General features: G+C 63.4%; 116 protein-coding genes and 5 tRNA genes (2 of these 121 cut by a window edge). 67 read left to right on the top strand and 54 right to left on the bottom strand.

What is annotated here, in order from left to right; translation table 11 throughout:
• On the top strand, positions 1–304 hold the 3' portion of the coding sequence (locus DVK01_RS04615; protein WP_121535615.1) for a hypothetical protein. The gene continues 221 nt to the left of window position 1, outside the view; 304 of the gene's 525 nt are visible here — the last part of the coding sequence; the start codon falls outside the window, past its left edge; its stop codon occupies positions 302–304.
• Here DVK01_RS04615 and DVK01_RS04610 read toward each other — a convergent pair.
• Positions 296–3,361 carry an FAD-binding and (Fe-S)-binding domain-containing protein gene (locus DVK01_RS04610; RefSeq protein ID WP_121535612.1) on the bottom strand — a complete coding sequence of 1,022 codons (3,066 nt, stop codon included), beginning with the start codon at positions 3,359–3,361 and terminating at the stop codon, positions 296–298. The genes DVK01_RS04615 and DVK01_RS04610 overlap by 9 nt on opposite strands.
• A 220-nt stretch (positions 3,362–3,581) precedes the next feature.
• On the opposite strand from DVK01_RS04610, the gene DVK01_RS04605 reads away from it, so the two are divergent.
• Positions 3,582–4,079, top strand: coding sequence for an Hsp20/alpha crystallin family protein (locus tag DVK01_RS04605; protein WP_101351111.1), 498 nt, complete (start codon positions 3,582–3,584; stop codon positions 4,077–4,079).
• 130 nt (positions 4,080–4,209) lie between these two features.
• Here DVK01_RS04605 and DVK01_RS04600 read toward each other — a convergent pair whose 3' ends face one another.
• The 4 genes from DVK01_RS04600 to DVK01_RS04585 all read right to left on the bottom strand — a co-directional run bounded on the left by DVK01_RS04600 (position 4,210) and on the right by DVK01_RS04585 (position 5,969).
• Complete coding sequence (locus tag DVK01_RS04600) at positions 4,210–4,455, bottom strand: hypothetical protein (protein ID WP_121511778.1); 246 nt, start codon at positions 4,453–4,455, stop codon at positions 4,210–4,212.
• 103 nt (positions 4,456–4,558) lie between these two features.
• Positions 4,559–5,128, bottom strand: a complete 570-nt coding sequence (locus DVK01_RS04595) for a hypothetical protein (protein ID WP_121535609.1) — start codon at positions 5,126–5,128, stop codon at positions 4,559–4,561.
• A gap of 134 nt (positions 5,129–5,262) precedes the next feature.
• Positions 5,263–5,336: transfer RNA gene (locus tag DVK01_RS04590), tRNA-Phe, on the bottom strand.
• 559 nt (positions 5,337–5,895) lie between these two features.
• A tRNA-Val gene (locus tag DVK01_RS04585) sits at positions 5,896–5,969 on the bottom strand.
• A 97-nt stretch (positions 5,970–6,066) separates the two neighbouring features.
• On the opposite strand from DVK01_RS04585, the gene DVK01_RS04580 reads away from it, so the two are divergent.
• Together DVK01_RS04580 and DVK01_RS04575 are read left to right on the top strand one after the other, a co-directional pair.
• Positions 6,067–6,639 (top strand): DUF192 domain-containing protein, encoded by a 573-nt coding sequence (locus DVK01_RS04580; protein WP_101351108.1) that lies wholly within the window; start codon positions 6,067–6,069, stop codon positions 6,637–6,639.
• Positions 6,640–6,678: 39 nt separating this feature from the next.
• Positions 6,679–8,598 carry an ABC transporter ATP-binding protein gene (locus tag DVK01_RS04575; RefSeq protein ID WP_121511765.1) on the top strand — a complete coding sequence of 640 codons (1,920 nt, stop codon included), beginning with the start codon at positions 6,679–6,681 and terminating at the stop codon, positions 8,596–8,598.
• A 245-nt stretch (positions 8,599–8,843) separates the two neighbouring features.
• On the opposite strand, the gene DVK01_RS04570 is transcribed toward DVK01_RS04575, so the two are convergent.
• Positions 8,844–9,275: a hypothetical protein gene (locus DVK01_RS04570; RefSeq protein ID WP_198560190.1), complete on the bottom strand. Its 432-nt coding sequence runs from the start codon at positions 9,273–9,275 to the stop codon at positions 8,844–8,846.
• A gap of 138 nt (positions 9,276–9,413) precedes the next feature.
• On the opposite strand from DVK01_RS04570, the gene DVK01_RS04565 reads away from it, so the two are divergent.
• Positions 9,414–9,854, top strand: a complete 441-nt coding sequence (locus DVK01_RS04565; RefSeq protein ID WP_121535606.1) for a hypothetical protein — start codon at positions 9,414–9,416, stop codon at positions 9,852–9,854.
• A gap of 5 nt (positions 9,855–9,859) precedes the next feature.
• Here DVK01_RS04565 and DVK01_RS04560 read toward each other — a convergent pair whose 3' ends face one another.
• Genes DVK01_RS04560 through coxB form a run of 3 tightly spaced genes read right to left on the bottom strand, consistent with a single transcriptional unit; the run spans position 9,860 to position 13,487 of the window.
• Complete coding sequence (locus DVK01_RS04560; RefSeq protein WP_101351105.1) at positions 9,860–10,126, bottom strand: cytochrome C oxidase subunit IV family protein; 267 nt, start codon at positions 10,124–10,126, stop codon at positions 9,860–9,862.
• Positions 10,127–10,128: 2 nt separating this feature from the next.
• Entirely contained in the window at positions 10,129–12,693 is a 2,565-nt protein-coding gene (locus DVK01_RS04555; RefSeq protein WP_121535603.1) for a cbb3-type cytochrome c oxidase subunit I, read from the bottom strand.
• Positions 12,690–13,487 (bottom strand): cytochrome c oxidase subunit II, encoded by a 798-nt coding sequence (gene coxB, locus DVK01_RS04550; protein WP_233562751.1) that lies wholly within the window; start codon positions 13,485–13,487, stop codon positions 12,690–12,692. The genes DVK01_RS04555 and coxB overlap by 4 nt, the downstream gene beginning before the upstream one ends.
• A 127-nt stretch (positions 13,488–13,614) precedes the next feature.
• Here coxB and DVK01_RS04545 point away from each other — a divergent pair, with 127 nt between their 5' ends.
• A complete protein-coding gene (locus DVK01_RS04545; RefSeq protein WP_101351102.1) occupies positions 13,615–14,139 on the top strand; it encodes a DUF6789 family protein in 525 nt (174 codons plus the stop codon).
• Between the two features lie 167 nt (positions 14,140–14,306).
• Here the strand turns inward: DVK01_RS04545 and DVK01_RS04540 are convergent, their stop codons facing one another.
• The 3 genes from DVK01_RS04540 to DVK01_RS04530 form a co-directional block, all read right to left on the bottom strand.
• A complete protein-coding gene (locus tag DVK01_RS04540; protein ID WP_121535597.1) occupies positions 14,307–14,747 on the bottom strand; it encodes a DUF5790 family protein in 441 nt (146 codons plus the stop codon).
• Positions 14,748–14,852: 105 nt separating this feature from the next.
• Positions 14,853–15,959, bottom strand: coding sequence for a hypothetical protein (locus DVK01_RS04535; RefSeq protein ID WP_121535594.1), 1,107 nt, complete (start codon positions 15,957–15,959; stop codon positions 14,853–14,855).
• A gap of 74 nt (positions 15,960–16,033) precedes the next feature.
• The gene (locus tag DVK01_RS04530) at positions 16,034–16,381 is read right to left on the bottom strand and encodes a dihydroneopterin aldolase family protein (protein ID WP_121535591.1); all 348 of its coding nucleotides are present in this window, start codon (positions 16,379–16,381) and stop codon (positions 16,034–16,036) included.
• A gap of 74 nt (positions 16,382–16,455) precedes the next feature.
• On the opposite strand from DVK01_RS04530, the gene azf reads away from it, so the two are divergent.
• Positions 16,456–17,229, top strand: a complete 774-nt coding sequence (gene azf, locus DVK01_RS04525; RefSeq protein ID WP_101351098.1) for an NAD-dependent glucose-6-phosphate dehydrogenase Azf — start codon at positions 16,456–16,458, stop codon at positions 17,227–17,229.
• A 26-nt stretch (positions 17,230–17,255) separates the two neighbouring features.
• Here azf and DVK01_RS04520 read toward each other — a convergent pair whose 3' ends face one another.
• Both DVK01_RS04520 and DVK01_RS04515 read right to left on the bottom strand, forming a co-directional pair.
• A complete protein-coding gene (locus tag DVK01_RS04520) occupies positions 17,256–17,873 on the bottom strand; it encodes a DUF309 domain-containing protein (protein WP_121535588.1) in 618 nt (205 codons plus the stop codon).
• A 339-nt stretch (positions 17,874–18,212) separates the two neighbouring features.
• Positions 18,213–18,285: transfer RNA gene (locus DVK01_RS04515), tRNA-Arg, on the bottom strand.
• A 135-nt stretch (positions 18,286–18,420) separates the two neighbouring features.
• On the opposite strand from DVK01_RS04515, the gene DVK01_RS04510 reads away from it, so the two are divergent.
• The 4 genes from DVK01_RS04510 to DVK01_RS04495 all read left to right on the top strand — a co-directional run bounded on the left by DVK01_RS04510 (position 18,421) and on the right by DVK01_RS04495 (position 22,040).
• On the top strand, positions 18,421–18,891 hold the full coding sequence (locus DVK01_RS04510) for a hypothetical protein (RefSeq protein WP_233560756.1): 471 nt from the start codon (positions 18,421–18,423) through the stop codon (positions 18,889–18,891).
• A gap of 184 nt (positions 18,892–19,075) precedes the next feature.
• The gene (locus DVK01_RS04505; protein WP_101351094.1) at positions 19,076–20,539 is read left to right on the top strand and encodes a single-stranded DNA binding protein; all 1,464 of its coding nucleotides are present in this window, start codon (positions 19,076–19,078) and stop codon (positions 20,537–20,539) included.
• Positions 20,540–20,594: 55 nt separating this feature from the next.
• Positions 20,595–21,032 carry a histone gene (locus tag DVK01_RS04500; protein ID WP_101351093.1) on the top strand — a complete coding sequence of 146 codons (438 nt, stop codon included), beginning with the start codon at positions 20,595–20,597 and terminating at the stop codon, positions 21,030–21,032.
• On the top strand, positions 21,033–22,040 hold the full coding sequence (locus DVK01_RS04495) for a histone deacetylase (protein WP_101351092.1): 1,008 nt from the start codon (positions 21,033–21,035) through the stop codon (positions 22,038–22,040). It begins immediately after the preceding gene.
• Here DVK01_RS04495 and cca read toward each other — a convergent pair.
• Positions 22,019–23,419 (bottom strand): CCA tRNA nucleotidyltransferase, encoded by a 1,401-nt coding sequence (gene cca / locus DVK01_RS04490; protein WP_121535585.1) that lies wholly within the window; start codon positions 23,417–23,419, stop codon positions 22,019–22,021. The genes DVK01_RS04495 and cca overlap by 22 nt on opposite strands.
• Before the next feature lie 95 nt (positions 23,420–23,514).
• On the opposite strand from cca, the gene DVK01_RS04485 reads away from it, so the two are divergent.
• Both DVK01_RS04485 and DVK01_RS04480 read left to right on the top strand, forming a co-directional pair.
• Positions 23,515–23,587, top strand: a tRNA-Asn gene (locus tag DVK01_RS04485).
• 181 nt (positions 23,588–23,768) lie between these two features.
• A tRNA-Ile gene (locus DVK01_RS04480) sits at positions 23,769–23,843 on the top strand.
• 90 nt (positions 23,844–23,933) lie between these two features.
• Here the strand turns inward: DVK01_RS04480 and nikR are convergent.
• A complete protein-coding gene (gene nikR / locus DVK01_RS04475) occupies positions 23,934–24,344 on the bottom strand; it encodes a nickel-responsive transcriptional regulator NikR (RefSeq protein ID WP_101351090.1) in 411 nt (136 codons plus the stop codon).
• 120 nt (positions 24,345–24,464) lie between these two features.
• Between nikR and DVK01_RS04470 the strand changes: the two genes are divergently transcribed.
• From DVK01_RS04470 to DVK01_RS04455, 4 genes are read left to right on the top strand one after another with little or no spacing between them, the layout of a single operon-like run.
• The gene (locus DVK01_RS04470) at positions 24,465–25,103 is read left to right on the top strand and encodes an energy-coupling factor ABC transporter permease (protein WP_101351089.1); all 639 of its coding nucleotides are present in this window, start codon (positions 24,465–24,467) and stop codon (positions 25,101–25,103) included.
• Positions 25,103–25,417, top strand: coding sequence for a PDGLE domain-containing protein (locus DVK01_RS04465; protein ID WP_101351088.1), 315 nt, complete (start codon positions 25,103–25,105; stop codon positions 25,415–25,417). Before DVK01_RS04470 ends, DVK01_RS04465 begins: the two co-directional genes overlap by 1 nt.
• Before the next feature lie 3 nt (positions 25,418–25,420).
• Positions 25,421–26,215, top strand: a complete 795-nt coding sequence (cbiQ, locus tag DVK01_RS04460) for a cobalt ECF transporter T component CbiQ (protein ID WP_121535582.1) — start codon at positions 25,421–25,423, stop codon at positions 26,213–26,215.
• Complete coding sequence (locus tag DVK01_RS04455) at positions 26,212–27,024, top strand: energy-coupling factor ABC transporter ATP-binding protein (protein WP_101351086.1); 813 nt, start codon at positions 26,212–26,214, stop codon at positions 27,022–27,024. The genes cbiQ and DVK01_RS04455 overlap by 4 nt, the downstream gene beginning before the upstream one ends.
• A 38-nt stretch (positions 27,025–27,062) precedes the next feature.
• Here the strand turns inward: DVK01_RS04455 and DVK01_RS04450 are convergent, their stop codons facing one another.
• On the bottom strand, positions 27,063–27,587 hold the full coding sequence (locus DVK01_RS04450; RefSeq protein ID WP_101351085.1) for a phosphopantetheine adenylyltransferase: 525 nt from the start codon (positions 27,585–27,587) through the stop codon (positions 27,063–27,065).
• 137 nt (positions 27,588–27,724) lie between these two features.
• Between DVK01_RS04450 and DVK01_RS04445 the strand changes: the two genes are divergently transcribed.
• The 3 genes from DVK01_RS04445 to DVK01_RS04435 all read left to right on the top strand — a co-directional run bounded on the left by DVK01_RS04445 (position 27,725) and on the right by DVK01_RS04435 (position 31,178).
• A complete protein-coding gene (locus DVK01_RS04445; protein ID WP_121535579.1) occupies positions 27,725–28,714 on the top strand; it encodes a VOC family protein in 990 nt (329 codons plus the stop codon).
• Positions 28,715–28,796: 82 nt separating this feature from the next.
• Positions 28,797–29,168 carry a hypothetical protein gene (locus DVK01_RS04440; RefSeq protein ID WP_101351083.1) on the top strand — a complete coding sequence of 124 codons (372 nt, stop codon included), beginning with the start codon at positions 28,797–28,799 and terminating at the stop codon, positions 29,166–29,168.
• A gap of 249 nt (positions 29,169–29,417) precedes the next feature.
• Positions 29,418–31,178 carry an alpha/beta fold hydrolase gene (locus DVK01_RS04435; protein ID WP_101351082.1) on the top strand — a complete coding sequence of 587 codons (1,761 nt, stop codon included), beginning with the start codon at positions 29,418–29,420 and terminating at the stop codon, positions 31,176–31,178.
• A gap of 84 nt (positions 31,179–31,262) precedes the next feature.
• Here the strand turns inward: DVK01_RS04435 and DVK01_RS04430 are convergent, their stop codons facing one another.
• A complete protein-coding gene (locus DVK01_RS04430; protein ID WP_121535576.1) occupies positions 31,263–33,545 on the bottom strand; it encodes a nitric-oxide reductase large subunit in 2,283 nt (760 codons plus the stop codon).
• A 175-nt stretch (positions 33,546–33,720) separates the two neighbouring features.
• Here DVK01_RS04430 and DVK01_RS04425 point away from each other — a divergent pair, with 175 nt between their 5' ends.
• Both DVK01_RS04425 and DVK01_RS04420 read left to right on the top strand, forming a co-directional pair.
• Positions 33,721–34,293 carry a YbhB/YbcL family Raf kinase inhibitor-like protein gene (locus DVK01_RS04425; RefSeq protein ID WP_101351080.1) on the top strand — a complete coding sequence of 191 codons (573 nt, stop codon included), beginning with the start codon at positions 33,721–33,723 and terminating at the stop codon, positions 34,291–34,293.
• Between the two features lie 197 nt (positions 34,294–34,490).
• A complete protein-coding gene (locus tag DVK01_RS04420; RefSeq protein ID WP_004515335.1) occupies positions 34,491–34,670 on the top strand; it encodes an HVO_0416 family zinc finger protein in 180 nt (59 codons plus the stop codon).
• A 274-nt stretch (positions 34,671–34,944) separates the two neighbouring features.
• Here DVK01_RS04420 and DVK01_RS04415 read toward each other — a convergent pair whose 3' ends face one another.
• Positions 34,945–35,442 carry a PadR family transcriptional regulator gene (locus DVK01_RS04415; protein WP_101351079.1) on the bottom strand — a complete coding sequence of 166 codons (498 nt, stop codon included), beginning with the start codon at positions 35,440–35,442 and terminating at the stop codon, positions 34,945–34,947.
• 132 nt (positions 35,443–35,574) lie between these two features.
• On the opposite strand from DVK01_RS04415, the gene DVK01_RS04410 reads away from it, so the two are divergent.
• The 3 genes from DVK01_RS04410 to DVK01_RS04400 all read left to right on the top strand — a co-directional run bounded on the left by DVK01_RS04410 (position 35,575) and on the right by DVK01_RS04400 (position 38,176).
• Complete coding sequence (locus DVK01_RS04410; protein WP_004515333.1) at positions 35,575–35,925, top strand: helix-turn-helix domain-containing protein; 351 nt, start codon at positions 35,575–35,577, stop codon at positions 35,923–35,925.
• A 28-nt stretch (positions 35,926–35,953) separates the two neighbouring features.
• Positions 35,954–36,253 (top strand): hypothetical protein, encoded by a 300-nt coding sequence (locus DVK01_RS04405; RefSeq protein ID WP_053967137.1) that lies wholly within the window; start codon positions 35,954–35,956, stop codon positions 36,251–36,253.
• Between the two features lie 81 nt (positions 36,254–36,334).
• Entirely contained in the window at positions 36,335–38,176 is a 1,842-nt protein-coding gene (locus tag DVK01_RS04400; RefSeq protein ID WP_121535573.1) for a UvrD-helicase domain-containing protein, read from the top strand.
• A gap of 14 nt (positions 38,177–38,190) precedes the next feature.
• On the opposite strand, the gene DVK01_RS04395 is transcribed toward DVK01_RS04400, so the two are convergent.
• Positions 38,191–39,303 carry an RNA ligase gene (locus tag DVK01_RS04395; RefSeq protein WP_101351077.1) on the bottom strand — a complete coding sequence of 371 codons (1,113 nt, stop codon included), beginning with the start codon at positions 39,301–39,303 and terminating at the stop codon, positions 38,191–38,193.
• A gap of 98 nt (positions 39,304–39,401) precedes the next feature.
• On the opposite strand from DVK01_RS04395, the gene DVK01_RS04390 reads away from it, so the two are divergent.
• Positions 39,402–40,076, top strand: coding sequence for an RNA ligase partner protein (locus DVK01_RS04390; RefSeq protein ID WP_101351076.1), 675 nt, complete (start codon positions 39,402–39,404; stop codon positions 40,074–40,076).
• On the opposite strand, the gene DVK01_RS04385 is transcribed toward DVK01_RS04390, so the two are convergent.
• Positions 40,073–40,324 (bottom strand): hypothetical protein, encoded by a 252-nt coding sequence (locus DVK01_RS04385; protein WP_101351075.1) that lies wholly within the window; start codon positions 40,322–40,324, stop codon positions 40,073–40,075. The two genes, DVK01_RS04390 and DVK01_RS04385, sit on opposite strands and share 4 nt — an antisense overlap.
• A gap of 110 nt (positions 40,325–40,434) precedes the next feature.
• Between DVK01_RS04385 and DVK01_RS04380 the strand changes: the two genes are divergently transcribed.
• The gene (locus DVK01_RS04380; RefSeq protein ID WP_101351074.1) at positions 40,435–40,926 is read left to right on the top strand and encodes a metallophosphoesterase; all 492 of its coding nucleotides are present in this window, start codon (positions 40,435–40,437) and stop codon (positions 40,924–40,926) included.
• A gap of 3 nt (positions 40,927–40,929) precedes the next feature.
• Here DVK01_RS04380 and DVK01_RS04375 read toward each other — a convergent pair whose 3' ends face one another.
• Positions 40,930–41,994 (bottom strand): type II glyceraldehyde-3-phosphate dehydrogenase, encoded by a 1,065-nt coding sequence (locus DVK01_RS04375; RefSeq protein WP_101351073.1) that lies wholly within the window; start codon positions 41,992–41,994, stop codon positions 40,930–40,932.
• Positions 41,995–42,186: 192 nt separating this feature from the next.
• Between DVK01_RS04375 and DVK01_RS04370 the strand changes: the two genes are divergently transcribed.
• Positions 42,187–43,140, top strand: coding sequence for an aminopeptidase (locus tag DVK01_RS04370; RefSeq protein ID WP_121535570.1), 954 nt, complete (start codon positions 42,187–42,189; stop codon positions 43,138–43,140).
• Positions 43,141–43,326: 186 nt separating this feature from the next.
• On the opposite strand, the gene DVK01_RS04365 is transcribed toward DVK01_RS04370, so the two are convergent.
• On the bottom strand, positions 43,327–43,743 hold the full coding sequence (locus DVK01_RS04365) for a DUF1648 domain-containing protein (RefSeq protein WP_121535567.1): 417 nt from the start codon (positions 43,741–43,743) through the stop codon (positions 43,327–43,329).
• A gap of 110 nt (positions 43,744–43,853) precedes the next feature.
• On the opposite strand from DVK01_RS04365, the gene DVK01_RS04360 reads away from it, so the two are divergent.
• The 3 genes from DVK01_RS04360 (at position 43,854) to DVK01_RS04350 (ending at position 45,925) form a co-directional block, all read left to right on the top strand.
• Entirely contained in the window at positions 43,854–44,507 is a 654-nt protein-coding gene (locus tag DVK01_RS04360; protein WP_101351070.1) for an HVO_0476 family zinc finger protein, read from the top strand.
• A gap of 1 nt (position 44,508) precedes the next feature.
• Positions 44,509–45,132: a protein-L-isoaspartate(D-aspartate) O-methyltransferase gene (locus DVK01_RS04355; RefSeq protein ID WP_121535565.1), complete on the top strand. Its 624-nt coding sequence runs from the start codon at positions 44,509–44,511 to the stop codon at positions 45,130–45,132.
• Positions 45,133–45,193: 61 nt separating this feature from the next.
• Complete coding sequence (locus DVK01_RS04350) at positions 45,194–45,925, top strand: protein-L-isoaspartate O-methyltransferase (RefSeq protein ID WP_101351068.1); 732 nt, start codon at positions 45,194–45,196, stop codon at positions 45,923–45,925.
• Here the strand turns inward: DVK01_RS04350 and DVK01_RS04345 are convergent.
• On the bottom strand, positions 45,922–46,368 hold the full coding sequence (locus DVK01_RS04345) for an Ig domain-containing protein group 1 domain-containing protein (RefSeq protein ID WP_101351067.1): 447 nt from the start codon (positions 46,366–46,368) through the stop codon (positions 45,922–45,924). The two genes, DVK01_RS04350 and DVK01_RS04345, sit on opposite strands and share 4 nt — an antisense overlap.
• Positions 46,369–46,443: 75 nt before the next feature.
• On the opposite strand from DVK01_RS04345, the gene DVK01_RS04340 reads away from it, so the two are divergent.
• On the top strand, positions 46,444–47,508 hold the full coding sequence (locus DVK01_RS04340) for an ATP-binding protein (protein WP_101351066.1): 1,065 nt from the start codon (positions 46,444–46,446) through the stop codon (positions 47,506–47,508).
• A 12-nt stretch (positions 47,509–47,520) separates the two neighbouring features.
• On the opposite strand, the gene crcB is transcribed toward DVK01_RS04340, so the two are convergent.
• Genes crcB through DVK01_RS04325 form a run of 3 tightly spaced genes read right to left on the bottom strand, consistent with a single transcriptional unit; the run spans position 47,521 to position 48,613 of the window.
• The gene (gene crcB, locus DVK01_RS04335) at positions 47,521–47,880 is read right to left on the bottom strand and encodes a fluoride efflux transporter CrcB (RefSeq protein ID WP_101351065.1); all 360 of its coding nucleotides are present in this window, start codon (positions 47,878–47,880) and stop codon (positions 47,521–47,523) included.
• The gene (locus DVK01_RS04330) at positions 47,880–48,263 is read right to left on the bottom strand and encodes a CrcB family protein (RefSeq protein ID WP_121511357.1); all 384 of its coding nucleotides are present in this window, start codon (positions 48,261–48,263) and stop codon (positions 47,880–47,882) included. Before DVK01_RS04330 ends, crcB begins: the two co-directional genes overlap by 1 nt.
• A gap of 2 nt (positions 48,264–48,265) precedes the next feature.
• Entirely contained in the window at positions 48,266–48,613 is a 348-nt protein-coding gene (locus DVK01_RS04325; protein ID WP_004590827.1) for a hypothetical protein, read from the bottom strand.
• A 305-nt stretch (positions 48,614–48,918) separates the two neighbouring features.
• Between DVK01_RS04325 and DVK01_RS04320 the strand changes: the two genes are divergently transcribed.
• From DVK01_RS04320 to DVK01_RS04305, 4 genes are all read left to right on the top strand, one after another.
• Positions 48,919–50,880 (top strand): archaea-specific SMC-related protein, encoded by a 1,962-nt coding sequence (locus DVK01_RS04320; protein ID WP_121535562.1) that lies wholly within the window; start codon positions 48,919–48,921, stop codon positions 50,878–50,880.
• 44 nt (positions 50,881–50,924) lie between these two features.
• Positions 50,925–51,542 carry a rod-determining factor RdfA gene (rdfA, locus tag DVK01_RS04315; protein WP_101351062.1) on the top strand — a complete coding sequence of 206 codons (618 nt, stop codon included), beginning with the start codon at positions 50,925–50,927 and terminating at the stop codon, positions 51,540–51,542.
• A 218-nt stretch (positions 51,543–51,760) separates the two neighbouring features.
• The gene (locus DVK01_RS04310) at positions 51,761–52,864 is read left to right on the top strand and encodes an aminotransferase class V-fold PLP-dependent enzyme (RefSeq protein ID WP_121535559.1); all 1,104 of its coding nucleotides are present in this window, start codon (positions 51,761–51,763) and stop codon (positions 52,862–52,864) included.
• Between the two features lie 73 nt (positions 52,865–52,937).
• Positions 52,938–54,233 (top strand): NUDIX domain-containing protein, encoded by a 1,296-nt coding sequence (locus tag DVK01_RS04305; RefSeq protein ID WP_101351060.1) that lies wholly within the window; start codon positions 52,938–52,940, stop codon positions 54,231–54,233.
• Positions 54,234–54,257: 24 nt separating this feature from the next.
• Here DVK01_RS04305 and DVK01_RS04300 read toward each other — a convergent pair whose 3' ends face one another.
• Complete coding sequence (locus DVK01_RS04300; protein WP_101351059.1) at positions 54,258–55,004, bottom strand: MBL fold metallo-hydrolase; 747 nt, start codon at positions 55,002–55,004, stop codon at positions 54,258–54,260.
• A gap of 97 nt (positions 55,005–55,101) precedes the next feature.
• Here DVK01_RS04300 and DVK01_RS04295 point away from each other — a divergent pair, with 97 nt between their 5' ends.
• The gene (locus tag DVK01_RS04295; RefSeq protein ID WP_121535556.1) at positions 55,102–56,238 is read left to right on the top strand and encodes a site-2 protease family protein; all 1,137 of its coding nucleotides are present in this window, start codon (positions 55,102–55,104) and stop codon (positions 56,236–56,238) included.
• A gap of 97 nt (positions 56,239–56,335) precedes the next feature.
• Positions 56,336–57,190 (top strand): ZIP family metal transporter, encoded by an 855-nt coding sequence (locus tag DVK01_RS04290; RefSeq protein WP_121535553.1) that lies wholly within the window; start codon positions 56,336–56,338, stop codon positions 57,188–57,190.
• 6 nt (positions 57,191–57,196) lie between these two features.
• Here DVK01_RS04290 and DVK01_RS04285 read toward each other — a convergent pair whose 3' ends face one another.
• The 5 genes from DVK01_RS04285 to DVK01_RS04265 all read right to left on the bottom strand — a co-directional run bounded on the left by DVK01_RS04285 (position 57,197) and on the right by DVK01_RS04265 (position 61,908).
• On the bottom strand, positions 57,197–57,496 hold the full coding sequence (locus tag DVK01_RS04285; RefSeq protein ID WP_101351056.1) for a CPCC family cysteine-rich protein: 300 nt from the start codon (positions 57,494–57,496) through the stop codon (positions 57,197–57,199).
• A 68-nt stretch (positions 57,497–57,564) separates the two neighbouring features.
• The gene (locus tag DVK01_RS04280; RefSeq protein WP_058994208.1) at positions 57,565–57,849 is read right to left on the bottom strand and encodes a DUF6360 family protein; all 285 of its coding nucleotides are present in this window, start codon (positions 57,847–57,849) and stop codon (positions 57,565–57,567) included.
• Positions 57,850–57,883: 34 nt separating this feature from the next.
• Positions 57,884–59,044, bottom strand: coding sequence for a nicotinate phosphoribosyltransferase (locus DVK01_RS04275; protein ID WP_121535550.1), 1,161 nt, complete (start codon positions 59,042–59,044; stop codon positions 57,884–57,886).
• A gap of 52 nt (positions 59,045–59,096) precedes the next feature.
• Complete coding sequence (locus tag DVK01_RS04270) at positions 59,097–60,458, bottom strand: Hvo_1808 family surface protein (RefSeq protein WP_121535547.1); 1,362 nt, start codon at positions 60,456–60,458, stop codon at positions 59,097–59,099.
• The gene (locus DVK01_RS04265) at positions 60,451–61,908 is read right to left on the bottom strand and encodes an Hvo_1808 family surface protein (RefSeq protein WP_121535544.1); all 1,458 of its coding nucleotides are present in this window, start codon (positions 61,906–61,908) and stop codon (positions 60,451–60,453) included. Before DVK01_RS04265 ends, DVK01_RS04270 begins: the two co-directional genes overlap by 8 nt.
• Positions 61,909–62,053: 145 nt before the next feature.
• Between DVK01_RS04265 and DVK01_RS04260 the strand changes: the two genes are divergently transcribed.
• Positions 62,054–62,626 carry a cysteine hydrolase family protein gene (locus tag DVK01_RS04260; RefSeq protein ID WP_121511366.1) on the top strand — a complete coding sequence of 191 codons (573 nt, stop codon included), beginning with the start codon at positions 62,054–62,056 and terminating at the stop codon, positions 62,624–62,626.
• A 3-nt stretch (positions 62,627–62,629) separates the two neighbouring features.
• A complete protein-coding gene (locus tag DVK01_RS04255) occupies positions 62,630–63,112 on the top strand; it encodes a DUF4385 family protein (protein WP_101351051.1) in 483 nt (160 codons plus the stop codon).
• Here DVK01_RS04255 and DVK01_RS04250 read toward each other — a convergent pair whose 3' ends face one another.
• Positions 63,113–63,967: a hypothetical protein gene (locus DVK01_RS04250; RefSeq protein WP_101351050.1), complete on the bottom strand. Its 855-nt coding sequence runs from the start codon at positions 63,965–63,967 to the stop codon at positions 63,113–63,115.
• Positions 63,968–64,195: 228 nt separating this feature from the next.
• Here DVK01_RS04250 and DVK01_RS04245 point away from each other — a divergent pair, with 228 nt between their 5' ends.
• Both DVK01_RS04245 and DVK01_RS04240 read left to right on the top strand, forming a co-directional pair.
• Positions 64,196–64,879 (top strand): lipoate--protein ligase family protein, encoded by a 684-nt coding sequence (locus DVK01_RS04245; protein WP_121511367.1) that lies wholly within the window; start codon positions 64,196–64,198, stop codon positions 64,877–64,879.
• A 24-nt stretch (positions 64,880–64,903) separates the two neighbouring features.
• Entirely contained in the window at positions 64,904–66,235 is a 1,332-nt protein-coding gene (locus DVK01_RS04240) for a dihydroorotase (protein WP_101351048.1), read from the top strand.
• Here DVK01_RS04240 and DVK01_RS04235 read toward each other — a convergent pair.
• From DVK01_RS04235 to DVK01_RS04215, 5 genes are all read right to left on the bottom strand, one after another.
• Positions 66,227–66,592: a hypothetical protein gene (locus DVK01_RS04235; RefSeq protein WP_121511369.1), complete on the bottom strand. Its 366-nt coding sequence runs from the start codon at positions 66,590–66,592 to the stop codon at positions 66,227–66,229. The two genes, DVK01_RS04240 and DVK01_RS04235, sit on opposite strands and share 9 nt — an antisense overlap.
• Positions 66,592–67,521, bottom strand: coding sequence for an ABC transporter permease (locus DVK01_RS04230; protein ID WP_101351046.1), 930 nt, complete (start codon positions 67,519–67,521; stop codon positions 66,592–66,594). The genes DVK01_RS04235 and DVK01_RS04230 overlap by 1 nt, the downstream gene beginning before the upstream one ends.
• Complete coding sequence (locus tag DVK01_RS04225; protein ID WP_101351045.1) at positions 67,518–68,600, bottom strand: ABC transporter permease; 1,083 nt, start codon at positions 68,598–68,600, stop codon at positions 67,518–67,520. Before DVK01_RS04225 ends, DVK01_RS04230 begins: the two co-directional genes overlap by 4 nt.
• Positions 68,601–68,620: 20 nt before the next feature.
• Positions 68,621–70,357, bottom strand: a complete 1,737-nt coding sequence (locus DVK01_RS04220; RefSeq protein ID WP_101351044.1) for an ABC transporter substrate-binding protein — start codon at positions 70,355–70,357, stop codon at positions 68,621–68,623.
• 97 nt (positions 70,358–70,454) lie between these two features.
• Positions 70,455–73,127, bottom strand: a complete 2,673-nt coding sequence (locus DVK01_RS04215) for an ABC transporter ATP-binding protein (protein WP_121535541.1) — start codon at positions 73,125–73,127, stop codon at positions 70,455–70,457.
• A gap of 86 nt (positions 73,128–73,213) precedes the next feature.
• Between DVK01_RS04215 and DVK01_RS04210 the strand changes: the two genes are divergently transcribed.
• The gene (locus DVK01_RS04210) at positions 73,214–73,732 is read left to right on the top strand and encodes a hypothetical protein (RefSeq protein WP_101351042.1); all 519 of its coding nucleotides are present in this window, start codon (positions 73,214–73,216) and stop codon (positions 73,730–73,732) included.
• Between the two features lie 17 nt (positions 73,733–73,749).
• On the opposite strand, the gene DVK01_RS04205 is transcribed toward DVK01_RS04210, so the two are convergent.
• Together DVK01_RS04205 and DVK01_RS04200 are read right to left on the bottom strand one after the other, a co-directional pair.
• Complete coding sequence (locus DVK01_RS04205; RefSeq protein ID WP_101351041.1) at positions 73,750–74,190, bottom strand: hypothetical protein; 441 nt, start codon at positions 74,188–74,190, stop codon at positions 73,750–73,752.
• Positions 74,191–74,201: 11 nt separating this feature from the next.
• A complete protein-coding gene (locus DVK01_RS04200) occupies positions 74,202–74,933 on the bottom strand; it encodes a DUF5806 family protein (RefSeq protein WP_101351040.1) in 732 nt (243 codons plus the stop codon).
• 123 nt (positions 74,934–75,056) lie between these two features.
• Here DVK01_RS04200 and DVK01_RS04195 point away from each other — a divergent pair, with 123 nt between their 5' ends.
• Entirely contained in the window at positions 75,057–75,428 is a 372-nt protein-coding gene (locus DVK01_RS04195; RefSeq protein ID WP_101351039.1) for a universal stress protein, read from the top strand.
• On the top strand, positions 75,425–75,946 hold the full coding sequence (locus tag DVK01_RS04190) for a GNAT family N-acetyltransferase (RefSeq protein ID WP_101351038.1): 522 nt from the start codon (positions 75,425–75,427) through the stop codon (positions 75,944–75,946). Before DVK01_RS04195 ends, DVK01_RS04190 begins: the two co-directional genes overlap by 4 nt.
• Here DVK01_RS04190 and DVK01_RS04185 read toward each other — a convergent pair.
• Entirely contained in the window at positions 75,943–76,377 is a 435-nt protein-coding gene (locus tag DVK01_RS04185; protein WP_101351037.1) for a universal stress protein, read from the bottom strand. The two genes, DVK01_RS04190 and DVK01_RS04185, sit on opposite strands and share 4 nt — an antisense overlap.
• 124 nt (positions 76,378–76,501) lie before the next feature.
• On the opposite strand from DVK01_RS04185, the gene DVK01_RS04180 reads away from it, so the two are divergent.
• The 4 genes from DVK01_RS04180 (at position 76,502) to DVK01_RS04160 (ending at position 81,272) form a co-directional block, all read left to right on the top strand.
• A complete protein-coding gene (locus tag DVK01_RS04180; RefSeq protein ID WP_101351036.1) occupies positions 76,502–76,966 on the top strand; it encodes a universal stress protein in 465 nt (154 codons plus the stop codon).
• Positions 76,967–77,062: 96 nt separating this feature from the next.
• On the top strand, positions 77,063–79,372 hold the full coding sequence (locus DVK01_RS22085; RefSeq protein WP_199722309.1) for a PAS domain S-box protein: 2,310 nt from the start codon (positions 77,063–77,065) through the stop codon (positions 79,370–79,372).
• Positions 79,373–79,456: 84 nt separating this feature from the next.
• Positions 79,457–80,548, top strand: a complete 1,092-nt coding sequence (locus tag DVK01_RS04165) for a DHH family phosphoesterase (RefSeq protein ID WP_101351034.1) — start codon at positions 79,457–79,459, stop codon at positions 80,546–80,548.
• 286 nt (positions 80,549–80,834) lie between these two features.
• Positions 80,835–81,272, top strand: coding sequence for a hypothetical protein (locus DVK01_RS04160; RefSeq protein WP_101351033.1), 438 nt, complete (start codon positions 80,835–80,837; stop codon positions 81,270–81,272).
• Between the two features lie 7 nt (positions 81,273–81,279).
• Here DVK01_RS04160 and DVK01_RS04155 read toward each other — a convergent pair whose 3' ends face one another.
• The gene (locus DVK01_RS04155) at positions 81,280–81,711 is read right to left on the bottom strand and encodes a DUF5807 family protein (RefSeq protein WP_121535538.1); all 432 of its coding nucleotides are present in this window, start codon (positions 81,709–81,711) and stop codon (positions 81,280–81,282) included.
• A 104-nt stretch (positions 81,712–81,815) separates the two neighbouring features.
• Between DVK01_RS04155 and DVK01_RS04150 the strand changes: the two genes are divergently transcribed.
• A complete protein-coding gene (locus DVK01_RS04150; RefSeq protein WP_121535535.1) occupies positions 81,816–82,241 on the top strand; it encodes a dCTP deaminase in 426 nt (141 codons plus the stop codon).
• A 24-nt stretch (positions 82,242–82,265) separates the two neighbouring features.
• Here the strand turns inward: DVK01_RS04150 and DVK01_RS04145 are convergent, their stop codons facing one another.
• The 10 genes from DVK01_RS04145 to cheB all read right to left on the bottom strand — a co-directional run bounded on the left by DVK01_RS04145 (position 82,266) and on the right by cheB (position 92,652).
• Positions 82,266–84,161, bottom strand: coding sequence for a hypothetical protein (locus DVK01_RS04145; RefSeq protein WP_121535532.1), 1,896 nt, complete (start codon positions 84,159–84,161; stop codon positions 82,266–82,268).
• Entirely contained in the window at positions 84,158–84,640 is a 483-nt protein-coding gene (locus DVK01_RS04140) for a hypothetical protein (RefSeq protein WP_101351029.1), read from the bottom strand. The genes DVK01_RS04145 and DVK01_RS04140 overlap by 4 nt, the downstream gene beginning before the upstream one ends.
• 83 nt (positions 84,641–84,723) lie before the next feature.
• Positions 84,724–85,602, bottom strand: a complete 879-nt coding sequence (locus tag DVK01_RS04135; RefSeq protein WP_101351028.1) for a CheF family chemotaxis protein — start codon at positions 85,600–85,602, stop codon at positions 84,724–84,726.
• Between the two features lie 100 nt (positions 85,603–85,702).
• Complete coding sequence (locus DVK01_RS04130) at positions 85,703–86,131, bottom strand: hypothetical protein (RefSeq protein WP_101351027.1); 429 nt, start codon at positions 86,129–86,131, stop codon at positions 85,703–85,705.
• 5 nt (positions 86,132–86,136) lie between these two features.
• Positions 86,137–86,523 carry a 30S ribosomal protein S6e gene (locus tag DVK01_RS04125; protein ID WP_053967184.1) on the bottom strand — a complete coding sequence of 129 codons (387 nt, stop codon included), beginning with the start codon at positions 86,521–86,523 and terminating at the stop codon, positions 86,137–86,139.
• Between the two features lie 66 nt (positions 86,524–86,589).
• Positions 86,590–87,453, bottom strand: coding sequence for a CheF family chemotaxis protein (locus tag DVK01_RS04120; protein WP_101351026.1), 864 nt, complete (start codon positions 87,451–87,453; stop codon positions 86,590–86,592).
• A 59-nt stretch (positions 87,454–87,512) separates the two neighbouring features.
• Complete coding sequence (locus DVK01_RS04115; protein ID WP_121535529.1) at positions 87,513–88,745, bottom strand: HEAT repeat domain-containing protein; 1,233 nt, start codon at positions 88,743–88,745, stop codon at positions 87,513–87,515.
• 6 nt (positions 88,746–88,751) lie between these two features.
• Entirely contained in the window at positions 88,752–89,561 is an 810-nt protein-coding gene (locus DVK01_RS04110; RefSeq protein ID WP_121535526.1) for a protein-glutamate O-methyltransferase CheR, read from the bottom strand.
• Entirely contained in the window at positions 89,558–91,540 is a 1,983-nt protein-coding gene (gene cheA / locus DVK01_RS04105) for a chemotaxis protein CheA (RefSeq protein WP_101351023.1), read from the bottom strand. Before cheA ends, DVK01_RS04110 begins: the two co-directional genes overlap by 4 nt.
• A gap of 2 nt (positions 91,541–91,542) precedes the next feature.
• On the bottom strand, positions 91,543–92,652 hold the full coding sequence (gene cheB / locus DVK01_RS04100; protein WP_101351022.1) for a chemotaxis-specific protein-glutamate methyltransferase CheB: 1,110 nt from the start codon (positions 92,650–92,652) through the stop codon (positions 91,543–91,545).
• 170 nt (positions 92,653–92,822) lie between these two features.
• Here cheB and DVK01_RS04095 point away from each other — a divergent pair, with 170 nt between their 5' ends.
• The 17 genes from DVK01_RS04095 (at position 92,823) to flaJ (ending at position 108,259) form a co-directional block, all read left to right on the top strand.
• The gene (locus DVK01_RS04095) at positions 92,823–93,257 is read left to right on the top strand and encodes a chemotaxis protein CheW (RefSeq protein ID WP_101351021.1); all 435 of its coding nucleotides are present in this window, start codon (positions 92,823–92,825) and stop codon (positions 93,255–93,257) included.
• Between the two features lie 88 nt (positions 93,258–93,345).
• On the top strand, positions 93,346–94,071 hold the full coding sequence (locus DVK01_RS04090; RefSeq protein WP_101351020.1) for an ATPase domain-containing protein: 726 nt from the start codon (positions 93,346–93,348) through the stop codon (positions 94,069–94,071).
• A 156-nt stretch (positions 94,072–94,227) separates the two neighbouring features.
• Positions 94,228–94,563, top strand: a complete 336-nt coding sequence (locus DVK01_RS04085; RefSeq protein WP_121535523.1) for a helix-turn-helix domain-containing protein — start codon at positions 94,228–94,230, stop codon at positions 94,561–94,563.
• Positions 94,564–94,646: 83 nt separating this feature from the next.
• Entirely contained in the window at positions 94,647–94,922 is a 276-nt protein-coding gene (locus DVK01_RS04080) for a hypothetical protein (protein ID WP_004590763.1), read from the top strand.
• Positions 94,923–95,284: 362 nt separating this feature from the next.
• A complete protein-coding gene (locus DVK01_RS04075) occupies positions 95,285–95,890 on the top strand; it encodes an archaellin/type IV pilin N-terminal domain-containing protein (RefSeq protein ID WP_101351018.1) in 606 nt (201 codons plus the stop codon).
• Between the two features lie 90 nt (positions 95,891–95,980).
• Positions 95,981–96,556, top strand: coding sequence for a hypothetical protein (locus DVK01_RS04070; RefSeq protein WP_121535520.1), 576 nt, complete (start codon positions 95,981–95,983; stop codon positions 96,554–96,556).
• Positions 96,557–96,685: 129 nt separating this feature from the next.
• A complete protein-coding gene (locus DVK01_RS04065; protein ID WP_121535517.1) occupies positions 96,686–97,168 on the top strand; it encodes a hypothetical protein in 483 nt (160 codons plus the stop codon).
• The gene (locus DVK01_RS04060; protein WP_121535514.1) at positions 97,165–99,168 is read left to right on the top strand and encodes a hypothetical protein; all 2,004 of its coding nucleotides are present in this window, start codon (positions 97,165–97,167) and stop codon (positions 99,166–99,168) included. Before DVK01_RS04065 ends, DVK01_RS04060 begins: the two co-directional genes overlap by 4 nt.
• Positions 99,169–99,254: 86 nt before the next feature.
• Positions 99,255–99,614, top strand: a complete 360-nt coding sequence (gene cheY, locus DVK01_RS04055) for a chemotaxis protein CheY (protein ID WP_004515265.1) — start codon at positions 99,255–99,257, stop codon at positions 99,612–99,614.
• A complete protein-coding gene (locus DVK01_RS04050) occupies positions 99,615–100,832 on the top strand; it encodes a chemotaxis protein CheC (RefSeq protein WP_101351014.1) in 1,218 nt (405 codons plus the stop codon).
• A complete protein-coding gene (locus DVK01_RS04045) occupies positions 100,832–101,353 on the top strand; it encodes a chemotaxis protein CheD (RefSeq protein ID WP_101351013.1) in 522 nt (173 codons plus the stop codon). The genes DVK01_RS04050 and DVK01_RS04045 overlap by 1 nt, the downstream gene beginning before the upstream one ends.
• A 241-nt stretch (positions 101,354–101,594) precedes the next feature.
• Positions 101,595–103,187, top strand: a complete 1,593-nt coding sequence (locus tag DVK01_RS04040) for a FlaD/FlaE family flagellar protein (protein WP_121535511.1) — start codon at positions 101,595–101,597, stop codon at positions 103,185–103,187.
• A complete protein-coding gene (locus tag DVK01_RS04035; protein WP_101351011.1) occupies positions 103,171–103,608 on the top strand; it encodes a flagellin in 438 nt (145 codons plus the stop codon). Before DVK01_RS04040 ends, DVK01_RS04035 begins: the two co-directional genes overlap by 17 nt.
• 1 nt (position 103,609) lies before the next feature.
• Positions 103,610–104,062, top strand: a complete 453-nt coding sequence (locus tag DVK01_RS04030; protein WP_121511387.1) for a CARDB domain-containing protein — start codon at positions 103,610–103,612, stop codon at positions 104,060–104,062.
• Positions 104,059–104,820, top strand: a complete 762-nt coding sequence (locus tag DVK01_RS04025; protein ID WP_053967200.1) for an ATPase domain-containing protein — start codon at positions 104,059–104,061, stop codon at positions 104,818–104,820. The genes DVK01_RS04030 and DVK01_RS04025 overlap by 4 nt, the downstream gene beginning before the upstream one ends.
• A 14-nt stretch (positions 104,821–104,834) precedes the next feature.
• On the top strand, positions 104,835–106,508 hold the full coding sequence (locus DVK01_RS04020) for a type II/IV secretion system ATPase subunit (RefSeq protein WP_053967201.1): 1,674 nt from the start codon (positions 104,835–104,837) through the stop codon (positions 106,506–106,508).
• Between the two features lie 2 nt (positions 106,509–106,510).
• Positions 106,511–108,259: an archaellar assembly protein FlaJ gene (gene flaJ / locus DVK01_RS04015; RefSeq protein ID WP_121535508.1), complete on the top strand. Its 1,749-nt coding sequence runs from the start codon at positions 106,511–106,513 to the stop codon at positions 108,257–108,259.
• Between the two features lie 261 nt (positions 108,260–108,520).
• On the opposite strand, the gene DVK01_RS04010 is transcribed toward flaJ, so the two are convergent.
• On the bottom strand, positions 108,521–109,375 hold the 3' portion of the coding sequence (locus DVK01_RS04010) for an aminopeptidase (protein WP_101351008.1). It continues 243 nt past the right edge of the window; the window shows 855 of its 1,098 coding nt (coding positions 244–1,098); its start codon lies off the right edge, out of view; it ends in the stop codon at positions 108,521–108,523.

The following is a 109,375-nucleotide window of genomic DNA, read 5'->3' as shown; positions in this document are numbered from 1 at the left end:
CACCGTCGGCGGCATCGTCGGTTTCCTCTACTCTCCGCTCCGGGTTCCGTTCCTGACGACGACACTACTGGGGTGGATGGCTGTTCCGGGCGTCGGCCTCTACTACACTGGGAAGCACGTTCCGGCAGGCCAGCGGGCGTACACGGCCGGCGCAGTGCTGAGTGTTCTCGGTGCGGCAGTGTACGCTGGCGCGCTGTTCCCGCCGGCGGAAACCGCGTTGCTCGCCGGCATCGGACTTGCGCTGGTCGGCCAGACGGTCGGCATCGTTCAGGCGGTGCGCCAGCCCGAGGAATCGTCAGGCTAGGGCTGCGTCGAGCTTCTCGACTGGATGCGGCGGCTCCCCGTCACTTTCTGCCCAGTCGTCCAGTTGCGTGCGACAGGACGCGCCGGGCGCGACCACGGTGTCACCGCAGCTGTCGCCTATCTGGTCGAACAGTATCGAGCCGATAGCTTTGCTCATCGAGAAGTGCTCGGTCTCGTAGCCGAAGGAGCCGGCCATGCCACAACAGCCAGAATCCAGCGGGTCCACGTCGTAGCCGGCCCGCCGGAGCACGCCGACGGCGTGGTGGTCCTTCTTCGTCGCCTTCTGGTGGCAGTGGCCGTGGTAGGTCAGCGTCTCGCGCCCAGCGTCCCAGTCGGCCCCCTCGTCCAGCCGGAAGGTGTCGAGGTACTCACAGACGCCGTACGCGTTTTCGGCGAGCACCTCCACGTCCTCCCCCGAGAGCAGGTCTAAATAGTCCGACTGGAACATCACGGCGTCGCTCGGTTCCACCAGCACCACGTCCCAACCCTCCTCGACTGCGGGAACGAGCGCGTCGACGTTGTCCCGCGCAGTGGCTCGGGACTGGTCCAGAAACCCCTTCGAGTGGGCCGGCCGGCCGCTGTCGGTTCGGTCAGCCAACTGGACGTGGACGCCCGCGGCTTCGAGCACGCGAACGGCGGCTTTCCCGACCTCGGGGTGGCTGTAGTTCGTGTACGTGTCGGGGAACAGCAAGGCTTGCCGCTCGGCATCGCCGGCCGGGACCTGCGGGCCGCGGTCGTCGAACCAGTCCTGTAGCGTCCTGCGCTGGAAGCTTGGAAGCGTCCGCTCGGGGGCGATGCCGACCGCCTTTTCGAGGACAGTGCGAGCGCCCGGCACCTTCGTCGCGAGGTTCGACAGCGGCGCGAACGTGCTTCCGAGTCCGGCAAGCGCATCGATGTTGGCGAACACCTTGTCCCGCAGGCTGGAGCCGTGTTTCTGGTGGTGGGCGTGGGTCACCTCGGCTTTGAGCTTCGCCATGTCGACCTCGCTCGGGCAGTCCTTCGCACACCCCTTGCAGCCGATACAGAGGTCGAGCACCTCGTGCATGAATTCCTCGTCGGTGGGATCGTCCGGGAGGTCGCCGCTCATCGCCTGCCGGAGCATGTTCGCCCGGCCCCGCGTCGCGGTAATCTCCTCCTCGGCGGCGCGGTAGGTCGGGCACATCACGCCCCCGGTGGTCTCCTGTGGCCCGCGACAGCCGCCACAGCCGTGACAGAGCTCCACCATCCCCTGCATCCCGTTGTCGTTGTCCCACTCCAGCGCGGGGTCGAACCCGGTCTCGAACTCGTAGGCCGGGTCGAATCGGAGGTGCTCGGTCATCTCGACCGTGCGCGCCCGCTCGGGCTTTGCGCCGGACTCGACAGCGGCGTCGTCGACGCCGACGACCTGGCCGGGGTTGAGCAGCCAGTCGGGGTCGAACGCGGACTTGACCTCCCGGAACGTCTCCCAGAGGTCCGGGCCGTAGAGCTTCTTGTTCCACTGCGTGCGGGCGCGGCCGTCGCCGTGCTCGCCCGAGACGCTCCCGCCGTATTTCACGACGAGGTCCGTCACCGCGTCGGCGATGGACTCCATCGTCTCGACGCCCTCGACTGTCTTGGTGTTGATGAGCGGGCGGATGTGGAGCACGCCGGGCCCGGCGTGGGCGTAGAAGGAGGCGAAGGTGTCGTGGGCCTCCAGAATCTCCTGGAAGTCGGCGACGTACTCGGGGAGGTTCTCGGGCGGGATGGCGGTGTCCTCGATGAACGAGCCGTGTTTCTCGTCGGTCGTCCGCGAGAGCAGGATGGGGAGGCCGGACTTGCGCATCTTCCAGAATTTCTCGCGTTTGGCCTCTTCGTGGGCCTCCATGGCGTCGAAGGCCCGCACCGGCGCGTCGACGACGGTCCGGCCCGCCGTCGGGTCGGCGTCGGGGGCGACGCCCTCGGTCCGGTCCGCGAGCAGGTCGGCGACCTTCCGGCGGCCGCTCTCCTCGTCGTCGGCGTAGAACTCCACGATGAGGACCGCCCGGGTCCCGTCGGGCAACATGCCGACCACGTCCTCGAACTCGGCGGTGTCGCGGGCCAGATCGATGAGCACGTCGTCGAGTACCTCGACGGCCGCCGGGTCGTGTTCGAGGATGTCCGAAACGTCTTCCATGGCCTCGATGAGTCCCTCGTAGGCGAGCAAGGCCATCGACTTGGTCTCGGGAATCGGCTCCAGGGACACCTCGGCCTCGGTGACGATGGCCAGCGTGCCCTCGCTGCCGGCCAGCAGCGAGGCGACGTTGACGGTCCCGTCCTCGGCGTCTTCGAGGACCCAGTCGAGGTTGTACCCCGAGACGTTGCGCTTCAGGTCCGGGTAGTGGCTCTCGATTTCCTCGCCCTCCTCGGCGAGTATCCGCTCTATTTCGGCGTAAATCCGGGCTTCGAGGTCGCCGTCTGGGTCCGCCCGGTCGCGGAGTTCTTCGCGGCTAATTTTGCCGAAAGTCGTGACAGTGCCGTCCGCGAGGACGACCTCGCACTCCTCGATGTAGGCGTCGGTCTTGCCGTACTGCAGGGAGTGCGCGCCGGTGGAGTTGTTGCCGATAGCGCCCCCGAGCACGCTCTTGTCGCCCCATGCGGGGTCTGGAGCGAACTTCAGCCCGTGGTCGGCCAGTTCCCCGTTCAGATCGCCGAGCTTGATGCCCGGCTGCGCTCGCGCCCGCCGGTCGTCCGGCCGCGTCTCGACGAGTTCGTTCATGTACCGCGAGAAATCCAGCACGACGGCCTCGTTGACGGTCTGGCCGGCGAGGCTCGTCCCGCCGCCCCGGGGAAGAACCGGAATCTCTCGCTGGGCACAGTAGGACATGACCGCGGCTACGTCCTCGGTCGAGCGCGGGTAGACGACGCCGATGGGCAGTACCTCGTAGAGGCTGGCGTCGGTCGCGTACAACTGCCGCGAGTACTCATCGAACCGGACCTCGCCGTCGATACGCGTCTGCAGGTCGTCTACGAGACCGGACCGGGCGACGGTGTCGTTCTGATAGTCGTAGTTCGATACCTCGTCGGCCGAAGGGTCCATCCGGGTGCCGGAATCGGTTGCCATGGTTTGTTTCGTATCCAGCCGCCCGGCCACCGACGGACCGGGTACTCGGCGGTTTGCTCTGGCTGTTCTAGCTGTACGCCTGTCAAAACAGTTCCGCTACGGCCCCCTCTCACGCACACCCGACCCGGTCGAGTGTCGATCCGTTACGGCGCTTCTATATTTCCGTGATAGCATGTGCTACGCAATTGTTAATATAACCACGAGCGTATATAATGTAATTATGACACACAAAGACGACCCCTTCGAGACAATGCTCCGACTCTTTGCACAGACACAACGGGAGATGATGGACGACAGTTTCGGCCGGTGGACAGGGGCCGATTCGGGACGCCGAACGGACAACAGTCCCGAGTACCGCACTGACCGACCGGTTAGCACACACTCGGACGACCACCGCCGACACGGCATCGACACGAACCTCCACGTCGACGAGACCGACGACGGATACGCCGTGATGGTCGACCTCCCGGGCTTCGAGCGGGACGACCTCGCCGTTCGTTTCGACGACGGCGTCCTCACAATCCAGGGTGAGAGCACGGTTGCTGAAGAGACCAGCGCCGGCGCTCGCCGACACAGCCGACGAGTCGCCGAGCGAGTCGCCGTTCCACAGCCGGTCTCAGACGATGCGATCACCGCCACCTACCACAACGGCGTTCTCGAAATAACGCTGCCACGCGCGGCTGACGCCGACGATTCGAACCGAATCGAAATCGAATAGGCCTTTTTCAACAACTCTCTGTCGATAGTAACTGAACGGGCAGTGATATCATCTTTAGTAACCTGTTATCCTGAGCCAGCGATTGTCAATTTGTCATGTGGTGGGCGAGCGCCCCGGATCCGTCGCGTGACTACAGATCGACCGTCACACGAAGTTCGCTGTCAGTTACCGTTCCGATGGCGTCAGCAGCGATCTCGATGTCGTCCTCGTCGGCGTCACCGAACCCGAGTCCCTGCACCCAAGCCTCGGTGAGGTCCGGGTCCGGTTCGACATACGCGACCTGCTCCTTCGGGTCAACCTCGGTTACGATGCCGATCTGTTCTCCCTGTGCGTCCATGAGAAACTTCCCTTCGTCTTCTGTCGATAGTACTGCCATTTCGTCTGACACCACTGGCCGGACCAAGTAATAAACGTCGGTCACGGCGGCACAGTCTCCGTCTCCTTTTGAGCCTGCTGTCAGCCGACATCCGCCCCTGCCGCTAATACCGCGAGAAGTTCTCGTCGGGGTAGACCCCTTCGTCGGTGATATCGACCACGTCCAGCGTCGCCAGCCGACTGAGGCGGTCTGCCGCGTCCCCTTCGTCGACGCCCAGTTCCACCGCCCGTGCCAGCACCCGGTCACGGGTGGGCACGGACTCGATGAAGCCGTCACTGTCTGTCTCTGTCTCCTCTGCGATGATCGCCTTCAGGATGGCCCCGTGTTCCCGCTTCGACGGTGTGATGCTGTCACCGGTCCAGTCCACACTCAGTGTCCCATCTTCGTTGACGTGGGAGACGACGAACCCGTCCGGCAGCGCTTCCGTCACCGCCGCCACCAGCGCCGCCCGGTCGAGGCGCGCCTCGAACCGGAAGCGCCTGCCGTCTCTGGACTGCCCAAGGCTCCCGACATTCGTACCCGCTTTTGCTATCGCCTCCGAAACCGCGTCAGCAAGCCGCTCCTGTACTCCCGCCGCGACGGCGCCCCGCTCCGCACTGAGGGCGGTGAGTTCGTCGGTCAGGGTCGCGTGGCGCTCCATCTGCTCATGTGCTGACTTTTCTGTCATACCCATGCTACTCGTCGCCACGAACGTACCTGTTCCGGCGGCTGTGTCGAGTCAACAGGGTAACGCGGTGGTCGCTACTTTGTCACTGCATTCAAATCCGCTTGTAAGCGTCTTCGCTGCTCGCTTTGTCCGTCGAGAAATGCCGCCTCCCGGATTTGAACCGGGGACAGCTCGATCTTCAGTCGAGTGCTCTCCCAGTCTGAGCTAAGGCGGCGTGCACTCCAAGCGATGACGAGGGTAGAAAAAAGCATTTCGAAAGCGGGCGCAGATTATGTGGTATCGACGAGTGGTTCGGCCGCCGATTACGGGAGAAACAGGTCCGCGCTGTCGAACGTCTCGCCACAGTCGTCACATTCGTACTCAGTACCATTGGTCGTTGAGACGTGCCCGCTACAGGCCGGACACGTCGAGCCGTCTATCATGCCACGCACTACCACTACTCCGGATATATGGGTTACGGGCGACTATCAATCGAGATAGAGGGCCTGATATTGGGAGTTGGCGGCTGCGCGTGGGCGCTTGCCCCGCTGGAGTTCAAACTGAGGCCGAAAGCGGCGAGGCGTAGCTGGCTCTACCACAACTGAGCTTGGAATTGAATGCCCCAAGGAACCCAGTTGTTCCGGGGCGTCCTCGTGAGCGAAGCGAACGAGGGCTCGGGAGAGTAGTGCCCTCTCGGTGGAGTCGAACCGACGGAAGACTCACTGCGTTGCGCGCGACTGGCAGGAATCGAATCCACTGAGACCGTCCGCTCCTCACGTCCGTTCGTCGCAGGATGGGTCCGGGCGGATTCGAACCACCGGCCTCGGCCTTGTAAAGGCCACGTCATAACCAACTAGACCACGGACCCGTACTCCACCGTTTTCCATCGGCAGGAATAACGCTTTCTCTCTCAGTCGACAGTGGGCACCGACAGTATTACCCACGGCCTGTCCCTCACACGGAGTATGCAGCGCCCTGCCGTGGTTGTCCTGGGAGCCGTCGGGCTTCTCGTCGCCGCCGCCGTGGTCCTCCAGACCGGGCTCTGGGTCGAGGTGCTGGGAACTGGCGAGTACGAGGAGGGGACAGTGACGGTTCGAGAGGGAGCGACGACGGCGACGACACCGACCGGGACGGACGCTTCGACGCCGGAGACGACCGTCGCGGTACGTGAAGACAACGCTGGGGAACCACTGGGCACGGTCGAGGTTCGCATCGCACAGACGTTCAATCAGCGCTATGTCGGACTGAGCGAGACCGAGTCACTCGGACCGGACGAGGGAATGCTGTTCGTCCACGAGTCCGAGGGGACACACACCTACGTCATGCGGAACATGTCGTTCCCGCTCGATATCATCTTCATCGACGCTAACGGCACTATCACAACGATCCACCACGCGCCGCTCCCGCCGGAGGGCGAACAGTACAGCGCGGAGTATCCGGGCTATGGGAAGTACGTCCTCGAAGTGAACCGCGGGTGGACAAACCGAACCGGCGTCGAGGTCGGCGACCGGGTCGACCTGCCGCCCGAAGCCACGTAGCCCGACGACCTTTTGCGGGTTCGGCCCCTGAATTCGATAATGGATTTCGACGCGGGTTCGGACGACGACGTGTTCGAGGACGCCAGGGAACGCGTCGACCGGCCGATGCTCAGACTGTTCACCGGCTACGGCCGGGGGCAGTTGGGGGCGTTCGTTGTCGGCCTCTGCAGTTCTATCGTGGCCCGGATGCTGGACCTGCTGCCGCCCATCCTCCTCGCGCTGGCTATCGACGCCATCTTCCTCCAAGAGACCGAGTACGGGCTCTTCCTGGTTCCCGACGCCTGGATTCCCAGCGGCCAGGGGCCGCAGTTGTGGCTCACGGCCGGCATCATCGCCGCCTCCTTTGGCCTCGGGGCCGTCTTCCACTGGAGTCGGAACTGGGGCTGGAACAAGTTCGCCCAGCACGTCCAACACGCCGTCCGCACCGACACCTACGAGACGATGCAGCGGCTGAACATGGACTTCTTCGCCGACAAGCAGACCGGCGAGATGATGTCGGTGTTGTCAAACGACGTGAACCGGCTGGAGAAGTTCCTCAACGACGGGCTCAACTCCGCCTCGCGGATGATAATCATGGTCGTCGGCATCGCCACGTACCTGTTCTATATGAACTGGCAGCTGGCGCTGGTCGCGTTGCTCCCGGTGCCGCTTATCGCGGTGTTCACCAAGCGGTTCATCGAGACTATCCAGCCCAAATACGCCGAGGTGCGGTCGACGGTCGGAAAGCTCAATTCCAGACTGGAAAACAACCTCAGCGGCATCCAGATAATCAAGACCGCCAACACCGAACCCTACGAGGCCGACCGCGTCGAGGACTCCTCGGCGGACTACCTCGACGCCAACTGGGACGCCATCGAGACGCGCATCACCTTCTTCCCCGGCCTCCGACTGGTCTCGGGCATCGGGTTCGTCGTCACGTTCGTCGTCGGCGGGCTGATGGTCACCGGGCAGGCACCCGGCCCGCTGACGGCGCCGCTCTCCCGCGGGCAGTTCGTCGCGTTCATCATTTACACCCAGCGGTTCGTCTGGCCGATGGCGCAGTTCGGACAGATTATCAACATGTACCAGCGGGCCTACGCCTCCGCCGAGCGCGTGTTCGGGCTGATGGACACGCCTGGCCGCCTCGAAGAGGCCGAAGACGCGCCGCCACTCGCCGTGACCGACGGGCGGGTAGAGTACGATGACGTGACCTTCGGCTACGACAGCGACGACCCGGTGCTCTCGGACGTCTCTTTCGAGGCCGAGGGCGGTGAGACGGTCGCGCTCGTCGGCCCGACCGGCGCGGGGAAATCCACCGTTCTGAAGCTCCTGCTCCGGATGTACGACGTGGACGAGGGCGCAGTCCGCATCGACGGGCAGAATGTGCAAGACGTGCAGATACAGAGCATCCGCCGTGCCATCGGCTACGTCAGCCAAGAAACGTTCCTGTTCTATGGCACGGTCCGCGAGAACATCGCCTACGGAAGCTTCGACGCCACCGACGAGGAGATCGTCGCTGCCGCGGAGGCCGCCGAGGCCGACCAGTTCGTTCGCAATCTCCCCGACGGCTACGACACGATGGTCGGCGAGCGCGGCGTCAAGCTCTCGGGCGGCCAGCGCCAGCGCATCGCCATCGCCCGGGCGATGCTGAAAGACCCCGAAATCCTCATTCTCGACGAGGCGACCAGCGACGTGGACACGGAGACGGAGATGCTCATCCAGCGGTCCCTCGACGACCTGACCGCCGACCGGACCACGTTTGCCATCGCTCACCGCCTCTCGACGGTGAAAGACGCCGACACGATTCTCGTCGTTGAGGACGGCCGCATCGTCGAACGGGGGAGCCATGATGAACTGCTTGCCGCCGACGGCCTCTACGCCAACCTCTGGGCAGTCCAGGCCGGCGAAATCGACGAACTTCCCGAAGACTTCGTCGAGCGGGCGATTCAGCGCCGGGCGCGGACGGATGCCGACGACTGAACCGGCGAGGACTCCTTGTCCGAGCCGTCAGTGGTCGGCATTAGCTGATGACTGAAGGGGGAGGACGCTATGTTCGAGCCGTTTGGCTCTGCTGACATCTTATTCTTCAGATGTGGCGCGGCCGACAGCTGGTCGCCGGAAATCAATGCCCCGAGGAATCAGAGTTCTCTTCTGTCACTCTGTCCTGTCGGTACTTGGCGGTGCTAGCTGACCCACACTCACAGACGACAGCACGCTCCCACAGCTCAGACAGTAGTTCTGCCGCGACCGTCGACTGACCCTCGCGTGACAAACAGATACGAGACGACGAACGAGACTGCAAACAGCGGCGGGAGAGTCAGGGTTTGCGTCATCGGATCTGGCGGCGTGACGAACGCCCCGACGATGAATGCGAGGAGAACAGCAAGCGAGTAAGCAGTAACTATCCGTTCGCGCCGGTCGGCTGGCTCCGAGCGCGACTCCCAGTCGTGTCGGACGTAGCGGACCCAAACGTAGTAGACCAGCCCAAAACCCGTATACAGGAACAGGAACGTCCAGAGAGTTGAGCCGTTACGTGCGCTGGCCTCTGCACGGGCCCAGTAGCCCAGTGCGATGAGATTTCCAACGTAGATGACGGTCGTAAGCGCCAGAGCAGCGCCGATTAAAGACTGTTCAACGGCGAACGGGGCGGATTGCACAGGTCGCAGTCGTTTTCAGATGCGTATAGGCTTTCGGTGAGAGACGCCTCGCTGGTTCAACAATTCAATAGCAAAGACGCCGATTTCTACCCGGCCGAACGCAAACGATTATTACGTGTCATATTGTAATATTATCACATGTCAACCACGTACCTCGCTAGCATGGGACTAATGGGCGCGTTCGTGGTGGCGGTGGTCGCATGGATCGTTCGCGGGCGTGGCTGGTACCAGTACAGTCCGGGAGCGTCGACGAGCGCCCGGTCCACAGCGGGCGAGCGCGAAGACCGCTTCGAGACGTATGCCGACCAGCCGATGGCCTGGGTAGGCGCGTTCGCGGTGCTGGTCGTCGGCCTTCTCGTCGGTGTCGTCGCCTCTATTTCCGGCCCCGTCGAGGTCCAGTCGATAGCGGGGCTGGCGGTCGCTATCGTCGGGGGTGCGGGCCTCTGTGGATACCTGCTGTTCGGCGTGTACCTCTCGGCGACGCGCCGTGGGCACCCCCGCTCGCTGGCGGTCGCCGAGTCTGCGACGGTCGCGGGCGTCCTCTTCCTCATCGCGGTCAGCTTCCAGCTACTGGCCTGACCCCTTCACAGTATCGAGTACGCCGCTGCACCGGTCAACGCGAGCGCAGCGACGGTGCCGCCGAGGACGAGGTACGTGACGGCCCGGGGTTCCCAGCGCAGGTGCTGGTAGTACGCGGCGACGCCGACGGCCTTGACGACCGACAGTACCATGATGAGCGCGAAGGCGACCCAATAGGCACTGTCGACGAGGCCGGCGAACTCAACGACAGCCTGCGCGGTCGCGAAGGCGAACAGTACGACGTATATGACGGTGTAGCCTTTCCAGTCCATGGTTATAGGATGTAAAACAGCGGGAACAGGAACAGCCAGACGATGTCGACGAAGTGCCAGTACAGCCCGAAGTACTCGATGGCCCTGTCGTCGCCCTGGTAGGCCCCGTTCCAGGCCCTGACGACCATGTACGCACAGATGATGAGCCCGATTGTGACGTGGGCTCCGTGCAGTCCAGTCGTCAGATAGAACGTCGACGACGCGATGTTCGTCGAGAGGGTCCACCCGTTCGGGAACGCTTCGCTGTGGATGTGGAACAGGTGCTGCCACTCCAGCCCCTTGTTGATGAGGAAGCCGACGCCCAGCGCGAACGTCCCGACGAGGGCGGCGACGGTCCCGCGCTTGCTCTCCCGCTCGGCGGCGACCATCGCCAGCACGACGAGGAAACTCGACGTGAGCAACAGGTACGTGTTGATGAGGCCGGGCATCGTCACGTGCTCGGCGGGGATGAGGTCGTGGTGCCAGGCCGTCCAGCCGTAGGCGACCCGGACGAAGGCGTAGGAGCCGATAAAGGCCCCGAAGAGGACGATGTCGCTCGCCAGGAACGTCCACATCCCGAGCTTCATCTTCTCGACTGACGAGAAGGGCCACCGTTCGGCGATGGCCATCTCCGGCGCGTGGAACGGCTCGCGGGTCATCCCGACGAGCGAGCCAAACGTCACGAGGCCGCCGATAGCTGCCATCGACAGGTACACCATGCTCCCCGTCCGCACGCCCGAGAGGCCGAGGAACGTGACGAACCCGCCGAGGCTGACGAGGAACGGCCAGAAGCTCGCGTGGCTGGCGTGTTCCTCGCCGCCGACCTCGTGGGTCGCCTCCATCGCCGTGGCCGTCACCGCGGCTCTGGCTGTCACCGCCCCGCCGTCCGTCGCGGTCCCGCCGTCGGTCGCTGCATGGCCATGCGCTGCGGCTCCGGGCGCGCGGTCGGTCCGCGCCGCCACCGTCTCGTCGTCGAGGAACTCCAGTTTCCCGGTGGCGTAGCTGGGGACGCCCGGGAAGTTCTCCAGCGGCGGCGGCGACGACACCGCCCACTCGGCGGAGGTGGCGTACTCCCAGGGGCTCGGGCCGGCGTCCTCGCCGCGCCAGAGACTCACGAAGAGGTTGTAGAACATGAGGAGGAAGCTCGCGCCCAGCACGAACCCGCCGACGGTCGCCATCGAGTGCCATATCTGCAGGCCCTCGGGGTAGACGAACACCCGCCGCGGAGTCTCCCAGGCGATGAACATCGGGAAGTACAGCAGATTGAACCCGAGGAAGTAGACGCCGAACTGTATCTTCCCCAGGCGCTCGTTGTACATCTTCCCGGTTATCTTCGGGTACCAGTAGTACAGGCCGCCAAAGAGGGCGGTCGCGCCCGCGACCATCACGTAGTGGAAGTGCGCGACGACCCAGTAGGTCCCGCGGAACTGGTAGTCCAGCACGATAGCCCCGAGGAAGACGCCCGTGATACCACCGATGATGAACAGGATGAGCGCGCCCAGCGAGAACAGGAACGGTGTCGTGAACCGGACCCGCCCCTTCGCCATCGTGTAGATGAGCGAGAACACCATCAGGTCGAACGGCAGGGAGATGCCGATGGTGGTCGCCATGAAGATGGTCTTGATGGGGAGGTTGATGCCGGTCAGGAACATGTGGTGCATCCAGACGACGAAACTCTGGATCGCCACCAGCACCATCGAGATGATGAACCACTTCCGGCCGACGAGTCGTCGGCCTGTGAAGGTCTGGAAGCACTCAGCCATCACGCCCAGCGCGGGGAAGAAGACGATGTACACCTCCGGATGGCCGAAGAACCAGAACAGGTGCGCCCACAAAAGCGACGCGCCGGGGTTGTCCGCGTCGGTCGCCATCGTCGTCCCGTCGATGGAGTACTGGAAGTAGGTCGTCCCGAGGATGTGGTCGGAGGCGAGAATCATCAGCGCGGCCAGCAGCGCCGCGAAGGCAAAGAGCATCATCCAGACGGTGAGGTTGATAGACAGCGAGAAGATGGGGATGTCCCGCATCCGCAGGCCCTCGGCGCGCATGCGGTACATCGTCGTCAGGAAGTTCACCGACCCCAGCGTCACGGCGGCGGTGAACATGATGAGCGCGAGCACGACCGAGGTCGCGCCAAGCCCCTCGCCGGGGATGTAGGCCGGCGTGTTCAGCGGGGCGTACATCGTCCACCCGCCCGCGAAGGTGGTCCCCTGGAAGAAGGAGACGCCCATCAGGATACCCGAGAACAGGTACAGCCAGTACGACAGAGCGTTCAGGCGTGGGAAGGCGAGGTCGTCCGCACCGATTTGCAGCGGGACGAGGTAGTTGGCGAACCCGAAGGCAAAGGGCGAGATGAACCAGAACACCATCAGCAGGCCGTGGGTCGACACCGCCTGATTGTACCCCATCGACCCCAGCAGGTCAGCACCCGAGGAAAGCAGTTCGAGGCGGAACAGCAGGGCCAACACCCCGCCGAAGACGAGGAAGAACAGCGCGGTGATGAGATACAGGACGCCGATGTCCTTGTGGTTGGTCGTGAGGAACCACCGGCTTACCGACGACTTGGGCGGGAGGCCGTGGTCGTGGCTCACGCGCCGACACCCCCCGCGGTCGCGTCGGGCGCAGTGCCCGCGGTCGGCGTTCCGAGGCTTGCCGACTCAGTCGTCCCGTTCGCCGCCTGGCCCCCGCTCTGTCCGGCAGTCCCGTTATACCAGTCCCCGTACTCGTCCTGGGGCATCACGACCACCTCCGCCGTCATCAGCGAGTGGCCGCTGCCACACAGTTCGTAGCACTTGGCGGTGTAGGTCCCCGTCTCGTTGGCCGTGAACCAGGCCGAGGTGTACTGGCCCGGCACGGCGTCGGTCTTGACCCGCACCGCCGGTATCCCGAAGTTGTGGAACACGTCCGTCGAGGTCACCCGTAACCTGACCACCCGGTCCTGTGGCACGTAGAGCGTGTTCGTCGTGTGCCCGTTCGGGTAGATGAAGTCCCAGCCGAAGCGGTACCCCTCCACGTCGATTTCCAGCGCCTCCTCCTGGGCCGGGTCGGGACCCTGCTCGATGTACAGCAGCTGCGAGTACGTCCAGGCGATGAGCGAGACGACGATGATGGCGCTGATGCTAAAGGAGTAAAACACCTTCCGACCGCCCGAACCCCCGGTCGGAAGCTCACCCATCTCGGGCCGCTCGACCTTGTCGGCGTACGGGTCCGTTCCGCTTCCGTCGTCGCGGTACTTGAGCGCGTGGTACATGGTATAAGCCACGACGACCACCCCGACAGCCGTCCCCAGTAGCAGGAACACCTCGAATATCTGGTCGAACACTGCGCTTGGTGCCCTGACGTCGCTACCGTGCAAGGGAAACACAATCGCGACAAGTGTTATCATGGGTCCCGGCATTATCTTCATGATTCTTCCCACCCTGTAATAGGTATTGGGGACAGATAGTTGACATATACTCTTCCCCTCGACGTGTGCGAGAACCTTTTTACCCACTGGCATGTTACACCACACCATGGAAGATACGTCATCTGGCGTCGAGGACCCGCCGATCAACGACGACGGTCTCACTGAGGCCGAGGAGTTTGACAGTCTCGCCGGGATTATCGCCGACGGCGTCGTCGGGGCCGCTGGTGGACTAGTCGGGACAGCGATGATGACGGTCGTCTTCCTCATCGCCCAGTCACTGGGCGCGTTCAACCTCGACGACTTTGCCATCCTCACCGAACTCGTGGGTTTGACCGGCTACGTGCCGGAAGTCCTGTTCGGGTTCTTCATTTTCCTCGGCGGCGGCATGTTCCCGTGGCCGCTGCTGTTTGCCTCGCTGAAGGCGTACCTCCCGGGCCAGTCCGACCACGTCAGCGGCGCGTTCTTCGGCGGGGCCATGTGGACTGGGTTTGTCCTCGCCTTCTACACCGGCCAGTCCGGACTCACGCTGGTGCTGTATGCGGTGCTGACGCTGGTCGCGCACGTGGTCTACGGTATCGGCCTCGGCGCGGTGTTCAACTACTTCTCGACCCGCCCGGACTCCATCGTCTGAGTCGCCTCGCTGCTGTGTTCCAGCGAGAGAACGGCGTCGCGACTCCCGCCGTATCGGGCCCGATTACGAGGTGATGCTGGTCGGTCAAAAGTCGCTGGACGACGCGAGTAGCGCGCTGGCTACCGGCGAGAACGTAGCGAGCATACGCCGGAATGTGACTCCCGAACTCAGGCTTCCGCTTCTGCGTCGGCGTCCGCCTCTGTATCCGCCCCGTCGTCGCCCTCGAACTCTTCGAGCGTGCTGCGAAGCTGTGGAATCGTCGCTGTGAGGTCGCCGACCTGCTCGCGAGCGTCGTCGACGTCGTCGATGAGGTCTGCGATAGTCTCAATCTCCTCCGCAAGGTCATCGGCGTCCTCGAAGGCGTCTGCGCGTTCGCCCATCGTGTACCACTTCTTCGCGTCGCGGAGATGGTCCTCGGCATCGCCCACGTCGAGTGCCGTTTTGAGCGAGTTCAGCACACCGAGCGTGTTGTCGGCCTCCACGTCCCAGACAGAATCGGCCTCTGGGAGCGCGTCCCGGGCCTTCGCCAGTGACTCCTCAACATCCGTGCGCATTTCATTGGCCGCCTCGCCGAACAGTTCGTCGTCGTCCAGACTTGACTGACTCATACAGAACGATTGGTGTGGTGATGGGTTAAAAGCCCGCCTGAAAGTGAAAGTGAAACCGCAAGACGTGGCCGTCTGGTCAGTCCTGAAACCGAAAAGGCATTGTGGCTACTCGGCCCGGATGTCCGAGCGCACCTCGGGCATCGGGTCCATGTCGGCGTCGATGTCACCCAGCACAAGCATCGCGTAGTACCGGAGGAACGTCGTCAGCGGGACCTGAATGAGCGCACTGAGGACGATGAAAACCAGCCCGCCCAGCAGGCCAATACCGCCGGCCAAAACGACTCCGATAGTTCCCTGAACGGCGAGATACAGCCCGAACGCGACGAGTCCGACAGGAATCGCGACGATGATGAGTGCGATAATACCGAGAATCGCGCTGACGATACCGACACCGATCTGAAGGACGATGGAGAAAAACAGGTAAGCGAGGTACTGCTTCGGGTGGCTCTTTATTGACCCCCAGAGCCGCGACCACCCGGAGAGAACGCCGTCGTTGTCTGCCGTCATCAGCGGAACGACAAACACCGTGGTGAATCCGAAGACGATACCGTAGGTTATGGCCAGTACTGCGAACACGGCGATGAACAGCCCCGACAGCGCGAGGACACTCGACGCCCCGACGTTTGCGGCATCACCACCGAGCACCAGGAAGAACCCGGCCGCACCGAGCACGAGGGCAACGCCGAGCCAGATAATTCCGAGTACCAGCCGAAACAGGAGCAGCCGTATGCCGTCCCCGACGTGTTCGCTGAAATACTGGCGGACGTGTATCTCGCGGTCGATAAGCGCCTGCGTCAACACGAACTCCATGAAGTTACTCAGGATACCGTATGCGAGCCCCAGCAGGATGAACAGGCCGATAATGGCGAACACGAGAAGTCCGGCCCCGGCGAGTAGCTCGTCCGGCGCGCCGGACGGGACGCCGGGTTCGGAGACCTGTCTCGTGAGGTCCCCCGGCAGGGACAGCACAGCTTCAAGCGGCGCGGTCAGCTGAAACCCGCCTCCCGGGCCGCTGGGGCCGCTTGGCCCGCCGTTCCCACCGAAATCACCGAAGTTGCTGAACGACTGGACGTTGTTCAGCCCGACACCGCCGCCACCGATGAAGAACACGACGAACGCCATTCGGAGCCACGTCCATTTCTCGAACGGGAACAGAAACGACTTCGTCGCGTCGATTGCGTCGTCGATATCGTCGACTGCGTGGAGGGCCATATCGGAAGTCTCACACTCCCCTCTGGTAAAATTTTCGGGGCTGTGTCAGGCATTCTGGCCGCTCGCTGGCTATTTTACTCTTGCACTGCGTCGACCTGCATCAGCGGGTACCCGTCCTCCATCGCCATGCTGGTCTCGACTGTGACCCCCTCATATTCGATGCGCATCTCGACGTCGATGAACCGCCCGGTGAGTTCCGTGTAGTCCGCACCCCCCTCGGCGATAGCGTCTTCCAGCGCATCCGCTCGGACGCTGACACTGACCGCCTCACAGAACGGCTGATTCTCGATAGCGTCCTCCATCGCCGCCGCGAGCGAGTCGGCGCTGTCCGGGCTGATCGGTGTCCCTGCGAACTGGTGATACAACGACCCGAACTTGACGCCCGCTTCGAAACACGCCTCTTGCGGAGCTGTGGGTTCCATACAATCGGTCCGGCTGGGCGACACAAAAGCGAACCGCAAGCTACCTATTGCGTGCGACGTATCGTCTCATACGAATGGACGACCCGGTTCTGCTCACCGGCGCTGGCGGCGCTGTCGGGGCGGCCATCCTCGAGGGACTCGAGGACGCCTACGAGTGGAAACTCATGTTCCACAGCCCACCCGCCGAGGAGCCCGACCACGAGTACCTCGTCGGGGACGTGTCCAGCGAGGGCGACGTGGCCGCGGCGATGGACGGCGTCGGCGCTGTCATCCATCTGGCCGGCGACCCCCGGCCAGAAGCCCCCTGGGACTCCGTCCTCGAAAACAACATCGACGGCACCCAGAAGATGTACGAGGCCGCTGTCGATGAAGGCGTCGAGAAGTTCGTCTTCGCATCCTCGAACCACGCCGTCGGCTCCTTCGAAACGGATGAGCGCACGCCAGAGATGTATCGCCCGGACGACCAGTACCGCCTCGACGGGACGGAACTCCCCCGCCCCGGAAACCTCTACGGCGTCTCGAAAGCCACCGGCGAGGTGCTGGGCCGCTACTACCACGACCAGTACGGCCTCTCCGTCTGCAACATCCGCATCGGTAACCTCACGCGCGGCCACCCGCCCATCGACTACGAGCGTGGCCAGGCAATGTGGCTTTCCTACCGGGATTGTGCCCACATCCACGACTGCGCGCTTCAGGCTGACTACGAGTACGAGATCGTCTACGGCATCTCCGACAACGACCGGAAGTACTACTCCATCGAGCGCGCCAAGGAAGCCCTCGGATACGACCCGCAGGACAACTCCGCGCACTTCGACGGCGAGGAACGCGTCGCCGAACCGGAGCCGTAGGCATCTCCTACCGCCCCGGTCGCACGCTATCCCGAGCCGTCGAACAGCCCACGCACGTCGTCGTCTTTCTGCTGTTCTAGTTCGACGTGGTCCCGGAGCCGCTGGTAGACGACGGGCCGCTGGTCGCGCTCGCGCACGAACGAGAACAGCATTCCGGTAAACTGCGAGCCGCCGTCGCTGTCGAGTTCGCTCCGCGCACGGTCGACAGCGGCGTCGATGACCGCCTCATCGTACCGGCCCGCTTCCGCAAGCACCTCGGCGGCGATGGCCGTCGCGCCGAAATCCAGCGCGTCGTAGCCAATCGCTTCGCCGTCGTGTGTCAGTGTCGGCGGGTCCGTCGCCGCGTGGTTGGGGCCAGCCGCCGCCTCGTCGAGGAAGGTCCGCACGTCCGCCAGCGCCACACCGCGGTACGGGTCGGGCAGGCCGTTGAGGTACTCCGCCGCGCTCTCGGCCAGCCCGCGCGCGCCTGACCAGTTCTCCTCGCTGGCGTGGTGGACGACCGCGGTGAACTGGATGAGACCGTGCAGGAAGCGTTCATCGTCGCCCGAACCGAGGTCCAGCCAGTACTCCTCCCACGCATCGTGTGCGGCGTGGTAGCGCCCTTCGTTGTACACTGCAATGCCGGCACGGAGATGGTCGCGCACAGGGGTGTGTTCGCCTCGTGGCCGGAAAACCACATCGGCGTTTCGACCAGAGCGGGACGCTGTGGCTTCGGGTTCTGGTGTCGGCAGAAACGGCCCGCAGCACTGACCGCTCGCTACGCCCGCGGTGTTGTACTGTAGAGAAACGTCCGGACGGAGTTCCACGCGAGCACCGCGAGCGTGGAGCACGTCCGGTCGTGAACGCAGTGAACGTCCGGACGGAGATTTGAACTCGCCGAGAAATGCTCGCTTCGCTGCGCGTTCCTCATCTGCTCAGATCTCCGCGTAGAGTTTCGCCGACACCTGTGACTGCTGTCGCTCGCCGTTGGATGTCGGCAAAAACGTCCGGACGGAGATTTGAACTCCGGTCCCTGGCTCCGCAAGCCAAGAGGATAGTCCACTACCCTATCCGGACTCATATCCAGAGAGGGTGGTGCACCTAAAAAGGGTGACGATTCGTGTGCCGTCACGCGACGTGTCGACACACGTCGCTACAACGCTGGTTTGAGCGACCGGGAAGACCTTTCATTCGGGATACATTATGGCAGGTATGAAACGGCGCACCCTCCTGCGATACGGCGGGCTCAACTGCTCGATAGCGCTTGCCGGCTGCTCTGGCGATGCTCCCGGAAGCGGGGAAACACTCACAGAGAGTCCGAGTGATCCTCCGAGTGTGAACGAAACGACATTCAGCGTTACTAGCCGACAGTCTGGGTCACAGGTGAGTTCGGCAACAGTGACTTTCGACGGGGACCGGGTCGTCGTCGAAGGCACTATCTGGGGCGCTGACGGGTGCAAAACGGCCGACCTGACAGATGCTACGTATGATTCCGGCTCGAATGAACTGAGTATCGGCGTTGGACCGACAGAGATGACAGACGCTGGCGATATGTGTACCCAAGCTATTATGGAAATTGACTACCGGGCTACGGTGACGTTTGCGAACGGCCTCCCCGGCACAGTGGTCGTTTCTCACGACACTGGCGACGGCCAGAGTACTGTAACAACAGCAACACGCTAACGGCGACTCGTGTTGCTGTCACTGCGGTGGCAGCTGCTGTCGAGTCAGCCGACAAGGGTTTATATCCTATCCCATGACCACCATCGAACAATGGACGGACGACCACCGAAATCGACCGACAGCGGCCGCTCGCTCGCCCAACGACAACGCTTAAGCGCGCCCCAGCCCAGCGTCCCATAGATAGATGGGTGCGATAGAGGACATTTACGAGGACTTAGAGACGGACGTCCCCGAGGAGGAGTTCCGCGAGGCCGTCGAGGAGAAGGTCGAGCAGATGGGCGGGCTCGCCGACGAGGAGACGGCCGCGATGCTGTTGGCCCACGAGCTTAACGAGAACGAGGTCAACGCCATCGCCGATATCGAACCCGGAATGGACGAGGTCAAATTCCTCGCCAAGGTGATGGCTATCGGCGACCTGAAGACCTTCGAACGCGACGACGAGGACGAAGACGGCCGGGTCATAAACGTTGAGGCCGCCGACGAGAGCGGCAGCGTCAGGCTCGCCTTCTGGGACGGCCAGGCCGTCGATATCGACGAGGGAAAGCTGGAGGTCGGCGACGTACTCCGGGTGAAGGGTCGGCCGAAGGACGGCTACAACGGGCTGGAGGTGTCCGTCGACAAGGCAGAGCCGGACGAGGACGCCACAATCGACGTGGAACCGGGCGCTGGCTCGTCTATCGACGCGCTGACCATGGGGCAGTCCGACGTGACGCTTCGCGGGCTTGTGCTCGATACCGACACGATACGGACCTTTGACCGCGACGACGGCAGCGAGGGCCGCGTCTCGAACCTCACTCTCGGTGACGAGACGGGGCGCATCCGAGTGACGCTGTGGGACGATCGCGCTGACCGTGCCGAGGAACTCGATGCTGGCGCGGCTGTCGAAGTCGTCGACGGCTACGTCCGGGAGCGGGACGGCTCACTCGAACTCCACGTCGGCGACCAGGGGGCCGTCGACGAAGTGGACGACGACGTGACCTTCGAGCCCGACGCCGACCCGATAGCGGAGGTCGAACTTGAGGAGACGGTTGACATCGCTGGCGTCGTCCGCTCGGCCGACCCCAAGCGGACGTTCGACCGCGACGACGGCAGCGAGGGGCAGGTCCGGAACGTCCGCATTCAGGATGCGACAGGTGACATCCGCGTGGCGCTGTGGGGCGACAAGGCGGACAAGGACATCGCGCCGGGCGACGAGGTTCTCGCAGCCGATGTCGAGATTCAGGACGGCTGGCAGGACGACAAGGAAGCGTCGGCGAGCTGGAACTCGACGATTGTCGTGCTCGACGACGGTGCGGACTTGGCGACGGGTGGCGCAGGCGGGGGAGCCAGCGTCGAAACGACCGACGCCGAACACGCCGGTCTGTCAACTTTCGGCGAGGAAGCGGACGATGCTGACGCCAGCAGCAGTGACGAGGCGGCCGCTGTCAGCGCCGACTCCGGCGACACGTCGCCGGACGGCGGCGCACAGAGCGCTGGCCAGCAGGTGGAGTTCACCGGCACCGTCGTCCAGACCGGCGACCCGGTCGTGCTCGACGACGGCGAGCAGACGATGAGCGTCGAAACCGGCGAGCGCGTGCAGTTAGGGCAGGAGATAACCGTCCGTGGCGAACTCCGCGATGGCCGCCTCCACGCTGAGGACGTGTTCTGAGTCGGCGAGCGACGCTACGGAAACTCTTAAGACCGCAACACTCCCGGGTTTGGGTATGAGTGTCGAGCTACCGTTCGCACCGGTGGACGCGGTCATTCGGCGGAACGCGGACGGGCTCCGGGTGAGTGCCGACGCTGCGGAGGAACTGGCTCGTCGAATACAGGAGCACGGCGCCTCGTTGGCCGTCACGGCAGCCACGGAGGCCACCACGGACGGTCGAAAGACGCTGATGCCGTCCGACTTCGGTATCGAACAGGTTCCGGAGAAGGACGGTCTCGAACTCCCTGTCGCGCCGGTCGACCGCATCGCTCGGCTCGACATTGCTGACGACTACCGCGTCGCCATGGACGCTCGCGTCGCGCTCGCATCCATCCTCGAAACGTACGCCGACGAAACGGCTGCCGCGGCCGCCACGTTGGCTCGTCACGCTGATCGCCGGACGATCAAGGCAGCTGACGTCGAAACGTACTTCGAACTCGAACAGTACTACTGAATGAACTTCGGTTACCGCGAGGTCTGTCTGGACCACGACACCGGCCCGCGACATCCGGAGAGTCCCGACAGACTTCGAGCGATACGGCGCGCGCTCAAGGAGAATCACGGTGTCGAGTACGTCGCCGCCGATGACGCCGACATCGACCTCGTACGGACGGTCCACGACAGTGATTACATCGCGGAGTTCCGCGAGTTCTGTGACGACGGCGGCGGGAACTGGGACGCCGACACCGTCGCGGTTGAGGAGACGTGGGACGCCGCGCTTGCCTCGGCCGGCCTCGCCGTCTGGGCGGCGGAAGCTGCGCTCGACGGCAACTCCGGTCGTAACACACCGTTCTCCCTCGGCCGACCGCCTGGCCATCACGCTGTCGGCGACGACGCCATGGGCTTTTGTTTCATCAACAACGCGGCCGTCGCTGCACAGGCCGCCCTCGAAGCCAGCGCCGACCGCGTCGCTATCTTCGACTGGGATGTCCACCACGGGAACGGCACACAGGACATCTTCTACGACCGTTCTGACGTGTTCTACGCCTCGATACACGAGGATGGGCTCTACCCCGGAACCGGCGACATCTCGGAGACCGGCACAGGCGACGCTGACGGCACGAACCTCAACGTAAAGTACAAGCCCGGTGCTGACACCGCCGACTACCTCGCCGCTATCGACGAGTGCATCGCGCCGGCAATCGAGGACTACGACCCCGATCTGTTGCTCATTAGCGCCGGCTTCGACGCACACGAACACGACCCCATCTCACGGATGCGTGTCTCTACGGAGGGGTACGGCGCGATGACCGACCGGATGCGCTCACTCACAGACGCCTGTGACGCCGCGCTGGGAATCATCCTTGAGGGCGGCTACGGCCTTGATACGCTCTCGGACTCGGTCACGACCGTTCACGAGGTCTTTGATGGCTACCAGCCGATGGAACCGGACGACGATGTCAGCGACGACGCCCGCGATGTTCTCGATGACCTCGCCGATCAGGGCTTCGGTGCGAAGTAGGTCGACAAATCGATGCCAAAGCCGTCGGCAAGCGTTGCGATGTCTGAGCCGACCAGTACGTCGTACCCATTCTCAAGTGCTGACTCGATCCGCGGCCCCAGCCCAACGTCGTAGACTGCATCGCTCGACAGGAACCCAGTAGCTGTAGTGAACGCCCGGGGTCGCTCGACGACGTAGCGGCTGCCGTCGATGAAGGGCCCGGCGACCTCGTCGTCGCCGTCGTACTTCTCGAAGAACCCGCTCGCGTGCTCGCGGACGTGCACCGGCGGCCCCTCGTGGCGCTCGACAGCCGGCCGCTGGGCGACGGCGAATTCGAGCAGCAAGACGGCGTCCCGTTCCCGGCGCTCGCCGTCCGGCGCTCCCTCCTCACCGCTGTCGCCCTCGACGAACGCGGCTGACCGCAGGACCTCGAACCCGCGTCGGTCGAGTTCGCTGCAGAGCCCGTCGAGAGACTTCCGGAGCTGTGGCCAGAGTTGGTCGTCGACGACATCTGGGGCCGCGAAGCGAAGTGCGACTGGCGTCGTCGCCCGCTGTGACACCACGGCCTTGATGTCTGCTGCTGTGAACGGGTCCGGCTCGGTCTCGGTGAACAGCGACGCCCGCGGCTCGGCGAGGAGGTCCCGGGCGTAGTGCTGGAGTGTGGCAACGTTCGCGGCCGACAGCACCGCCGCGACGTTGCGGTCCGGGTCCGTCGGGTCGATGACCACCAGCGGGTCGTCGAACGCCTCGGTCCCGTGGCTCTCGGGGTCGAGCCGAACCGGCGGGTGCCAGTCCGCGACTGCCTCGACGAACCCTCGGAAGCCGCCGAACTCGAGCACCAGCAGCTCCGTCAGGTAGCCCGAGAACCCGCGCGTCCGGAGGTCGCTCCCGTAGACCCCGATGCCTTTCAGGAACTGCTTTGCCACCCGCACCTCGCCCGCGCTGTCGTCGTCCAGACGCTCTTGCAGATATCTGGTGTGAAACGGCGTCCGGTCCACCGCGGACTGGATTTCGGTGGCGTCCGCGACCGCATAACAGGGCACCAGGTCGATCGCGTATCCCTCGCGTTCGCCGACGACGTAGGGGTGTTCGGCGTACTCCTCGCGGCCCTCGGGTAGCACCGCGTGCCCGACCGTCAGTCCGTACTCCTCTAGCTGCTCGCGGTCGAGCGACGCCGGGAAGCAGACGAATACGTCTACGTCCCGGTCGCCGGCGGTCCACGTTCCGCGGGCCGTCGACCCGACCTGAATGACTTCGGCATCGACCGGCAAGTCGGCGACCGCCGCCTCGGCGTCGGCTATCACCGCGTCGGCGACCCGCTGTAACTGCGCTCGTTCGTCGTCGGTCGGCGAGACCCGCGCTCGCACGTCCTCGACGACGGCGTCGAACTCCTCGCTCATACCGCCGATTACGCACAAGTGCGTGAAAGCGTGTCGATGCCGGTCGGAAACGAAAGCCCTAATTACCAACTCTGGCAATGACTGAATGCGTTCGCGCCGCCGTAGCTCAGTTGGTAGAGCACCTGGTTGTTACCCAGGTTGTCCCAGGTTCGAGCCCTGGCGGTGGCGTCGTTCTTTCACTCACTAACTGACAAGCGCCGGACGGCTGCTGCCGTCGGCTTTTCGGGTTGCTAGACGGTGAACGCCCAAGCGATGCATGACTGTCTCTGTATCGGCCTGCGTGCGTCTCCGAACCCCGCTACTCCAACCCGACAGGCTAAAGATGCGGACTCATCAACACCATTCTGAGGGGCCCTTAGCTTAGTCTGGTTAAAGCGATCGGCTCATAACCGATTGAGCGCTGGTTCAAATCCGGCAGGGCCCATCTCTGTTGTCTCGAAGTCGCGTATAAGAGAGCTCTGCTGAATCGAATGGTGCTATCGCTCCGGGACCGCTCTCGCTCGCGGTTCGCTGCTCACTCATCAACAACCACGACCTTGACCTGCTGGACGCCGCCAATCGCCCGGAGTCGGTTGGCTAACTCCGTGATTGTGTCGCCCGCGCCCTCGACGACTAGCGTTTCCATACAGGTGTCGTGGGAGAGATGGATGTGCTGCACGGAGGTGATGATGTCGGCCATCTCGTGTTGGACGGTCTGGAGTTCGTCAGCGATGCCCGAGACGTGGTGGTCGTGGACGATGACAATGGTTCCGTGGTGGTGTTGTTCATCACCGGATTCCCATTCGTAGGTCGCAAAGAAGTCACGTAGCGAGTCGCGTATCGCCTCCGACCGGCTCGCGTATTCCCACTCGTCGACGATGCCGTCGAGTCGTTCGACCATCGACGATGGAAGTGTCAGGCTGATCCGGTCGAGATCCTCACTCATGTGTGCCGATAGGGACGGGCCCGCATATGGGTATCCGGGCTTCGGTAATACTCACCCGCCGGCAGTAATACTGCCCGATGAAAAAGTATTATTACCGGGCCGGAACCAGACTTGGGTAGCATGCATATTCCTGACGGATATATCGATCTGCCGCTTGCACTGCTGTTCGGTGCGCTTGCGGTCGTCGTTCTGAGCGTCGCTGCAAAGCGCGTCAACGGTGAGATACCTGACACTCGTGCACCGTTGCTCGGCGTCGTCGCGGCGAGCATTTTCGCCGCACAGATGCTCGACTGGCCGATTCCGGGCGGTACCAGCGCCCACTTTGTCGGGGGCGCGTTCGCGGCGATTCTCCTCGGTCCGCATCTGGGCGCACTCTGTGTCGCGACTGTCGTCACGATTCAGGCGCTCGTCTTCGGCGACGGCGGCATCGTGGTGCTCGGCGCGAACGTGTTCAACATGGCTATCGTCGAGGTGTACGTCGGCTATGCCATCTATCGTCTGCTCGTCCCGTACGGTGAATTTCGCGCTGCCTTCGTCGCGGGGTGGCTGGGAATTACGGCCGGCGCGCTGACCGCCGCCCTCCAGCTTGGCCTCTCCTCGGCGTTCCAGTACCAGTTGCTGACGACACTGTCGATAATGGGCGTCGGGCATCTCGTGCTGGGGCTGATTGAGGGTGCCATCACCGCCTCGGTGTACCGGTACCTCGCTCGCGCTCGCCCTGACCTCCGGCCCAACGCCGCACCGGAGGTGAGCGCGTGATGGTACCGGACTACCCCGACTGGCTACCCCGTGCGCTCGCCGCGCTACTGGTCCTGACCCTGCTCGCGCCGGTGTTTGGGTGGGCGGCTGGCCAGGTTGGCTACGCCGAACCGCTGGAAAATGCCGCCGAGGCGACCGGCGCGACAGAACACGCCACCGCCGTCGGGACGGCGCTGTTTCCGGACTACGGCGTCCCCGGCCTCGGCGGCGCGACTGGGACGTTCGTATCGGCTGTCGTCGGGACCGCGCTGACGCTCCTCCTCGGTGCCGCTATCGGACGCGTACTCGGAACGGACGTCGACGGACGGCAATAGCGCATGTCCGGCAGGGACCTGCTCGACCGGACGGTCACAGCGATTGCGGCCAGCGCCCAGTGGTTCCTGCTTGCTGAGGACCTGCCGGATCGAGACGGGTTCCTCCAGGCCGTTACGCCGACTGTCAAGCTCGTCGGTATTGCGACGCTCGTCGCGCTTACCGTGACACAGCAGGCGCTGGCAGTCGTCAGCGCGCTCGCGCTCCTCGCGACAGCACTTGCGGCCATTTCTCGGGTACCTATCCGTACTTTTCTGGGTCGTCTGACCGGTCCACCGGTGTTCGCGTTCGTTGTTGTCGCCCCGCAAGCGTTCTTGATGCATGGCCCCTCGCTGGGGTCGCTTCCCCTCTCGGCCGCTGGCGTCGACTATGTGCTCACGTTCGCCGTCCGCGTAACTGCGTGTGTCGGCTTTCTGTCCGTGCTGCTGTTGACGACTCGCTTCGCCGACCTGCTGGCGGCGTTTCGCCGGCTTCGGGTCCCGACGATCGTCGTTTCGCTGCTCGGAATCACGTATCGCTATCTCCTCCTCTTTTTTGCCGAACTCGAACGCATGGTTCGGGCTCGACGGAGCCGAACCATCGCCGAGCCGAGCCTCCGCCGGAACTGGCGCGATTCGGGGCACTTCGTGGGCTCGTTTCTCGTCCGGAGCCTGGAACGCGGCGAGCGGGTCCAGCGGGCCGCCCGCGCCCGCGGCGGCACTGGCCCGACGCCGGCACAGCCCCGGAAACCGCTCGGGCGGGCCGACCTCACCTTCGGTTTGATCGTTGCACTCGCTGTCGCGGTGGTGGTTGTCGCGTGACTGCTATCGAAGCCACCGACCTCTGCTACGCCTACCCTGACGGAACGCTGGCCGTCGACGGCGTCGACGCATCCATCGAGCGCGGCGAGCGTGTGGCACTGCTCGGTCCAAACGGGGCTGGCAAGTCGACGCTGCTGGAACTGCTGGGCGGTCTGGTCGACCCTGACGGCGGGCAGGTGCGGTACTTCGGGGAGACGACCGACGCCGACACTGTCCGCAGTCGCCTCAGTGTCCTCACGCAGAATCCTGCCGATTACCTGTTCAATCCGACCGTCCGGGAGGACCTCGCCTACGGGCCGGCACAGCTCGACTGCGACCGTGCGGAAGTCGACCGCCGCGTCCGGCGAGTCGCGGACCGGCTTGCCCTCGATGGCCTCCTGTCGAAGCCGCCGTTCCGACTTAGCGGGGGTGAACAGCGCCGCGCCGCTCTTGCAAGCGCGCTCACCGTCGAGCCGGACGTGCTGTTGCTCGATGAGCCGGTGAGCAACGTCGACGCCGCGAACCGGAGAACGATTCTCGACCTGCTCGACGAACTCGCGGCCGATGGCGTCACGCTCGTCGTCTCGACGCCGGACACCGAACTCGTCCCGCACGTCGCGGACCGGGTTCTGTTGCTCGACGATACCGGCGCGGTTGCCGCGAGGGGGACGACCAGACAGATCCTGACCGACACCGGGCTACTTCGGGACTGTGACCTGCGTCCGCCACAGGTCGTCAGACTGTTCGAGGGCCGAACAGAGAACGTGCCGCTGACCGTCGACGGGGCTGCCGAACGGCTGGACACGGACGGTCCGGATACCGTGGAGTGATAGTCCGGGTCCGGGGACGGACCTCTACCCGGCCGCTGTCATTCCGAGGCGAGCAGGCGGCCGTGCACGTCGATTTCGCCGTTCCGGATCCGGGTGCTGCTGATTCGCGTGCCGTCTTCGGCGACGACGAACGGCGGCGTGTGGATTTCCAGCGGGTGGAGCCCCGCGTCTCGCCGCTGTTGGTTGAGTTCGTAGGCGCGGCGCTGTGCCTTCGCCTCCGGCGAGGCGACGAGCGCATCCACGTCCGCCCGTGTCGCGGCCGGTCCCTGCGTGTCGTCTAACCGGACAATCTCATACGTGGCGGTATACGGCTCACCCAACTGGTCCAGCTCGGACGCGAGCGCGCTTCGACGGTCATCGTACGCACCCAACTGTTCGACGTGTGTCGGGTCACTACGCGTCTCTGTGGCCAGTTCAGGGCTGGTCAGACCAACGATGACGTGACCATCGCCGCTCCCGTCGTGACTTGCGGTCTGAAACGCCTTATGCAGGAGCGCCCGGTGGCCGTTGTGAATTGGTGTGAAGGTCCCGCCGAGAATCGCTGTCCGGTCCGCGTCTGCCATACGCGAATGTCCCACCAGCGTCATATATAATTGCTGTCCGTCGCATAACTCGTCAGTCCCAACGGTCTCTACCGACAGTAACCCGGTAACACTCGCGTCAGCAGTCATTGAAGTAGTTTCGGCACGTATCGATACCAATGACTAACGTCACCCCGACACCGGGTATCCACCACGTCACGTGTATCGCGAGCGACCCACAGCAAAACATGAACTTCTGGGTCGAAACACTCGGTCTCCGGCTCGTCAAGCGCTCGATCAATCAGGACGATCCCAGTACGTACCACTTCTTCTTTGCCGACGCCGAGGGGAACCCAGGGACGAGCATGACCTTCTTCCCGTGGGAAAACCACGCACAGGGCAAAGTCGGCTCCGGACAGGTCTCACGCACAGCGTTCCGCGTGCCGGAGGGCAGCCTCGACTACTGGGAGGACCGCTTCGAGGAGTACAGTGTCGACTACGACGACCGCGTCGAGCGGTTCGGTGAGACTGTCCTCCCGTTCCGCGATCCGGACGGACTGCCGGTCGAACTGGTCGAAGTCGAGATCCCTGACGACGACCCGACCGAGCCGTGGACGGCGTTCGTCCCCGAAGACGCCGCCATCCGTGGCTTCCACTCTGTGACGCTGTGGCTGGCTGACCCCGAACCTACGGAGGAGCTGCTCCGGACGATGGGCCTCGAAGAAGTCGGTACCGAGCAGGCACAGGGCGACACGCCCGGCGACGAACGGACTCGATTCGCCGCGCCGGGGACCGTTGGGACGTACGTCGACGTGTTGCCGACCATCGAGGGCGGGCGGCAGGGCCACGGCACGGTCCACCACGTCGCCTTCCAGACGCCGACCGACGAGGACCAGCAGTCGATGCGCGAGGCCGTCCGCGGGGCGGGGCTGCGCCCCACGTCGCAGATAGACCGCCACTGGTTCCGGTCGGTGTACTTTCGTGAGTTCGGCGGCATCCTGATCGAACTCGCCACCAGCGACCCCGGCTACGACAGCGACGAGCCACTCGACGACCTTGGTGGCCGGCTGGTGCTGCCCGGGAAGTTCGAGGACCGACGCGAGGAAATTGAGGCGGGGCTCACAGACGTGACGATTCCCCAGCCAGCGGCCGCCGAAGCCGGCGACTAACGCAGACGAGACGACTGGTATCCGCTTCATTCTATCTGTTAGCCTGCGAGTAAATATGCGTGCCCGGGGTGTCTCGTGTTATATGTCCACAGAGGGACAGGAGTACGTTATCGCGCCGTGGGGGGAGAGTAAGTGTGAGACGACCGACGTGACGGTCGACCTGCCGTCACGAGACATTGCGGCGCAACTGGAAGTCCCGACAAGTGTGCTAGACCGAATGGCACAGCTCGGCGACGAGCACGACATCCCAGTGACGCAGGCGCTCGGGGAGCGACTGGAGATTAACCGGGCGCGGGTGTCGCTCTATGCCGCGAAGTCGGTTGATGATGTGGTCGCCGTCAAGCAACACCTCACTGACGCCCGCGAGTACCTGTCCGGTGTCGAGGCGCTCGATACGGCCGACATCGAAGCCGACATCGACCACCTCTGGACCGACGAACTCGGCAGCGCGTAACCTCGTCGGTGGGGTGGGTACCGGAGTGAGAGCGGCTATCTGTTGCTCTCGTTGCATAGAAAGCCGGTTTATCAGCAACTCCCAATAGACGGTAATGAATGACGGTACGATACGTGATATAGAGAGCTTCTCCCCTTTTCAACGGGCTAGCGTCCTATTTCCAGCTGCTCTCTCAATTCTTTACCGTCAGTCCGGAGTTTACAGTAACTTTAATTCCCTGAGTGTCTCACCTGTTCCCGTGGAATTATAATGAACAATAACAGACAGCTGTGGATCGTAGCTGCAGTGTCGTTGCTCCTGATATTCGGCGGCAGCGGCCTCGCGTGGACAGTACAGACCGACGGCGGGTCCGTGGAGGTCCGCGACGTGCGGTTCTCTGGGACCAACGGAACGATGATGAGCGGAACGCTGTACATCCCTGAGGAAGCCAGCAGCGCGTCCCCGCAACCAGGGGTGTTAGCCGTCCACGGGTACATCAACTCGAAAGAGACCCAGTCCCCGTTCGCTATCGAGTACGCACGACGGGGTTTCGTTGTCCTCGCTATCGACCAGACCGGTCACGGCTACTCTGACCCACCGGCGTTCAAGAACGGGTACGGTGGCCCTGATAGCCTCGAATACCTCCGGTCGCTGGACTACGTCGACAACGAAAACATCGGCCTCGAAGGGCATTCGATGGGCGGCTGGACCGTCGTCACGGCGGCCGCGGCCCACCCAGACGGGTACGAGTCGATGGTTATCGAGGGGTCATCGACTGGATCGAACCGCGCTCCTGAAGGCACTGATTCGTTCCCACGGAACCTCGCCGTCGTGTTCAGTGAGTACGACGAGTTCTCCCCGCTGATGTGGGGGACGGCGAGTGCGTCCGACGTTGAGCAGAGCGACAAACTCCAGACGGTGTTTGGGACGGACAGCGCTGTCACGGAGAGTCGCACCTACGGGAGCGTTGATGACGGCACTGCACGGCGGCTATACACGCCGGCAACGACTCATCCCGGCGACCACTTCTCGACCGCAGCCATCGGCGCGTCCATCGAGTGGCTCCAGCTAACACTTGAGGGCGAGGACGAGATGGATCCGAGCAATCAGGTCTGGTACTGGAAGTCGCTGGGCACCTTTATCGCCCTCATCGGTGGTGTGCTGTCACTGTTCCCGGCTGGTGGTCTGCTCGTCGAACGGGCATCGACCGACAGACTCCGGCGCGAGTACCCTGAAGGGAAGGGGATGACCGGCGCGAAACGCTACGCGGCGTCGCTACTTGCCGCCACCATTCCGATTGTGACGTACTTCCCGCTACAGGACGCCGCACCGGCGATAATCGGGCTCAGTTGGCTGTTCCCACAGCAGATCAACAACGGCGTGATCGTCTGGGCACTGGGGAACGCGGTCATCACGGCGGTCCTGTTCGCGGTGTGGCATTACACGACCAACGCTGACGACCCGTCGGTTTCGCTGGCGAACTACGGGCTTGATACGGGCGACGGCGCGCGGACGGTCGGCGTCTCGGTCCTAGCCGGCGTCGCTACCGTCGCCGTGCTGTACCTGCTGGAAGCCGTCGTGGCGTTCCTGTTCCAGACGGACTTCCGCATCTGGGTGTTTGCCATCAAACTCCTCTCCCCGGCGCAGTTCCGGATCAGCTTCTCGTATCTCCTGCCACTGTTTGCCTTCTTCGTCGTCCTCGGCGCACTCTTGCACGGTCAGCTCCGTCCCGAGGGTGAGTCCCGGTCGCTCCGCCGTGCAATGGCGACGAACTGGCTCATCGTCGTCGGCGGGTTCGTCGTGTTGTTGGCGGTTCAGTACGTCCCGCTGCTGTCCGGCCGGCCACTGCCGCTTGGCCACCCGTTGCTGACAATTCTGGCGCTACAGTTCGTCGCCCTGCTCAGCATCGTATCCTTCGTTAGCACCTACTTCTTCAGGAAGACGGGTCGGGTCTGGGTCGGCGCGACGATCAACGCCGTCCTCGTGACGTGGGTTATTGTCGCCGGAACCGCGACGCAGTTCCCCGTCTAGATCCGGCGTTTCACTTTCTTCTCGGTTCTGTCCGCCAAGTCGTGTTTCGGTTGTGACGACGCACAGCCGAAATCCGACAGTGGTTCAGTCGTCGCTCATCACACCCTCGGCGACGGCCATGTCCTCGACTGTGGGGTCGTCCTCGGATGCCCGGAGGACGAATCGCTTGCGGATCAGGTCGGCCGCGTAGATGGCTGTCCCCAGAATGATGAGCGTGTCACCGGGGAGTCGCGCCCAGAACAGCGTCTGGACGAGCGGCTGGTTGTAGAACGCTACGCTCCGGGCTGCGGCATAGCTGCCGGTGAACGCCGCCTCCAGCTGGAGGAAGCCAACGGGCAGAACAGAGACGAACACCATCAGCGCCAGACCGACGTTCCAGCACCAGAACGCCGCCCGGAGCCAGGACCCGTCCCAGCGACCGGGTTTGATGGCGAGCTGGAGCATGTAGGTGACCATCCCCAGCGCGAGGAAGCCGAAGGCTCCGAACATCGCAGCGTGGGCGTGGCCGACGGTGAGGTAGGTGCCGTGCTCGTAGTAGTTGATGAGCGGGAGGTTGATGAAGAAGCCGAGCACGCCGGCCCCGACGAAGTTCCAGATCCCGCTGGCGATGATGAACATGAACGGGAGCTTGTAGGGGAACCCGCCGGTCTCGGACATCGCCCGGTACTGGCCCAGCGCCTCGTAGAGGATGAACACGAGCGGGAGCAGTTCAAGTGTCGAGAACACGCTCCCGATGGGGACCCACATGTCGGGCATGCCGACCCACCAGTAGTGGTGGGAGACGCCGATAACGCCCGTACTCATCACCAGCAAGGCCTGAAGCATGACTGCCTTCTCGGCGCTACGGCGGCTGAGCAGGTTCATCGACACCAGCGTCAGGCCAATGATGGCGACGATGAAGAACTCGAAGGCTCCTTCGACCCACATGTGGACGACCCACCAGCGCCAGAACTCCGTGACGGCGATGTTGGTCTCCGGAGTGAAGAAGAACCCGGCGGTAAACAGCAGTGCGATGGAGCCGCCAGCGTACAGGATCATATGTGCGAGGCCGAACACTGGCTCGCGGTCCAGCAGCGGCTTCAGACCGCGAATCGAGAGGACGGCCCACAGACCGAAGCCGACGAGCAGCCCGACCTGCCAGACCTTCCCGACTTCGAGGTACTCTAGCCCTTCGTTGCCGACGAGCCACCAGAGGTCGCCGAAGTAACCGTGCGAGCCGAGCCAGATGCCGCCGAGGCCGCCGACGGTGACGACGACAATCGCGACGAGCAACGCGTCGATGTAGGTCGACTGGCGTTTGGGTTCGTGGCCGGTCAGCAGCGGCGGGAGGAACAGGCCCGCGCCGAGCCAGGTCGCGGCTATCCAGAGGATGCCCAGGTCTATGTGCCATGTCTTCGCCATAGCGAAGGGCAGTAGCTGGAGGATGTGGACGCCGAAGATTTCCTCGATGCCGAAGAAGCCGGCCCGTTCGATGTAGAAGTGCGCAAGCAACCCACCGAGTAACACCTGCGCGAGGAACAGCCCGGCGGCGACCGGGATGAACCGCAGGGCGGCCCGCTGGCTGGGGAAAATGCTCACGTCGCCCGGCTCGGGCACCGAGAGGTCTCCGGCGGACGGCTCAGGGAGGCTGACGGCGTTGTAGAGCCAGATTCCGCCACCGGCAGCACCGACGAGGAGGACCATCGCGATGACGCTCCAAGTCATCGCCGCGCCGGTCGCATCGTTCCCGGCGGCGGGCTCGTACGGCCAGTCGTTCGTGTAGGAGTGTTCGCCGCCCGGACGGTCGGTGTGGGAGAACCACGCCGTCCACATGGCGAAGTCGGCGAACTGCCGGGCATCGGCTTCAGAGTCAATCATCTCCTCGGGGACGCCCCGCTCGTGGCTCCCCTCGTGATACCGCTCGACGTACTCCTGACGGACCTGCTGGTGGGCGTACAGTTCTGCGGCGGAGTACTCGATGTTCCCGCCGTCGTACTCCCCGCTGAGGTCCTGTTTGACGTCATCGTCGACGGCAGCCTGTTCAGCCGTCGACAGCGAGTCGTACTCGGTCCCGTAGCGTTCCTCGGCGTAATAGGTCCGCATGTGCTGGGTTTTCAACTCCAGCGCGTCGGCGGTGTAGTCCGCGCCGTAGTACGCGCCGTTCCCGAGAATCGACCCGTGGTTCATCAGTCCGTTCTTCTGGAACGTCTTCTTGCCCTCCCGGATGTCCGCACCCGTGAGAACGGTCTCGCCGTCGGGTCCGACGACTTCCTCAGGGATTGGCGGCGCTTCCTGGTACGCGATCCACGCGCCGGCCCCCATGACGACGAGGTTGAAGACGAACGCGGCGGCGATTACCTTCGCGATTGTTTTGCGTTTGAGCTCCATGTGGTTGGAACTCCAGTACCCCAAAATAAGAAGGGGGTAAGACGTTCCCAGTCGCTGGCGACGGGGGAGAACATGTTCGCCCTGACAGGGACCAGTGGTGTTCTGTCCCCGGATTCGACGTGGGACGTAGCGGGGTATCACAAGGCAGATTACTACCTGCCACTCTCACTCTGGTATGCGCCGTCGCCGCTTCGTCCAGACGCTCGGGGCGTCTGCACTGGTCTGGAGCGCAGGCTGTACCGAGCAGTCGGACGACACAACACCGGCCTTCGAAGTGTCGAGCCCCGCGTTCAGTTCCGGGGACACGCTTCCGCCCCGATTCACCTGTGACGGCGAGGGCGTTTCGCCTCCATTTGTCATAGAGCGTGTCCCGGAGCCGACGGCGGCGCTGGCGGTCACGGCTGAGTACGACGGCGGCGTGTTCAGCCAGCCAGTGTTCTGGACGCTGTGGAACGTCCCACCCGAGACCGAGCGGATTCCGGCCGGGCTCCCGCGCGAGCCGACCCTCGATACGCTCGGCGGCGCTCGACAGGGAACACAGCCCCCAAACGAGCCGGGATATGAACCGCCGTGCCCGCCGGCCGGACAGCCCTACGAACACCGGTTTCAGGTGTACGCACTCGGTGAGGAACTCTCTATCGAGGGCGGAACCGAACAGGAAGAAGCGTCAGAGACCATCGCGAACGCGCTTATCGCAAGCACTCGTCTCACTGTTGATTACACCCACCCGGCCGGGACCGACAGCTAACGAGTGGTACCGGAGACAACCGGGCCAGCACACCGTCTGAACGACTGCTCATCTGATGTTGTCTGCCGTTTGGACGGCTCTTGAGTGACACGGCTCGCTGTGACCGACCAGTGCATGCTGTGTGGCGCGCAGCTAATTGTGGCAATGGTTCACAATACCATTAAACCTATATACTGATGTGTTATACCATATCATGTATGGCGTCCGCACCGAGTAGTGACGATATGTTCGACGAGTTCCTCTCCCAGCGTGGCCACGACGTGGACCAGAGTGGTTGGGAAGAGAGCTATAACAAGAAGCAGTGCCCTGATTGCGGCGGTCTTCACGAGTCGACAGCGGCACAGTGCTCGGTGTGTGGCTGGACACCGGTACGGTAAGGATACTCCGTTTTTCGGTCTTCCACCTTCATCCAGCAGCGGCAGTAGCGACCGGCAAAACCGGCAGTTTGCTCTCTGTCGAGTCGCACCTCACGCCGTCGCTTGTCGGGACAGCACCGGTACAGACAGTCGGAACTGCGCTACAGTGTAGAAGGAAATGGGGAGTCTTTGCGTGGCCAGCCGACGGTTGGGGGGGTCGTGTGCCGGCGGGCCGACCGGTTCAGAACCGACAATTGGGGGGTCGTGTGTCGGCGGACTGACCGGCCTGTGGTGGTTACAGCGAATCAAGCGCCGCATGGAGGAACAGCCCGAGCGCGAGATGTTGGTACGCAGACGTCGCGATCTGCTCTTTCGCAGCCGCATCGTCCGCGATTCCGTACTGTTTCGTCTGGACGAGTTCGTGCATCTGGAGCGTGCCATCCGCTTCTAACTCGTGCAGCCGGGGGTACACTGTCCCCGGACTCAGTTCGGCACCGAACTGGGCGTCCAGTTCCTCCATCAGTCCGGTCCCGTGGGTGCCACCATCGGCGACTGCGATCATCGCCAGTAGAATCTCTTCCAGACTCTGTGTGACGATTCCGTCATCAACCGCGGTTTCGCCGTTGACGACGTCGTCAATGACCGGGTCCAACAACGACTCCGTGATGGCGTCACGACTGGGTGGGTCATGCGATTCCGGGCGCTCTGTATCGCCGAGAGGGGTCACTCGCTCATCGGCGCTCTGGCCCTGCATCTTGCCCGTCGTCACGCGACGGAGGTTGTCTCCGGACATCGTCTCACCTGAACGCAATCCGCAGTGAGTGCTACAGGGGCTATCATAATATAAACGGGGCAGTGTTTTCTGAGCGTGAAATCACCACAGTGCTCGAAAACGCTTATATAATATGACGCGAATCTTGGTGTAGTGGCTGAGGAACAGAGCATCGAGGAGATTCTCGATACGATCGGCGACCAGCACGCACGCCGTGTACTCGCCGCGATCAGCCGAGAACCGCAGTCGGCGAAGGAACTCGCGGAGGAGTGTGACCTCTCATTGCCAACGGTGTATCGACGTATCGAACTGCTCGACGAGTACGACCTCGTCACCGACCGGACGCTCGTCGCCGAGGACGGGAATCACTACAAGGTGTACGAGTCCAACTTCGAGTCGACGGTCATCTCGCTCGAAGACGAGGAGTATAAAGTACGCATCTATCGGGAAGAGAACCTCCCGGATCGGTTTAGTCAGCTCTGGGACGAGCTGAACCCGGAATGAGCGTGTCGACCAGTGGACGGGTGACCACATGACGACCGGCGTGACTATCGCACGTAGCGCGCTCATCCTGATGCGGATGGTGGTGTTTGGGCTGACACTCGGTATCACGCTGATTAGCTTCCAGGCCTACCGGAAGCGGCCGTCGGAACGCCTCCAGTACGCGTTTGTCGGGTTTGCGTTCATCAGTATGGGTGTCGCCATCTCCAGCGTTATCACACAACTGAGCGCCGGCGAGACCGGTGCCATCGTTCGCGTGTTCTTCCAGATGGCAGAGACGATCCCGTTCATCATCGGGTTCGCGATGCTGTACGTGTCGCTGTACCGGTGAGAAATCCGTTCGGGTGCACCGGTCAGTTGTCGTCCCGGTAAAGCACGTTGTTTATTTGGCCGCGGTTCCACTACATGTTCAATGACTGATTCGACCACCGAGGTTGTCCGCCTGTTCGGTGGGCCCGGTAGCGGGAAGACGACGGCGCTGCTCGACCGCGTGGACGAACTGCTGGAAGACGACGACGTAGACTTCCGTGATGTACTGGTTGTCTCGTACACGCGTGCGGCGGCCGCCGAGATCCGTGAGCGACTCGCGGACCGACTCGGCCTGTCTCCTCGTGCTCTCCGCGGGAACGTCTGTACGATGCACGCGAAGGCGTACGAACTGCTGAACCTCTCCCGTGGCGACGTCGTCGGCGAAGACGACAAGGAGGCCTTCTGCGAGGAGTTCGGTATCGACTACGAGGATGAGTACGAGGGGTCTCGGCGTCGGTCGGCCCGCTCGACCACCCTCGGGAACAAGATTATTGCGACCAGTCAGTGGCTCCAGCGGACCCGTCGCGACGTGGCCGACTGGTACGACGTCCCCTTCAAGTGGGACGACGAGGAGGTCCGGCTCCCGCCGGAAATCGACGACAACGCCCAGACCGGCAACAAGTACACGCCGACCTGGCCGACCGACGACGACCGCGTCGATGTCCCCAGCGCCATTCGCGGCTGGCGCACCTACAAGGGCGAGAACGACCTGACCGGCTTCGCCGATATGCTCGAGCGGGTCGCCCAGCGCTCGCTGCTCCCCAACGTCGATTACCTCATTATCGACGAGTTTCAGGACATCACGACGCTGCAGTATGACGTGTACGACGAGTGGAAACCACACATGGAGCGGGTGCTCATCGCCGGCGACGACGACCAGGTCGTCTACGCCTGGCAGGGCGCTGACCCAGACCTCCTGCTTGAGGAAGTCGTCACCCAAGACGAGGTGCTGCCCAACTCCTACCGGCTCCCCTCGCGCATCCTCAACGTCGTCAACCGCGAGGTCCGCCACATCGAGAAGCGCCAGGAGAAAGACCTCAATCCGCGCAAGGAGGGCGGTCGCGTCGAAGCGGTCCAGAACCCCTCGATGTTCGACCTCTCGCGGAACGTCACCCGGACCATCGAGCAGTCCGACGAGACGGTGATGGTCCTGTTCCGGGCCCGCTACCAGATGTTCCAGTTCATCGACGAGTTCATCGACAACGGAATCCCCTTCTCCTGTCTCACCGACCAGCGGATGTGGACCGACCGGCTCACCCAGTACGTCAACGGGCTCGAAGCCGTCGAGGCCGACGAGCCGCTGACGGTGCTTGAGGCCCGCCGCCTCGCCGACATGCTCGTCGACTCCGCGTTCGGCACCGGCGAGCGCGACGACCTCTTCGACGCGCTCGAAGAGATAGACGAGGCCCACGAGGACCAGGACATCGCCGACATCGAGATCGAACCCGACGTGGTCCATGAGCACGTTCCGTTCCTCCCCGACGCGGCCTCGGCGGGCGATATGCTCCGGAAAGTGACAAACTTCCAGGAGCGGACCGTCGACGCGTACTTCAGCGGAGACTACACCGGGATGGACGCCGACCGCGTCCGCGTGGGCACCATCCACTCCGCGAAAGGTCGCGAGGCCGATCACGTGTTCGTCGCGACGGACCTCACGGAGAAAGTCGTCGAGCAGATGGCCGCCACGGTCGACCAGCAGGGTATCGAGGTACCCGGTATGGATGAGTTCACGAAACACACCAGTCCCGTGCCGACGCTGACCGACAACGAACGGCGTGTGTTCTACGTCGGGATGTCCCGCGCTCGCGAGCGACTCGTGCTACTCGAGAACCTCGTCGACGGCGCGCCGACGCTCCCTATCGACGTCTTGCTGGAAAACGAGCCAAGCGACCGCTCCATCGAGCAACTGCTTGACGACGCCAGTGAGACCATCGCGGCCGACTGAAGCGGTCACTCTTCTCACTCGTCGATGGTCCCACCCTCTAGGTAGTATCGCGTCTTGTCACGCGTCGACTGGGCGACCTTGGTAAACGTGACAACCCGCTGGTTGCCATCCGTCTCGTCACGCTCGATATGGAGTTCCAGGCCCTGATCGCGGAAGTACGACAGCAGGTCGGCGATGGTTTTCGGGTCGCCACGAACAGTGTGTGTTTCGCCGACCGGGTCACCTCTGTCTACCGCCCGTATTGTTTCGACTGCAGGCTGAAGAATGGCTTCACCCAACTCCTGTGCCCGCTCGCGAATCGTTGCCGGCGACTCGCCGCGCTCGACGGCCTGGAAAGCCTCCCGTATGACGCGGGTGAAAACGAAGTCTCGCCCGTAGTCGAATGGTAGTTCGAACGCGTGTTCAAGATCGGCCCGATGGATCGCGCTCGTCGTGTACTTCAGCGCCGTCTTCCCGTCCGTCGATTTCAAGACAACGCCTTCCCGGTCGCGAGCGTTCAGATCATCGATCCGTTCGCGGGCGACGTCGACGGCCGCTGCCGGGGTGTAGGTCCCGTAGTGGTCGACGCTTTCGAGGCCGTAGGTCTCACACCGGTCGAGGCGCCGTTCGACGCCCATCGGCGTCCCGCTCTCGCGGTGGCGGATCCCAAACACGTAGAACCCGACCTCCTCGACCTCGCTGTACTCGTGGTCGGTGTAGGGGTTCTCCGGCCCGACGAGTTCGCCACACAGCATGTGCTCGGGGTGGTCGTCGAAGAACGCCTCGGCGTCGAGCAGCGCCTCGACCTTCCGCGTGGTGTAGGGACAGACGAACCCGCTCCGGGTGAACGCGAGTAGGTCCCCGTCGATTCGGGCGACCCTGACGTTGTAGCCGTTGAGTTTCTCCTCGATGGCGACGGGTCCCTCGAAGGTCTCCCGAACCGCCGGTTCGAGGACGAGCGCGCGCGGCATCGACGGGTAGCCCCGGACGACCACGTCGTCGACGAGCGCCGTCCCGCGCTCGATGCCGTGGCGCTCGTCGCTGAGGTGTCGGTACCGCTGGCCGCGGAACCACTCGGTGTCGAAGTGTTCCAGCAGGTCCGCGGGGTCGGCGTCGACGTCGAACAGCGACCCCCAGTCTCTCGACATACGTGAGGGTTGTTGACATGACACCAAAATTCTGCTGGCGCGTCCCGCCCGGCGGGACTCGCCAGAGGGCATTAGTTACCGGCTACCGTAGCGCCGGTATGGTCGACCGCCCGCTCAAACAACGGTTCGTCCTCGACACGTCGCTGTTTCTCACCCCGGAAATCAGGAGCGGCGACGAGGACCTGGAGGCGGCCTGCCTGGAACTGCTCGACCTCATCTCGGAGGCGAAACTGGTCCACAACATCTCCTGTTACATGCCGCCGTCGATACAGGCGGAACTGACGACGATGCTCGAAGACCGGGCCATCAGCGACGAGGTGCTGACGAAACTGGACACGTGGGTCATTACGAAGTCCCCGGCCCACCACGAGGTACGGATTCCGGCGGCCCACGTCTACGAGTTCATCGACGAGATGTCCGAGCGGGTGGACCGCGGTCTGCGCGTCTCCGAGAAGGCCGTCCGGAAAGCCGAGGAGTCGCGGGCCGAAACGGTCGAGGAACACGACCACATGACGGAGGTGGACAAGGTCATCTCGGACCTGCGCGACGAGTACCGGGACACGCTCCGGCAGGGCGTGCTCGATTCCCGCGAGGACTTCGACCTCCTGATACTCGCACAGGAACTGGACGCCGGCGTCGTCACGGAGGACCAGGGCATCATCAACTGGGCGGAGGACTTCGGACTACGGTATCTCAAGGGGCGGAACTTTCCGTCGCTTCTCAGGGAGTACCTCGCGGCCGACGACCCGGACCGCTGGCGCGACGAGACCTAATCGTCGTCACGGTCCGGCGAGTTCCCGCCGGGGAGCGCGCTGCGCGCCCGTCCGACGATTGCGCCGGGGATGTCCGTCGGGGAGGGGGCGACCCACTCGATGACCAGTAAGGCGGCGGCTAACCCGAGAAAGACTGCACCGATTGTCGTCTGGCCGCGGGCGATGTTGTCGACGCCGAGGAGGGTGACCCGCGCGGCGAGTACGACCGCGACCATCAGCTCGATTGTCCCGATGAGCCCCCGTGCCATCGGTCGCTGTAGACGGTGCCCGAACAAAAGCACCGCGCCTGCGTGACGCCCGCGGCCACACCAGTTCGTGGGACATACGTTCAAGTCGCTGCCGGCTAAACGTCGCTGGTATGCTAATCGGCATCGTCTCGGACACACACGACAACGTGTCGCAGGTCGAAGCCGCAGTCGAGACATTCGTTGATGCGGGCTGTGAGACGGTCGTTCACTGTGGCGACTTCGTCGCTCCGTTCTCGGTGACGCCGTTCGACCGCAACTGGTCGTTCTACGCCGTCCGCGGCAACAACGACGGCGAGTGGGCGGTCCAGTCCACCGTCGCGGACTTCGGCACGTACTTCGGCGAGATGGGCGAGGTGACCGTCGACGGCCACGACATCGCGATGTACCACGGCACCAGCGGCGAGATCGTCGACGCGCTGGTCGAGTGTGGCACCTACGACTACGTGCTCCACGGGCACACCCACGAACGCGGCCACGAGGAGCGCGGGGGGACGGAACGAATCAATCCCGGCGGCATCTCGATTCCGCCGGCCCCTGAGCCGTTCTCGGTTGCGACGCTCTCGACGGTGACCGGCGAGGTCGAATTCCACGAACTGGGGTGAGAATCAGTCGTCGGCGTGACTGTCGACGCGCTGTGGGCTGCCGTCGTGTTCGACGAGGCCGCGACCGACGCCGAGAGCTTCGTCGGTGCGTCGGATGCTCTTTTCGGCGCTTGCGGTCCGCTCGGAGAGTGCGCGGACGGCGTCGATATTCTCGGGCACCACGTCGGCTTCCTGGTGGATGGCCTGGAACAGGTAGAGGTCCCGTCCTTCGACCGTGATGGATTCGGCCCAGATACAGTTCTCCCATACGTCACCGCGCGGACGACCGGCGTCGCGAGTGTACTCCTTGAGCTTCCCCGCACCGTCGATACCAAGCGTCTCAGGGATAAGGAACAGGCGCGACTCGTCGGCGAGGAGGGACGTGACTTCTTCCGTCGTTGGCTCGCTTTCCAGCGTGACATTGACGCTGTGGGTATGCATCTGCGTCGTCGGGACCTTCATTCCCATCGTGTCGATGTCGAGGTCGGGAAAAATCGTCTGGACGTCAGGACCGTGGTGGGAGGGGATTTCGACGGGGTCGGGAAGTGTGTCGTTGATCGGGCCGCGACCGGTCTGGCCCGGGTCAGCACCACGCCGGACCAGTGTCACACGTGATTTTTCAACGCCGTATGATTCCTTGAGCGGTGCGAGGAGGCGTGACAGGCCTGTTGTATTACAGGAGACAACGCGGGCCGTGTCAGCCCCGACCGCATTTTCGTAGTTGGCGCGAGCATTGAAGCTCACATCTGCCACAGCAGCGTCTTCCCCACCTTGGAAGATGGCTGGCGTGTCGTGCTCGGTATACAGCGACGCGTTAGCCGCGCCGACGCCACTTGGCGTGGTGTCGACGACCACGTCGCTCGTCTCGATGAGGTCATGGACCGTCCCGGCCGTCGCGAGGTCGGCGTCCTCGAACGGTTCGCGGCCGTCCGCGGCGTAGAGGTCGTAGCCGCGGTCGTCTGCGATAGTTGCCTCGAAGTTCGGCGAGCGCTTTGCGACGCCCGCAACTGTCATATCTGGCTGGACACGCACCGCGTCAGCGACGCGTTTCCCGATGGTGCCGAAGCCGTTGATGCCCACGTGGAGCATACACGTCCTTTCCTCCGGGGAGAGTATATTCTTTGTGATTAATATACGGAGAAATTAACTCAGATAGTTGTACCTCTGGACATTGTGAACTTTTAACACAAATTATCAGAAAACACTGAGCTGTAGTGTGTTTCGGCGGCGTACGCCGGCAGTCTATCAAGAGTTATTCAGGCGGAGTACGCACTTAGTTGTATGGACAACTCGTCGCTTCGCGCGCCCGCCGAGACTGCCGTCAAACAGTGTCTGAACCTCCAGCCTGACGAATCGTGTGCGGTCGTCACTGATGACCAGCGGAACTCAATCGGCGAAGCGCTGTATCGCGTCGCCACAGAGATTACTGACGACTCCGTTTTCGTTCGCTATCCGCCGGGTGAGCAACACGGCGCAGAGCCGCCCGCGCCGGTCGCCGGCGCGATGAAGACCGCTGATGTCGTACTCGCGCCCACGACGAAGAGCCTGAGCCACACAGAAGCCCGAACCGACGCCAACGAGGCCGGTGCCCGCGTCGCGACCCTGCCCGGGATTAGTGAGGGCGTGTTCCTCATGGGGTTAGACGCCGATTACCACCGTATCGAACAGCACTGCGAGGACGTGCTGGCGCAGGTCGAAGACGCTGAGGAAATTCGCGTCACGTCACCCCAAGGGACCGATATCACGTTCGGCATCGGTGCGCGCGAGTGGCACATGGACACCGGCATTGTCCACGAGGCCGGCGAGATGTCGAACCTCCCCGCTGGCGAGGTGTTCCTCGCCCCTGAGACGGCCGACGGCACATTCGTCGTCGACGGGACGATGCGCCCCCACGGCAAACTCGACGGGAAGCGTCTCACCTTCGAGGTTGAGGACGGCTACGTCACGGACATCGACGACCCCGATATCCGCGCACAGGTCGAGGACGCTGCCGAGGAAGTCGGCCAAGACGCGTACAATCTCGCAGAGCTGGGTATCGGCACGAACGTCGCTGTGACCGAACTCGTCGGCTCTGTTCTTCTAGACGAGAAGGCCGGCGGCACTGTCCACATCGCTATCGGCGACGACCACGCAATGGGTGGCGACGTGCACGCGCCGATCCATCTGGACGGAATTCTGACGGAGCCGACCGTGTATGCGGATGGAGAGGAAGTGGAACTTCCTCGGGTAAAGTGAGCGGCAACGCCGCGAACACGGGGAGGTCGTAGACCTCCCGGAGCCGAGCGGTGAGTAAAATGAACCGCGAGGTAGATGTGGCAGTGACATTTCCTCGTGTAGAGTGACCGACCCGGGGCCAGAACGGAGTCACGACAGACAGGAATGGAAGCGTGGGTCGCCCATGCCGACCGCTGATGGTTTCTCCTACTCGTGTTCGTATTCCATCTTCACAGCATATCCGACGATGAGCACCGCCCAGACGAGAGATCCGACGAGGACGAGGTCGAACGGGACTTGGTAGCCGAGGTTCCAAGCGAGCACGAGTCCGTGTATCGCCCCCATGAACGCCATCGTTGCGACGGTGACCGTGGCCGCTACTTGCGGCACGTCCGGCGGGTCGTAGCGGAACGCCCCTTTCAACACAATGAGGGTTCCGAGCATCAGCGCCGGCATGAGAACGACACCGACCGGCTTCGAGACGTAGTTATCGGGCGTGCCCGACGCGGAGAAGTGAACCGCGACTTCGGCGGGGAGGCGAGACCAGACCGCCACACCGGCCATGGCTGTCAGGGCGATGATGGCACCGCTTACGATGTCGGCACGGCTCTGTCGGCGCGCCATACCTGTCGTTCGATCCGGCGGCTCAAGAAAGGCAGCGTGACTATGCGAGACAGAACCACGAGCAGCGCCGTGGCGACGACCATTTACGGGAGCGCAGTCAACGCCTGCATATGACAGACGCTACACCGGGCGACCGCATCGCCCTCCCGTGTCCGGCCTGTTCGCCGGACCTGGAAACGGTTCACGAGGTGCTGAAGCCGGGCGGCCACGTGACGGTCCGCTGTACGGACTGTGACCACGTCCACAAGGAGCAACTGCCAGAGGAGGAGACACTAGAGCGAAGCGTTGTCGTCTCACAGGACGGCGACTCCTTCACCGCAGAGGTCGACGTGCCGGCCGAAGAAGAGCTGTCCGTCGGCGAGGAGTTCTTACTGGAGACCGAAGAGGCCGTCGTGACCGCCCGCATTACCAGTTTAGAGACCGCGGACGGCCGCGAAGACGAGGCGGCCGCCGAGGACGTCGAAACCATCTGGTCGCGGGCCGTCGGCAACGTCTCGGTCAACGTCACGATGCACCCGAAAGACGGCACGCACGACGAGACCGAGAGCTTCAAGCTCCACGTCCCCGGCGACTACGAGTTCGTGGTCGGCGAAACCGAGGAGTTCGGCGAGGAGGAGTTCACCGTTGAGGGGATTCACGTCCGCGACGACGCCCACGGCTACGACCACGAGAACATGGACCACGACGGCGACATGGGTATCGCGAAGGACATCAACCGGCTGTACGTCAGAGACGAGTCGACCACGGCGTGGTCTGCGTGGTAGGATGGCGGACTGGGACCGACAGCGGTCGCGACTGTCTGACCGTCTCCGAGAGCGGGTCGCCGACGAGGACGTTCTCGCGGCGATAGCGTCGGTTCCGCGCCACCTGTTCGTCCCGGACGACAAGCGACACGCTGCCTACGCCGACCGCCCGCTCCCGATTGGGTCGGGCCAGACGATTTCTGCGCCGCACATGGTCGCAATCATGGCCGAGTTACTCGACCTATCTCCCGGGGATCAGGTACTGGAGATTGGTACGGGATGTGGTTACCACGCCGCGGTGACCGCCGAACTAGTCGGTCCCGAGAACGTCTACAGTGTGGAGTACCACGCATCGCTGGCTGACGAGGCCCGTGATACACTCGAAGTGACCGGTTACGGAGACGTCTCCGTTCGCGACGGCGACGGCAAGCAGGGGTGGTCCGAACACGCGCCCTACGACCGAACGTACCTGACCTGCGCCGCGCCGGAGTTCCCCGGTCCGCTCGTCGACCAGACCCGCGACGGCGGCGTCCTCCTGGCCCCGCTCGGCGACGGACAACAGCGCCTTATCCGGGCGGAGAAACAGGCTGACGGCACGCTCAACAGAGTCGACCACGGCGGGGTTCGATTCGTCCCGCTCCAGTAGCGGTTTCGACAGACGTGGCCGTTGTCGCGCCATTGATATAGCTCTGGCCGAATATAGTGATATGGATCCGGCGGTACTGCGGGACGACATGGTCGACAGCCTGCAACACGACAGTAAGGGTGTCGTCCGGAGCGCGTGGCTGTCGACAGCGATGCGCGCCGTCCCCCGCGAGGCCTTCGTCGGCGAGCAACAGGCCTACTCCGACCGCCCCTTCGAACGCCTCGGCACGCGCGTGCTCTCGCCCAGCACCGCCGGCCGAGTGCTCGAAGCCCTGTCGCCCGAAGAAGACGACGACGTGCTCGTGGTCGGTGCCGGCGTCGGCTACACGGCCGCGGTGCTGGCAGAACACGTCGGCGCGGCCAACGTACAGGCGATAGACATCACGCGGCGGCTCGTCGCCGAAGCGCGCCAGAACCTGGCCCAGGCGGGCTACGACGCCGTCCTCGTCGACCGCCGCGATGGGGCCGACGGACTGCCCGAGTACGCGCCCTACGACCGAATCCTGCTGGAAGCCGCCGCAATCGACCCGCCCAGGGCGCTCCTCCGGCAACTGACCGACGACGGGCGGCTGGTGATGCCGCTGGGAACCGGCGAGCAGTCGCTGGCCGTCGTCGACGCTGACGGGTCGGTCGAGCGACACGGCACCGTCGCCTTCCAGCCAATGCTCGTCGAGGGCGAGCAGGCCGACACCGTCGAGCGCAACCGGACTCACCGCGAGGACCGCGAGCACGCCCGCCGGGCGGCCCAGTCCCGCGCTGGCTGGGAGCAGGAGTGGATAGACTGGGACGGCTAGGGCGACCTGACGACGAGCAGGTCGGTGTTCGAGCGGGCGTCCTCGTAGCTGCTGCCCGCCGGCGGTTTCACCTCGAACGTGACTGTGCCGTCCTGTTGATTCGGCCCGAGCGACGGCGACAGCGAGAGGGTCGCGTTCCCTGCACTACCTGTTTCGCCGGTCTTGACTGACGAGAGTGTCGCCGTCCCGCTTTTCGCGACGACCGTTGCGCCGGAGACCGGTGACCCTTTCGAGTCGACGACAGTGACAACGATGTCCTGTGACCCCGGATTCGCCACTTCCGGGTGTGGCTCAACGTCGATCTCCGTCACTTGTAGCGTCTCGATTCCCGAAATAGTACTCATCATCACGGAGAGGCAGGCGACGCCGACCACCAGCGCGATAACGAGGCGAATCGGCAGTCCCTCGATAGCACGTTCGTCGCGCCACAGCGAATCTGACATGGACAGGCGTGGTTCCGAACTCGTATTTGAACCCTTGGACGAACGTTCAAATACCGGAAGGGGTCAACCGCCGGCATGGTCGTTCTCGGGCGCGGGGAAGCGACGGGGGCAACGACGCGGCTGGGCCACTATCGGGCCCGCGATGGAAGCAGCAGTGCTCCAGTCAATCTCGATGTCGACCGGCCACACGTCGGTCTCGTCGTTGGCAAACGTGGCTCGGGGAAGACGTACACGCTCGGCGTCTTCGCCGAGGGACTGATTGCCGCTGAGGGGGTCGCCCCGGTCGTCATCGACCCGATGGGGGCGTTCACGCCGCTCGGAACTGCGGATGTGTCTGCGACGGTCATACATCCCAGCGTTTGCGCGAACGCGCTTGACCCGCGCCAGTGGTGTACGGTGCTCGGCCTCGACCCGGAACGAGGTGCAGGCGCGCTTGTGTGGCGAGCGGCGAGCGAGTGTGTGACACTCGACGGGATGCGCTCGTGGGTAGCCGATGCGGATGCGGCGGCGAGTACCGCTCGCGCGGCAGCGAACCATCTCGCGCTCGCCGCGTCATGGGACATCTTCGATGCTGCGGGTATCGAGACAGAAACGCTGTGCAGCGATAGCCTGACAGTGTTCGATCTGTCGGGACTGGCCTCTCGACCAGCCAGCACGGTCCTCGCTGCTGTCGCGACTTCGCTGTACGACGTTCGGGTGGCCGAGCAGACGTGCCGACTGCCGTGGCTATTGGTCGACGAAGCCCACGCGTTTACTGACGGCGTTGCCCGGCGTCCGCTTCGCCGTCTCGTCACGCGAGGCCGCCAGCCCGGTGTGAGTTGTGTGCTGGCGACACAGCGACCCAGCGCGGTCCCGGCGACAATCGTCTCTCAGACTGATCTGCTCGTCGCACACCGACTGACGAGTACGGCTGACATCGACGCACTACAGGCCGCCCAGCCGACGTATCTCGACGGCGATTTCGCGGCCCGGCTTCCGGAGACGACCGGTGACGCGCTCGTTGTTGACGACGGCACCGAATCCGTCCATCACGTGACTGTCCGCGAACGGCGGACGCCCCACGGCGGCGAGACCCCGCGGGCAAGTGACCTCGGCGCAGACAGAGAGCAGGACTGCTCTGTGGCACGTTCTGAAAAATGACGACTCTATGAGTCACACGGCCCGCACGAGGCCCCAGGCCAGTCCGATTCCAGCCAGCGCACAGACGAGGTTCCCGACAGCGTTGCCCACAGCCAGCCCTACGTAGCCGTCCTCCCACAGTCGGACTGTCTCTACCGAAAACGAGGAAAACGTCGTGAACGATCCGCACGCACCGACACCGACAAGCAACGCCGCGTCACCGGTCACACCAGCGAACGTGACCAGTCCCAAAACGAAGCTTCCGACTGCGTTCACTGTGAGCGTCCCGAGCGGGACCGGTTCTCGCTGGACCGCTCCCGACAGATAGTGGCGACAGAGTGCCCCGAGTGCCCCACCGGCCCCGACCAGATGCGCCGATTCGATAGCGACCATCAGCGCTCGCCTCCGGTGAACAGCCGGACGGTTTCACGGCCGACAAGGACGCCGGTAAACCCCAACGCGTAGCTCCCAACGACGTTCGCAACAGCCCACTCAGGCGTCAATACTGTCTCTACCGCGAACGTGCTGTAGGTGGTGAACGATGAGAGGAAGCCGGTCGAAGCGGCCAGTTTCGTCTCGCTGGCCAGTGCACCGACCTGCAGTCCCTCGTACACGAGCACACCGAGCGCGAAACTGCCACAGACGTTGACCAGCAGCGTCCCCTGCAATCCCGGAAAAAAGAGGCCGACGAAGTACCGAAGGTTCGAACCGGCGAACCCCCCGAGGCCTACGAGGACGATAGTTTCGACCGTTACTAGCGGGTTGGTATCCGCCATTTTTACTCTCCGAGTATCTCCGCCAGCCGTGCTTCACCGAGTGTGTCGACGAGCTGTGCGAGTTCGATAACTCGCTCTTCGCCGAGCGTATCCACGAGTTCACGGATTTCTGCCGGGTCGAACGTCCGGGCGACGTAGCCGAGATTCTCTACCATTCGCGTGGTCCGGTCTAGCGTCTCTTCGTCGGGGCGTAGCGTTAGCGGTCGGTTCGTGAATTTCCCGTTTTCATTGAAGTAGCAGAACCGCAACTCGGCGGTGTCGCTGTCATCCGGATCGACAATCTGCAAGACACCGTACCCACTGTCCCACTCGTCCAGTTCGACCTCAAGTAGCGTTTCGTAGCGGGTCACAGGACTTGATTCCAAACACATCGACTTATAGATTGGCATGTCGAAAACAAAAACAAGCGATATAAGTTACAGATCATAACAAAACAGAAGATATTCGAGAACGATCCGAACTTCCTCGGCGATAACGCTGTACCGGAATAATATTGGTACAGATGTTATTCCGGAATCGCTGTCGGCGTATCGACGGTCTGGTGTATCCCATCGTGCCGAGTCTTCCGTAGTAACCCATCGTCGGAGACACCAATGGCTAAAATGGTTTTCGGCAATGAAATTATTTTTATAGCCGCTCCAACTACGGCAGAGCAATGCCAGAATCAAAACAGGGATCTAGTGTCGCCCATTTTGATGTCACCAATATCGGTGGGATCGATGAGACAGCAGTCGATATACCACCGGGCGTGACTGTCCTGACGGGGAAGAATGCCACAAACCGGACATCGTTTCTACAGTCTATTATGGCGGCGATGGGAAGTACGCAGGCCACACTGAAAGGCGACGCCGACGAGGGGAGCGTTGCCCTCACGTACGGCGATGAAGTGTACGAACGGACGCTCACGCGAGCGGGGGACGCTGTCCAGTTTGACGGTGAGAGTTACCTTGACGATCCATCGGTCGCCGACCTGTTCGCGTTCCTCCTCGAAACCAACGAGGCACGTCGGTCGGTGGCTCGCGGCGACGATCTCCGCGAAATCATCATGCGGCCGGTCGACATCGACGCGATCCGCTCGGAAGTCGAACAGCTGGAAGCGGAGAAAGGCGAAATCAACGACGAACTCGCCACGGTTGAATCCCGCCAGCGCGACCTTCCGGACCTCGAACAGCGCCGGACCGAACTCCGCGAGCAGATCGAAGAGAAACGCGAGAAACTGGCCGAGCGCGAGGAGGAGATAGACAACAGCAGCCGGGATATTGAGGAGAGCCGTCAGGAACAGGATGTCCTCGAAGAGAAGCTCGACGAGCTCCGCTCGACGCGGTCGGACCTCGAATCTGTCCGCCGGGACATCGAGGCACAGGAGGAGAGCATCTCCTCGCTGAAACGCGAACGGGCTGACCTCGAAGACGAACTGGAGGAACTGCCAGAGACGCCGATGGGCGACCAGCAGCACCTCGAAGACGAAATCGCAAGCCTGCGTGACCAGCGTCAGCGGCTGAACAGCGAGATATCCGACCTCCAGAGCCTGATCCAGTACAACGAGGAACGGCTCGAAGAGGAAGACTACGACGTCATCCAGTCGCTCGAAGACGCGCCCGAAGGCTCCGGAGGCGCGGTGACAGAGCAACTTCTCGAAAGCGAGGACGAGGAATCTGTCGTCTGCTGGACGTGTGGCTCGACGGTCGACCGCGAGCAGATCGAAGACACGGTCGACCGTTTGCAGGATCTCCGCCGGCAGAAAGTCGAGGACCTCAACGACATCAAGTCGGAACTCGACGACCTCAAGACCGACCAGCGCGAAGCCGAAAAGAAGCAGCGCCGCCGCGAGAACGTCGAACGGAAGATACAGGAGACCGAAACGGAGATCGAACGCCGCGAAGAGCAGGTCTCCTCGCTGAAAGACCGGCGCGAGGAACTGACCGAGGATGTCGAGTCGCTGGAAGACGAGGTCGACAACCTCGAATCCGAGGACTTCGACGAGATCCTCGCGCTACACCGGGAGGCGAACCAGCTCGAGTTCGAGATCGATAGTCTGGAGTCCGACCTCGATGACGTGTCCGCTGAGATTGAGGAGATCGAGGAGCTGGTCAATCGGGCCGACGACCTCCGTGAAGAGCGCGACGCCCTCGTCGAGGAACTCACCGACAAGCGGACGAAAATCGACCAGATCGAAGCCAACGCCGTCGACCAGTTCAACGAGCACATGGACGCCATTCTCGGTATTCTGGAGTACGAGAACCTCGAACGAATCTGGATCGAACGCATCGAGCAGACCGTCCGCGAGGGGCGACAGAAGGTCGACCGAACGGTGTTCGAGCTCCACATCGTCCGAACCACCGAGAACGGTGCGGCTTACGAGGACACCATCGAGCACCTCAGCGAGAGCGAACGCGAGGTGACCGGCCTCATCTTCGCCCTCGCGGGCTATCTGGTCCATGACCTCCACGAGAGCGTTCCGTTCATGCTGCTTGACTCGCTGGAAGCCATCGACTCGGCGCGGATCGCCGAACTCGTCGAGTACTTCGCTGACTACGCTGAGCATCTCGTCGTGGCCCTCCTACCGGAGGACGCGCAAGCGCTGGACGACGACTTCAACCGCATCACCTCGATCTAACCCCGTAGTCTTTTAGTTCCGGTTACCGTACGTGGGACCAACAGATGGCGAATACGACAGACGGCCGGCCGTCGAGCAAGGTCGCTCGACTTATCGACGAGTATGAACTTGATGGACTCGGTGCGGAGATGGAGGCTCGCTGGACGGGTGACGGTGAAGAGCGGATGAGTCTCCGTGATCTGGCGGAGTTTTTCAACAAGCGTCTCCTCGAACGTGAACTGGTCGATGCGGGCCTGAGCGCGCTTGAAAGTGACGTAGAATCGACCTACGAGAACCTCACTGGTGACGACATCAGTACGGGTGTTCGGACTGACACCGTCAATCGACTCGAGCGCAATGGCGTCGATGTCGACCGTCTCGAAACCGATTTCATCACCTATCAGGCCATCCGGTCATATCTGAAGGAATGGCGCGGCGCGGAGTATCAGGGGCTGTCCGACGACGAGAAGATCGAAAAGGACCTTGAAAGTATTCAGCGACTCTTGACCCGAACGCTGTCGGTCACCGACCAGCGTATCGAGAAACTGCGCGATACGGGCCGCATCGACATCGAGGACTTCGAGGTATTTCTGGACGCACAGGTGCTGTGCCAGTCCTGTGGCAGCCAGTACGCCGTCGCGGAGTTTTTCGACCAGGGCGGCTGTGAGTGCCACCAGGACTGAGTCGACACTTTGGACTCTCTCTGACTACGCCGAGGTACCCGCAACGACGCGTCGACAGTAGAACAACCGATAGCAATTGTGATATCCAACGGAACAAACGATTCGAGGACACCGAGCTGCCGTAGAAATAGAACCGTACTGCCGTCCCGGGAATCCGCCGTCGTAGCTGCTTACTGGGGCACACAGGGCTGAAGACATCGGGGGCCATTGGAACGGTCATGGACCCAGGCGACCTCCGAGCGTCGATTCCGGCACTCGAACGGTGTACGTATTTCAACACAGGAGCAAGCGGGCCGACGCCCCGCCCCGTGGTCAACGCCGCAACGTCGTTTCTCGAACGTCACGCTTTCGACGCGCCCGCGGCTGAGGGGCCCTATACGGTTGCGTGGGACGCTATCGCGGCGGCCCGCGAAGTCGTCGCCGATCATATCGGGACCGACGCCGCCAACGTCGCGTTCACTCGCAGTACCGCCGACGGAGTCAACACGGTCGCAGGGGCCATAGACTGGCAACCCGGCGACGTGGTAGTCCGGACCGACCTTGAACACCCTGCCGGCACGCTTCCGTGGGATCGACTGGCCGACACCCACGGTATCGAGGTCCGGGTGCTGGAAACAGACGGCGGACGACTCGACATGGCAGACGTGACCGACGCCGTGGCCGACGCCAGACTGGTGGCGCTGAGTTCACTCTCTTGGACTCACGGGACCAGACTCCCGGTTTCGGCCGTCGTCGACGCGGCCCACGACGCGGGCGCACAGGTACTCGTCGACGCCGTCCAGTCTGTCGGGCAACATCCCGTCGACGTGACGGAATGGGGTGCGGACTTCGTGGCCGCGGCGGGGCACAAGTGGCTGCTGGGCGTCTGGGGCGGCGGGTTCCTCTACGTCAACCCGGACGCGTATGACCGACTCCATCAGACCCGCATTGGCTATCGAAGCGTCGAAGACCCCGGCGCTGACGGTTATAACTACTACGAGGGCGCGCGCCGATTCGAGGTCGGCACCACCTCTCCAGCTCCCTACGTCGCGCTCGCACATGCTATCGAAACGGTCGAGGCCGTCGGGTTCGACACGATCCAGCCCCGCGTCGAACGGCTGACGGACCGGCTCAAGGACGGGCTTGGTGACCGACTGCTGAGTCCCCGTGACTACGAGTCGGGACTCGTGACGTTCACCGCCGATGACCCCGAGGCGACCGTCGAGCGACTCGCGGCTGAGGGCATTATCATCAGGTCACTCCCTCATCCTGAGGCGCTCCGGGCGTCCGTCCACGCGTTCAATACGGCCGACGACATCGACCGCTTGCTCGACGCGCTATAGCTTTCACAGCACCCTGTTGTGACTGGCGTTACAGCCCCGGACTTTCTTGTCTCGACCGGCCGTTCTTCCTCGCATGGCGACACGCCCCGTCGTGACGTGCTTCCTGCGTAGCGAAGGCGAGGTGCTGCTGTTGCGCCGGAGCGGTGCGGTCGGCTCGTATCGGGGCCAGTGGGGTGGTGTGGCGGGACACGTTGCCGACGACGCCGGGCGGGACCGGGACCCGGAGACGGCTGCGCGGGCTGAAATCGACGAGGAGACCGGGTTGGCCGACGCGGTGACGCTCGTCCGGCGCGGCGACTCATTGCAGGTCGCAGACGACGATCATGGGGTTCGCTGGCAGGTTCACCCGTTTCTGTTCGACTGCGAGGCCCGCACAGTCACGACAAACGAGGAGACGACCGAGACCGCGTGGGTCCACCCGCCTGAAATCCTGACCCGTGAGACGGTCCCGCGACTGTGGACCGCCTGGGACCGCGTTCGGCCGCGAGCGGCGACCGTTCGCGAGGACCGAACCCACGGTTCGGCGTGGCTGTCGATCCGGGCGCTGGAGGTGCTACGCGACGAAGCTGCCCTGGCCGACGCCGGACGGAGTGACGACCTGGAGACGGCCGAGCGGGGCGGCGACGACTGGAGCGCGCTCGCCGCCCTCGCCGCCGAAATCCGCGAGGCCCGTCCCTCAATGGTCGTCGTCGCCAACCGGGTCAACCGAGCGATGGCTGCTGTCGCCGACCAGTCGCCGGCGGCCGTCGAGCGGGCCGTTACGGAGTCGCTGAACCACGCGGTTACCGCCGACCGCGTGGCCGCCGCCGTCGCCGCCGAACACGTCGGCGACCGCCTTGCCACGCTGTCTCGGTCTGGGACAGTCCGCGCAGTGGTCGACGCCACTGCGCCTGAGGCCGTGCTCGTCGCCGAGTCACGGCCCGGGAGTGAAGGCGTCGGCGTCGCAGAGACACTCGCTGGTAGCACTGCCGTGACACTGACCACCGACGCGGCCTTCGGCCACGAATTGGATGCGTGGAGCGCCGACACGCTCGTTGTCGGGGCCGACCGCGTCCTTCCGGACGGCCGCGTGGTCAACAAGGCCGGAACCCGCTCGGCGGCGCTGTCGGCGGCCGCCGCGGAGGCGGACTGCTACGCGGTGTGTGCGGCGGACAAGATCGCACCACGCGCTACGTGGGACAGCGAGGAGCGAGAGCCACAGGAGGTGTACGACGGCGACACAGACATCGCCGTATTGAATCCGACTTTCGACGTGACGCCGGCGTCGGCAGTGACGGTCGTCACCGAACGCGGCGTTCTGGAGACGAACGATATTGAGGCAATCGCAGACGCCCACCGGGAACGGAGCGAGTGGACCGAGCGCCGGTGACATCCGAGACCGAAAGTCGCTTGCTCAGTGCTCGTCTAGCACGACCGGCACACCAGCTTCGGCCACGTCGGCGGCGAACTCACGGGAATCGGCTTCGAGGTTCGAGAAGGTGTTGTAGTGGACTGGCATCACGAGGTCCGGGTCGATGGTTGCGGCAAGGGCAGCGGCCTCGTGGCGGTCCATCGTCGCCCGCGGGCCGATGGGCGGACACAGTAGCGAGACGTCGAGCGTTCGGTGTCCGGGCAGCACGTCCGAATCCCCCGGATAGAAGGCTCTGGTCTCCTCGACAGCGATCATGAACCCACAGCCAAAGCCCTCCGGGTGGTACGGGCTGCCATCTGGCCGCGTGTGTGGGCCGTCCGGTTCGTTGTACGCTGGCGTTGACCATATCGGCACATCCCCGACTGTCGTCTGTGATTTCATTCCGACTTCGACAACGTCGTAGGGCAGCGAGGACAGCGGCGGGAGGTCCCGGTCACCGACGCGCTCATCGATACCCTCGTAGGCAACAACGGTCGCGTCCTCGCTCGCGACGCGCTCGATACCATCAGGGTCGTAGTGGTGGACGTGGGTCACACAGACAACGTCGCCGTCTTCCGCACGGTAGTCGCTGCTCGGTGGATGACCGATCCCGTCCGTGTGGGGTTCCCACTCGCCGGTGAGGACGCCGTAGCGGCCCGGGTCGACATACACCACCGTGTCGTCGCCGGCGAACCGGAGCGTCGCGTACCCCAGCCAGTCGACGGTCAGCCCGTCGTGTCGAACTGTCATTGACTGTCGATACGCGTTACACCCTGAATAAGTCAGCTACTCGTGGGCGTCGCCACTCGGCAGAAGATATACCCGAGCGCTGCCCGTCTGCTCGCCCGTGCGAAACTTCCACATCACGACGGTCTGGGGCATTCCGATACGGGTCAACATCTCACTGCTGATTTTCCTGCCGGTGCTGGCCTGGATTATCGGCAGCGGAGCACAGATATCTGTGTATGCCGGTATCGTGAGTGCCCTGTCGGGCGTGCCACTCGACCTTACGGTGCTGACCGCGGGCCAGACACCGTGGCTCATCGGCACCGCCGCGGCCGTGGGCCTGTTCGCCAGCGTCGCCCTCCACGAACTGGGCCACGCATGGGCAGCGATGCGCTACGACCTCCGGGTCGAGTCCATCACGCTCTGGATTCTTGGCGGTCTCGCCAACCTCGAAGCCATGCCCAAAGAGTGGAATCGGGAACTCGTCATCGCGCTGGCCGGCCCGGCCGTGAGTATTCTGACCGGGCTTGCCTGCTACGCCGCACTGTTTGCCTTGCCGGCGAGTGCGGAGGTGACGCTGTTCGTTATCGGCTGGCTAGCCGTCACGAACATCTTCCTCGCCGTGTTCAACATGCTGCCGGCCTTCCCGATGGACGGCGGCCGCGTGCTCCGGGCACTGCTCGCACGAAAGCGGCCGTACGCGACGGCGACCCGAATCGCCGCTCGGGTCGGGACCGGGTTCGCCGTGCTGTTCGCCGTCGTCGGCGTCCTCTCGTTCAGCCCGCTGTTGCTGCTGCTCGCGCTGTTCGTCTACGGCGCCGCATCGAGCGAATCCCGTACCGTCGCCCTGGCAGCGCTGCTTGAGGGGCTGACCGTCGATGACGTGGCTAGCCCACTCGACGCGACTATTGAGGCCGACGCAACTGTCGAGGATCTCGTCGACCGGATGTTCGCTGGTCGGCGGACCGAGTTCGCCGTCACGCGCGGCGGCGACGTAATCGGCGTCGTCACAGTTGGCGACTTCAGGGCACTCTCGAAGACTGAACGCGAAGCCGACACCGTCGCCGACCTGATGGACACTGACCTGCCGCGCTTTGCCTCAGAGACGGCAGCCTTCGATGCGCTCGTCGAACTCGACACCGCCAGAGCCACTGCCGCATTCGTCGACGGCCCCGAGGGAACCCGCGTTGTCTCCCGGGACGACTTCGCCAGCGCGATGGAGATGCGGCGGCTCGTCGGCTCGCCGGAACCGTTCTAGCAGCGTGGCTGAGGCATCGAGACGTTTTCGAATTGGGTCAGCGCTCCCGCTCTAACGGTCGGTACACACAAGAGGGGGCGACGTGCACTACTGGACAATGCAATCCGGGTTTGTCGACCTGTTTGTCGACCTCGTCGGCACCGACCCGCTCATAAACGGCCTCGTCGGCGGGGTCATCATCGCGACGATGAACCTCTTCGGCGCGTCGCTCGTGCTGGTCTGGCGTGACCCCTCTGAGCGGGCGCTGGACACGGCGCTTGGGTTCGCCGCCGGCGTGATGCTGGCCGCTGCGTTCACGAGCCTCATCATCCCCGGCATCGAGCAGTACTCGGGCGGCAATCCGATTCCGACGCTCGTCGGCGTCGCGCTCGGAGCGCTGTTTCTGGATCGCGCGGACGGGCTCGTCCCGCACGCCCACTACCTGCTGACGGGAAGCCGCCGGTCGGACGCGGCTAACCCCGGCCAGGACCTCCCGGTCGACGAGGCCAAACTGACCGGCGTCGTCCTGTTCATCCTCGCCATCACGCTGCACAACGTCCCGGAGGGGCTGGCCGTCGGCGTCGGCTTCGGCGCGGCCGCCGGCGACCCGCTCCAGTTGGGGAGCGCGCTCTCGTTGATGCTTGCCATCGGCATCCAGAACATCCCCGAGGGGCTGGCCGTCTCCGTCGCAGCGATAAACGCGGGCCTGGACCGGCGGCTCTATGCCGTCTTCTCAGGCATTCGCTCCGGCGTCGTGGAAATCCCGCTCGCAGTGCTCGGCGCTGTCGCCGTCGTGACCGTCGAGCCACTGCTCCCCTACGCGATGGGCTTTGCGGCGGGCGCAATGTTGTTCGTGATTTCCGACGAGATAATCCCCGAGACGCACCAGCGCGGCTACGAGCGGGTCGCCACGCTCGGGCTGATGGCCGGCGTCATCGTCATGCTGTACCTTGACATCGCGCTCGCGGCCTGAACCGCGTCACTCGTCGTAGGGCCAGTTCGGGTCGCGGTCGAGGTCCGTCGGCGTCTCGCAGTCCCCGGCTTCGTCGGGCGAACACGCCCCGTGTTCGCGGAAGTTCTCCCGCGCCTCGGTCAACGAGACGTGGTTCGTATCGCTGACGAACTCCGCGTCCCCGAACTGGATGGGGTCGTCGAGCCAGTGACACACCGGACACATCTCGTAGGACCCGGGCCGGCCCTCCGGGAGCGTCTGGTAGCCACAGCACGGGCAGTAGCCGAGCTCCCGTGCGGCTGGATTACCGGGCGTCTCGGTTGACATATTTCGTGGTATGTGTCTTCACACCATAGAATTATCGAACCGCGATGCATGACTATTGCCGTGACGGACTACTCCGACTGTGCGTCCTCGACTTTTTCGGCGTACTCCTCCAGTTCGGTGGCCAGTTCGCGGGCCTGGGCCGCCGACAGCGTCACCGAGTCAGCGTGGGGCTTCACCGCGTCGAGGTCGGTGTTGTCCATCTCCAGTTGGAGTTCGACGTGGTCCGGGTTCTTCCGCGGCGCGGTCACGTTCAGGACGGCCAGGGCCTCTTCCTCGAAGCCGTGGCCCTCTACCTCACCGTCGAGCAAGTCGAAGGTCGTGTACGCGTTGACCTTCATGATGCGGTCGACCATACGCCGCGTAGGCGGGCCGGCGACTTAACGCCCGTTACTCGTCCCCGACGCCCTCGTAGCCGACCCGCTCGGCGTCCGACGCCGCGCGCTCGATGGCAGAATCAAGATCGAACTCCCGGACGACTTCGCCGTCCCGAACCAGTGGCCTCATGAGCGACTCGGCCTCGGCCGGTCCCTCGCGGTCGGCCAGCCCGACGTGGTGGCCGCCCGATTCGGTCCGGTACACCGACTTCTTGCCGGTGAGCTTGCCCCGCTTTGCCGCCGGCTCGCCGTCCACCTCGACGATGTCCAGCGCGAAGTCCAGCGGGTCGGCGTTGGCGACGTAGCTCCCGACGCCGAAGCCGTCGGCCACCTCCCGGAGTTCCCGGAGCGTCGTCGGCGTCAGCCCCCCGGAGAGGAACAAGTCCACGTCCTCGTGGCCGTAGGCGTCCAGCGTCCACCGGACCTCGCGGACGATGTGCCGGAAGTCGCCGCGGCGGGACCCGGTGGTGTCCAGGCGGACGCCCGCGAGGTCGTCGATGGCCTCGGCCGCCCGCAGCGCCTCGTCGGCCTCGTCGCTGTAGGTGTCGGTCAGCGCGATGCGGGGCGTCTCCTCGGGGACTGCCTCGTCGAACGCTCGCCACGCCGCCTCCTGGTTGCCTCGGCCGAAGCAGATCATCAGCGCGTGGGGCATCGTCCCGCCGGCTTCGCGGCCGATGACCTCGCCGGCGGCGACGTTCGAGATGCCGTCGAGGCCACCCAGTAGCGCCGCCCGCTCGACCATCGCCCCTATCGAGGGGTGGACGTGGCGCGAGCCAAAGGATAGCACCGTCGACTCCGGCGCGGCGTGGCGCGCTTCTAACGCCCGCGTCGCGATGCCTGTTGGATGTGAGAGAAAACCGAGGAGCGCGGTCTCCAGCCGACAGAACTCCCGGTAGGACCCCTCGATTCGCATCACTGGACCGCCGTCGAACAGCTGTCCTTCGGGGAGCGCGTCGGCGTCGACGGCGCGCCCGTCGAGCAACCGCGCGGCGTCTTTCAGCCCGGCCAGCAGTTTCCAGGTCCCCGTCGCGAACTGGTTCGCCGTCACCTCGGCGACCACGTCCGGGTTCTTGCCCGCGTGCTCTAGCGCCTCCATCGTCCGGTCGAAGTAGGCGTCGGTCGCCCGCCCCTGGCGAATCGCCTCTGGTGAGACGATGTCGAACTCCTCGCTCATGGCACGGTGTTTTCAGTGTGGCGAAAAAAGCGGTCCGGTCGGCGACTTCCCTTCAGGACCCTGCTTGCTGGTGGATATCGTCGAGGTCGCCCACTGTCGGTCCGTTGACGATGCGGACGGTCTTGCCCGACCGGACCACGCGGAAGGCGTCGTTGAACTGGTCGTCTTCTGGGACGACGTAGACGTTACTGCGGGGCTGGCTGGCGTCGTGCTCCTCTGTCAACGCCGCCCGGTAGGCCTGTTCGAACTCCCTCGCGTCTTCCTCGGTATCCCAGCGAGTCTCCCAGACGTAGCCGTAGCCGCCCGAGCCGTTGCGGTAGGGCACGACGAGGTCACCGCCCCAGCCGGCCGAGATATCGCTCTCATAGCTGTAGCGGTCGGCCTCCACCTGCCCGTTGTGGTACATCATCGCGTAAATCGAGGTCTCTCCAACCGTGTCGCCGACCGGGTCGTGGTCGAAGCGACTCCACTCGTCGGACGAACGGTCGGTGACACTGACGTTCACGGGCTTTTCGTCGGGGTACTTGTCCGGGTGGAGTACCTGCTCGGTGCTATCCGGGAAATCGTCGTGCAGCTCGTCGACAGCGCCCCAACCGCCGTCCGAACGCATCTGATCGACGAACCGCGGCCCGGTGACGTAGGGCTGGTAAAGGACGGTGAACAGCCCCTCGTTGTAGCTCGGCTCCTGGCTCCCGCCGTCGCCGTCGTCGCTGCCGCCCCCGCTGTTCGTCCGGTCGGGGAGCGCGATGCAGCCCCAGCCGTCGCCACAGCGGCGCTCGTAGAGGATGCGGACGTAGTTAGCCTCGCCCTCTGTGACACCCTGTCGTGACAGCTGCGTGTCCTGCGTCTTTGCGGAGCCGTTCAGCCCGAAGTGCTGGTCCTGCAGGGCGTGGACCAGTTCGTGTGAGAGCGTCCGCCGGTCGATCTGTGGCGTCTCTGTCGGGCTGACGATGACAATCTCGTCCCGACTCGGCGAGTAGTAGCCTTGGACCGTCGTCGACAGCGTGTTGTCGATTTCCTCGCTGCTGCCCGAGTCCTCGCCGATGAGCAAGAGCGCCTCCCACACTTGGTCGTTCCAGGGGTCCTGTGGACGGCTGCTGCCGCCGCTGCCGTTGCCTCCAGAGCGATTCTGGTACTCGGCTCGGGAGATAACCGAAACCGGGACCGAGTCTTTGAACTCCAAGTCGCGGACCTGCTCGACGCGGGCCATTGTCCGGGCGACGACGGCCTCCCGCTCGCTCTCGTTTAGCCCGTCGCCGGTCGTCACCGACACCGGGTCGTCGTACCAGTAGCCGTTCTCGTAGCCGATGGCGTCCCCGCCGGTCGGCGTCTCGGGGTGGTCGCTGCCGCCGAGGGAGGGGACCGTACAGCCCGCCAGGACGACCGCCAGCGCAATGAGCAGTTCCTTACGCATCGTGGACCTCGCTCAGTTCGTCGGCTGTCGGTGCGTTCGCGACGGTGACGGTCTGCCCGTCGACCCTGACCGAAACAGCGTCGGTGTAGGGGCTGTCTTCCGCTATTATCCAGTGCCCCTCTGCGGTTCGAGTGCCGCCCCAGTGAGCGATGACCGCCGTCCAGGCATCGGCGAACTCGCGAGCGTCGGCCTCGCTGGCCCAGGTTGTCTTCCAGACGTACGCCGTCTCGTCGCCGCTCTCGTAGACGTGCATCCGACCGCCCTGCCAGCCGTCGGTGGCGGGCAGGTCGTAGTTGTACGGGTTGTCACTGTCCAGCGACCCGTCCTCGTAGTTGATGACATCTCGCGTCCGGACGACGCTCGACTCGTTGTAGTCATCGGCGATGGTGTACGCCATCGACCCCGCGATAGCTGACGGGCCGACGACGGCGTAGTCGGGACGGTTGCGGTCAGTCGAGGGTCTGACCCGCTCCCAGTCGCCGCTGGACTGGTCCGCAAGCGAGACTGACTCGGGTTCCCACTCGGGGTAGCGCCCGGGGTAGGTCACTTCGGCGGCCCCGTCGGGATAGTCGTCGTAGGCGTCGTTGACGGCGCTCCAACCGCCGCGTTCTCGAAGGTCGCCGACCAGTCCGGGCCCGTCGCTGTAGGGGAAATACTGCATGAAGTTGATGCCGAAGTGGCGAGCACCGCCGCCACCGCCGCTCTGGGCAGGCCTGTCGATACAGCGCCATGCCTCGCCACAGCGGTCGGTGTAGGTCTGGGTGACGGCGACGGCGTCGCCTTCGACCACGCCGTTCCGACCCTGCACCTGATCCCGCGTCCGCGCGTCACTTCCGAGGCCAAAGTGCTGGTCCTGCAGCGCATGGACGAGTTCGTGGGCCAGCGTGCCCCGGCTAATCGTCGGCGTTTCGGAGTCGCTGACGATGACGATTTCACCGCGCTGGCTGCTGTAGTAGCCCAGCACGCTCTCCCCGCGATTGCTGTTCTGGACGGCGATGGAATCGCGGTCCTCGCCGATGAAAAACAGCGCCTCGAACTTCGCGTTGTCGAACCGGCGCAGCGAATCGCCGACCTCGCCGCCGCCCGTGTTGTTGCGGTACTCAGCCCGTGAGACGACGGAGACCGGGACTGTCTCTTTGAACTCTAGCCCGCGAAGCCGCTCGACGCGGGCCATCGTCCGGGCGACGACGGCGTCCCGCTCCGTCTTGTTCAGTCCGTCCTCGGTCGTTACCGACAGCGATTCGTTGTACCAGTAGCCGTTCTCGTAGCCCAGCCGGTCCGTCGCAGGCGCTGCCGGAGCGGAGCCGTTGTTCCCGTAGTCGGTCGCGGGTTCGATCGGCGTCAGATCGACGGTGCTCGACTCCGCCTCTGGCGACGCGGTGGGTGCCTGACACCCCGCAAGTAACAGCACAACGGCACAGAGAACGACGAGGGCGAAAGGGCGGCGCATCTACTTCCACGGTAGGTTACCACAGTGAAAAGTCACACGCTCACTGTGGACACATTCGTCCGGCAGAACGAATTTGTGCGTCTGTTTGCGCGTCTGAACTACCGTCGGAGTAACTTTCGTAGTCTCGCCCCGCCAAAGCTCCCGTATGGAACTCGACCCAGCACAGACCGCCCTGGTCGTCGTCGATATGCAGAACGGCTTCTGCCACCCCGATGGAAGCCTCTACGCACCGGACAGCGAAGCGGCCATCGAGTCCTGCACCGAACTCGTCGACCGTGCCCGTGACGCTGGCGCGAAGATTGTGTTCACCCGCGACGTGCATCCGCCCGACCAGTTCGAAGACACCCACTACTACGACGAGTTCGACCGGTGGGGCGAACACGTCGTCGAAGGTTCTTGGGAGACTGAACTCGTCGAGGACCTCGACCCGCAGGACGAGGATCTGGTCGTCGTCAAGCACACCTACGACGCCTTCTACCAGACGGAACTCGAAGGCTGGCTCGACGCCCACGGGGTCAAGGACCTGGCTATCTGTGGCACGCTCGCGAACGTCTGTGTGCTCCACACCGCTTCCAGTGCCGGCCTGCGCGACTACCGCCCGGTCCTCGTCGAGGACGCCGTCGGCTACATCGAGGAGGAGCACCGCGAGTACGCACTGGACCACGCCGAGTGGCTGTTCGGTGAACTGACTGACCGTGACGACCTCACGTTCGCCTGACCGATGGGCGAGGACCCGGTCCACGGCGACGTCGGCGAGGTCGATGACGGTCCCGAGTACGACCTGAATTTCCGCAACCACCCAGAGCACTACCGACACACGGCCGATGAGCAGGGCGCATTCAAAATCGAACCGTACAAGAGCGAACTGCTTCCCGACTGGACAGTCGCCGACCTCGACGGGGCGACGACGGCCGCCGAATCTATCCACGACCGCTACCGTGAGTACCGCGACAATGGAGAGTTCGTCGGGATGGACATGGCTCGCAAGTACCTCCAGATGGGGTGGACGCGGGCGATGCGTTACGCAAAATATCCGGGCGGGCAGAAATACGTGGACGGCGAGCAACGCGAACCGCAGGAGTGGTACGACCCGGAGAAACGCGAGATAGCGCTGGCGTACAAGGAGCACCTCGATGCGGTCCGCGAGGACCCGGCTTACGAACAGGCGAGGCAGGCCCACGCCGAGCGCTACGGGGAGTCGTAGCTACGCGGCGTCGTCGCCAGTCGTGTCCCGTTCGATACTCACCCGCACCTCGTCGCCGACGGCGAGGTCGACCTCCTCGCCGACGAGCTTCGCGCCGAAACGCTCGCGGCCACAGAACAGCGCGATACCTGTTATTGGGTCGCCGTTTGCCAGTACGGTCAGGTCGTCCCACGCGACCGTGCGGCCGTCGGCTGTCCCGACACCCGCTCCGGCGATAGCGGCGGCCGTTGTCCCGTCACTGGACAGCAATCCCCCGCCCGAGTAGTGTGGCAAGCCGCCGTCGAGGACGCCTGAATTGTCGCCGTCGATATCGTTAGCGATGCCAGCGAAGGAGTCACCGGGTGCTGGATGGACCGGCTCGTCGAGTCGGACCCACGTTTCGCCGCCGGCGACGACGGTCCCGGTCCCGTCCCACGACAGCGGCGTCACGTCCACTGCCACGTCGACCGGCAGCGACCCCGACGCCCGGTAGGGGTTCGTGCCGGGGTCACGGAAGCCGAGATGGATGTGGTTCGGGACCCACGGGGCGAAAAAGCCCGCCCGGACCAGTTCTCCGAGGTCGTCGCCGACGGTAACCGTCTCACCGGGTTCGACGGCCGGGTCGACGTGCAGTAACCGCGCTACAGTATCGCCAGTATCAATCACGATGAGGTGGTCGTGCTCGGCGGCGTAGGCCTTCGGTGGGGCCTGAACCGTCTTCGTATCGACGACCTCGCCGGCGACCGGCGACGGCGCGCGCTCGCCGTCGGGGTAGAGGTCGATGGCACACCCCTCGTCGTGGGCGTCGAACGGCGAGTTGTACAGGGAGAACCGGTAGTACTGGAAGAGCACGTCTCGCGATATCGTGACGACCATCGGCGGCGATTAGGCGTGTACCGGTATGGCTCTGTCGTCCAAGCGTTCAAGACGGATGACGTGACCACTGGTTCGTGTGCGCTGACGACCACCGCGGCGGGGGCAGCGGGTGTGCGACACGTCCCGCCGCGACGGCCACGTGTCGCCTGTTCGCTCTCTGCCGTCGAGAGAGATTCGTCTGCTGAACTGGCGGACCGTTTTAATCCCAAGGGTCCGTACAGTCTGCCTATGCGTCTGCTGCGGGGTCGCACTGCCGACCCCGAAACCGACTTCGAGCGGACCCGTGAGATGGCCGAGACGGTCGCCGAAGACCGCGAACCAGCCCTGCGAGCCTGGCGACCGCACAGACAGGTCGCGTTCGGCCGCCGTGACGCGAACAGCGACGGCTACGACCGAGCGTGCCGGGCTGCCCGCGACCAGGGGTACACCGTCATCGAGCGCGCTGTGGGGGGCCGCGCCGTCGCATACACCGGATCGACCGTTTCGTTCTCTCTCGCCGTCCCGACCGAGGACCCGCGAGGGACGATCGACGACCGCTACGAGTGGACCAAAGCCGCTGTAAAACGTGCCCTCGATGACTGCGGTATCACCGCTCGGACCGGGGAACCAGACGCCGCGTTCTGTCCGGGGAGCCACTCGCTTCAGGCTGACGGCAAAATAACTGGACTCGCCCAGCGCGTCCGCCAGTCTGTCGCCGTTGTCGGCGGCATCGTCGTCGTTCGGGACCACGAGGCCATCGCAGGGGTGCTGGCCCCAGTCTACGAGGCACTCGATGTCCGGTTCGACACACAGAGCGTCGGGAGTGTCGCTGATGCTGGAGGCACCGACGACCCTGACCGAGTCATCGCGGCGCTGGAGCAGTCGCTGGCTGACGGCCGCGAGGTGTCGGTGAGCGCTATCCGAGAGACTTAGGGGTGCGCCCGGCCGACAGGGCGTATGCTCATTCGTAACGCGACGCTGCCGGACGGCCGCCAACGCGACGTTCGGGTGCGTGGCGAGTCAATCGTCGAAGTCGGCCGCGATCTCGCCGCGTCCGACGAGCACGTCATCGAAGCGACCGGCAAGCGGCTGTTTCCGGGAATGATCGACGCCCACGTCCACTTCCGCCAGCCCGGCTACCCGCACAAGGAGACGTGGGAGAGCGGGTCGCGGGCCGCGGCAGCCGGCGGCGTCACAACCGTTGTCGACCAGCCAAACACCGACCCGCCGACTATCGACGGCGAGTCGTTTGACCAGAAAGCCGAGTTCGCTGCTGACTCTATCGTCGACTGGGGTATCAACGGCGGCGTTACGGCCGACTGGATTCCGAACGTCCTCCTGCGCCGTCGCCTGTTCGCACTCGGCGAGGTGTTTCTCGCGGATTCGACCGGCGACATGGGTATCGAGGCCGACCTCTTTGCCGATGCGCTGAACGCTGCCACCGACAACGACGTACCGGTCACGGTCCACGCCGAGGACGCCGACTACTTCAACGACGATGCCAAGGCCCGCGATGACGCCGACGCATGGAGCGCGTTCCGGACTGCAAAGGCCGAAGAGAAAGCCGTCGAGCGGGCCTGTGCAGTCGCGAAAGAGCACGACGCGACGATACACATCGCCCACACGTCCACGCCGGAGGGCGTCGACATCGCCAGCGAAGCCGGGATGACGACCGAGGTAACGCCACACCATTTGCTGCTTTCCCGGCGTGACCTCTCTGAGCTGGGGACCTTCGGGCGGATGAATCCGCCCCTGCGCCGCGAGAAGCGCCGACAGAAACTCTACGAGCGCGTCGTCGACGGCACCGTCGATATGATTGCGACGGACCACGCCCCACACACTCGCGAGGAGAAAGACGCCAGCATCTGGGACGCGCCGTCGGGCGTCCCTGGCGTCGAGACGGTCCTCCCGCTCCTACTGGCCGAAGCCCGTGACCCGGACAGCGGGCTCACCTACGAGCGCGTTCGCGACCTCACCGCACGCAATCCTGCCGACGTGTTCGACATCCAACAGAAGGGGGCCATCGAAGCCGGAAAGGACGCCGACCTCGTGCTCGTTGACACGACCGAAACGAGCGATATCAGCGGTGAGACGCTCCACTCGAAATGTGGCTGGACGCCGTTTGAGGGCTACGATGCGGTGTTCCCTGAATGGACGATGGTCCGGGGTACAGTTGTCTACGAGCGCGGCGACGCGCTGGACGCTGCCGACACAACAGCCCAGGAAGATGTGTTCTACGATCATCAGGGCGAGAACGTCCGGGGCGCGGACAGCGAACGACTAGAATAACGCCGCGACGACCGACGTCCCGACCATTATCCCGCCGCCACCGCCACAGAGTCGTGCCATCGCCCGCCGCGAATCGCGCTCGGTCCAGTTGCTCCGTGTGTCCATGTGTTCCTGCATAGCTTCGATGCCGCGGCCGGCGAGTATCGACCCTGACCAGCCCAGCAGGCCAAAGCCGAACACCAGTGCGCCGAGAGCGAACACCGTCGCTTCACTCGACCGTGCATCACCGGTGTACAGCGTCCAGCCCGCCATGCCGAGGCTGCCAAGCAGGAAGCCGACGCCCAGCCCACTCCCAACCAGTCGCGCCCGGGCCGCGACGTACTGCCGGAGCCGCGGTGGGTCACCGCGCTGGGCCATCAGTCGACCGCTTCGCGCATCCGTGGATCGAGTGCGTCGCGCATTCCGTCACCGAGCAAGTTGAACCCTAGCACGGTGATAGCGAGGAACAGCCCCGGGAAGAAGGAGAGCCACCACTCCCCTGTCAGGAGGCCGTTCTCGACACCACGGGATAGCATCAGGCCCCACGACGGCGTCCCTGCCTGCGCACCGAACCCGAGGAACGACAGCGCCGCGAGGTCAATGATGGCGAGTCCGAAGTTCAGCGTGGACTGGACGGTAATCGGCGCGAGCGTGTTCGGCAGGATGTGCCGGACGAGAACCCGCGGATCGGTCGCGCCAAGCGCGACCGTGGCGTCGACGTACTCGTCTTCGAGCACTTTGAGCGCGGCCCCACGGACGACCCGGGCGAACCGCGGCGTGTACACCAGCACGAGCGCCACCACGGCCCGCCAGAGACCGAGGTCCCGCGGGAAGATGGCGACCAGCGCAAGCGCGAGCAACAGCGGCGGGAACGCCAACAGCACGTCCATCGTCCGCATGATGACGTTATCGGTCACGTCGCCGTAGTACGCCGCGATAATCCCCAGACCGACGCCCACGGTTGTCGAAGTCCCGACTGTGATCGTCCCGAACTTCAGGGCCAGCCACGCACCGTACAGGCTCCGCTTGTAGATGTCACGAGCCGCCGCGTCCGTGCCGAACAGCTGCTGGTTCGCGGGCGCTGGACCGAGCCAGCCGGGCGGCGCGCGGTCGGCAATCTCGGTGCCCAACTGCGAGCTCGTGAGCGCGCCGAAGTCGTATGTCACGCGGGCGTAGATGGCGACGGCCGCCATGCTGAGGATAATCGTCAGCCCGACGACGGCGAGGCGGTTCGTCAGCAGGTCGGCGAGGAACGGAGACGCTCGCAGGCGTCCCAGCGTGCCCCGTGTCTCGGTGTCCGTACTCATTGTTGAATCCGTGGGTCGAGGTAACTGTAGGTGACGTCGACGAGGAGGTTCACGAGCGTGAACAGCAGGGCAAAGGTGAGCACTGTGCCCTGAACCACCGGGTAGTCAGAGACGCCGATGGCGGTGACGATGGTCAGCCCCATCCCGTTGATACCGAACACGGTTTCGGTCAGGACTGCCCCGCCCAGCAGCGTGCCGAACTGGATACCGATGACGGTGACGACCGGAATCAACGCGTTCCGGAAGCCGTGTTTCATCAGCGTGATCTTCGCACCCTGCCCTTTCGCCCGCGCGGTCCGGATGTAATCCTGCCGGATGACTTCGAGCATCGAGGAGCGCATCATCCGGGAGATGAGCGCCGTCGAGTAGACGCCGATGACCACTGCCGGCAGGAACAGGTGATGGATCGCCGAGAGGAACGCTTCGGTGTTCCCGAGCAGAATCGTGTCGACGGTTATCATCCCAGTCAGGGGCAGTTCACGGCCCAGCAGCGTCCAGGTATCGGGGAGGAATAGCGTCGATTTGATACGGCCGCTGGTCGGAAACACGTCGAGATAGGTCGAGAACAGTAGGATGAGCAGCGGTCCGGACCAGAATATCGGCACGGAGATGCCGGTCAGCGCACCGATTCGGGTGACGTGGTCCGTCAGCGAATCCTGCTTGACTGCCGAGATAATGCCCAGTGGCAGACCGAGCAGGATGCCTGCCGCCTGGCCGTATATCGCGAGCTCGAGCGTGATTGGGAGCCGGTCTGCGATGACCGAACGAACGCTGTTCCCGCGACTGATGCTGTAGGACTGGCCGAAGTCGAACCGCGCCGCGTCCCACAGGAAGCTCAGGTACTGCTCCCAGAGCGGCCGTCGAAGTCCCAGCTCAACACGTATCTGTTCTAGCTGTTCGGCCGACGCTCGCTGGCCGGCGATGACGATAGCCGGGTCGCCCGGGGCCAGGTGGAGAATCGCGAAGACGACCGACGCCACGCCGAACAGCACAGGGATGAGCAACAGCAACCGCTTGATGACGAACCGTGGCGGTACCACCGGCTCGATCAGCCTGAAAAGAAACTGTGTCCAGTTCATTCGAAAGTTCTCTTGAAGCGCTACTGCAGCTCGACCGTGTTAAGATACGGGCCACCGACGGAGCTGACCGTGTAAGAATCTTCGACGACAGCCTCGTTGACCGCCCGGAGCGTCTCTGCGTAGTCGATGAACACCCATGGTGACTCGTCGTAGGCGATCTGTGCGGCCTCCTCGTACATCGTCTCGCGGTCGCCTTCGGCGTAGGTCCGCTGGGCCTCGCGGACGAGCTCCATGTAGTCGGTGTTGGCCCACCCCGAGACGTTGAGCGTCGAGTACCCCTCGGTGTCGAAGCTGACCCAGTCCTGGCCGTCGGGGACGGCGTCCATCTCGACTTTCGGGTCAAGCAGGACGTACATGAAGTTGTCCGGGTCGGCGTTGTCGGTGTACCAGCCGAGGAAGCAGGCGTCGTGTTTCCCGGCGGAGGTGTAGTCCAGGTACGGTCCGAAGTTGGAGAACTGGTTGATGTTGACCGTCAGGCCGATGTCCTCCAGGTCGGATTTCACCTGGTTTGCGGTCTGGACCGGGCTGGGGTTGTATCCCCGGGGATTCGAGAACGTCGCGAGTTCGAACTCGAAGCCGTCACCGTAGCCCGCCTCTTCAAGCAGTGACCGGGCCTGGTCTTTGTCCGTCGAATACGGGTCGAGGTCGTCGTTGTGCCCGAGCACGTCGGGTGGGAGTGGCTGGGAGGCCTGCGTTGCAAAGCCCTGATAGATCTGGTTGACGATGGCCTCGGTGTTGACGGCGTGGGCGATGGCCTGGCGGACCTGCCGGTCCCGGAACGGCTCGAACCGGGCCATGTTCATCGCCATGTAGCCGTGGTTGATGCCGTTCTTCCGCAACAGCGTCGCCGTCCCGCTCTCCTCTGCGCGCTGGAACCCGGAGGAGTCGAGGTTGTCCGTGATGTGTGAGGCCCCGTTGATGACGTCCTGTACCCGCGTGCTGTTTTCGGTGATTGTCTTGAAAATGACCGTCCCGACGTTCGGACCGTCGCCCCAATAATCGCCGTTGGCTGTCAGTCGGATGCGCTCGTTCGGATTATCGAGCGTGTCGAACTGGAAGGGGCCGGTCCCCGCAGGTTCGGCTCCGAGGTCAGCCTGACTGTCGCCCATCGCTTCGATCTGGGCCTTCGAGAGGACGGCCGCGGCGAACATCGCCAGGTTCCGCAGGAACGGGGCGTACCGTTGCGTGAGTTCGATCGTCAGTTCGTAGTCCTGGCTCGCGTCGACGCTCTCGATCCAGTCGCCCAGCGTGAACGGGCCGTACCCCGACCGCGTCTCGTCGCCGAGGTAGTACTGGTAGTCGCTCTGGGTGAACCGCTGCCAGGTCGCCTTGAAGTCCGACGCGGTGAACTCCTCGCCGTTGTGGAACATCACACCCTCTCGGAGCGTCAGCGTCGCGGTGGTTCCCTCGAGAGAGTAGTCGGTTGCGAGCCCATCTTCTAGCTGGCCGCCGCTTCCGGCCGCAAACTGGATGAGCGTATCGAATATCTGGTTTGTGACTTTCGCGACTTCACCGCTAGTCGTCTGCTGTGGGTCGTAGTTCTCCGGGTGGTCGCCGCGGGCGTACACGAGCGTCTGGTCGCTGCCCCCGTCGCCGCCGTCGCCACCATCGCTTCCAGTGCCGTCGCCACCGTCTCCACCTTCGGTTCCGCCACCATCGCCGCCGTCGCCGGAACAACCTGCGAGCGTTGCGGCCGCCGCGGCACTGCCGGCCGCGGTAAGGAAGCTCCGTCTGTCCAGAGAATCACCGGATGACATGGGACTTTGTTCAAACAGATCTATTATAATTGTACCGGATAGAACAATGATTCTGTTATATATCTCCTGAGAGTTATGTGCAGCTAAGTAATATTACTCAGGTGCTGTCGCCGTCTTCCTGTTCGTAAAGGTGACAGGCTGCTGGGTGGGCGTCCGGCTGGAGTTCGGGATGTTTCGTCTCACAGACGCTCTCGAATCTATCGCGTAGCACCGACGCGGCGGCGTCCCAGTCTCCGTCCGCGAGATGCTCGATCGACGTTTCGACGACGCGACGATTCTCTCCGGTCAGGCTCGTTTCGAAGAACCGGTCGACCATTGTCTGTTTGAACGCTGCCACCGGCACCTGTTCTGTACCGTTTGGCGCTTCAGCGAGGTCCGCGCCACCGTCCGTCGCCGCTGTGGCGCTGTCGGCTTTGCCGGCCTGCTCCCGAACCGCATCGATGGCGATGGCCTCGTCCTCAACCCGCTGCCGGTAGTCCATTACCTCGCGGTAGGTCTCCTGTTCGATATCGATATCTGGCGGGATGACCTCGGGACAGCGAGTTCGGAAGTGACAGCCCGACGGCGGGTCAATGGGCGACGGGACATCGCCTTTCAGCAGTATTCGGTCGGCCTCGACGGTCGGGTCCGGCTCCGGGATCGCCGACATGAGCGCCCGCGTGTAGGGGTGTTTCGGGTCCGCGAACAGGTCCGGCGTGTTGGCGATTTCGACGACCTCACCGAGATACATCACGGCGACGCGGTCACAGATGTGGCGCACCACACTGAGGTCGTGGGCGATGAACAGGTACGTCAGGCCGAACTCATGCTGGAGGTCTTCAAGGAGATTGATTATCTGGGCCTGCACGCTCACATCCAGCGCCGAAACGGGTTCGTCACAGACGATGAAATCGGGGTCGACGGCGAGCGCGCGAGCGATGCCGACTCGCTGGCGCTGCCCGCCCGACAGTTCGTGTGGATAGCGGTCGTACTGGTCTGGGTCGAGCCCCACTGCCTCCATGAGGTCGGCCACCCGTTCGACACGCTGCTCGCGGCGGGAGCCGTCCCCGGTGTCCGCCGGGAGGTCGTGGATTTTCAGCGGCTCCATAATCGTCTGGCCGACGGTCATCCGCGGGTCGAGGCTCGACATCGGGTCTTGGAAGATCATCTGCAGGTCCCGACGGACTTCCCGCAGACCGCCCTTGTCGAGCTCCGAAAGGTCTTGTCCGGCGAAAACAACCGTTCCGTCTGTCGGCTCGAGAAGCCGGAGGATGGTCCGGCCGGTCGTCGATTTCCCACAGCCGGACTCGCCGACGAGTCCCAGCGTCTCGCCCTCGTAGATGTCCATCGAAACGCCGTCAACGGCTTTGACTGACTCCGGTTCGTTGCCGATGTACTTGTCCAGCAGGTCGTCGGCCCGCGAGAAGTGTTTTTTCAGCCCGTCGACCTCCATGAGCTGTCTGTCCGTTCGCGTCGTCTCCGTCGCGGCAACACCGGCGTCGCCGGTGCCGTATTCGTCCGTATCGAACGATTCGAGGATACATTTCGAGCGGTGGGTGACGTCGTCCGGCCCGTGCTGGAGATATGGAATTTCGCCCTCACGACACTCCGGCTGAGCCCACGGACACCGGTCGGCGAAGTGGCACCCTTCGGGCATGTCGATGAGGCTGGGGACGTTCCCCTCAATCGGAGTCAGCCGGTCTGTCCCCTCGCCGGGTATCGATTCGAGTAACGTGTACGTGTACGGGTGTGACGGGTTCTGGAAGATCTCCTCGACCGGTCCCTCTTCGACGATCTCGCCGGCGTACATCACAGCGACACGGTCGCAGGTCTCCGCGACGACGCCGAGGTCGTGTGTGATGAACAACACCGACATCCCGAGGTCCGCCTGCAGGTCGTCGATGAGGTCCAGAATCTGGGCCTGAATCGTCACGTCGAGCGCCGTCGTCGGCTCATCGGCGACTAGCAGCTTCGGTCGGCACGCCAGCGCGATAGCGATGAGCACGCGCTGGCGCATCCCGCCGGAGAACTCGTGGGGGTACTCGTCGACGCGGTCGGCCGGTTCCGGGATACCGACCTCTTCCAGCAGTGAGATGACATCCGAACGGATCTCCTCGTCCATTTCGCCGCTCCGGCTGATCGAGGGCGTGATTTCACGGACGGCGTTGAACCACGAGTCGTTTCGCTTGTTCCCGTAACGGTGGAGGCGAAGGCTCTCCGCGACCTGTTCGCCGACTGTTATCGCGGGGTTCAGCGATGTCATCGGGTCCTGGAATATCATTCCCATATCGCCGCCACGGATGTCCCGCATCACCCGCTCCGGGGCTGCCGTCAGATCGACGTAGCCGTCGGTAATCGTGACGGGCGCGTCGCCGCTCTCCGAGAGAGCTTTTTTCGGGGCTTCCCGGATGAACTGTGTGGCGAGTGTCCTGTCGTCGGCTGTCGTCTCAACCGATTCGGGGAGACGACTCCGGTCGACCGTCGCCGCGTCGATAGTGATGAAACCGCTGTCGCTGTCCTCTGTCCGTACGGCTTTGGGATACTGCCGGGACAGCCGCGTGACGGTCTCAACTGCGCCGAACCGGATCTCCCCACCGGCGATGTGACCGGGGTCATCGACGATATCCATCGCTGATAGCGCTGTGACGGATTTCCCCGATCCGGACTCGCCGACCAGACCGACGGTTTCCCCCTCCCTGACGGTGAGGTCGATGCCGTCGACGGCTTTGACGGTGCCGCGGTCCGTCTCGAACTGGGTTCGGAGGTCAGATAACGTTAAGAGGTCGCGCATCTGTCCCCCACTTCTCAAAATACCAGTAAAACTGTTGTGCCACTATCCCACCAACAATTTATCCCGGCCGCCGCCACACTCGACGTATGAACGACCCTGCCGACCCCGAATCTAACCCCTTCGGCCGTGTCGTCGGTCACTGGGAGCAGGTCATCGACGACATGGCGGCGACGGCAACACAGTACCGCGACGACGGCCGCGAGGCTATCGAACTCCACCCTGGCGACGTGACCGTGCTGACCGGTGAGCCGCGGACAATGGCCGAACAAACCGGCGAGTACGAGCCAGAGACCCGGCGACTCGGCTTCGATGTCGTGGTTTCCGGCGACGAATTCCGGCGGGTCGCCGACGCGCTCGAAGACCGAACCGTCGACCGCTCCGAGGTGTTCCGGGCGACCGGCGACGGGATGGTGTTCCTGCTCGTCGCGCTGGAATGTGGCGACGACCTCGCCGTGCTCGTGCCGCTGTACTACGACCAGACCGACCGCGCGGACCTCTCGCAGGTCGCCGACGACCACGGACTGTACTCACATATCCGCCCGCTTACCGACGACGAGGTGGTCACCGTCAGCCACGAGGACCCCGAGCCGTTTTTCCCAGGCTGAACCCCGTCCGAGAGCGGTCACCGACTGCGCGACGGCGACCTCTCTCGGACTCGGGTCAGCCGGTACGCCGGCACGTCGAAGACGATGCCATAGAGCAGTCGGTTGCCGATGACACCGACACCGAAGCCCGAGAGGACGGCCGAGAGTACGAGCGTTATCGGCGACCCGGAAAGCGTTACGAGGCCGGCGACAGCCCCGGCAAGCACGATGAACGACGCCAGTGCAGCGACCTCCGGGTAGACACCCGGGACCGCGTCGTGTTCAACGACCGCCATCGCGATTCCCGTCAGGAGTCCGAACCCGACAACCACTGCCAGTACATCGACCAGCGCTGTCCCTGCCTCCGCATAGCCGAGCACCGCGCCGCCGATGCCGATGGCCAGGTCCGTCCGTAGCACTTTCTGTGTCGCTTCGTGGGCCGACATCGACGGCTGTGCATCGGGGTCGATGTCGTCCATCTCAGCCCTGCCTACTCGTCGACCTGGAACTCATTGCCACACTCCGGACAACACACCTCGTCGTGTCGCAGCGCCGCCGACTGCTCGCGGACTTCCCGCATCACCGAGGAAATCCGGTCTTCAGCCTCCATCTCGTCCTCGACGGCGAGGTCGACGCCCTCAACTTCGAGGAGGAACTTCGCGACCTCGGTCGCCTCGTACATCACGTCGTCGAGGTCCTCAGCGGTGAAGAAGTCACACATCGCACCGTAGAGGAACGTCGCCCCGGCCTTCCGGACCTTGTCCTCGAAGGCCGCGCGGGCCTGATTGACAGCCTGTGGGGTGTACGTGTCCGTCATGAACGGGACGAGTTCGGGGAGGTTCTCTCCGATCTTCGTCATCTCGACGCCCGTTTCGGTCCGGAAATCGGCACAGAGACGGGCGATAGCCCACTCACGGGCGGTGATGTACGTCCGGTCCCGGAGAAAGTCGTTTGCGCGGTCGTAGGTCCCGCCCTCAATTTTCTTGAATCGGTCGTACTTCTGTACGTCCGACGGGATGTCACCGGCTTCCGACACCGGCGTCTCGCTGCCTTGATCGGACGGGTCTGACTCTTCAGTGGCCGACTCGGTGGGGCTGCTTCCCGTGGTGTCGCCATCGTCGGCCCCGTCGTCCGCGGCCGCCGCCTCGCCCGGCTGGTGGCCGGCCGAGCCATCGTCTGCCGCCTCGACATCCGTCTCGTCCGGCGGTGCGCCCTCAGTCATAGCCGAGCATGCGTGCCCGCGGCGAAAAAGGGTATCGCCGTATCGCCGCCGTCCCGCTGTCGTTGTCTTCTTCCAACAGTTCAGCCGGGTGGCTTTTTTACCGCTCCCATACATGGCCCGAGTATGAAAATACTGCTCGGTGTCGGGGGCAGCGACCTGTCCTACCAGGCACTGACCGAAACACTCGAACGCGTCGCCGAAACAGGTGACGAGCTGACTGTCGCTGTCTTCGAAAACGAAGACAACGACGCCGATATCGAGGCGGTCCAGCAGCGGATACAGGAGCACATCGACGAAAGCGGGCTCGAACCGGCGCTTCGACGCGTCGAAGGCACTTCTCCTGGAAGTGAGCTGGTGAACATCGCCGAGAGCGAGGGGTTCGATAGAATCGTCCTCGGTGGCGGCGGTCGCTCGCCGCTCGGGAAGATACAGCTCGGCCCCATCGTCGAGTTCGTCCTCCTGAACGCACAGACGCCGGTGACTCTCATCCGATGACTCGCACGTACCCAGACGAATCCGCCGAAGCGTTCCCACAGCCACCGCGGACGCTCACCGACCGTGAGGACCGTTCCATCGACGTCATCCCTGCCGACGACGCCGACACGCAGAGTCTCGTCGAGATGTATCTCGACTTCGACCCCGCCGACCGGGCGCAGGGTATCCCGCCGGTCAAAGAGGAAGCTATCCGCGAGTGGCTCGAAACGATTCTCGACGGCGACTGTGTCAACGTCGTCGCCAAACACGATGACACTGTTGCCGGCCACGCGACGCTGGTCCCGGACAACGAGGACGAGCACGAACTCGCTATCTTCGTGTTACAGAGCTACCAGGGCGCTGGTATCGGAACGGCACTGGTCGAGACGCTGCTGGGGTACGGCCAGGCCGAAGGTATCGACCACGTCTGGCTCACCGTCGAGCGGTGGAACGACCCGGCGATATCGCTGTACGAGAAGGTCGGGTTCGAGATCAGTAGCGCCGAGAGCTTCGAGATAGAGATGGCGATCCGGCTTTAAACTGTAAGGACCGGCTGGCTGGCGTACTCGATGACGTAGGTCGCCGCGCGCCCGACGGCCTCTTCGCTTCCCTCCTCGCGCGGGACGACGATGAAATCCGCGTTGACGTCCTCTGCCACGTCGAGGACGACACTGCCCGGTGTTTGCATCAGTCGCGTCTCCGAGAACGCGGTCGCGGACGACGTTTCGAACGCACCGTCGTGGGCGTCGCGGAACCGCTCTCGGATGCTCTCAGTGAACGCTCGATGCTCCTCGGCGATCGCGGTCGCGCTCACGTTGCCGCTGTCGATATCCCGGTGGAGCCGTTCGTCGATGACGAACAGCAGGTGGAGATCGGCGTCATACCGCTCCGCGACGGCGATCGCGTACTCGGCCGCTCGTTCCGACTGGTCGCTGCCGTCGACCGGCGCGAGTACGAGGTCGATGTCCATCACTCGCCACTGTGACCCCGGCCGGCAAAAATCCACCGGGGTTCGCGCCACCCCCGCAGTGGCATCCGGAGCGTCCCTCGCCGTGACCAACAGTGTATTTAGTCGCGGCTTCGATGCGTGGTGTATGTTCGATACGGTGGTCATCGCCACGGACGGCTCCGGCAGCGCAGAGCGGGCCGTCGAAGCGGCGCTGGACCTGGCGGCGCGCTTCGACGCAACTGTCCACGGGCTGTACGTCGTCGACACCGGCGAGGTTGAGACGACTCCCGAAGAGGTTCGCGAGGCGCTGGAGCGCGCGCTGGCGACCACTGGCGGCCGCGCCCTCTCGTTTATTCTGGAGGCCGCTGACGCCGAGGCAGACGAGGAGCTCGTCACTGCCGTCCGTGAGGGCGACCCGGCCGACGAAATCTCCAAGTACGCGGTGGAACACGACGCAGATGTCATCGTCAGCGGGACCCGCGGCCGCCACGGTGAACACGGGTACCTGCTGGGGAGCGTCGCCGAAGAACTCGTGCGGGAGGCCCCGATGCCGGTGCTGACGGTCCGTCAGCTCGAAGGCGAGCCGAATCCCGAGCGAACCGAGGTCTGACGCGCTGCTCGAAGCGCCACGGCATAGGCCACACCGTCCGATCGACAGAATATTTGACAGTAAGGTTATTGTTATCTGCCGCGTATAAATGCTGAGATGCATCGGCAAGTCCGCGTACTCCACGTCGACGACGACCCGGAGTTCGCTGAGGTAGCCGCCACGTTTCTGGAACGCGTGGGCGACGGCTTCAGTGTCGAGACGGCGGCGAACGTGAGCGAGGGGCTCGCGCGTCTCGCCGAGGCGTCGTTCGACTGTGTGGTTTCGGACTACGATATGCCTGAGACGAACGGTATCGAGTTTCTGGAGGCCGTCCGGGCGGAGTATCCGGACCTGCCGTTCGTTCTATTCACCGGGAAGGGAAGCGAGGAGGTCGCCAGCGAGGCTGTCTCCAAGGGTGTCAGCGATTACCTCCAGAAGGGACGCGGCACCGAGCGGTACACCTTGCTCGCGAACCGAATCCAGAACCTCGTCGCGCAACACCGCGCGGAGGCGGGGCTGGAGTCACGTATCGAACAGCAGTCGGTCCTGGCGGCGTTGGGAGAGTCTGCCCTCTCCGGCTGTGGGCTACAGACGCTGTTCGAGGAGACAGTGGCACTCGTGTCGGGCGCCCTCGGCACGGAGTACTCCAAGGTGCTCGAATACCGCTCCGACAGCGACGACTTCCTGTTGCAGGCCGGCGTCGGTTGGCAGGACGGACTGGTCGGGAACGCGGCCGTCGGGGCCGACGAGGAGTCCCAGGCCGGGCATACGCTTCAGGTCGGCGGCCCGGTCGTCGTCGAGGACCTGCGCACAGAAGATCGCTTCCGCGGCCCGCCGCTGTTACTGGACCACGGCGTCGTGAGCGGTATCAGCGTCGTCATTGGCGAGACCGACGACCCGTGGGGCGTCTTCGGCACTCACTCGACCGACCAGATCACGTTCACCGACGACGACGTGACGTTCGTCCAGAACGTCGCCAACCTGCTGGGGACCGCTATCCAGCGCCAGCGGTCCGAGCAGCGCCGACGCGAGAGCGAGCGCCGGTTCCGCGAGATAGCGGAGGTCAGCCCCGACACGATATTCCGTCTGGACACCGACGGCGTATTCACCTACGTCTCCCCGGTCATCGAATCGCTGCTCGGCTACGCCCCCGAGGACCTCGTCGACACTCCATTCCAGACATACGTTCCGGACGAGAGCATGGAAACGGCGTTCGACGGGTTCTCTCGGGTCGCGGCCGGCGAAACCGTCCGCGAATTCGAACTGCGTCTTATCGACGCCGACGGAGACTTGATTGATGTTGAGGTCAGCGCCAGCCCGGTCACGCACGACGGATCCGTTCGGTTCGTACAGGGACTCGTGCGGGACGTAACCGAGCGGACGAAACGCGAGCGCCGCCTCCAGCGACTCAAAGCGCAGTACGAGACGCTTATCGAGAACCTCCCCGAGATGGGTGTGTTCCTCTTTGACCGCGACTGCCGGTACACCGTTGCCGGCGGCGGTGAACTTTCGTCTGTCGGCCTCACATCTGCCGACTTCGAGGGAGCGACGGCACACGACCTGTTCCCCGAGGCGATTGCCGACGAACTCGAACACTACTACCGCGAGGCGCTGGACGGCCGCTCCCACCGGTTCGAACAGCAGTACCAGGACAGGCAGTATCAGGTGCAGACGCTGCCCGTCCGGGACGACGACGGCGAGGTCATCTCCGGGCTGGCGGTCTCGGAAGATATTACCGAGCGGCGAGAGCGCCAGCAGGCGCTCGAACGCCAGAACGAACGCCTCCGGGAGTTCGCTGGCGTTGTCAGCCACGACCTCCGGAACCCGCTGAACGTCGCCCAGGGGCGGCTCGAACTGGCCCGGACCGAGTCTGACAGCGACCACCTCGACGACGTCGCCGCGGCAATCGAGCGGAGCCACCGGCTCATCGACGACCTGCTGACGCTCGCCAGCAGCGGCGACGAGGTCACCGAGACGGAGGCGCTCGACCTCGGGGCACTCGCCGAGGGGTGCTGGCGGAACGTCCCGACCGGCGACGCGACGCTTTCGGTCCGGACCGAACAGACGGTCGTGGCCGACCGGGGCCGGCTCGAACAGCTCCTCGAAAACCTCGTTCGGAACGCCGTCGAACACGCACGCCCCCAGTCGGCGATGTCGTCGGACGACACAGACGGGAACGCAAACGACCTGACGGTGACCGTCGGTGCGCTTGCGGGCGGGTTCTACGTCGAGGACACCGGCCCCGGAATACCGCCAGAGGAGCGCGACGAGGTTTTCGAGGCAGGCCACTCGACTGCCGTGAACGGAACCGGGTTCGGGCTTCGAATCGTCGAGCAGATCGCCGACGCCCACGGGTGGACGGTCACCGTGACCGACAGCGAGTCCGGCGGCGCACGGTTCGAATTCCACGGTGTCGAGACGGCGTGACCGACGCGCCGACACACCGCCGTGGCAGCGTCCTGTCACGGTCGAACCCGACGGCTTCTTGACGCCACGTCCGCTTGCTGGGGCATGGACGATTGGCTCATCGACGACGACCGCCTCTCTATCGGCCGCAAATCCGTACTCCCCGGTGAGGGGTTCTTTATTCCGGATTCCTACGAGGAAGAGCAGGCCGAGGCCGAAGCCGCCGAGACGCTGGACGACGCTGGCGTCATCGTTATCGCCGACCCGGACGCCGACGGGCTGGCCTGTACTGCACTGATTCGTGAGGCACACGGTGAGGGCGCACTGCTGCCCGCCGGCCCGCACGAACTCACGGAGGCGCTCGAATGGACCGCCGAGTACGCCGACCCCGGCGCGACCGTCTTCGTCTGTGACCTCTGTCCCGACCGCGAGTCCGACATCGCCCCGCTCGGCTCGCTGGTCGACACCGCCCAGCGGGTCGTCTGGTTCGACCACCACCAGTGGCCCGATGACCTCGCAGACGACGTGGATGCGGCTGGTGTCGAACGCACCGTCGGCGACTCCGACGAGGTGTGTACTGCCGACGTGGCGCTGTCGGAGCTCGACTACGACTTCGACGACCAGTGGGCCGACCTCGCCGCCGTCACCCGCGACCACGACCTCTGGATACGGGACGACCCCCGAAGCGACGACCTCGCGGACCTCTCGTACTGGAGCGAACCCGAGGAGTACATCGAGGCAGTCCGCGACCACGGCCCCGACCTCTCTCCGGAGTACCACGACTTCCTCGACGAGAAGCGCGTCGAGAAGGAGGCGCTCATCGAGAAGGCCGTCGAGCGGGCGGAACTCCGCGAGGTCGGCGAGTGGACGGTCGGCGTCACCTACGGCCGCTGTTCACAGAACGAGGTCGCCGAGGCCCTGCGCGAGCAGGGGGCCGACGCCGCCGTCATCGTCAAGCCCGCCGGCTCCGCCTCCATCCGCGGCACGGAGAACTTCGAGCGCGCCCACGAGGTCGCCCAGCAGGTCAACGGCGGCGGCCACCCGAAGGCCGCGGGCTGTAAGCCCGACATCTACGACGACATGATGGACTACGCTCACCACTGGACGACACAGGGCGCGGTGGCGAAGCAGGCCATCGTGGACGCGTTCCGACGGCTTCCCGAGGAAGGGGAAGAAGGCGTAGACACCGACCGCTGAACCGCGCTCGAACATCGAGAGAGCGCGGCCTTTTTCGCCCACGTTTTTGCCGCGAGTGGTGGCCGGAGGCCACCCGAGCGGGAAAAAGGTGGACTCGGACGACACAGGGCGCGGTGGCGAAGCAGGCCATCGTAGACGCGTTCCGACGGCTACCGGAGGAAGAAGCGGAAGGCGTCGACACCGAGCGCTGAGTCGGTAGAACCCGACAGGCGGACCCGCGAGCGAAGTGCCGGTGAGTCTTGCCCGACGCAACGTTGATTTATCTCTCCGCCGTCACTGCCGGGTGATGCCCGAGTCCCTCCACACGCGAATCGTACGCGAGACGGCCCTGCGACGGCGACTCGGAAGCGCCGTCGCCGTCGGCGCGACGCTGCTGGTCCTCGATGGCTCGATACGGTACGCAACGGCCGTGGCCGCGATGGCCTTCTGTGTCTGGCTCGCCGCCGACTCCGCGCAGGTCGTTGTCGGCGACTACGCCGACCACGTGGTGTTCGGACTGCTCGTCTTCGGTTTCGTGGCGTACACGGCCGCGGCCGCCGGCCCAACGTGGGTCGTCGTCCCCGGGGCGCTGCTCGGCGGCTGGTTCCTCCTCGACGGTATCCAGCACCTCCGCCACGGCGTCACCCGCGACGAGGTCGGGGTGCCGTACTCACACGACGGCGGCCCCGTGACCGGCCTGCCCAAGGCACTGCTCGTCCGGCTGGCCGAACCGTTCCTGCTGTAACTGCCGGCTACTCCCCGACGACCCACTTGTCGCTGTACCGTTCCCCGCAGGCACACACCGCGTAGGCGTGAATCACGTCGCCCTCGGCGTAGAGGCCGCCCACGTCCTCGTTCTGTTCCTCGGCGAAGGCAAAGATAAAGCGGGTCGTGTGGTCGCTCTCCGGTTCCTCCTCGGCGACCGGACAGACCGCGCCGGTCAGGTCGTCGCCGATGTCGCCCTCGGTTCCCATCGCCTCTTGGGCCAGCCCCATCGGGTCGATGCCGGTCGCCGACTGGAACGCGCTCCGGCCGTCGTCGCCCGGCAACACGAGGACGTGTCCGTCCTCGACTTCGTCGGCGTACTCGGCCAGCGCGCCCGGGTTCGAGACGGCGTCCTCGTGGAGAAAGAACAGCACGTCTTCGGACCGCTCGCCGGCCAGAAACTCCGTGTGTTTGGTCATGCAGACAGGGAGTCACTCGCCGGGCAAAAGTGCCGCGTTCCTCCCGCAGGCCACCGCCCCGTCGTAGCCTCACTTTTAGGCACACTCACGGCATACAGTCACACATGACCGACTTCACGGAGTACGTCACGGACATCGTCCACGAACCGACCCAGACCGACAGCCCGGGGTTGGACCTCACCGTCGCCGAGGTGTACGAAGTCGTCGAGCCGGGGCGCATCGACTTCGGCGGCGGCGAACTCGACTCGGCTGGCGTCACACCCCATTCGAGCGAGAAACGAGACCCGGCTGACGACTACGAGTGGTGGACGCTACGGGGTGGCCAGTACCTCGTTGAGTACAACGAATCGCTGACCGGCGAGGCGACGGTAACGCTCCAGCCGCGGACGGAACTGCTCGAACGCGGGGCGACCCATCCGACGCTGCACGTTGACACGCTTTCGCGCGTGCCGCTGTCGGTCGGCGGCGCAGGGCTGAAGCTCAAGGAAAACGCCCGAGTCAGCACGATTGTGGCGGCAGACGAGCAGTGACCCATCCGGTCCCGACTGCTGCTTCTACCAGTACGACGGCGTGCTTCCGTACAGCCGCATAAAGTGAAACCGTTCGCTCACGGCCCGCGAGAGCGGGAGGAGAAAGTCACCAGTATCGGGGAACAGCGTGACACCGGAGATGAGGAGATAGACCGCTGTCAGCCCAGCCGCGGCACCGAGAACGGCAGCTCCGGTTGACTCGAACCCGCCGACGGCTGTGTCGAGGAGTACCCAGAACCCGACGACGGCAGCGACCGTCAGCGCGGTGAGCGCGTACAGCTGGACGGCCTCGCCGAGGACTAGATCACCGACCGCAATCGCGCTGAGATAGAGCGGGACGCCGGCCAGGACCGCAGTACCGAAGCCGACCACGGCCGACCGCCCGGCGGTTTCGAGGGCGCGCCGAACTACCGGTATCCGTATCATCCAGTAGACGCCGACTGCGTAGAGCGGGTGGAGATACCGCATCGTGAACATATGGTGTAGCGGGAGTGTCGTGAGCGCCAGCCCGAGTAACAACAGGACGTACACCACGGTGAACGCATCGACGACAGTAACAGGGGCCGTCTGTCCGGCGAGACGTGGCCGCCGGAGACTGGCCCCGCGAGCGAGTCGACGGGCGGCGAGCAGGGGATAGACCACGACGGCACCGAGCAGCGGCATCGATTCGAGGACACTGAGATTTACCGCGGCGTCCTGTGGCGGCAACAGACTGTCGGTGTACCCGTGTCGAATGAATATTCGACCCATCCGTTCGGGGGCAAGTAGGACGGCGTAGGACGCGCCGAACTGGCCGAGAATTCGCGACAGCACGCTGCTGCCGGAACCGGACTGCCCGCTGTTGGCGTCGCTCCCGGCCGTCACGCCCGCTCCGCCGTCGCCGCTGAGCACGTCACCGCTGTATTCTGGCAGTAGCCGGGGTGGTTGCAGCGGCTCGCCGGAGATGGCCAGGTTCGTCAGGAAAAACGGGACCAGCGAGACAGACAAGGTGAGTCCGACCACCAGCAGCTCCCGGGGGTCGTTGGACCGGGCGGTCGGCAGGTCGACGGCCGCGATGGCCACCAGCAAGAAGAACCCCTCGGGTGCGTGAACCCACGTCACGGGGCCAACCCAAGCGTAGGTGAGCGCCCTGAAGCGTCTGGCGACGGTCGCGGACGCAGCCTCCCGGCTTCGGTAGAGAGTGTAGAGCACACAGACCACAAACAGCGCGGTGACGCTGTGGCGCTTCGGCAGGCTCGCCCAGAACCCTATCGGCGTCGCGAACGCGGCCGTCAGCCCGGCAACCACGCCCAGCCGGTCGGTGTACAGACGACTGACCAGCCGATAGAGGACGACGGTAGTGAACGCCGCTGCCAGCGCCGTCGTACACTGCAGCGCCAGTAGCGGGTACCAGTACGGCGACAGCGGCGTCGCAACGAGTAGGTTACCGACGAAGGCGACGGCTCCGACGGCGGTCCCGATTAGGATACATAGCCGTCGTCGGTCAAGCCAGACGCCGGCACCGGCCGCCGCTCCAATGACGACGAACGACCAGAGACCAACCACTACGACTTGGACATCCGCCACCAACGAGACGGCTTCGAGTGCAAGCAGCCAGGCGGCGGAGACGACCACAATGCCGTAGTTCCGGCCGTACACGCGGCCGTCGACGAGGTACGTTCCCGGTGAGGCCCCGGACGCGGGGCCGTACACTGCCCGATCGATGAACAGGTGGCCGTCGGCGACGCCGACGAGCGTATTCGCGAACGTGAACTGGTCGTTCGAGAAGAACCCGAGCCGCCAGTAGAGTCCGAACCACGCGAGCGCAGCGAGACAGAGTGTTGCCCCGATGTAGTTCCCGAATGCCACACGGAGCACTGCGACCCCGAAGGTGTCGGTATCGACGCCGGTGTCAGGCGTGAACCGCTCGCGGACGCTCATTGCTGGACCTCGATTGTTATTTGCTTCACTGTGATCTGGCGCTCCCTGTCGCCTTCCCGGATCCATATTGTCAGAACCGCGTCGTAGCTACCCCGGTTGATCCGTTGTGGACTGATGCCGATGGGCTTCGGCCGGAGTCCCATCCGCGTCCCTTCGGTCCCGGCCAGCTCGTACCGGCTCGTCGCGGTGATCCACAGCGACGGAATGTCGATGGTGTACCTGACGGCTGGGTTCCCAGCGACACGGTCTACGGTCAGCACTGCTGGCGGTGCGTCCAGATGGTACCGGCCGGACCCGAACCGTCCCCGTTCGAGGGTAACCTGTTCGGTCGGCACAGAACCGACGGTCACGGCGGTGCTTCCGTCACCCACCGGCGGTCCCTCCTGTGTGACGTCCACCGCGCCAACGAGTGGTCCCGACGCGACGGCGAGAATAGACACGAAGAGCGCGAACGTGGCCGGCACCACCCACTCAGTCATAGCGTACCCGACATTGACTACCGTCGTATTTGACTCTACGGTAGTGATTATCGCTTTGGATAACGCGGCTCGGAGACAAGCAGTCAGGCGTTCACGTCTTCGAGGTGGCGGCTGGCGACGATCTTGCCAGTTGGCGTAAGCGTCGGGCCGTCAGAGCCGTCCTGTACGAGTCCATCGGCGGAGAGGTCCTGAAGAATCATCGACACCTGTGAGGAATCTTTGCCGAGAATACTCGCCAACGGCATCCCGTCCATCTCGCCGGTCGAGTACATGGCGACCAGCACCTCCTTCTTGTCCTTCGTGAGCTCGACGTCTTTGAGCTCCTCCATGAGCTCGGCGTACTCGCGGCGGAGATAGCGCCCGAGGATGGACATCTTTCGGTTCGACGCCATCGCAGCCAGCGTCGTCATGGCCGTGCCGTCTTTCATATGCCGGACCGTCAGTACCGGCCGGCTCTTGCCGTTAATTTCCCGCGTGTTCCGGTCGAAGTCCGACACCGTCTTGAGGTCGACAGCGAACGACCCGTCGCTGCGCCGGAACTCGACGTTACCGGGCGTGAGAAACAGCTTCGCCGTCTTGAACGCCTCGTCGGTGACGCGACCACCGACGCGGGCGCGCTCTTTGACCGTCGTTTCGGTGCCGTTGATGATCGCCTTGAACAGCACCGTCCCAAACTTCTCGATTTTTTCGTCGCCAGCTTCGATGGCTGCGACGAGTCGCTTCCCTTTTCGCTCGAAGGCAATGGTCACCGTCGAGTCGAAGAAATCGCCCAGGTCGGGCGGGACCTGCCCGATGGCGATATCGAAAATCGAATCCAGTGGGATCGTCAGCTTGTCGTCTTCGCTCGCGGCCAGCACCAGCCGCTTCTGGGAGAGGACGATCCGACCCTTGATTGGGTCGCCCCGACCGGCCACTTCGGAATTGAATTTGCCGACGAAATCCGCGATCACTGATTCCGACATTCGTCCGTTACCTGATGTACATCAGCACTGATATTGAGCGTTTCGCGCGAGTATCAGCAGCAAAAATCGGGTTCACTCGGGAAAACAGGGACCACTGACGTCAATTATCGAGATTTCGAGCGATATCTGACAGCGAGGCGTCCGGTCCGCCGGTCGCTGTATAGACGACGCGCTTGCCGGGCGTCCGGAGGCCGTACTCGGTTCCGTCGGTGACCACGTCGAGGTGCGCCGAGCCGCCGAGCGAGATACCGCTGTTAGCAACCCACTCCGCGAGGCGGTTCGTCCCGTCCCGTTCGCGAGCCAGGCGGCGGTTGTCGGCGACGTGTGAGATGACCGGCTCGCCGTCGAGGTTCGTCTCGACGACAGCGTGGTACCGGTCGCCGTCCAGTGCAAGACGGACGGTGTCGCCGTCGTCGAAATCGAGTTCGTCCGGGAGTACAACCCGCGGTCGGTCGGTTCGGCCGACCGACTCGACGGGAACGCGATGCGTCTCGACGGTTTCGTGGTCACTGGGAACGCGGTCCGGCACGTGACTTACTCGTCGTCGCCGAGAAGGTCGGCCACGTCGTCGCTGCCGCGGGCCGTGATCTTCGCGTTGATCTGGCGCGTGTCATCGCTGACCTCGCGGCCGCGGACGGTGATCCGCTTGCGCTCGCCGTCGGTGGTCGGCTCGAAGCCGACGCCGCCATCGGACATGATCTCTTTCGTCATGACGCCGCGAACGTCAGGTCGCATCGGTCGGCCGGAGGTGTCCGAGCCGCCGGTCAGTTCGAGCGTGTACCCGTCGAGCCCGACGGCCCCGCCGTCGACCTCGTCGCCGAGCTCGCGGCCGATGAAGCGATTTGCGTCCTGTCCGTCAACGTCGATCTGGTAGGTGTGGCCGTCCTCCGGGTCGGAGACGGCGACCGTGAATTCTGCCATACCTGTTCTCAATCAACCGCGCTTCAAAAACGCGTCGAACCGTCCGTCCCGGCCACACGGTCTCGTTTACTGGTCAGCCATCGCATCGCTCGCAATCGAGCGGCCACGGGCCTCCAGCTGTACCTCCCGGCGTGTCCGGACCGGTTCGAGGATATCGGCCTCGATCAGCCTGTCGTACACGGCTTCGACTTCCTCGATCTCCATGTCGACGAAGTCCGGGATCTTGAACGGTGAGATGCCGGAGTACAGCGCCATCAGCACCTGCGTCTCTTTGTCGGAGAGGTCCACGTCGTCGGCGATATTGCGCTGCTCGCCCTGCCGGACGAGCCCCTCGATGAGCGAGACGTGACGCGGCGTCCCCGAGATGTGGGTCTCGACGCTGGTGCCCTCGATGGTGTGTTCGACCTCCAGCAACGGTCGCTCGTCGCCCCGAATCGTCTTCTCCTTGGCTTCGACGGTCCCAACGTCGTCGATGTCCAGTTCGACGAACGTACCGCTGGCGATGGCCAGATTGATGCAGTCGCCGTCGAGCTTGAGCCGCCCCTTCTCCCAGCCGCCGTCCTGAACAACGCCACCCTTGACTGCGGGGTGGTTGACGAGGACAACGGTCTGGTCGAGCAGCGTACTGTACAGTTTCTCCTGGAACTCCTCGGCCTTCTTTGCCGAGATGAGTGTCACGTTCCGGCCAGCCTGCACCTTGATGTAGCTGTCGACCTGTGCGAGTGGCTGGTTCATCTGGCTGGCCGTGACGCTGCTGACCTTCGATAGCGGGATGGTCCGCTTGCCGTCGTTGGTTGCAAGGACGAGCCGCTTGTTCGAGAGCAAAATTCGACCGGGTAGCCACTCGATGTCGTTGCGTTTGCGCCCGTCCGAGACGACCTGGACGAACTTCCCCTTCGTATCGACCAGTGCGTGTTCTCCGTCACTCATCGGTTAGCCAGCTATCGCTCTCGTGTACGCCCCGCCGCGTCTTAATCCACTCGGCTGATTCATCCGCGGCCACCGAGCTTCGAGATAGCCGAGAAGGCCTTCTTCCGGACTACGTCGTGTTCCGTCTCGTCGATGAGTTTATCCAGCGTCTTCCGGGACCGCTCACCCCCGACCTTCCCGAGCGTGAAGATGGCCTGTCCGCGGACCTCGGGGTCGACGTCGTCGTCCTGCACGATTTTGAGGAGCCGCCGCTCCACCATGTTGTCGTCGCCGCCGAGTTCGGCGAGGCTCGTGGCGGCGAACTGCCGGAGCATCTGGTCGTCGTCGCTGAGCGCATCGACCAGCGATTCGATGACGCGGTCTCGTTCCTCCTGACTGGTGACTCGGCCAAGCATCCAGGCGGTGTTGCGACGCTGGGCGGCCTGCGTGCTCTCTTCGAGAATCTCGACCAGCGGCACGACGACGCTCCGGTCGTCCGTGTTCGAGAGCTTCTCGACGACGGTGTCCCGTATCTCGTGGCTCTGGTCGGTCGGGACGTTCGACAGGAGCTCGATGAGCGAGTAAACGGCCGTCCGACGGACTGCGGCCGAGTCGTCGGAGAGTGCTTCGATGAGATAGTCGACCGGCCGGTCGTTGCCGAAGTTCCCGAACGCGCCGACGGCGATACGCCGGACCCGCTCGTCGTCATCCTCGTACAGCGGCAACAGCGCCTGAAGCGCCTGGCGGTTCCCGATGTTGCCCAGTGCGTCGGCAGCTTCGCGCCTGACGCCGGCCTTCGGGTCCGACAGGACCGATTCCAGCGGTGTCGTTGCCCGCGAGTCGCCGATCTTTCCGGCCGACCGGGCCGCCCGCGCCCGTACTCGCGGGTCGGGGTCCTCGAAACGCTCGGCGAGCTTCGGGACCGCGTCGGCCTGGTCCAGGTTTCCGAGACCGTTCGCTGCTGCCATCCGGAGTTCCGGTACGTCGGCGTCGAGGACCTGCATGTACGCTTTCGCCTTCACCCAGTCGGCGGCGTCGTCTTCGAGGTCGACGCCGGCCATACTCCCGATGAGCTGTGTGATTGCGTCGCCACCGAGTTCGTCAAGCGAGTCGATAGCCGCGCCGGTGATCGCGTCGCTGTCGCTCTGGGCCGCGTCCACGAGTGCGTTGACAACGTCGCGCCGGTCGTCGTGGTCGTCGAAGTTTCCCAGTAGCTCCGCGGCACGGGTCTTGACTCGCTCGTTGTCGCTCTCTCTGAGGAGGCGGATGAGTTCCTGTGCCTTGCCGTCACGTTCCAGTTCGTAGAGACTCATTGGTCGCTACACACGCCGGTAGATGCGGTGTCGCTTATCGACCGCTTCGAAGGAGTCCCGACACTCCGCGGGCAGCGTCTCGGTCATGCCGATCATGAGGTAGCCGCCCTCGCGAAGCGACCCGCGGATCGTCTCGAAGATGGGGACCTTGAACTCCGAGTCGATGTAGATGAGGAGGTTCCGGCAGAACACCAGGTCGAAATCGCGCTTTGGGTCGCCCCGGATAAGGTCGTGTTGCTCGAACGTGACCATCTCCTTGACGCGGTCCCGAACCTGAAACGTGGTGCCGTCCTGTTCGATATACTTCGTGTAATCGTCCAGCGGCTCCAGTTCATCGGCGATGTCAGTCGTCTGGGAGGTCGCGTAGGTCCCGTCGCGGGCCTCTTCGAGGATGTCGGCGTTGATGTCCGTTGCTGTGATCTCGACCCGGCGGGCGTCGATATCGGGGTCGTCGAGTGCCAGCATCGCCGCCGAATACGGCTCGCGGCCGTCGGCACTCGGGGCCGACCAGAGCCTGACGCGACGGTTGTCGTCCGTGATTTCTCGGAGGACCGGCCGCAGCCGCTCCCACGCCTCCGGATTCCGGAAGAAGCCGGTGACGTTGATCGACAGTGAATCCAGTAGCTCCTCGCGCTCGCCGTCGTCGCGTTCCAGCAGTTGCTGGTAGGACTGGTAGTCCTCGGTGTCGGTCCGACGCATCCGCGCGGTGATGCGGCGGTCGAGATACGAGTCGTTGTAAAAGCCCGACTCGAAGTCCATCTCTTCGCCGATGAACTCCACGAGATCGTTGAAGGTCCGTTCGCTACCTTTGTTCATAGCGTCACCACGTCGAGGATGTGGACGATGTTCCCGTCGCCGAGAACGGCCGTCCCAGAGAGCCCGGGCGTTCCTGAGAGGATCCCTTCGAGGGGCTTGACAACGACCTCTTCCTGGCTGTTGACCGAGTCACAGTGGAGTGCGACCTGTCGCTCGGACTCGCGGATGCGGACGAGCATCCCGTCGCCGTTGGCCGTCTCGCCCTCGATGTCGAAGGTGTCGTCGAGGTGGATGACCGGGTAAATCTCGTCGTTGTGCTTGATGACCTCCTGTCCGTTGACCTGTTTCGCCTCCTCCGTCCCCGTAATCTCGTCGACGTTCTTGATGGGGACACCGTACTCTTCGTCGCCGACCTTGACGAACAGCACCTTGACGATAGCCATCGTCACCGGCAGGCGCAGTGAGACGGTCGTCCCCTCGCCCGGTTCGGAGTCGACGCTGACCGATCCGTCGAGCTGGGAGACCGTGTCGTGGACGACGTCCATGCCGACGCCGCGTCCGCTGGTATCGGTCACTTCGTCGGCCGTTGAGAAGCCGGGGTGGAACACGAGGTCATACACCGCGGAGTCGTCCATCGCGTCCAGTTCCTCTGGCGAGCGGACGCCTTTCTCGATGGCTTTCTCTCTGATGCCATCCACGTCGAGCCCGGCCCCGTCGTCTTCGACTTCGATGATAACGTGGTCGCGTTCACGGGATGCCCGGAGCGTGATGTGGCCGGTCCGCGGTTTGCCCGCCTGCTCGCGCTCCTCTGGCGGTTCGATGCCGTGGTCGACGGCGTTTCGGAGGATGTGCATCAGCGGGTCCGAGATCTCGGTGAGGATCGTTCGATCGAGTTCGATGTCCTCCCCCTCGATCTCGAACTCGATGTCTTTGTCGAGTTCGCGTGCGAGGTCCCGGACGAGTCGCGGGAACTTCCCGACGACTTTCTTCAACGGGATGAGCCGCATGTCCATCACCGTGTTCTGGAGGTTCGCCGTGATCTTGTCCAGTTCGTTTAGTGTCTCACTGGTCGAGTCGAGGTTGTTCTGCTCAACGCCTCGCCGGAGCTTGATCCGGCTCGTGACCAGTTGCTCGACGAGGCCGTGGAGGTCGTCGAGCTGGTCGACGTCGACCCGCACGGACTTGATTTCGTCGACGCTGTGTTCCTCTTCCGCTCCGGGGTCGGGGTCCGCGCTTGCGTCCCCGCCCGAACCGCTATCGCCGTCGTCGGTGTCTCCGTCGCTCACCAGGTCGTCGGTCACGTCGGTCACGTCGAAGTTGTCGACCTTGCCGGTCGTCCCGAGCTCGGCGTCGACGGTTGCCGCATCGGGGCCGTCGAGATACAGAACGAACGTGTCCTCGAACTCGCCGTCCTCGATATCGGCGCGGCTCGGACTCGAATCGAGAACGTCGAATCGCTCCTCGATGGATTCGACGGCCAGCATCGAGTCGACGCCGAGCATGTCCGACTCCCCGACGCTGATTTCGGCCTGCAGGACCTGCTCGTCGACGGCATCGCCATCGATGTCGACATCGCTGACGCTCGCATCCGTGGTGAGCGACTCGTCGCTGTCCGACGAGTCGCCGTCGTCTCCCGCCTCCGTGCCGCCCGCGGCGGCGGCCCCCTCTTCGAGGACGGCGCGGAGCTCGTCGACCATCTCGTCGGTCTCCGTCTCCGATTCGCCGTGCTCTTCGATCTCACCGACGATGACCTCTATCTGGTCGACGCCGGCGAAGACGAGGTCCATCAGGTCCGGTGTGACCTCCATCTCGCCCTGGCGCATCTCGTCGAGCAGGTCTTCCATCGCGTGCGCGAGATTCGCCGCGTTGTCAAAGCCCATCGCTCCGAAGTTGCCTTTCAGCGTGTGGGCTGTCCGGAAGATCGAATCCATCGCCTCCGTGTTGGAGGGGTCGGATTCGAGTTCGAGCAGTGAGTTGTTGAGTTCGGTAATCGCTTCTTCACTTTCACGGATGAATGCGTCTAGATACTGGTCGTCCATTGTCAGGTCACCTCAGTAGTAATCGTGTCGATGATGCCGTCCGCAATGTCGTCGATCGGCAAGACAGTGTCCACACAGCCCGTCTCGACGGCGCGTTTTGGCATGCCGTACACCGCGGACGTGGCCTCGTCCTGTGCGATGGTCTTGCCACCGGCCTGCTTGATCCGCCGAATCCCGTCCGCGCCGTCCTCACCCATTCCGGTGAGGATGAGCCCGACGAGCGGGTCGTCGATTGTCTCTGCGGCCGTTCGCATCGTCACGTCGACGGCCGGACGGACGCTGTTGACCGGGTCGTCCTGTGTGAGCTTTGTCCGCAATCGCCCGTTCCGGTAGTTCTTGACCTCCATATGTTGGTCACCGGCGGCGACAAGGCCCTCACCGCCGCCGATGCGCGCCCCATCGGTGGCCTCCCGGACCTCGTACTCGCTTCGCGTGTTGATCCGCTCGGCGAACCGGCCGGTGAACCCCTCCGGCATATGCTGGATGATGAGCACCCGGAGGTCTGCCTCGATGGGGAGGTTCTCCATTACCTTCTCTACCATCTTCGGGCCGCCGGTCGAGGAGCCGATAACGAGCGTCGGGTTCGCAACGGAGGCTGTCTGACCTGACGAACCCCCGGTTTCTGTCCGGTCAGTAGCTGAACCGCCGGCTGTTGTCGCTGTCGCTCCACTGTCGCTACTTGTCCCGCCGTGGCTGCGCGTCGCGCCAACGTCGACCGCCGCGACGGAGCTGACCATCTCGACCAGCTGGTCTTTTAGCCGTGACATCTCCATCGACACCTCACCACCCGGCTTGGTGAAGAAGTCGACCGCACCCTTATCGAGCGCTTCGAACGTCACGTCGGCGTTTTCGTCGGTGTGTGCCGACAGCATCAACACCGGTGTCGGAGACTCAGACATGATGCGCTCCGTGGCTTCGATGCCGTTCATTACCGGCATCTCGACGTCCATCGTCACGACATCGGGTTGGTGTTCGACAACGGCTGACACTGCCTCCTCGCCGTCACGCGCCTGCGCAACAACAGTAATACCGCCATCACTGAGGATATCAGAGATGACACTCCGCATGAAGTGAGAGTCGTCTGCGACCACCGCGCGGACACCATCTGCCATATCACCAACGCTCCCGTCGGATAGGAGACATTGGCGAACGAGACATCCTCATACCTACTTCGAAATCCCGTTCGGCCCCGAAATAAATACTCCGCCCACGTAATCAAAGTTGATAGCCCAGCAGGCACCTTTATGCGCTCCTATCTGCGACAGTGTGGATAAGAACCGCAATGGCAGCACAGTCAGCCACCACCGGCCAGGTACTCGAGTTCCAGCTCGGCTCGGAAACGTACTGCGTGAGTATCGACTACGTGACTGAGATCGTCGACATCGGCGAGCTCACGTCCGTCCCGAACGCCCCGGCGCACGTCCGTGGTGTCATGGACCTTCGCGGGCGCACGACATCGATCGTCGACCCGAAGGTCGTCTTCGGTATCGAGGACGAGGGTGCGGAGAAGCGTATCATCGTTTTTGACCCGGAAATCGTCGAAGAACAGGGCGCGGCCGGCTGGCTCGTCGACGAGGTGTATCAGGTAGTGCAGGTCACTCCGGAGCAGGTCGACCGGTCCCCTGCGAACGACGCGGGCTCGATTCGCGGCGTCATCAAGCGAGATGACAGTTTTGTTATCTGGGTGGACCCCGCCATCGTCCACGCTGGTGACTGATTCCGGTCTGTTTAGCGACACACCAGCAAGACTTTTTAACATTCCCGACAGAGAAGTATCTAATCAACTTCCAGTTCCTTCCGAAACTATGATTGAGCAAACCAAAACGGGGATCGAGGGCCTCGACGACATTCTGAACGGCGGCATTGTGAAGAACTCGACGACACTGGTGAGCGGCAACCCCGGCGCCGGGAAATCGATCCTCTGTCTCCAGTACATCTACAACGGCGTCGAAAAGTACGACGAGAAGGGTATCTACCTCTCCTTCGAGGAAGACGAGTCGGACCTCCGGGAGGCCGCCGAATCCCTCGGCTTCGAAAACTGGCAGGACCACGTCGACAACGGCGATATCAAGGTGTACGACAAGCAAGTCCTCCTGCGCGAGAACGACTTCACCTCTTCGCTGGATATTCTGCTTGAAGAACTCGAGGACGGCGACTACGACCGACTGGTGCTTGATTCGCTTGCCATGTTCGAACTGTTCTTCGAAAATGAAAAGGAAAAACGGACCTACCTCCTGAAATTCACCGACATTCTCAGTGACAGCGGCCTCACGACGCTGATGACCAACGAACAGGGGGCCGTCTTCCCGGATACCGAAATCGGGCTCGAGAATTATCTGACTGACGGCAACATCTATCTCATCCAGACCCCGACCGACACCGGCGTGAACAGATACGTCTGGGTCGCCAAGATGCGAAAGCAGAACATTGAGACTGACATCTATCCGATGGAGATTGACCGCGGCGGCATCGATGTCCACCAGAACGCCAGCGCCTTCTCGATGATGAGCGAGGAAGAATCACCAATTTAACGATAGGATAGAGCCATTATTACTCCGTAGAACGACGGGTACAGCGACATAGAACGGCGTTTCTGTACGAACGCACTGCAGCGCGTGTTTGTCTCCCTTTCACTCGATATCACAGGCGATAGCTTTATTATCGACTGAATTTATGATTTGATAACGATGGATTCAGGGGAGATTCTTCAGACGCTTGGCAATAAATACAGTGCCGAAATCCTTGACGCGACAGATGAACCGGTCTCCGCACAGGAGCTCAGCGACGAACTCGGAATCCCCATCGCGACGTGTTACCGACGCATCGACGAACTGACCGAACACGACCTCCTGGAACTACACGACAACATCCTCTCTGACGACCGCCGGCGTATCAAGGTGTACCGGCGGAACGTCGACGAGGTCCGGGTCGACTTCGACGACGAACTGACTATCCATATCGAAGAACGGTCGGAAGTGACCAACAAACTCGACGAGGCGTGGCGGACCCTATCCGAGCCGTAGAACGTCTCCTCTCGACGTTATCACGAAAGATATTTTCGAGCGTGGATTTAATAACGGGTTCGCTGTAGCACTGTACAGTGCTGATGATAGAACTTCTCTATGCCATATCGACGCTGGTGTTCGTCGTCGCCGGACTGACAATGGTGGGGATGGCCATGCGGGCATACATCCAGACGTCTCGGCAGGCGATGCTCCACCTCTCGGTGGGGTTTTCGCTCGCCATCGCGGGCGCGGCTGCGACGATGATTAGCGCGTTCATCAACGACTTCGAGGGTGTCCGCTCGTTGCTGTTAGTCAACAGTGGGTTGACGACCTTCGGCTATCTGTTCGTGATGTACAGTCTCGTCACGTACGAGTGACTACGCGTTTCGGCTACACCAACTGACCGACCAGCCTGCGACTGGGGCCTCTCTCTGTCGACGATGGTCTCGATGTACATTTTCTATCTACCGAGCCCCAACTAGGCCAAATGTACCACACCTCTCGACTACACACCAGACGACCATTTCCATCGCTGATACCAGCTTACGGAAGCGATTAAATCTGATTCTTGCAAGCGACGTGGCTTGCCTATCTTCTTCAGGTCAAATGATAGGCGTTCTCTAGGCAAATCCCTCTCACAGCCCCTCAAAACCTCATTATCAGGTTGTATAATTTGGGGGGAGGTATTATTACTGGCGAAAAGAACGGTTGCATAGGGTCAGACAGACCCGGATCAACAATGCTAACGGAACTAACGAACGACGACGACCGCGGGCAGGTCGGTATCGGCACCCTGATCGTGTTCATCGCGATGGTGCTGGTGGCGGCAATCGCTGCGGGCGTCCTGATTAACACGGCTGGCTTCCTCCAGAGCAGCGCCGAGGAAACCGGACAACAGAGCAGTGACCAAGTGACGAACCGACTGCAGCTCGTCAACGCCGTCGGTGAAGACATCACTGATACTGGTGTCGGTACGGTGAACCTAACGGTCAAGCGTGCCCCCGGTGCAGCCAACATCGATATCGGAAGCACGATTGCTCAGTGGGTCGACTCCTCAGGCTCGTACGACCTGACTGTTGAGGATGGTGCTGAAAGGACGGCAGACGGAGAAAACTTCGGCGTCACCCAGGTACAGGACGACGACGGCTCCATATCTGAGAGCCAAGTGCTGAACGACCCGTCTGACCGAGCCCGACTCCAGTTCGATACGTCCGCCATCCGCGGCAGCAATCTTGCGGAAGGTTCAACGGCAACTGTCCGACTGAACACCCAGTCTGGTGGTACGACGACCGTTCGACTGGTCGTTCCGGAGACCCTGTCTGGTAACTCCGCAGTCAGCCTCTAAATTCGGTCATCTATTCGGTTTGACGCAGTTCTCTTTTCACCCACCCTGACCAGCGACGGAGTTATACGATAGCCTCACACACTAGTAGCTATGGCTCGGCGGTCAGACGAACCGAATCCGGAAGAGGGCAAGGTACTTTCGCCCGAAGAGCTCGATATCGCCGACGACGAGCACGTCACTGAAATCGACGAGGGCCGCTACGTTGTTTCGTCGGATGTCCGCACCGATGACACCTACGGGAACCAAGTTTCGTCGGATTCGGCGTCTGAATCACCGCCGTCTCCTGCACCAGACCCGGAGCTGTCGACGCCTGAATTCTCCGACGCGAACGTCCACGAGTGGCTTGCCGAACAGATGGCCGACTCGAACGCCAGATACGGCTTCGACGTGACTGCGAAGTTCGACGGCGACGTCGACCAGCAACAGCTTGCTTCCAACGACATCGTCACTGTGTTCGAGAGCTTCATGCTCTGGTACGGTCGGCAGATGGACGGGTCGACACCGGTCGAAGAAGTGCTGGGTATTCTGCTGTCGGAATCGAACGTTCCGGTTCGCTACCCGCCAGCGGTCATCAAGCAGCTCGTCCGGTCGACACAATTGACGCCGGACGATTCCATCGCTGATCTCTTAGAGGCCGTCGAAGATGCCGACGGTGCCGAACTCTGATACGGGCCGCCTATACGTGATTGCCAAACAACGACCTGCACTCGAGTAGCTGTCGCGGCGAACAGGGACAGCAGTCTGTCCGGCCGACGGGGGATTTAAATCCGGGCGCAGCAGTGTGTAGAGTAGATAATGGTCCTGCGTCAGCCGCCGACGGTCGTTGCCCTGTTTGTTCTGGTAGCACTCGTCGTGACGGGGCCGCTCGTCGGCGTCGACGCTGTCAGAACGCAGCCGACGACTATCGGTGACGGGACGGCGGTCATCAGTTCCGTCCAACTTCTCACATCGGAGATACGGATTACGGACGGCCGGTTCGGCACGGACGTTGCGTATCTCCGGGTGCCCGATGCCAGCGTAACCGTCGATTCCGTCACGGGCCGCCCGAGGCTGCTGTATCAGGTCGCGGTCCCTGCGCTCGATATCTCCCGCGAAGACGAGCAGGTCCTCTCGGAGGGCCAGTCTGGAACATACCGACTCGCACCGGGTGACAGAGCGGTACGACCGTCGTCACTGGAGCGGGACGTGTACAGAGGCACCGTTCGGCTTCGGGTCCAGAGCTTCGAAACCGCTGAGACAATCGTTGCTGAAAACGTGACAGTGCAGGTGGAGCGATGACCCGAGACACCGAGTGGTTCACCGGTCGCTGTCGACAGTTCGGAACGGTTGTGTTCGGTGACCGCTACGGCTATGTCCTCTGGCTCGGTCTGCTCGTTACGTTTGGGCTCTACTGGCGTGTCGGCATTTTCATCACCGACACGTACACCACTGCCAACGCGCTCGTCGCTGTGTCGAACGGGCAGCTCCACATCACAGAAACGCCGTACACCCTGACACTCGGCGCACAACCGGGCCTGCACGAGTCCGGCGGTAGGCTGTACGGCCGAAACTACGGCCAGATCCTGCTGGCTGTCCCGCTGGTCTGGATACTTCAGGCACTGTCCGCGTTCATAACCCCCCGGCTATTGCTTCTTGGACTCTGGTCGGGCACTGCACTCGCTTTCGTGTCTCACGTCAGCGTGCTCGGACAGCGCCACACCAATACCGCGAGACGCACTGTTCTGTGGGTCGGTAGCAGTGTCGTCGCCGTCCTGTTTCTGACCGGCGCGCTGACAGCGACAGCCCTTCCGGACACTGCGCTCCCGATAGCTGCGTTCCAGATTTCAACAATGCTTGCAGCGGCGACGACCAGTGTCGTTCTCTACCGCCTCGTCGGAATCTGGCACGACCGCTCGGTTGCTCTGGGGGCTGGTGCTGCAATCGGTATCGCCACGTCTGTCGGATTTTGGGCTTCGCTTCCGAAACGGCACGTCATGGTGGGACTGTTGCTACTGACGTCGGTGTACCTGTTCGCCCGGAGCCGACTTGCGTATGCTGACGCTATGTTTCAGAGGGGGCTCGGCTTTCGCGCCGGTGCGTACGCCACCGCTGGACTGGTCACCTGGACCCATGCCTTCGAGGGATTCTTCCTCGTGGTGACACTGGCCATCATAGACCTTGTCACCGCAAAGCGGAATTCGCTCGTCCACCTCGCTGGTATTGGCCTCGCGCTCTTCCTCGGATCGCTCCCGATGCTCGTGACGAATCTCCTTATCTCCGGTAACCCGGTCAAACCGCCGCGGTTGCTTTCCGCTGTGGGGGGTGCAAACGTCGAGTTTACACCCGGCGGTGATACCGGAACGGGTGGCAAGAGCGCCGCTGGCGGGACTGAGGGTGCTGGTGCGGACGGCGGGGCTGGCGGGACTGGCGGGACTGGTAGTGGTGGTTCCACTGTGACGGGCGGGGAATCCGGAACGCCGATACTCACCCCGATTCTCGGCCTGTTCGACCGGATCATGGGACCTGCGGCCCCCGCGATGGTGTTCGTCTCGGATGCGGTCAGTCATGGCCTTGACGTGCTAACTACGCCAAAGCGAATGTCCCAGATATTCCTGCGGAGCGGCTCCGCGCCACGGATCAACTACGCCCCTAATTCCTACGAAGCGATCGAACTCACGATGCTTGAGGCCGTCCCGCTTTTCGGCGCAGTCGCGGCACTCCCTGCGGTCCTGGTCCGGTCAGCTAATCAGCGCATGCGGCAATGGAGTGTCCGTCCGTCACAGTACTCGCCCCGAACACAGACTGATCTGCTCGTTACGGCTCTCGCCGCTGTGTTCACGCTCATCTATCTGAGCCGTCTGCCGCTGCACACACAACTCACTGTTCGATACCTGCTGCCGACGGTCCCGCTCGTCATGTACGGCGTCGTTCGGATACCCGCAGTTCACGAAACCGTCAGCGACGCGAAGGAGTGGCTTGCCGGCGGGTACGCTGCGAGTACAATCGGAGGTCTTATTTTCGGACTCGGTGTCGTTGCTGGACTCGATCTGGCGCTGGGAGAGTCGGTACAGTTTCACGCTCTCCTCAATCTCGGTGGGGCAGCAGTCTGTGGCGGGACTGTGCTGGGCCGCACACTCGCTCCTGAACGGGTCCCGTCCAGAGCGGTCGCACTGGGCTTGGCACTCCCGGCAGGACTAACGACAGCGTACCTCCTCCTATCGGGGCTCGTGTACTTCCAGTATGGCTCCTTCGCGCTCGATTTCATCCGCGTTCTCACACGCCATCTCCCTGCGGTGTAACTGGGTTTCGGGACCCACCGATATCACACGCGATAATTTACGGGACACCTTTATCTAACTCATCACGATATGTAGGCTTGATAGGCATGCCAGACGTACTGATCGCCGACGATTCAGAGTTTATGCGTAACCTCCTCCGCGAGATTCTCGAAGAAGACCACGAGATCGTTGGGGAGGTCGAGAACGGTGTCGAAGCTGTCGAAGTGTTCAAAGAAGAAGGGCCGGACCTGGTGATGATGGACATCGTGATGCCCATCCGGGACGGCATCGAAGCCACGGACGAGATCAAATCCTCCAATCCCGACGCGAACGTCATCATGTGTACAAGCGTCGGTCAGGAAGAGAAGATGAAGGAGGCCGTGAAAGCGGGGGCTGACGGGTACATCACCAAGCCGTTCCAGAAACCCAGCGTGATGGAGGCTATCGAGGACGTCGTTCCCTCATAGATGAACGTCGATATTCAGTCGCTGGGCACGTTCAACCAACTCGCTCACGAGGGGGCCGAACAGGCCACGCAGTCGATGGGCCAGATGACGGGCATCGACGCCGTCGTCGACGTAACCAAGATTACGCTGCTCGACAGAGCAGATGTCGGCGAGGAACTGGCCGGCCGGGACTTTGTCGGGGTCGAGTTCTCCTTCGATGGCGTACTGGAGGGCGATACTGTCCTTGCCTTCGACGTGGACAGCGCCGGAACGATCACCGAGGAGATGATGCCCGGCAGCAGCGACGATGAGGCAATGGCCAGGAGTTGCATCAAGGAGATCGGCAACATCATGATGAGCGGGTTCATCGATGGATGGGCCGACTACGTCGGTGCGACCATCGACCATTCGCCGCCAGAGTATATCGAGGAGTCTGGCGGTGGCGTGCTCCCTGATACGCCCGTGGACGCCGACCACCAGCAGGTGTTCGTGTTCAAATCGGAGATCGAATGGATCGACGAGTCGGTGAACTTCTACATCTACATGCTCCCTGAGTACGAGTCGCTCACGGAGATGATGGTGGAGCACGTCGACACGGACGGCGACGCGATTCCCATTGACAAGCTCCAGACGTTCAACGAGATGACGACTCGGGGCACTCAGAAAGCCGCTGACAACGTCGAAATGATGACCGGTATTCCGACTGAGTCGGAGGTGACACAGATCAGCTTCGCTCCCATCGAGGACGTGCCAAAGCAGATCGGGACGGAAACGTTCGTCGGGACGGTCGTTGAGTTCACCGGGACGCCCAGTGGCTACCTTATGGTGTTGTTCGATGAAGTCTCTGCAATCAATGTTGCGGAGGCGATGATGCCAATTGAGGTGGACAGCGACGAGCTAACCGACCAGCACAAGGCCGCCATCGAGGAACTGGGGAACATCATGACGAGCGGGTTCGTCGACGGCTGGGCGAACGTCCTTCAGACGTCGGTCGAACACACGCCACCACGGGTCGTCCACGACATGGGTCGGGCGATTATGGATCCGCTTGCAGCGCAGGTCGGACAGTATCAGGAGCACGCGTTCATTATCGACTCCCAGATGCAGACCGACGACATCGAGTTCCAGGCTGAAATTCACGCCCTGCCCAACGAGAAAGAGTTGCGCGCCGCCCTCAACGACCTCGATGTCGAGCGGGCGACCGAGACGGGCGCGGATGTCGAACAGATATTCAAATAATGAAAGTATACGATGGTAGCCAAACAGAGAGCCCCGAACAAGGTACGCCCGAACGTATCAAGGTCGGCATCGCCGAGTACAAGGTGGCCACGGAACCGGCCGTGCTGACCACGAGTGGGCTCGGCTCCTGTATCGGGATCGCGATATACGACACCCGCAAGACGGTGGCCGGGCTCGTTCACGTTATGCTTCCGTCGGCGGCTGATATCGACGGCGGGAACCATGCGAAGTTCGCGGACACAGGCATCGAAGCACTCATCGAGGCCATGGCGGATGCCGGGGCGTCGACGGAGGCGATGGAAGCCAAAATCGCCGGTGGGAGCGATATGCTCGACTTCTCAGAGAGCGGCTCCTCTATCGGGTCGCGAAACGCGAAGAAGGTGCGCGAGACGCTCGAGGAACACGGTGTTCCCGTTGTCGGTGAAGACCTAGGTGGTGACCACGGCCGGTCCGTCAAACTCGAAGCCGACACCGGTAATTTCATCGTCAAAAGCGCGAACACTGACTCGATAACACTGTGATGTCTGTGAGCAGTCTCCGTGCCTGACGGTCGGCGTCAGACGGACGACAGCCGCTCGTCTGCCGGGGGCGCACTGGGACAATCTGTTCTCCAATTGTCTGACCGGAATTAATCTGAAATGTAAAAGGCTAGTACTTGGTCTGTTAATTTACGCTATCTGAGCCGGGAAAATGGGATATTATTATCAAATATGATACGCTAAGGGGAATATTCAAGAGTAGAAACGGCCTGATATACAAGAGATGAGTAGTCCTGCTCTCGTGCCGCTGGCTCCAGCCGTCTCACCGGAACTGGTTGGACTGGCACCAGCCCTCTTTGTCTTGCTAACCGGCGGGCTGGTTGGTATGAGCATCAAGAATATGTTCGATTCGATTCTATCGGACGACGAGAGCGGGGGCACGAGTGAGGACGACGGTGACGGTGAGATGGCTGACGGCGGCGGTCTGATGGCCGATGACGGCGGTGGTGGTGACGACCTCGGCGGTCTCGGCGGCCTCGACGATGGCGGCGACGACATGGGTGGGTTCGGTGACGACGAGTTCGGCGACATGGAGGACGCGAGCGGGCCAGACACCGACGAACTGGAACACCGACTCGACGAACTGGAAAACGAGGTCGGAAGTCTCTCCTCAACGGTCAACACTGTGCGGACGGAAAACGAGAGCATCTCCGAGTCCGTCGAAGAAACTGAGGAGAACGTCCGGAAACTGCTCGACATCTACGAGATGGTCACCCGCGGCGTCAACCCCTTCGCCGATGATGTCGATGGCGGCATGGGTGGCATGGGCGAAGGTGGCGGTTCTTTCGGTCTCTTTGACGACGACGGGAGCGACGACACCGAGGAGGATATCGACGACGATGTCGCCAACGCCGACGCAGAAGGGTTCTTCGACGAGGACCTGACTGAAGACACTGGCGGTGATATGTCGATGGACGACGGCGGCGTCGACGACATGTTTCCCGACGACGGCGACGACATGGGCGGCTTCGAGGACGACGGCGGGGCGTTCGACGACTTCGACGACACGGAGGACGACATGAGCATGGACGACGAGGAGAGTATGGACGACGACAGCGACGACGGCGACGGCGGCAAATCGTTCGCAGAGCTCAAAGACGAGTACGAGTCCGGCGACGCCGAGTGGGCCGATGGTGAGGAACCCGAGGACGAACCTGACGACGATGCTGACCTGCTGGCCGACGAGGACGACGATCTACTCGGCGAGGACGATTCGGATGACGATGCAAGCGGGCTGGAAGACGACGACCTCTTCGACGAGGTTATCGAGGACGACGGGCTCGACGACGGTGAGGCGGCGACGGAATCTGAACCGGAACCCGAGCCAGAGCCAGCCGTAGAATCGGAGCCGGAACCTGAGCCTGAGCCCGAACCTGTGCCCGAGCCGGAACAGACCACGCAAACGGACACGGCAGCCGCCGGTCACGACGATGCAGCAGCGGTAGACGACGACTCGGACGCAAGCGCGGACGACGACGGGAAACCGTACCTGTCGACGATGCCGGAGGGGTTCGCGGCGGACCTCATTATCGTCGAATGGCTTGAGTTCCTGGTCCAGCACTCGGGCTACCGCGAGACGGCTCGCGCAATCGACTACTACGAAACTATCGACTGGATCGACGAGTCGGTCGCGGACCAGCTCAAGGCGTACCTCCGCGGCTTCGACGACGTGAACGACACCGGGGATGGGTTGTCTATCGACCACCACACCGAGAGCTTGCACTACATCTCGCAGCTTGACAGTGACAGCGGCGCTGACGCCGTTGCGCTCTCGAAACTGGTGGGTGGAGGTGGTTCCGATGGGATTCAGCGTTAGCGGCTCGGCAGCCGTCATCTTCGTGGCCGCGTTCATCGGCTTCGGGATGTTCTACTCCGCGGCCGCGAACAGCTTCGAGCGCGTCAACGATGCCCGCGAGGACCAGCGCGACCGACTGCTCGATCAGCAAAACACTGACATCTCGCTTGTCTCGGCGACGTGGAACAGCAGCGGGAACGACAATCTCGTCGTGACCGTCGACAACACCGGCTCGGAGACGCTGTCGGTCGACGCAACCGACCTGCTGGTCGATAACGATTACCGCGCAGGATACGGCACGACTGTCGACGGTGACGGGTCGACGGACATCTGGGCGTCACAGGAGCGGTTGACGATTACCGTCTCCTCGCTCAGTAATCAGCCCGACCGGGTGAAAGTCGTCACCGAGAACGGGATCGCCGAAACGATGGTGGTGAGCTAACATGGCGAGCGTCTCAGTCTCACACCTGATCCTGTTCATCGCGTCGATGGCCATCGCCGCGAGCGTGGCTGGCGTCTTTACGAGCAGCATCGGCGAACTGAGCAACGCGGTTTCGGAACAGGGACTGGACGTGAGCAGTGACGTCCGGACCGATGTGGAAATCATCTCTGACAGCGGCAGCGACACGATATACGATAACGGCGACGAAACGATCACTATTCACGTCAAAAACACCGGATCAGAGACGCTAGCGCCGGTTCCCGGGCAGCTGGATCTGTTCGTTGACGGGACTTTCGCCAGTGACTACACGGTGACGCTGGAGCCAGACGGTGGCAACATCTGGCGGCCCGGTGAAGTCGTCCGCATCGATATCAACGACAACCTGAGCAGCGGCGACCACCGCCTCAAGCTCATCGTCAACGGCGACGAGGAGGTGTTCGAGTTCAACACATGAGTATCGCAAGTACTGACCTATTCTCGCTCGGACTGGACGATCACGACCGGCTGAACAAGGAACTGGGCGGCGGTATCCCGCCCGGCAGCATCATCCTCGTCGAGGGGGACTACGGGGCCGGGAAATCCGCCATGAGCCAGCGGTTCACCTACGGCCTCTGTGAGGAGGGCCACGAGGTGACCTACCTCTCGACGGAGCTGACCGTCGGGAGCTTCCTCGACCAGATGCACTCGCTGTCCTACGATATGGTCGACCACATCCTCGACGAGAACGTGCTGTTCCTGCACGCCGACATCGGCGAATCGAACGCCCTCACCGGCGGTGACGAACAGTCAGACCGGAAGGAACTCCTCAAGCGGCTGATGGAGGCCGAGGTGATGTGGGACGCCGATGTCGTCGTCATCGACACTTTCGACGCTATCCTCCGCAACGATCCCAAGTTCGAGGCCCTCGTCCGGCAAAACGAGGAGCGCCAGGCCGCTCTGGAAGTCATCTCCTACTTCCGGGATGTCATCTCCCAGGGCAAGTGCATCATGCTCACCGTCGACCCGTCGACGCTGGACGAGGAGGCTATCGGTCCGTTCCGGGCCATCGCTGACGTGTTCATCGAACTGGAGATGATCGAGGTCGGCAACGACGTGCGCCGGCAGATTAACGTCCTCCGCTTTGCCGGCATGGGTGAACAGGTCGGTGACACCATCGGGTTCTCGGTCCGCTCGGGGACTGGCATCGTCATCGAATCGCGCAGCGTCGCTTAGAGGTGAGCTAAGATATGACAGATCACGGACGTGCGAAGCCGTCGGACGAACTTCGACAGATGGCAGCGCGGCGGCCCCACCTGCGGGACCACCTGAAGAAGTTCAAGCAGATCACCGGTGAATTCCCAATGCTCATCGACGAGGCCGACGACGAGTACGAGACGAACCGGCCGAACGTGCTCTATCCGGTCGGTGGCCCCATCTTCTGTCATATCTACGGCGACGTGGGTCAGGACATGAAGTACTACGCTATTGAGCCGGAACTCGACGAGGACGAGCGGGCCGTCTTCGGGAAGGTCCGGAACCGCCTGCTACAGCGTAGCGTCAACAAGCCCGCACCGGAAAACGAGGCCCAGTTCGACGACCGCATCGAGGAACTCCTGCAGGAGACGACCAAAATCAGGGACGAGGACAGCGACAGTGGCGTCCTCACGCGCCTGTCGAACCTGACCGACGTGAGCAGCGTCGAGGTCACACAGGAGACCTACGAGAACATCCTCTACCGGCTGAACCGCGACATCGTCGGCCTCGGCCCGCTGGAACCGGTCATGCGCGACCCGGCCAACGAGGACATCCACGTCATCGGCCGTAGCGAGTGCCACGTCGACCACGGGGTCTACGGCATGTTGGAGACGACTGTCGAGTGGCAGAGCGAGGAGGCATTCGACCAGTGGCTCCGAAACATGGGCGAGCGGATGGGCGACCCGGTCTCCGACTCGGATCCTATCGTCGACTCGACGCTCCCGGACGGATCGCGTCTGAACCTCATCTACTCTGACGACGTGAGCCTCAAAGGGCCTTCACTCACGATTCGTCAGGGCGACGACGTTCCGCTCTCGATTTTCCAGATTACCAAGTGGATGACGCTGTCGCCGCAACTGGCGGCGTACCTCTGGCTCTGTCTGGAGAACGAACAGACGGTGTTCGTCGTCGGGGAGACGGCGTCCGGGAAGACGACGACGCTGAACGCCATCACCTCGTTCATCCCCGACGACGCCAAAATCTACACCGCAGAGGACACCGCCGAGGTGCTGCCCCCGCACAACACCTGGCAGCAACTGTTGACTCGTGAGGGCGAAGACGAGGGGACCAGTATCGATATGTTCGACCTCGTCGCCGCTGCACTGCGGTCCCGCCCCGACTACATCATCGTCGGGGAGGTTCGTGGTGAGGAAGGACGGATGGCGTTCCAGGCCGCCCAGACCGGCCACCCGGTGATGCTGACGTTCCACGCGAGCGACATCGTGTCGATGATTCAGCGGTTTACCGGCGAACCCATCAACGTCCCCGAGACGTTCATGGACGTGGCCGACGTGGCGCTGTTCCAGAACCGCGTCAAGCAGGGCGATCAGGTCCTGCGCCGCGTGACCAGCGTCCAGGAGATAGAGGGGTACTCGAAGGAGATGGACGGCGTCGTCACCCGGCAGGTGTTCAACTGGGACCCCGTCGAGGACGAGATCATCTTCCAGGGGATGAACAACTCCTTCGTCCTCGAAGAGCAGATCGCGACGCTGCTCGGCTACGAGGACACGCGTGACATCTACGACGACCTCGAGTTCCGCGCGAACCTCATCGAACGCGCCATTCAGGAGGGTATTCTGGGGTATCACGAGGTCAACGACTTCATTTCGGACTTCCAGCGTGACGGCGTCGAAGGGATCCCGTTCAACATGGCACGGCCCGACTAACGATGGCACAGGGTGAAGCCGAGAGCGACCTCGATCTGACGATATCCGAGACGATCCAGTCGCTCGTTGAGTCCTACCGCCAGATGACGATTCCGCTGGAGCGGTATCTCTTTCTCATCCTCCTGCCAGCCGTCGCCTTCTTCATTATCTCGACGGTCGTTGCCCTACTGCTGGAGCAGCCCTTCGCAGTCAGAGCACCGATCCCCCTGCTCGGCTTCCTCGTGATGGCGTCGGCGATTTTCTACCCGAAAATCCTCCTGAGCCAGCGCAAGCGCGAACTCAACAACCGGTTTCACCTGCTCATCACGCACATGACTGTGCTGGCAACGACGAAGATCGACCGGATGGAGGTGTTCCGAACGCTGGCCGAAGAGGACGAGTACGGTGAACTCGCGATGGAGATGCACCGCATCGTCCAGCTCGTCGACACCTGGAACCTGAGCCTCGACGACGCCTGCCGCCGCCGCGCCAAGCAGGTCCCGAGTCGCGCCGTGTCGGACTTCTTCGACCGTCTCGCGTACACCCTCGGGGCCGGACAGGGACTCGACGACTATCTCCTGACTGAACAGGAGCAGATCATCCAGCACTACTCGACGGTGTACAAGAGCTCGCTCGACAGCCTGGAAGTGATGAAAGACCTCTACCTGTCGATGATTCTGTCGATGACGTTCGCGCTGGTGTTCGCCGTCGTTCTCCCGGTGCTGACTGGGACGAACCCGACGATGACCGTCAGCGCCGTCATCGTGATGTTCGTGTTCGTCCAGACCGGCTTCTACCTCGCCATCCGCTCGATGGCCCCCTACGATCCAGTGTGGTTCCACCCGGTCGACTACCCGTCGCCGATTGAGTCAAAGCTCAACAAGTCGATGGCCGCCGGCGTGGGGCTGTCGATGCTGCTCGTGTTCATCACGCTGGGCGGGATGCTCGGCATCTCGCCGGTCACGCTGAACGACCTCTTTTTCATGTTCGACGAAGTGCCGTTGCCGCTGTATGCCGCCGCGCCGATCACGCCGATGCTCATCCCTGGTCTCGTCTTCCGGCAGGAAGAACAGCGCATCAAGGACCGGGACTCGGAGTTTCCAAACTTCATCCGCGCGCTCGGTGCGACCGAGGGCGCGAAGCAGTCGACCACTGGGGCGGTGCTTCGCACGCTCCGCAAGAAAGACTTCGGCGCGCTCTCACCGAACATCGATAACCTCTACAAGCGGCTGAATATGCGGATTGAGCCGACATCCGCCTGGCGCTTTTTCACCGCTGACTGTCGGTCCTATCTCATCCAGACCTTCTCCGAGATGTATCTTATCGGCCGCGAGATGGGTGGGTCGCCAAAGCAACTGGGCGAACTCATCTCCGAGAACATGAATCAGGTGCTGCAGCTCCGCCAGAAGCGCAAGCAAGCGACGACGACGCTCGTCGGCCTCCTGTACGGGATGACTGCCGCGTCGACGTTCGCGTTCTTCATCGGCCTGCAGGTCGTCAACATCCTCGCGGGCATGTCGCTTGACCTGAGTACCGGGAGCCGTCTTGACGCCGCCTCGCTTATCAACACGAGCGTCTACAACATCCCGCTCATCGAGTTCCTGCTCATCATCATCATCATGTTCGGCGCGATGCTATCGTCGCTGATGATCCGGACTGTCGACGGCGGTCACAACGCCAATACGTACATGCACTTCGTGATGCTCACGTGGATTGGCGCTGTTACCGGGACGTTCACGAAGTGGCTGGTGTCGCAGTTCCTCGCAATCTGAAGTACCTTTTTACTGCAGGGGGTTTCCTCGCGCCTGCGGCGCTGCGGGAACCCCCTTTGTAAAAATCTACGCTAAAAACAACCTCCGAGTCGCGGCCTGCGGCCGCGCTCGGAGTGAAACCGCTCGCTCCGCTCGCGGTACAGTAACAGCGCTACAACCGCCGGCAAACCTGCCCTTCCCCGGGTCGCGCCACGCAGGGCGCTCCCGGCCCACAGAATCATGACATCTATTCCCGGCCCACAGCACCGCAGTCCCGCGACGCTACCCCTCGAAGCCGTCTTCCCACCGGAACAGCCCGTCTCGCTGGACGACCTCGCCGTCGACTTCAAGACGCGACCCCTCGCCCATCGTCGTGATGAGGTCCTCGTGGACGGCGCTGTCGTTGCCGGACTCGCCTTCGGGCAGGCAGGCGTCGTACGCGCGCCCGAGCGCGAGGTGGACGGTCCCGCCCATCTTCTCGTCGAAGAGGATGTTGTCGGTGACGCGGTCGACGCCGCGGTTCATCCCGATACCGAGTTCGCCAAGCTGGCGGGAGCCGCCGTCGGTGCCGATGATTTCCTCGATGACTGCCTCGCCCTGCTCGGCCGACCAGTCGACGACGACGCCGTCTTTGAACGTCAGCTCGACGTTTTTCACCCGGCGGCCCTGTATCGTCATCGGCACGTCGAAGGTGACGACGCCGGCGGTGTCGTAGGGTGCGGTGAACACCTCGCCGGAGGGGAGGTTGTGCGAGTCGTAGGCCACGCTGGCAGCGGAGTTGACGGCGAGACGGCCGTCGATGTACAGCGTGATGTCCGTGCCGTCAGCGACGAGACGGACCGTCTCGCCCTCGTCAAGAATGTCTTTTAACCGGGCCTGTTCTTCGGCCAGCGCTTCCCAGTCCCGTAGCGTCGCGTCGTAGACGAAGTCCTTGTAGTCGGCGTAGGCCATCCCGGCCTGCTGGGCCATCGCCCGCGTCGGGTGCTGGGTCGACACCCAGTCGGTGTCCAGGCGGGCCTCCCTGATTCCTTGCCGGGCCGTCGAGTACGCCTGCCGCCGGTCGCTGTCCACGTCGGCCGTCTCGGTGGTATTCCGCGACCCCTTCAGGAACAGCACGCTGTCGGCTCGCTCGTACAG

This window comes from Haloarcula sp. Atlit-120R (assembly GCF_003665885.1).
Taxonomy (GTDB): Archaea; Halobacteriota; Halobacteria; order Halobacteriales; family Haloarculaceae; genus Haloarcula; species Haloarcula taiwanensis.
The sequence above is the reverse complement of the archived record's forward strand: the minus strand, read 5'-3'. Positions and strand labels throughout refer to the sequence as shown.

Excerpts from the sequence above, each read along its gene's own strand:
- DVK01_RS04610 (WP_121535612.1), bottom strand. The coding sequence starts at position 3,361 with ATGGCAACCGATTCCGGCACCCGGATGGACCCTTCGGCCGACGAGGTA.
- DVK01_RS04605 (WP_101351111.1), top strand. The coding sequence starts at position 3,582 with ATGACACACAAAGACGACCCCTTCGAGACAATGCTCCGACTCTTTGCA.
- DVK01_RS04600 (WP_121511778.1), bottom strand. The coding sequence starts at position 4,455 with ATGGCAGTACTATCGACAGAAGACGAAGGGAAGTTTCTCATGGACGCA.
- DVK01_RS04595 (WP_121535609.1), bottom strand. The coding sequence starts at position 5,128 with ATGGGTATGACAGAAAAGTCAGCACATGAGCAGATGGAGCGCCACGCG.
- DVK01_RS04580 (WP_101351108.1), top strand. The coding sequence starts at position 6,067 with ATGCAGCGCCCTGCCGTGGTTGTCCTGGGAGCCGTCGGGCTTCTCGTC.
- DVK01_RS04575 (WP_121511765.1), top strand. The coding sequence starts at position 6,679 with ATGGATTTCGACGCGGGTTCGGACGACGACGTGTTCGAGGACGCCAGG.
- DVK01_RS04565 (WP_121535606.1), top strand. The coding sequence starts at position 9,414 with ATGTCAACCACGTACCTCGCTAGCATGGGACTAATGGGCGCGTTCGTG.
- DVK01_RS04560 (WP_101351105.1), bottom strand. The coding sequence starts at position 10,126 with ATGGACTGGAAAGGCTACACCGTCATATACGTCGTACTGTTCGCCTTC.
- coxB (WP_233562751.1), bottom strand. The coding sequence starts at position 13,487 with ATGATAACACTTGTCGCGATTGTGTTTCCCTTGCACGGTAGCGACGTC.
- DVK01_RS04545 (WP_101351102.1), top strand. The coding sequence starts at position 13,615 with ATGGAAGATACGTCATCTGGCGTCGAGGACCCGCCGATCAACGACGAC.
- DVK01_RS04540 (WP_121535597.1), bottom strand. The coding sequence starts at position 14,747 with ATGAGTCAGTCAAGTCTGGACGACGACGAACTGTTCGGCGAGGCGGCC.
- DVK01_RS04535 (WP_121535594.1), bottom strand. The coding sequence starts at position 15,959 with ATGGCCCTCCACGCAGTCGACGATATCGACGACGCAATCGACGCGACG.
- DVK01_RS04530 (WP_121535591.1), bottom strand. The coding sequence starts at position 16,381 with ATGGAACCCACAGCTCCGCAAGAGGCGTGTTTCGAAGCGGGCGTCAAG.
- azf (WP_101351098.1), top strand. The coding sequence starts at position 16,456 with ATGGACGACCCGGTTCTGCTCACCGGCGCTGGCGGCGCTGTCGGGGCG.
- DVK01_RS04510 (WP_233560756.1), top strand. The coding sequence starts at position 18,421 with ATGAAACGGCGCACCCTCCTGCGATACGGCGGGCTCAACTGCTCGATA.
- DVK01_RS04505 (WP_101351094.1), top strand. The coding sequence starts at position 19,076 with ATGGGTGCGATAGAGGACATTTACGAGGACTTAGAGACGGACGTCCCC.
- DVK01_RS04500 (WP_101351093.1), top strand. The coding sequence starts at position 20,595 with ATGAGTGTCGAGCTACCGTTCGCACCGGTGGACGCGGTCATTCGGCGG.
- DVK01_RS04495 (WP_101351092.1), top strand. The coding sequence starts at position 21,033 with ATGAACTTCGGTTACCGCGAGGTCTGTCTGGACCACGACACCGGCCCG.
- cca (WP_121535585.1), bottom strand. The coding sequence starts at position 23,419 with ATGAGCGAGGAGTTCGACGCCGTCGTCGAGGACGTGCGAGCGCGGGTC.
- nikR (WP_101351090.1), bottom strand. The coding sequence starts at position 24,344 with ATGAGTGAGGATCTCGACCGGATCAGCCTGACACTTCCATCGTCGATG.
- DVK01_RS04470 (WP_101351089.1), top strand. The coding sequence starts at position 24,465 with ATGCATATTCCTGACGGATATATCGATCTGCCGCTTGCACTGCTGTTC.
- DVK01_RS04465 (WP_101351088.1), top strand. The coding sequence starts at position 25,103 with ATGGTACCGGACTACCCCGACTGGCTACCCCGTGCGCTCGCCGCGCTA.
- cbiQ (WP_121535582.1), top strand. The coding sequence starts at position 25,421 with ATGTCCGGCAGGGACCTGCTCGACCGGACGGTCACAGCGATTGCGGCC.
- DVK01_RS04450 (WP_101351085.1), bottom strand. The coding sequence starts at position 27,587 with ATGGCAGACGCGGACCGGACAGCGATTCTCGGCGGGACCTTCACACCA.
- DVK01_RS04445 (WP_121535579.1), top strand. The coding sequence starts at position 27,725 with ATGACTAACGTCACCCCGACACCGGGTATCCACCACGTCACGTGTATC.
- DVK01_RS04440 (WP_101351083.1), top strand. The coding sequence starts at position 28,797 with ATGTCCACAGAGGGACAGGAGTACGTTATCGCGCCGTGGGGGGAGAGT.
- DVK01_RS04435 (WP_101351082.1), top strand. The coding sequence starts at position 29,418 with ATGAACAATAACAGACAGCTGTGGATCGTAGCTGCAGTGTCGTTGCTC.
- DVK01_RS04430 (WP_121535576.1), bottom strand. The coding sequence starts at position 33,545 with ATGGAGCTCAAACGCAAAACAATCGCGAAGGTAATCGCCGCCGCGTTC.
- DVK01_RS04425 (WP_101351080.1), top strand. The coding sequence starts at position 33,721 with ATGCGCCGTCGCCGCTTCGTCCAGACGCTCGGGGCGTCTGCACTGGTC.
- DVK01_RS04420 (WP_004515335.1), top strand. The coding sequence starts at position 34,491 with ATGGCGTCCGCACCGAGTAGTGACGATATGTTCGACGAGTTCCTCTCC.
- DVK01_RS04415 (WP_101351079.1), bottom strand. The coding sequence starts at position 35,442 with ATGTCCGGAGACAACCTCCGTCGCGTGACGACGGGCAAGATGCAGGGC.
- DVK01_RS04405 (WP_053967137.1), top strand. The coding sequence starts at position 35,954 with ATGACGACCGGCGTGACTATCGCACGTAGCGCGCTCATCCTGATGCGG.
- DVK01_RS04400 (WP_121535573.1), top strand. The coding sequence starts at position 36,335 with ATGACTGATTCGACCACCGAGGTTGTCCGCCTGTTCGGTGGGCCCGGT.
- DVK01_RS04395 (WP_101351077.1), bottom strand. The coding sequence starts at position 39,303 with ATGTCGAGAGACTGGGGGTCGCTGTTCGACGTCGACGCCGACCCCGCG.
- DVK01_RS04390 (WP_101351076.1), top strand. The coding sequence starts at position 39,402 with ATGGTCGACCGCCCGCTCAAACAACGGTTCGTCCTCGACACGTCGCTG.
- DVK01_RS04385 (WP_101351075.1), bottom strand. The coding sequence starts at position 40,324 with ATGGCACGGGGGCTCATCGGGACAATCGAGCTGATGGTCGCGGTCGTA.
- DVK01_RS04380 (WP_101351074.1), top strand. The coding sequence starts at position 40,435 with ATGCTAATCGGCATCGTCTCGGACACACACGACAACGTGTCGCAGGTC.
- DVK01_RS04375 (WP_101351073.1), bottom strand. The coding sequence starts at position 41,994 with ATGCTCCACGTGGGCATCAACGGCTTCGGCACCATCGGGAAACGCGTC.
- DVK01_RS04370 (WP_121535570.1), top strand. The coding sequence starts at position 42,187 with ATGGACAACTCGTCGCTTCGCGCGCCCGCCGAGACTGCCGTCAAACAG.
- DVK01_RS04365 (WP_121535567.1), bottom strand. The coding sequence starts at position 43,743 with ATGGCGCGCCGACAGAGCCGTGCCGACATCGTAAGCGGTGCCATCATC.
- DVK01_RS04360 (WP_101351070.1), top strand. The coding sequence starts at position 43,854 with ATGACAGACGCTACACCGGGCGACCGCATCGCCCTCCCGTGTCCGGCC.
- DVK01_RS04355 (WP_121535565.1), top strand. The coding sequence starts at position 44,509 with ATGGCGGACTGGGACCGACAGCGGTCGCGACTGTCTGACCGTCTCCGA.
- DVK01_RS04350 (WP_101351068.1), top strand. The coding sequence starts at position 45,194 with ATGGATCCGGCGGTACTGCGGGACGACATGGTCGACAGCCTGCAACAC.
- DVK01_RS04345 (WP_101351067.1), bottom strand. The coding sequence starts at position 46,368 with ATGTCAGATTCGCTGTGGCGCGACGAACGTGCTATCGAGGGACTGCCG.
- DVK01_RS04340 (WP_101351066.1), top strand. The coding sequence starts at position 46,444 with ATGGTCGTTCTCGGGCGCGGGGAAGCGACGGGGGCAACGACGCGGCTG.
- crcB (WP_101351065.1), bottom strand. The coding sequence starts at position 47,880 with ATGGTCGCTATCGAATCGGCGCATCTGGTCGGGGCCGGTGGGGCACTC.
- DVK01_RS04330 (WP_121511357.1), bottom strand. The coding sequence starts at position 48,263 with ATGGCGGATACCAACCCGCTAGTAACGGTCGAAACTATCGTCCTCGTA.
- DVK01_RS04320 (WP_121535562.1), top strand. The coding sequence starts at position 48,919 with ATGCCAGAATCAAAACAGGGATCTAGTGTCGCCCATTTTGATGTCACC.
- rdfA (WP_101351062.1), top strand. The coding sequence starts at position 50,925 with ATGGCGAATACGACAGACGGCCGGCCGTCGAGCAAGGTCGCTCGACTT.
- DVK01_RS04310 (WP_121535559.1), top strand. The coding sequence starts at position 51,761 with ATGGACCCAGGCGACCTCCGAGCGTCGATTCCGGCACTCGAACGGTGT.
- DVK01_RS04305 (WP_101351060.1), top strand. The coding sequence starts at position 52,938 with ATGGCGACACGCCCCGTCGTGACGTGCTTCCTGCGTAGCGAAGGCGAG.
- DVK01_RS04300 (WP_101351059.1), bottom strand. The coding sequence starts at position 55,004 with ATGACAGTTCGACACGACGGGCTGACCGTCGACTGGCTGGGGTACGCG.
- DVK01_RS04290 (WP_121535553.1), top strand. The coding sequence starts at position 56,336 with ATGCAATCCGGGTTTGTCGACCTGTTTGTCGACCTCGTCGGCACCGAC.
- DVK01_RS04285 (WP_101351056.1), bottom strand. The coding sequence starts at position 57,496 with ATGTCAACCGAGACGCCCGGTAATCCAGCCGCACGGGAGCTCGGCTAC.
- DVK01_RS04280 (WP_058994208.1), bottom strand. The coding sequence starts at position 57,849 with ATGGTCGACCGCATCATGAAGGTCAACGCGTACACGACCTTCGACTTG.
- DVK01_RS04275 (WP_121535550.1), bottom strand. The coding sequence starts at position 59,044 with ATGAGCGAGGAGTTCGACATCGTCTCACCAGAGGCGATTCGCCAGGGG.
- DVK01_RS04270 (WP_121535547.1), bottom strand. The coding sequence starts at position 60,458 with ATGCGTAAGGAACTGCTCATTGCGCTGGCGGTCGTCCTGGCGGGCTGT.
- DVK01_RS04265 (WP_121535544.1), bottom strand. The coding sequence starts at position 61,908 with ATGCGCCGCCCTTTCGCCCTCGTCGTTCTCTGTGCCGTTGTGCTGTTA.
- DVK01_RS04260 (WP_121511366.1), top strand. The coding sequence starts at position 62,054 with ATGGAACTCGACCCAGCACAGACCGCCCTGGTCGTCGTCGATATGCAG.
- DVK01_RS04255 (WP_101351051.1), top strand. The coding sequence starts at position 62,630 with ATGGGCGAGGACCCGGTCCACGGCGACGTCGGCGAGGTCGATGACGGT.
- DVK01_RS04250 (WP_101351050.1), bottom strand. The coding sequence starts at position 63,967 with ATGGTCGTCACGATATCGCGAGACGTGCTCTTCCAGTACTACCGGTTC.
- DVK01_RS04245 (WP_121511367.1), top strand. The coding sequence starts at position 64,196 with ATGCGTCTGCTGCGGGGTCGCACTGCCGACCCCGAAACCGACTTCGAG.
- DVK01_RS04240 (WP_101351048.1), top strand. The coding sequence starts at position 64,904 with ATGCTCATTCGTAACGCGACGCTGCCGGACGGCCGCCAACGCGACGTT.
- DVK01_RS04235 (WP_121511369.1), bottom strand. The coding sequence starts at position 66,592 with ATGGCCCAGCGCGGTGACCCACCGCGGCTCCGGCAGTACGTCGCGGCC.
- DVK01_RS04230 (WP_101351046.1), bottom strand. The coding sequence starts at position 67,521 with ATGAGTACGGACACCGAGACACGGGGCACGCTGGGACGCCTGCGAGCG.
- DVK01_RS04225 (WP_101351045.1), bottom strand. The coding sequence starts at position 68,600 with ATGAACTGGACACAGTTTCTTTTCAGGCTGATCGAGCCGGTGGTACCG.
- DVK01_RS04220 (WP_101351044.1), bottom strand. The coding sequence starts at position 70,357 with ATGTCATCCGGTGATTCTCTGGACAGACGGAGCTTCCTTACCGCGGCC.
- DVK01_RS04215 (WP_121535541.1), bottom strand. The coding sequence starts at position 73,127 with ATGCGCGACCTCTTAACGTTATCTGACCTCCGAACCCAGTTCGAGACG.
- DVK01_RS04210 (WP_101351042.1), top strand. The coding sequence starts at position 73,214 with ATGAACGACCCTGCCGACCCCGAATCTAACCCCTTCGGCCGTGTCGTC.
- DVK01_RS04205 (WP_101351041.1), bottom strand. The coding sequence starts at position 74,190 with ATGGACGACATCGACCCCGATGCACAGCCGTCGATGTCGGCCCACGAA.
- DVK01_RS04200 (WP_101351040.1), bottom strand. The coding sequence starts at position 74,933 with ATGACTGAGGGCGCACCGCCGGACGAGACGGATGTCGAGGCGGCAGAC.
- DVK01_RS04195 (WP_101351039.1), top strand. The coding sequence starts at position 75,057 with ATGAAAATACTGCTCGGTGTCGGGGGCAGCGACCTGTCCTACCAGGCA.
- DVK01_RS04190 (WP_101351038.1), top strand. The coding sequence starts at position 75,425 with ATGACTCGCACGTACCCAGACGAATCCGCCGAAGCGTTCCCACAGCCA.
- DVK01_RS04185 (WP_101351037.1), bottom strand. The coding sequence starts at position 76,377 with ATGGACATCGACCTCGTACTCGCGCCGGTCGACGGCAGCGACCAGTCG.
- DVK01_RS04180 (WP_101351036.1), top strand. The coding sequence starts at position 76,502 with ATGTTCGATACGGTGGTCATCGCCACGGACGGCTCCGGCAGCGCAGAG.
- DVK01_RS22085 (WP_199722309.1), top strand. The coding sequence starts at position 77,063 with ATGCATCGGCAAGTCCGCGTACTCCACGTCGACGACGACCCGGAGTTC.
- DVK01_RS04165 (WP_101351034.1), top strand. The coding sequence starts at position 79,457 with ATGGACGATTGGCTCATCGACGACGACCGCCTCTCTATCGGCCGCAAA.
- DVK01_RS04160 (WP_101351033.1), top strand. The coding sequence starts at position 80,835 with ATGCCCGAGTCCCTCCACACGCGAATCGTACGCGAGACGGCCCTGCGA.
- DVK01_RS04155 (WP_121535538.1), bottom strand. The coding sequence starts at position 81,711 with ATGACCAAACACACGGAGTTTCTGGCCGGCGAGCGGTCCGAAGACGTG.
- DVK01_RS04150 (WP_121535535.1), top strand. The coding sequence starts at position 81,816 with ATGACCGACTTCACGGAGTACGTCACGGACATCGTCCACGAACCGACC.
- DVK01_RS04145 (WP_121535532.1), bottom strand. The coding sequence starts at position 84,161 with ATGAGCGTCCGCGAGCGGTTCACGCCTGACACCGGCGTCGATACCGAC.
- DVK01_RS04140 (WP_101351029.1), bottom strand. The coding sequence starts at position 84,640 with ATGACTGAGTGGGTGGTGCCGGCCACGTTCGCGCTCTTCGTGTCTATT.
- DVK01_RS04135 (WP_101351028.1), bottom strand. The coding sequence starts at position 85,602 with ATGTCGGAATCAGTGATCGCGGATTTCGTCGGCAAATTCAATTCCGAA.
- DVK01_RS04125 (WP_053967184.1), bottom strand. The coding sequence starts at position 86,523 with ATGGCAGAATTCACGGTCGCCGTCTCCGACCCGGAGGACGGCCACACC.
- DVK01_RS04120 (WP_101351026.1), bottom strand. The coding sequence starts at position 87,453 with ATGAGTGACGGAGAACACGCACTGGTCGATACGAAGGGGAAGTTCGTC.
- DVK01_RS04115 (WP_121535529.1), bottom strand. The coding sequence starts at position 88,745 with ATGAGTCTCTACGAACTGGAACGTGACGGCAAGGCACAGGAACTCATC.
- DVK01_RS04110 (WP_121535526.1), bottom strand. The coding sequence starts at position 89,561 with ATGAACAAAGGTAGCGAACGGACCTTCAACGATCTCGTGGAGTTCATC.
- cheA (WP_101351023.1), bottom strand. The coding sequence starts at position 91,540 with ATGGACGACCAGTATCTAGACGCATTCATCCGTGAAAGTGAAGAAGCG.
- cheB (WP_101351022.1), bottom strand. The coding sequence starts at position 92,652 with ATGGCAGATGGTGTCCGCGCGGTGGTCGCAGACGACTCTCACTTCATG.
- DVK01_RS04095 (WP_101351021.1), top strand. The coding sequence starts at position 92,823 with ATGGCAGCACAGTCAGCCACCACCGGCCAGGTACTCGAGTTCCAGCTC.
- DVK01_RS04090 (WP_101351020.1), top strand. The coding sequence starts at position 93,346 with ATGATTGAGCAAACCAAAACGGGGATCGAGGGCCTCGACGACATTCTG.
- DVK01_RS04085 (WP_121535523.1), top strand. The coding sequence starts at position 94,228 with ATGGATTCAGGGGAGATTCTTCAGACGCTTGGCAATAAATACAGTGCC.
- DVK01_RS04080 (WP_004590763.1), top strand. The coding sequence starts at position 94,647 with ATGATAGAACTTCTCTATGCCATATCGACGCTGGTGTTCGTCGTCGCC.
- DVK01_RS04075 (WP_101351018.1), top strand. The coding sequence starts at position 95,285 with ATGCTAACGGAACTAACGAACGACGACGACCGCGGGCAGGTCGGTATC.
- DVK01_RS04070 (WP_121535520.1), top strand. The coding sequence starts at position 95,981 with ATGGCTCGGCGGTCAGACGAACCGAATCCGGAAGAGGGCAAGGTACTT.
- DVK01_RS04065 (WP_121535517.1), top strand. The coding sequence starts at position 96,686 with ATGGTCCTGCGTCAGCCGCCGACGGTCGTTGCCCTGTTTGTTCTGGTA.
- DVK01_RS04060 (WP_121535514.1), top strand. The coding sequence starts at position 97,165 with ATGACCCGAGACACCGAGTGGTTCACCGGTCGCTGTCGACAGTTCGGA.
- cheY (WP_004515265.1), top strand. The coding sequence starts at position 99,255 with ATGCCAGACGTACTGATCGCCGACGATTCAGAGTTTATGCGTAACCTC.
- DVK01_RS04050 (WP_101351014.1), top strand. The coding sequence starts at position 99,615 with ATGAACGTCGATATTCAGTCGCTGGGCACGTTCAACCAACTCGCTCAC.
- DVK01_RS04045 (WP_101351013.1), top strand. The coding sequence starts at position 100,832 with ATGAAAGTATACGATGGTAGCCAAACAGAGAGCCCCGAACAAGGTACG.
- DVK01_RS04040 (WP_121535511.1), top strand. The coding sequence starts at position 101,595 with ATGAGTAGTCCTGCTCTCGTGCCGCTGGCTCCAGCCGTCTCACCGGAA.
- DVK01_RS04035 (WP_101351011.1), top strand. The coding sequence starts at position 103,171 with ATGGGATTCAGCGTTAGCGGCTCGGCAGCCGTCATCTTCGTGGCCGCG.
- DVK01_RS04030 (WP_121511387.1), top strand. The coding sequence starts at position 103,610 with ATGGCGAGCGTCTCAGTCTCACACCTGATCCTGTTCATCGCGTCGATG.
- DVK01_RS04025 (WP_053967200.1), top strand. The coding sequence starts at position 104,059 with ATGAGTATCGCAAGTACTGACCTATTCTCGCTCGGACTGGACGATCAC.
- DVK01_RS04020 (WP_053967201.1), top strand. The coding sequence starts at position 104,835 with ATGACAGATCACGGACGTGCGAAGCCGTCGGACGAACTTCGACAGATG.
- flaJ (WP_121535508.1), top strand. The coding sequence starts at position 106,511 with ATGGCACAGGGTGAAGCCGAGAGCGACCTCGATCTGACGATATCCGAG.